We start from the raw sequence: 115,343 nt of genomic DNA, 5'->3' as shown, positions 1-115,343 counted from the left end.
GGCTCTAGAGCTACAGCCCGAGTTAAGACCTGCACCGCTTCATCATATTTAGCTTGCTGATAAAGGACTATGCCGAGTATTGAGTGGGAAAATGCATCCTGAGGTGCTAATTCTACTGCTCTCTTTAAGGCTATTTCCGCCTCTGCGTATTTTTGTTGTTGAAAACGCGTAACACCCAGATTCGATAACGCATATAATGAATCAGGATACTCATTTAACATCATCTGATAAATAGCAGCGGCTTCATCGAACCTCTGCTCTGCAAACAATCTGCTAGCTTTTTCTACGTCATCCCTAAACTCTTCGGGGACTCTTGGACGAGAAGAATAATCCATCTTATCCGCAACAGTCCTAGCTTCATCCATGTCACTAGTATCCCCCATAAGAACAGCAGCTTTAGGCTTTTTCAGAAGAGCTTTTTCCTCATCAGTGAGAACCAATGTTGGAGAAGCTAGAATATCGACCTGTGTTTTAAGCTTAGTCGCATCAATGCCCAACGCATTCAATTCTTCCATGGCCATACGTCCGGCTAATTCCCTACGCGCCTGATCTTTAAGGGTTCGCTCTATTACCTCTCTAAGGATGCGGTTTTCCTGCATGAGTGGATTGGGCTTATTCAGTTCTGCTATTGTGTTACCAGCCTTCTCCAACTCCATTTTAGAATCTTCCAGCTGCTTTTTGTATTCCGAAGTCGTTTGCTGTAGTGCTTCATTCTCCTTACGTGCCAGTTCCAATTGACCTTGTAATTTATTTATTTGTTCTTGAAGGTTATTTACCGTATTGAGGCCCCCGCCTTGCATCATAGATACACTAGATTGAGCTTGTTCTAGCTGCTGCTTGAGCGCTTCATTTTCCGCCATCAACGCTTGAACTTGGTCATTGTTTGTGCCCTGACGGGCCACTTGCAAGTCTTGTTCTAGTTGTGCCACTCTTGTCCTCAGCTGAGCTGCATCGGCAATGGCCCCATTTAACCTTTCTCGGGTTTGTTTCAGCTCACCCTCTAGCTCATAAATCTTATTGCGTAGTAATTGAGGATCCGTAATGGATGCATACGGGTCACTCGGCGCAGCAGAAGTAGCTGTGTCTAAGGTCTCTGGATTTGCAATGCTCATGGAAGGAGAAATGCCCTGCTCAGAAGATTCCATGTCCGTCAACTGGCTTGTTGCTCCTGAACCCGTGCCTACTGGCCCCCCACTGGCTGCTGAGGAAGGCTCAGATGACATATAATTAACATTTTGGCTTTCTGTAATCAGGTCTGCGGGTATAGGTGGAACTATCTGGTCCGGGTTAGCATCTTCACCACCTTCTAGCGCTGCAACCTTTTCCTCCGTATACTTGATGCGGTATTTTACAATTGTCGGCTCCCAGTCAGGATTTTCTTCGTGGAGTCCTCGCAGCCTTTGTAAGGCAACAGAATACCGCTCTCTCGCGGAAGCTTTTTGCCCTGCCGTTTCTAGTTTATCAGCCTCTTGAATAAGCAGATAGATTTGCAAATATTTGTCTTGTGGAGTTGCAGCCAGTGCAACACTAACAGTTAAAGTGAGGAGGAAACACAACGCCCCTAAAATACGAGTCATACGTAGGCATTTAACACATTTTCATGTAAAAACGCAACCCTTAAAGTGACGCCGTAACACAAAACTGCATTAGTACGGTTTTGTGACATTTCCTTAACAGTTTAGCTCATCAGTTGACGGTCAGACTAAGTTTTGTAATATACAAAGCCATGGGAATTGTAGACGAGTTCTTAAGCCAGAACGTCTTAGTACTCAACCGCCTATGGCAGGCCGTGAATATTTGCTCAGCTAAAAGGGCATTTTGCCTCTTGTATTCAGGCCACGCTCAAGTAGTTGACTCCTCTCAGGGTACATACCAGACATTTAATTTTGAGGAGTGGATGCTAGCCTCAGAAGATGAGTCTGCTAACGAGCACGTGGCTCGCACCGTTAATTTTAGCATTAAAGTTCCTCGAATCATTGTGTTGATGGTATTTGATCGGCTTCCCAAAAAGGAGGTAAAACTCACACGTAGCAATGTCTTTGAGCGAGATGATTATACGTGCCAGTATTGTGGCAAGCAATTCGACCGAAAACATTTGAATATAGACCACGTTGTACCAAGAGACAAAGGAGGAAAAACGACATGGGAAAATGTAGTGAGCTCCTGTATACCATGCAACACCCGTAAAGGTAACAAACTCCCTCATGAGGTGAACATGCCGCTCCTTAGAAAGCCCAAACGGCCTAAACTTAGGCCCTTCGTACATATTACTTTTTCCCATCATCATCATGAATCATGGAAGCATTTTCTAGATCTCTCGGCTTGGAAAGTGGATATGAGCGATTAGCTAAGCAGTTACTTTTCACCTAACATTTACAATGCCCTGGAATATGCTATTCCTAGCATTAGGTTCCCATAATCATGGTATCTAAAAACTTTACCCTAAATCAAGACGCTACACCAGGAGCTCGCTTCTTGCTAACGGTTGCATGTCTTGTAATCGTTGTCGCAGGCATTAAGCTAGCAGCACCCATTCTTATACCTATCGCGCTTGGTTGTTTTCTTTCAATCCTAAGTTTACCTTTAGTTTTTTGGTTAAAAAAGAAAAGCGTTCCATCACCATTAGCCATCCTTGTCGCAGTCTTAGTAGATGCTGCAGTCGTCGTAGTCTTACTGCTGTTGATTACCACAGCTATCTACAACTTTCAGTCTAGAATAGGGGACTACGAGCAACCTCTCGATGAGTTAACCAAGTCTTCTATTGAATGGCTGCAAGATACCGGATTTCCTGTCACCAATTACTTGTCCGAAGAAATACTAGAGTCTATCACATTTAAAGACGCTATTTCTGCCCAGGGTATCGTTCAAGCCATTGATCCGAGCGCCATATTTGGAGTAGCTCATGGCGCATTTGCTCAAGTCATTGCTCTACTGTCAAAGACTTTTTTTGTCTCGCTCATCGTGATTTTTCTATTAGCTGAAGCCATTACTTTTCCAGATAAATTAACCTTCATTTTTGGTAAGGATTCCAAGGTTCTTCCCAGATTTAGAACTATCACGCAAGAGATATTTCAATACCTATTGATTAAAACTCTTGCCAGTGCCACAACGGGTATCTTGGTTGGTTTGGGGTGCTGGATAATTGGCTTAGACTTTGCCATACTTTGGGGGCTTATAGCATTTGGATTAAATTACATACCAACCATTGGTTCCATAGTGGCGTCTATACCAGCAATCTTACTGGCTATTATACAGCTGGGACCCGGGCATGCACTTGCCACTTTAGCACTGTATATATGCATTAATATTTTTATAGGCAACTTTATCGAGCCCATGTTTTTAGGCAAAAGGCTAGGTCTTTCGACCTTAGTTGTCGTTTTGTCATTGGTCATATGGGGATGGATATGGGGCCCGATGGGAATGTTGTTATCAATACCGCTAACTATGATCCTCAAGATCGCTATGCTAAATACTCCCGACTTCCGCTGGATAGCCACTTTAATCTCTCGCTGGCCAGTAGAGAAAGAGCATATCGAAGCAAAAGTCCGTCACTCACCCTTGGATGCCCAGACCATACAACGCGTCTTGAGAAAACCTAATACCAGCAGATAATCCTAGAGTTAGCCCCACCCCATAATAAGACACCAACCGTCTTACGGCTCTGGACAGGTAAGCTCCACGGACACGATTTTCCGCTCGCTTAGCTCAGCTACTAAGTGGTCTGGTAAAAAACTTAGGCAAAACGAACTATTCATACTCGCAATAGTTCTGCCATAGTTATCTACCCGAGAAAGATTATCTAACGTAAAGAATTTGATGGGTATTTGCTCCGGAATGCCATTCTGCATGGCCAAATGCATAGGTGTCACTCCTAGATTATTATTAATAAAGAGTAAACCATCGCACAACGCATCTTGAGGTAAGTCACAAAGGCAACCTTCAGAAGCTGCATAATGCATAGTTGTGTTACCGTCTTTATCACCCAAACGTAATAATTCTTCGGTAAGATACTCGGGCGAAATATGCTCCAATTCTCCCATTTTTGCGAGGAAATGAAGTAACGTCATTGATTCATACCCTGGGCAGGGTGAGAGTAGCTTCTGTTCAGTCAGCTCATGATTATATCTCACAAGCTATTAGGAGCATACCATATGCCAGGTTAGTGCCTTCCATTAGGCAATATCCACGCAATCGATAACCATAAGGGAAAAAAGGCCAAATTTATTTCCCTACCTTTTAGCATTCGCTGGCCCAGCATTCCCATGATGGACAATTTATCCCTCTTTCTTGCATGATAGGGAATTTTTTTCCGCTATTTGGAATGAACGATACCCTGTTCCAACGCTCGAGGCACAGCCGTCTTGCTGAGTATTTCCGAAAGTATATGCTCAGGAGTAAGATCTTCCGCCTCAGCCTCATAGGTAAGACCCACTCGATGCCTTAGCACATTATAGAAGACCCTCTGTATAATTTCCGGGCCAACATAATTTTGGCCCCGCATGGCAGCCATAGCTTTGCCTGCCTGAAACAAGGCCAGCGTGGCTCTAGGAGAAGCACCAAATGCGAGTAGCGGTCTTCTTCCATCTTGCGAGTTAGTGGTATTTCTGGTTTCTCTCACTAACGCCAAAACATAACGCTCTATCTCGGGTGCAACGTGTATGGCGTCGACGTGTTTTCTCAAATCCATTATTTCTGCACCATTTGACACGGCAGCCACAGCCGGGGTCTGTGTAATCTGACCCCATCGTTGTAACATTTCAAGCTCCTCTTCTTCCGTAGGATAATCGACAACAATCTTGAAAAGAAATCGGTCGGCCTGAGCTTCTGGCAAAGGGTAAGTTCCTTCTTGTTCAACTGGATTTTGAGTAGCCATGACTAGAAAGGGCTTTGGTAGCTGATGAGTCTCTCCACCTATGGTAACCTGTTTTTCCTGCATAGCTTCTAGCAAAGCGCTCTGAACTTTAGCAGGAGCGCGGTTGATCTCATCCGCTAGAACTATGTTTGCAAAGACCGGCCCAAGATGGACCTTAAAATTGCCCTCTGTGGGCTGAAAAACCATAGTCCCTACTACATCTGAGGGCAGAAGATCCGGGGTGAATTGTATGCGTTCAAAATTCACACCTACCGCTTTCGCCAAACTATTAACAAGCAAAGTTTTAGCAAGCCCTGGCATGCCTTCCAATAAAACATGTCCATCAGATAACAAAGCTATCAAGAGACTATCTATAACATCTCTTTGGCCAATGATTGCTTTCTGCACTTCCGCTCTGACCTTTTGAGCCCAGTTTGAGACTGGACCTTCCGATTGCTTTCGCGTTGCCGACTGGCCCCAAATTTCCTCCATTCCTGACATAATCTAGACTTCGAGTTTTAATGTATTCTAAAAGCCATACCTAACATGACAAACTAACCCTTGAGATCCCATTTACGCTCAAAGGGAATTAGCTGCTTTGATGAGACCATCTGCATTCAGTCCATGCTTATCATAGAGTTCGTCGGCTAAGTAGGCCGATTGACCAAACTCCCCAGGAATTCCCAAGCTCCTGGCTTTCAATGTCACTCCTGATTGCACGAGTGCGTGTATTAGTTGTGCTCCCATGCCGCATTTAGTTTGGTGATCTTCAATGGTTATCAGTTTCCCATTCGTTTTATTTACTGCAGCACCGATAGTATCTACATCAGGCCTATTAATAAATGGATTACTTATTACAGTAGCGCTTTTGCCCTCAGCTTCTAATTTCTTAGCAGCCTGCAGAGCTTTCGCGAGTAGCACACCACTTGCTACAAAAGTAACATCCTGGCCTTCTTGAATAACCTGTGCCTTACCCCACTCATACTGGGTTCCTGGAACAAAGTCCTGAGGATAATTTTCACGTCCTACAAAAAAGATGACTGATTCTGCTTCTTTGCCCGCCTTGCGATTATCGCCGATTTGCTTCACGGCTTGGTGCATTAACGCTTCTGCCTCGTTAGAGCAAGAACATGCTATTACGATGGTATAGGGAATAGCGCTAACAGCTGCCAGGTAAGTAGATGCCTGGTGAGACGCGCCATCCGCAGCATCTTGGAAACCACAGTGCGAAAACATAGCTATGACTGGTGACTGTGAAAGTGCGGACATAGTCAGCGGCAAATTACCCTTGGTTACCCCGAATTGTGCAAAGGTATCTACGATGGGAATAAAACCTAATTTCGACATGCCCGCTCCTGCACTAACCATATTGGACTCTGCTATACCTAGATCTATAAATCTATCCGCAAAACCTTTTTGAAATGCGCTGATTCCCGTAGAACCTGCTAGATCAGACGAGAGCGAAAAGACTGGGTATCCCTCTTGTGCTGCTTTTATCGCTCCGCGCGCTAGTCCAGCTTGCACCTTTTCTTTTTTGACGGAAGGTGCACCAGAATCCGCAGTGGCTTTGGCTGATTTAGCTTCCTGCATCTTATCATACTCAGCCTTTAACTCATTGCACCATGCTTTAAACTCTTCTGGTGTATTACCGCTAAATATTTCGTCTACAAAGGGCTCAATTTCATTTCCTCCTTTGAGAGGGAAACCATGGCCTCCTGCTGAGTGCTCTTCTGTTGATTTTACCCCAAAGCCTTTCACGGTCTTCGCCCAGACAAACACTGGTTTTTCCGGATTGCTCTTCGCAAGTTCTATGGCTTCTTCCATAGCAGCATAGGCTTCTTGCAAATCATTCCCTTGATCCAGTTTAATCACTTTCCAGCCTAAGGTTTCCATAGACTCTAATGTGGGCTGCATGCTATATGAATCTTTAGTAATCCGGCCTGAGAGCTTTGTATCGTTATCCGATATCACCATGATAAAAGGATTGAGGCGCTCGGTTGACGCCAAACCAGGAATAGCTGCAAAGCTTTCCTTAGCTTCGCCCTCCATGGCTGCGCCATCAGAGACCACACATATCGTAACACGATCATTGCCGATTGCTTTATCTGCCATAGCTAGGCCCTGAGCTTGCGGCAGACTTGATCCTAGTGGGCCATTGCTGAGTAAGACGCCCTCAGGGTTAAGATGGGATTCTCCGTGACCCGTTAGTTTACTTGTTACACTGCGAAACCCTTTCAGACTATCAAAGGTCATGCCATCGAAACCATAGTTTGCTCTCAAAGCATAAACGCCATTTTCCGTATGCCCTGCATCATTGCTAAAATTATATTTTTCGAACCACTCCGCACCTTGAGTCGAAAACATGATACCATGTATTGCTGACATAATTTCCGCTAAAGCAGCAGGGCCTCCCCAGTGGCAGGCGGCTCCCCCATGAACAGCATGGACATCCATTAGTGCGACCAAGGCACGTGTCACTACCGGATCCCCTAGAATAACCTCTTCACCCTTCGCGTTTTTTACAGTGACGCTATACTTGGGATCTTCTCTCGGTGTTATAGCTAGCTTGGATTTAATTTCTAAAGCTTTTAGTGGGGGCGCATCTATCGCCTTAGCTGGGCTTGTATCTACTGCCATGTCGGTCTTTCCTTTCGATTTCTTCTTGCAACATATAATGGATAAATTTTCATCAATCAGGGCCTATGATTGGATAATCCAGTCTTATAGTATCGTGACTGTGCCATATATACTTAAAAATGATTTAGCCATATAGAGGGTCCGTGGCAAGAGAACAATAATCCAAAATCAAGGTTCTTGGATTATTTCTGAATGTGAAGTCCTCCATATCTTTGCTTCATTTAAAGGCCTTATACTGCTTTGATTTATCTCTGGGGTCGCATAAAATAATTGCGTCTCCTTCGGTAAGTACTCCCAAAACCTTTTTTTTCTTGCGTCATCTAATTCATTCAACGCATCGTCTACCAATACGATAGGCTTCTTTTGGGTGCAAACTTCTATCAGTTTTTGCTCAGCTAACTTTAATGCCAAGGCGGTAGACTTTTGCTGCCCTTCAGAACCAAAGACTCTAATATCGCCACCCTCTAATTTAAATGTCCAATCATCTCGATGCGGTCCTAAAATGGGTTGCGCCATTTGCATCTCTTTATGCAATAACTTTTCTTTAGGATAGTTTAAGACGCTTTCTGCTCTTGACTCATAACTTATCTCCAATTTCTCTTTACCATTAGTTAACTCCGAGTAGAACCCCTCCATAACAGGCGACATTCTCTGCGTAAGCTGCTCCCGCCCCGTAGCTATTTTTGTGGTGATCTCGGTTAACTTATCTGTATAGATTTCCCAGAGAGACCTATCCATCTTGTTATGCTTCAGCAGCGCGCTTTTTTGTTTCAGAAGCGCCCTGGCATCCTGCAGTATATGCAAGTAATCTTGGTCTAAAGTTGCCATGAGACTATCTGCCCAACTTCTCCGCTTTTGCGCAGGACCATCTACCAGCCTTTTATCTTGATTAGCGATAACAACGACTAAGCTAGCCCCCCAATACCTGTTAAAACGAACGTTCTCATCCTTATCTATGCTCAGCTCTCTTCCTGAAGAAGACCACACTACTTTTTGCCTATGGGTCGACTTGCTGTCGAAATCGCCTCTTATGGCAAAATACTGCTGTCCCTTCGCAATCAAATCCTTATTTACGCCAGTGCGGAATGACTTGCAGCGAGCAAGAAAATAGATAGCCTCTAGCAAAGTCGTTTTACCACTGCCGTTTGGTCCTGTAATTAGGTTTGTTGCGGAAAATCCCTCCACAAGAAGCTCTTGATGACACCTAAAGTTCTCTAAATATATGTCTTTTAGCACTTGTAGGTCATTCATCATGCTAACTAGTCCAGGTATGTCGAGCAGCTAAAGTAGAACTTTTCCTTTTTATTGCATTTAGAAGGATGCCATTAAATATATTTTTAACTACGCTTACCCCTTCCATGATCCTGCTACCTCATTGAATTTAGCTCATTAATAACTTGCCGGTGCCGAAAATTTTAAGGGTGCTAGCTTCTGACGAAAAAGAGAAGGCCTTTTTTACTATAGAGAAGATTAAGAATGAAGCGGTACGTCCTGAGGCCCTCCCTAGTTTTGGACAGTGTGTTCAAATCATACGAACGTTAAGCCAACAAAGTGAGAAGGCTAAAATACACGATTTCGCGAAGGTCATTTTACAAGACCCTGCTCTCACAACACGCACTCTACGCATAGCGAACAGCATCGAGTATAACCGCTCTGGTAAACGGATTTCTACTGTGTCTCAAGCTATATTAATACTAGGTATGAAGCCTATTCGTTCGATTGCTTATTCCGTATTACTAATGGAGGACATTTCAAACAGTAAACAGGCTAATATAGTTAGAAATGCAGGTATGCTTTCAGTCACCGCAGGCAGTCTCGGTCGGGTAATAGCAGAAAAGAGTCAGCTCGATGAGCCTGAGTCTGGTTTTATATCCGGAGCATTTTCTAATTTCGGAAGCCTCTTGCTGGCCACTTTTATGCCTCTTGAAGCCGAGGAAATTCAACGCTTAATTCATGATGATAACATATCCGAGGATGATGCTAGCAGACAAGTGATCGGCATGAGAGTAGAACAGCTAGGTAAAGAAATTGGTGAATTTCTAGGTCTCCCTTCTGAAATTACCAGTTACATGGACCCAGTTCATATCAGTGAACGTGACAAGGAAGGCCTTGACGACAAACTTTTAAGTGTCACACGAGTCTCACATAAAATTTCTAGAGCTATCGTAAATAACTCTGATGTCAGTGTGATGGAGAGAGCCATCAAAGCCATTAATCCTAAGGATGAAGGACTTGGAGATATCGATTTCTTCAAGTCTCTGAAAGAAGCCGTTAGTAAAATGGAAAAGTTTTACTCTCCTGGTATGGGTGTTGCCATCTGGGATAAAATCCAGGCGGTCGCAAAATCTGAGCTTCGCCCTGCATCAGAGGAACCGGTGTTGGAGGAGGCTAAAGATCCGATCAATGAAGAATTATGTGTTTTGAAAGATGGTGTCATGACCTCTACAGAAATGCTAGCCAACCCTAACACAGATATACAGGACGTACTTGGTGCCATAGCTGAGGCTCTTTTCTTGGGCATGCAGGCCAGGAATGTAGTCATTGGTTCTATAAGCAAAGATAGAAGCCGCTTAATTGGTTATGCTTCTTTCGGGCCCGACGCCAATGCACTGCAGGAGAGTTTTAACTTTCCTTTGGCATCAGGCCCATTGACCTTGGCTAAACTTACATTACAGAATGGTAAAGATCTTATAATAGACAATCCGGAGGACCCCAAGTTGGCTCACCACATACCCTCATGGATAAAATCCAATAAGCCCAAATCTTTTATGCTACTTCCTATAATGGCCAAAGAATTGCCCTTTGGCCTCATTTACGTAGATAGTCCCCAAGTGCCTCTTGAAAAACAAAAAACAGATGAGATGCAAAGAGAAATGCGGTTACTAAAGAATCAAGCCATTCTTGCCATGAGACTAGAAGGTATAGGTGATAGTAGATAGGTTTGATTGATGCGATAGAAGAACTAAAAACCTAAATTTTATCCCAACTTCGCCTACTTGAGGCTTTTGTACACTTCTTCAGCCGCTTCTAGACCAGGTGTTTATCGCATCGCCCATTTAATTTATCCGTAGACATCTATTTAGTCCTCCGAGGAAGAAATTGGGAACCGAATGGTGCAGTAAAGACCTAAAGATCTACTCAAAATCTTGGCCACAAGAATCATGGCGTCTCTCCAAGGGCTGCACCTTGGATTTAACCTCATCCACTCACTTCTCCTTATGACTCTAGCTTTTATATGTCTCATTTTGCCTCCATAAGGGCATCTGCATTAAAAGAATACATCTTGTATTCTTTTTCAATTTACGGTCAGAGATGGTCATTATAATTTTTTAGTCATGAAAATTTACTACAAGACCACCATATTCCTTTCACTGCTTTTCATCCCCATAGGCTTGCTCGCAAAAGGTAAAATACACGTTAGCCCAGAGCAAAGTGCGGGCATGTCCATTCATCAGGGTGGTAAAGCCAAACATCAAATTCGGGAACACGCAGGGAGAAAAGCTTTTGTTGTCGATCCAGCTAAGCCAGAAAGACCCCAAATTTCTCTCAGCTATGACGTCCTGGATTCTGCCTTCGCCGATGGCAATACTCCAAAAGTGTTGATTTCTTTCTCATACTTTGATCAAGGGCGCGGTGTCCTCAATATTGAATATGATTCATCGGATCAAAATATGGGAAAAATCAATCAATTAGGCGCAGGGAAGTATGCTGGAGGGGTCCTAATTGAAGGAAGCCAGACATGGAAAACATTCCAAGTTGAAATAACAGATGCCTTATTTAGCAATCGTTGTAACGGTGGGGATTTTCGCCTACGTTATAAGGGGAGCGATGAATTAATCATTGGAGAATGCTCCGTGGAAGCAGCGCCTCATCTGCTAAAATATCCTTTGGCTGCCGCCAAGCCAGCGCTTCAAAATCCTAAAAATTTTCTTATTTTAGTTATTGATGATTTATGTGCTCGTGTAAGAAGCTTTGGCTTTGATCACATCCAGACACCCCATATTGATAGTGTGTCTAAGAGTGGTATAAGATTCCAACAAGCCTACTGTCAGTACCCGGTTTGTGGTCCATCCCGTGCCTCTTTTCTCTCTGGGCTTTACCCAGAAAGTAGTGGTGCATTAAGTAACAATATCCACTTTAGACAAGCACTTCCCCATTCAGTAACCTACCTCGAGTATTTCAAAAATAATGGTTACTGGACAGGAGGAGTTGGTAAGATATTTCATGCAGAAGATCATTTAATAGACATAGGTCGTTCCACTTATAAGCATATCAAGCACGAAGACGCTGTAGACTTCCAAAGGACAAAACTTACGCGCGCATATATCGCGGAACATGGCCAACCAGATGGCCCAAAAGAAAATAAGGCACTCAACAACTATATCAAGAAGAACATGATATCTAATAAAGTTGTAGTTCAAGTCGCTGGCTCAGAACTAGGAGCAGAATATCATAAGGATGGACGAAATGCTCGACGGGCCGTGAAATGGATCGACGATAAGGCTTGGGGAGGCAGCCCATTTATGCTCGCGGTAGGTATCACTAGACCCCACGTACCATTCTACACTCCAAAGAAATATTTCGAGATGTATCCTACTGATACTTTGAAATTTGAGGATGTCCCAGAAAATGACTGGAATGATATTCCTGCCATAGCCGACACAGGGCGACACAAGGCATTTCAGATGAAGAAAGGCGTTGATGATCGAGAGAAACGCGCAAAATGGATACAGGCTTACCATGCATGTGTTTCCTTTGCCGACGCACAGGTAGGCTTAGTATTAAATGCTCTTAAACGAAATAGCTTGGATAAGAATACCATAGTTGTCTTTCATAGTGATCACGGATTTCACATGGGAGAACATTTTCAGTACGGAAAGGTAACGCTTTGGGAGGAATGCACACGTGTCCCATTATCCATCTTTGCTCCCGGGTTGACACAAGCTGGTAGTCAGAACTTCTCGAATGTTGAGCTGGTCGATATATTTCCTACTTTGTGTGACTTAGCCGGTTTACCTATTCCCACCCATTTACAAGGACAGAGTCTTATGCCCATCATTCAAAATCCTGCCTTAGAAACGGATGATACTGCTCTCACAGTAGTGAGGAGAAGAGCCAACAAAAAGGACATCATCGCCCGTTCTGTAAAATATCAAAGGTGGCGCTATTCCGAGTGGGACAGTCCTGAAGTTAATGAGCTATATAATCTAGACAGCGACCCGCATATGCATGAGAATCTAGCCAAGAATCCTGAATTTAGCCATCAGGTTAAAATGATGCGGGACAAACTCAACATAAAGCGTTTTTAGACCAGCTTTATACCCGTAAGACTCAAAGATCTGGGCAGGATCTTGAATCCCTATCCGGAATAGACAATAAACAGAAACACTAATATGGTAGGTAAGCTGTATTTACGGCCTATTTTCCTATCCCCTTATATGGTATTCTGATTCTTGTTTATGCTCAGGCTGATCTCATAGGCATGAGAACATACAGGAATGGGCTTGTATATCTAATCACCCCAGGACTTAACTCGTCCGTGAAGTCGAAAAAGATTTCTTCAGCATGAAGAACACGTAGCGGGTCTGTTAGATAATTTGGGTTAAAGGCAATGGAAAATTGCTTGCCTGAATATTTAATAGAGAGTGTTTCACGGGCCTCACCAACATCCGGAGTATTGGCTGAAATCTCCAAGCTGTTGTCTCCAAATGTAAGCTTTACTGAGTTAGATTTGTCCGATGAAAGCAATGCGACTCTTTTCACACAACCAAGTAATAATTCTCGTTCTAATGTGATTCTTTCCTTGGTATCTGAAGGAATGACTTGTTTGTAGTTGGGATAATTGCCCTCAATAAGTTTGGAAACTAAAAACGTATCCCCTACCGTAAATGCTACTTGATTCTCCGAAAGAGCAATATCTAAATCTCCTTCTTCACTCAAAATGCGCATGAGCTCATTTACTGCTTTTGTCGGTAAGATGACATCTATTTCGCTTCCATTGGGAATTTCCATCTCGTGATCGACTAGCGCTAAGCGGCGGCCGTCTGTGGATACCACAGTTAATTTATTTCCTTTAAAGCTCAAGAGAGCCCCATTGAGCACGTAGCGGCTTTCATCTGTAGACATAGCATAGGAGGTTTTCCTAAGCATCTCCCGGAATAATCGTTGTTCTATAAGAAATGCCTGAGCTCCCTCTGTCTTGGGAAATGGTGGAAAATCCTCCTCGGGCAGTCCCATGATTTTAAAGAATGTATTACCCGCTTCAATAGAAGCACTCAGCTTGCTATCTACATCTATTGTTACATCAGGAGAGGATAATTCCCTGATGATGCTAAAGAGCCTCCTGGCGGGCAATGTAATGGATCCTGCCTTGCTTATGTTTGCTTCAACCTGTGTCCTTATGCCTGTATCTAAGTCCGTGGTAGACAGGTTAATTAATCCGTCTTCCGCTTTTATAAGAACATTAGCTAAAACTGGAAGGGAGGTTCTAGTGCTAACAATATTTTGAACAGTCTGCAAGGCTGCTAATAATAAATCTCTCTGAACGACTACTTTCATCTTTTATCTTTGATACTTATATATAATTAACTAAGTAAAGAATGTCTTCTTAATAAGAGTGTTAATAAGCCAGGCTAAATGAAGTAAGTCAATTCATATCAGCTATTTATCTAGAAAATAACCTGTGGATAGAGCATCCAATAATGATTAGTTAGAATGAAGAACATCCGGTAATAGCGAACAACTTCCAGAAACAGACATATTCTCACAAGACAATAAATAAAAGGCTCTAACTATACCTTATACGGAACTTATTTCTTATAAGATATAGCACTAGGCTTATTGTTTGTATAGCGCTGCTTTTCCTCTTTTTACCCAAATGGCAATGAGCGATAGATCAGGGGGATTGATCCCTGAGATACGTGAGGCCTGACCAAAGGTCCGGGGCCTTATTTCTTTCAGCTTATGGCGCGCTTCACTTTTTAGCCCTTCTATTTTATCATAATCAAGCCAACCAGGAATCTCAGAGTTTTCCAGATGCTTTGTTCGATGAATAAGATTGATTTCTCTGTCCAAGTAACCTTCATATTTGATATTTGTCTGGACGAGATTTGCAATTTCATCGGACTCAGATAAAAAAAGCTCAGGCAGATCGTTCCAACTAAAATCAGGAGCTTTCAGCCATTGCTCCAGACTTTTACCATTCACTCGCTCATTCTGGAGTCTATTTCTCAGGGCGTCTACTTGCGCAATTTTATCCTGCACATCCTTGAGCCTATCAGAGCTGGCAAGCCCAACCTCGTGTCCTAATGGAGTGAGTCGTTGATCAGCATTATCTTGCCTAAGCAGTATCCTGTATTCCGCGCGAGAAGTAAACATTCGATAGGGTTCTTTGGTTCCCTTGGTTACCAGGTCATCAATGAGCACTCCTATATAGGCTTCATGGCGCTGCAAGACAAAAGGCTTTTTCCCAGTTAGAGAAAGACTCGCATTGATGCCTGCCATCAGACCCTGAGCCGCAGCTTCTTCATAGCCCGAGGTGCCATTTAATTGTCCAGCAAAATAGAGACCTCTCACATTTTTCGTTTCAAGGGTAGAATGAAGCTGAGTAGGCGGGCAGAAATCATACTCTACCGCATAACCCATTCTAAGAAGCTCCGCATGTTCTAAGCCCGGAATAGATCTGATAAATTCAAGTTGGACTTCCGCAGGCAGACTAGTAGAGCAACCATTAACATAGTACTCTTGAGTGTGTAGACCCTCTGGTTCTAAAAATACTTGATGCCTTTCTTTCTCGGCGAATCGAACAATTTTATCTTCTAGGGAAGGACAATATCTTGGGCCTATGCCCTCTATAATACCACAATATAAAGGGGACTTATCCAAGTTTTTGTTAATGACAGAAGTAGTCTTATGGGTTGTGTATGTAACCCAACATGGGACTTGTTCTACGTGGAACAGACCGTCTTTCCAATGATTGAGTGTGAATATTTCGTGCGATAGTTTCTTAAGTTTGTGTCTTAAGAAGCTAAAACGAGGAGGGGGGGAATCTCCATCCTGTTTCTGGCACTTTGAGAAATCAATGGACTTGGCATTGATACGTGGAGGGGTTCCAGTCTTGAGGCGTTCCACTTGAAATCCTAAACGCGATAAACAATCGGAAAAGTTGCTAGATCCATCACCCATTCGCCCCCCCCTGGCATTTTGCAAGCCTACATGCATCAGAGCCTTAAGAAATGTCCCAGTAGTAATGATAACGCAGGTGGCTTGGTATCGAATACCCATGTTGGTGATGACAGCTCGCACCATGTCATGAGTTACTTCTAGGTCAGTTATCATCCCTTGCTGGATGTCTAGGTTCGCTTGTTTTTCTAGCGTATCCTTCATGCGAAATTGATAAGCCTTCTTGTCGCATTGCGCTCTAGGTGCTCTTACACTGGGGCCTTTCTTAGTGTTCAACATCCGGAATTGGATTCCTGTGGCATCTGTGTTCAACCCCATCTCGCCTCCAAGAGCGTCTATTTCTCTAACTATATGTCCTTTAGCTAATCCACCGATAGCAGGGTTGCAACTCATCTGAGCCGTCGTGTCGAGATTCATTGTAAGTATAAGCGTGGAGCATCCCATGCGCGCAGATGCCAGTGCTGCTTCACAGCCTGCATGTCCCGCGCCCACGACTATGACATCGTAAACCTTAGGATAGGTATACATAAGTGTGTAATATACGGAAAAATAGAACAGAGCAAAAAGCTTTTGTTATGATCTTACAAAAAAAGTAAAACCAGATAGTCCTAGTTGTCTTCTATAGAATTATCTTTAGCCGATGCACCCTCTTTAGCCTTTTGCTCTTTAAGCAGATGAGCGATAGCGGAGTGTTTACTTGTGTGAGAAGCCGACATACTATTTGTTTTAGCTGTAGCCGCCTTTGGATTGGTATTTAGTAGAGATCCAAGCTTTGGGGGGGGAAGATTTCCTTGAGTTCCAAGTAATCGATTCAGCACTGCTCCCAATGGCTGTTGGCCGTTAGCCGGCACCATAGAGCGGTTTCCTAAGGGGGCTGCAGGTGTTTTGTAGCCAGTAGACCCCATCAAATTCACAATAGAGGCTGTGTCCATTCCCGCTAGGCTATCCTTACTGAGGACACCATTTCTTTGAAATTCTTTAGCCATACTTTGCATCTTGGCCGTATTTAGTGTATCGGTTCCTCCTGATAGCTGATGGAGTATTACCTTAACCAAATCTGGATGTGCATCTGTCTGACGAGCTACATCTCGTATGAGTTGCTCTGTCACTAGGATCTCAGCCGGTAGATGCTTAGCAGTGACGGGATTCGTTTGTGTAAGTGGTAATACTAAATGATCTTGTGCGCATAAAGGGATATTCAAGAGAAATAATAGCAGGCATACTGGAGATTGTCTCATATTAATATAATATATCGTCTAATAGCCATTTTTCTACAGCAAGAAAAGATTTATTTTAAAACTAGAAACTAGGGAAATTAGTAATAATTACTTCACTGGGTTTATGAGCTATTCTTGTGGCTCGTCTTTAATAAACTGCTCCTCGAGTGTTACGTCAGCTTTAACCTCCCTTTTTCTAGTAATGCATCTTTGAAAAAATAGGCTATTAGGGACTTGATGGATTGTGTGTTCATCTACCCTCAAAGAAGTGTATAGTAAGGTTAAGTCAACGACTCGTCCCGATAACCCCTCTCCAACTATGGTGATGGTATCTCCTATGTCAAACGGCTTGAGGATCATGAGCAATATGGCACAGAAAAAGTGGCTGATCACACTCCAAGACGCTACAAACCCAATGGCTACCATTGCTAAGGCGCCAGTTACTAGGGTGATGAGGTCTACATTAGTAATCGAATTTACAATCACAGCTGCCACTAAGAAGATAACTATCCAGCGTATAATCGTCTGAATAGGCTTGAGCGGCAAAGTCGAGATCCTAAATTTATCCAATGTAAATGTTAACCAGTTCTGTACCAACAGATTAAGCAAAAAACCAGCAAGTATAATAATCAAAATAATCACTATCTTTTGAGTGATTGGGTGTTGAATAAAGTAAGGATGCTCAATAAGTCCTTTAAAATCTAAGGCGGTCATAAGCGGTAGTGGGTTTGTTATCATAAGTTTACTCAAGCAGATCTTTTGCCAATTTAACCCCGATTATGTTATAAGAGTTGAACGAGAGATGGGTAAGATCTGTAAGCCGCTAGGGCAGCATTCGGGTTAAAACCTGAAAAAGCTTCAGAGTCGCTTTAACAGAATCATAAGATTAGTCTTTTCCACATAATGATAAAAGTTCTTCGATGGCTATTTAATGCAGAGGTGCCGTTTTCTCCTTCTAAGAGTCCATGTTTCTATGGATGGGTAATCATGGTGGCGGCCATGATGGGTATGATTCTGAGTATCCCTGGACAGACTATGGGAGTTGGTCCATTTAAAGAAGAGTTGATGTTTAATCTTAGTTTGAATAGCCAACAGCTAAGTTGGGCCTACTTTTTTGGCACGTGTGCAAGTGGACTTACGTTGCCCTGGGTAGGAACTAAAATTGACCAATATGGTGTAAGGCCAAGTATGGTAGCTGCAGGAATTCTTTTTGCTTTTACTCTCCTTATTTGCAGCCAGTTAGAGCTGATACTAGGCACGATAGCTTATTTTCTAAATTACAACTACCGAACCTGGATTTCATGGGCCCTAATAACCCTTTGCTTTTTTGCCATTCGTTTTTTAGGCCAAGGAGTTCTAACGATCTGTTGTCGAACCATGCTTAGTCGTTGGTTTGACTTACGTAGAGGGCTTGTTTACGGCTTAGGTTTGGCGATCAGTACCCTAGGCTTTGGTATGGCGCCCTGGCTCTTGACCCAATTGATTCGCAAAGAAGGATGGCTTGGGGCCTATTTTGCTTTAGCATGCTTCGTCCTGTTAGGAACCGTTCTTATAGCATGGGCCTTTTTTAGAGAAACTCCCGAATCTTGCGGACTGAGGATGGATGGCCTCAGTGAAAAAGAGACCGTGCATCTTAGAGCCAAGCTTAATCATGATGATTTAAAAATGGTGCGTGATCTCACTCGAAGTGAAGCCATGGCAACGTATTCGTTTTGGGTCTTTAATCTGTCGCTAGGTTTTTGGGGATTGTATCATACCGGCTTCACATTCCATATGATCTCTGTAGGTAATCAGCTAGGGTTAGAAGAAGGAAGAATAGCGGAATTATTTATACCCATAGCTATAGTGTCAGTGCTGGCAAATCTCACTTTCGGCCAATGGGCAGATAAGTTGCGAATGAAAAGGATCCTAGTAGTCATGATACTAAGTTGTATGTTGGGTAATGCAGGCTTATTAACTATTCCTCATCATCAGCTAATAGGTGAAGTGGTGCTAGTTCTTGGTCTTGGTATTTCAGGTGGCCTTTTTGGAGTGGTAGCAGGAGTGGTCTGGGCAAGATTTTTTGGCAGGAAACATCTTGGGGCTATAAATGGCGTGTTCATGCTCACAACGGTTATAGGCAGCGCTCTTGGGCCGCTCCTCTTTGCTGAATATGAGCGTTGGCTAGGTTCCTATCAGGGGGTCTATATAACCGCTACACTAATCTTGCTACTACTAGCGGTTAGCAGTTTATGGGCTGACAACCCTCAGAGAAAATGGCATACCGGTGATTAATGTTATGTGTGACCCATTCTATCATAACTCTTTGATGCGAATTTTTCTGTAATATACCACACTGTCTGGGTCATGAGCTTGGAGCGCAATAGCGCCACCCTTGTCTAAAAGCTTTCGTTCTCTTTGAATCTCAGCAGGCTCTAAATAGTCAACAACCACTTGATTATTAATTTCAATGGTGATTCGTTTACCTTTTACGGTAAGGCGGACTTTAAACCACGAAGTTTCATCAACTGGTGATTGGTCTAAGTCTACCACTTTGTAAAGACTTCCAGTTTTCCGTTTTTCCAGCTCACTTGAGTTGATCTGTAATTCGTAGCCTTTGGTCAGAGCATGACGTTGTCCTCTGGCATCAAAATCTGTATGGAAATAAATACCGCCATTAGCAGAAGGGCCTGTTCGCACTTCTAATTCAAGGATGAAATCATCAAATGTTCTGTATGAATCCGTTTTAGAATGGCCTACATAAAATAGATGGGAGTATTTATTAGTTGCTTGGGCCTTGATGGCGCCCTCCTCCACAGCCCAGGATTTTGGATGTACGTTAGGTTTCCAACCAGCCAGATCAACTCCATTGAATAATGTGATCCATGTATCCTTGGCATAACCGCATGAATAGGTCATGCAAGCGAACCATATGCCAAATATCCGGAGTAATAAATGAACTCTTAAGACCATCCAGCTTATTATTTTCTGTATGATATAAGGACTTTGGCAAACTATAAGAGACATCTGCATCGTCATTAAGAAATATACTTGGTAGAGGAATAGGCACTTCTATCCAATAATCAGAACTAAACTTACTAGAACGGCTCGCGTAAAGGTAGGTTATCTTTTTCTAAAGAAAGCCATGCTGGGGTATAGGCAAGAATTTCATTAGAATTCTCGCCTTGTGTAATGGGATGAGTTTGTGAATATTTCATTGTCTTTGATTACACATGAACAGTTGCGGTCATCTTGATGCGTAACTTGTTATGAAGGCTTTGAAAAAAATATCTCATCAGTGGGAGGTGCTGATTTGTTCGCTTAATAAATCACGTCCAAAGTCATTACTGGTATCTCGCCAAACGGTGTGGACGTGGTTGGCACTAGCTTGAGAATTAACGTATTCAATGAGCCAATCATCTCCTTGGCAGCTAAAATAGTGGGGGGCCTTTGCGTCCGGGTCCCCAGACCAACTAAAAAATAAGGTGTCATCAGAAGATGCTTTCATCTCCGTAATTTTCGTATTCGAGATAGTAGGGTGGTAGACCTCTGCATACCAAGTAATGAGTTCCCAGAAAGCAGATTGAGTTTTACTAGAGCATGTCATGATGTTGATACCTCTCGGCTTAGGTCTTTGGATAGTCTGTTGAGCACGGGTTAGAATTTCACGAGGAGCTCTACCAACAATGGTCTGCCTTAGTTGGTCTTCGGTTAAAGTTTCTAAGATATTTTGTGCTCGATTAACAATAGGACGTAATGCCTCTAACCCATCTAATTCTCCGCCGGACACTTTCGCGGGATCTGTTCCTAAGAAAAGAGGGGTGGTGGATATCCCGCCTTGGACGAGACTTAGATTGATAGACAAATGATGACCTTCAAAACGCACACCGATAATGTCTTTATTATTAGATTCTCGAAATAATGAGATGTAATATTTTCCAGGGTCTCGGCGTTCTGCGTCATCGCCATCTTGGAGAGCCTTTTGATAGAGGATGTTTTCCATAGCGATAACCTGATCTACGACCCTTTGACCTTTGACACTAAGAAGCAGAGATAGAAGTTCCCTAAATGTCTCTTTTTGAGAAACACTTAGAGAACTTAGCGGAACTCCTGCTCTGTCCCTTGGAAAATAATGCCAATTCAAACGCTCTTTTGATTTGAATTCGAAGACGGCTTGCTTCTGCTGAGTTTCATGTAAAGACTCTAAAAAGTGGTCCATACTAGCATTTAATTTATCCGTAGTCAGGGCAACCCCACGCGGGAATGAAAATAGGAGTAGCGAGCAAACAAACCCAGTCATGCAAAAAACGTTAAAAATTCTATGCATCATGATCTGGCATCGTTTATCTTTCGCCGCGGTGACTGTCTTAAACTGCCTGCTTAAAAATGTGTTCATTTGCTTTGGTGCGGCATCGATGCGGTCATAGACACGAAAGAATATATTTTTGTGAAATACTATCCAGTCATAAGTGGATAAAAACGATGCTACTAATATAATTCGTTTAGGTCATAGTTCCATGCTAAACTAAAACAAGCGCTGGTCAGGATTTTCCTTACACACTAAATCTGAAGCAAACCTATTTTTCCAACAACCTTAATCCACCAATAAATACAGTATGGCCAAATAGGTGCTCCTAAAACTTCTGATTGGGAAAGTTGCTGGGAACTGAAATAGTTACTTGACCAGTTGCTGCCCATTCCGTGCCGCGCTGAAAGGTGGTCACAAAGCTACCTTTCTTGATCTGTTTTACATGATGACCCAAGATAGTATGAAATACTCTTCCTTTGCCATATGTAATAGTCATGAAGACTGGCTCATGGCGGCCCGTCCCCTTTTTCTCTTTTGAAGAGAACGCCGAAGCCAAAATGGTAATATTCTCAGCAGGCCCTCGCAACTTGTCATAGAGTTCATCCGGGCCGTGCATAAAAGTGGGTGGAAGGTCTTTCATGATAGGATGTTCCTTTTCCCTAATAACAATTTCGAATTTATGCTGCGGTCCGTGGGCTCCTGCTATACCCTTTGAATTGTCTCGAATGACTTCGCCTTGGGAATCTATGTACAGATATGGCCCACTCTTTTCATTGCGACCGTCCCATCCACCAACCCCCGTCATCTTATTGTATTCTTCCCAACTCGGCCAGCAGTTGTTGGCGGCATGATAGGAAACCATGCCTCCGCCATTGGCCATATAGTCTTCGAAAGACTTTTGAGTGGCTTTGGGCCAATCAGCAGCACCAAATCCTTCGTTCATCACTACCACGTCATACCTACTGAAATCCGGCATGTAACTGCCATCGGCGCAACTTTCCTTTGAGGAACGTGAATGAGCTACTTCAAAGAGAGGGATTTTCTCAAGTGCTTTTTTTAATACAGGAGTAGTATCTTGATATTTGTGGGCTTTTTGAGGTCCGTCGGCAATCAGAACCTTAATTTTGTCTGCAGCATTAAGGTCACTGGTTCCCAGTGAGGCGATGAAGACCACGGTTAGTGTTAAAAAATTCTTAGTCATACCAGATATCTCTATTCGTTACTAATCACTCTAAATAAAAAAGATCTCCGTTGCTATACTACACTTAGGTTCTCTCTACCTATCGGCGTTGTCCGTGAGGTCGTATTCCTAAAATTAGTTAGATCTACCAATGGTATCGAGCTGATAGGGTAATCAAAACACGTTCAGAGAGCAACATTGAGCTTAAATTTTTTTGAAATGGGCTTCTGCACAATGAACGTAAACAACTAATACGTTAGAGCTAAGACTGCATCAACTAACTTTGAAATACCCCTTTCAGCTTGGCTGATGCGCTCAGCCAGCATGTAGGCAGGAGTGGTAACGATTTTTAAGTTCTTGTCGATGACCACATCTTCTACGGGTGTATCTTTGTGGCAGCCACCAAAGCTTCCCAAAGGCTCTGCAGTCTCGGGGTCATTGCCAATGGTGAAGACGATTTTTTTATCGCCAAAAAGTTTAGCGGCAATAGCTGGGGCGATGCAGGCAAAGCCCAAAGGTTTACCAAGGGTTTGAGCCTTAGTGAGAAATTCTGTAACCGTTTCATCGACCGTCATAGAAGCACCTTGCGTGGCAAAGCTAGAGAGGTTTTTTGCTGCACCGAAACCGCCAGGTAGAATAACAGCATCAAAGCTTTCTGGCTTTATCTCTGCGAGGTTTTTGATATTGCCTCGAGCAATGCGGGCGGATTCAAATAGGACGTTTCGGCTTTCGTTTGGGCATTCCTCTCCACTAAAGTGATTCATGACATGATGTTGCTTTATATTAGGTGCAGCGCAAGTGACCTCAGCATTTGCTTTATCCAATGCGAGTAGAGTAAGCACAGATTCATTAATTTCAGCACCATCGTAGACGCCACATCCAGATAAAATAACCGCAACCTTTTTCATCGCTTAGAATTGTAAAAAGACTAAGAGTTTTGGGAAGTGAAAAGAGCTGGTTTCGTTAAATACCTTTGTTAGTTTGTCTGTGATATGGATGATAGTAAAACTTCCTATGCTGTTGCTCTGGTAGGCGTTCGTCTCTTGGCACTAGGGTTTCTGATGGTAGGTCTGTGGTTATTGATTACCCGGGGAGCTGAATATGCTGCTGATTTTGATCCTATTTATCTTTTTGATTTTATGCTGCTGAGGATGGTCGATCCTATTGCGGCCTTGATTATAGGCCTATGCGCCTATTTGCTCAGTAAATCACTTGCTGCTAAACTAGCCGGGTGATGAAGTGGCTGTTCATTATCTTTCTGGTCTGTCATGCGTTCGACTCAGCGTGTAGCTACCAAGATCTGACGGAGCTGGTTGAGCGGCAGAAACCCCGAATTAAGAAACTCTTCTCTGCCTTAGATTTAGAAAAAGAGCATTTTGAAGCGGTGGCTAAGTTGGTGCAGGAACAAGACTATGAGCAAGCATGCCAGGCGCTTCTGAACTATTATCAAGGGTCAAAATGGGTAGGGCGATTCTCCGTTGAAAAGGACCATCCGGAGAAAAAAATCCGCGAGGCTGATGAGGTGTTGGAGGATTACTTCACCCTCCAAGGTCTGAGCGCAAAAGTCGAACGTATGCCTCACGGTGGCTTGGACTGGTGGGGCTATGGGCCCAAGAATGACATTGAATGGGCTGTTTTTCTCAACAGGCATTATTACTTTGACTCTCTTTATGTAGCCTACGAAGCAACAGGAGATGCTAAGTATGCTAATAAATACAGCGACCTCGTAACGGATTGGATATTGAACAATCCAGTACCCGCCAAGAAAACCGGTTCGGCTCAGTGGCGGGCCATGGAGGCAGGCAGAAGAATAACCGAGTACTGGCCTAAGGTATTTTATGGAATGCTGCAATCTAATGATGTTTCGGATGTGGCCAAGATACTGGTCCTAAGCAGCATACCCGAGCATGCTTACGTCTGTCAGAATCATCATGCCAAAACGGGTAATCACGTTTTGGTAGAGATGTTGGCATTGGCCAAATGCGGTATTTTTTGGCCGGAGTTTAAAGAAAGTAGATTGTGGATAGAATATGCCTTTGCTGCTGTTCTAGATGAGTTAGAGCCACAGGTATATCCAGATGGAGCACAGAAGGAGTTATCTAATCATTACCAGGTTACCACACTACTTAGTTTTGAGAGGCTTTCAGAAATGGCTCGCTGGGGGGAAGTGGAATTGTCGGAGCATTATGAAAAGACCTTGGAAAAGATGTGGGAGTATTTGGTCTGGATCACTAAGCCAGATGGCCATGGGCCGCTTAATAATGATGCGGATACAGAATATAATGTAAAATTTGGTCTCCATGCAGCTAAGAACTACAACCGCCAAGATTGGCTGTATGTCTTAACACACGGTAAGCAAGGCAAGTTGCTCGATACAGAAAAAATAGGATCAAGATATTTTCCTTGGGCCGGGCATGTAGTTATGCGCAGTGATTGGAGCGAAGGGCAATTGTGGGCTTTTTTTGATATTGGGCCAAGTGGCCTGGCTCATAATCATTATGACAAGCTGCATTTATCATTGTCCGCAAATGGAAGGAATTTTTTAGTGGATACCGGGCGCTATTACTACAGGTGGGATAAGTGGAGGCATTATTTTCTCGGAACGGAAAGCCATAACACCATACGGATCAACGGTAAGAAACAACGGTTGGGGTTAAGAGTTCGAGAAGCTCCAGTGCACGACGCAGCTCAGGTAGGTTTGAATCAGGGCCAAGTGGACTTTGCCTTGGGCGAAGTGGGGTTTGAACACTTGGAGGATGTTAAACATAGAAGAGCTGTCATTCGCTACGCAGACCAATATCTCATAGTCGTTGACGAAGTTATCGCTTGGGGAGGCCATGAGTTAGAAGCCTTTTGGCATTTTGAGCCAGGAGCAAAATTATTAATCAATAATGACAGTGTATCAACAAGTGACCCAAAAAAATCTAACCTGAGAATTAGCCCTAATAGCTCATTCGTATGGGATCTGAAGATAGTGAGTGGACAGGAGAAACCGGAAATCCAAGGTTGGTGGAGCCATAGCTATAATAAGAGAGTTCCCTGTCCTACTGCAGTTTATCAAACAAAGATTCGTAGACCAGTAAGGATGGCTTGGTTGCTAGAAATTAGCAAGGTTGGGAGAGTGGGGACGCGTGAATTAAACGTAAAAGCCAATGCGACAGAACTTTATTTGACGGTTGCAGGAAAAGAAAAAGAACACTTTATGATTGATCTCGAGAAGGGTGCGCTAGAGATTGGTGGAGATGACTATTGAGGAACGGCTCGAAAAATTTTTAGGACAAGAACCCAAGCTAAGAGATGCTGCATTTATTGCTCAAAATGCTTCGATTATGGGAGACGTCACTCTCAAAAAGGACTCGAGTATTTGGTATCATTCTGTCCTGCGTGCTGATATCCAATCCATTGTCATTGGAGAGGGGAGTAATGTCCAAGATGGGACAGTAGTTCATTTAGCGGATGATATAGGCGTAGAAATAGGGGATTATACCACCGTAGGGCATTCTGCTATTATACATGCCTGCACAATAGGTAATGAATGTTTAATTGGCATGGGTTCCACTATTTTGGATCGCGCTGAAATCGGCGCTCGATCTATCATAGGAGCTAACACTCTTGTTACTAAAGGAATGAAGATTCCTCCCGGTTCCCTAGTTTATGGCAGTCCTGCGGCCATCATTCGCGAACTAACAGAAGCAGAGCAGAGCCGTATAAGTCAATGGGCTATTAAGTACATCAGTGTTGCACAAGCCCATGCTAGGAAGCCATCTACTTATTGAACCGCATCATCTTCTAGGTTTACGGCCAAATCGACAGGAGGGTCTCCCGTTTCTTTGATGACTACGAATTGAGGATATTCACTCTGCCAAAGCCAATATCCTAATTCTGATGCAGTTATCTCCAGATAAGAGGTCGAGAGTTAATGCTTCGGTTTCGTCCCAAGCTGCCCCTACCACCGGTAGCAGGGAAGTTTAGACCAAGAATAACTTCCACTCTATTGACCAAGACCTTAAGCAGTCTTGAAGCCTTGGGCCATCTCTGGTAACTCCATCCCAGAAGCTGTGATACATCCACCATGTCCATATGAGCATCAAGTTTTTAGAGTCTAGAGCATTGTCTGTTTAATATGCGATATAATAAGCCTTTGTAAAAAAGTTGGAGCACTGATCTGGAGTAAAAGAATCCATAGCTATTCTGGTAGCTAGAGTGAGGCGATCAAAACTACTGGCTGTCATTTTTCTCAAGTAAGCTTCAGGTTTAGAGAAAACCATTTGAATGAGCTTAAGATCTGGGCTACAGGCTGGAAGAAACCGTATGGAGGCCGCCATGTGTTCGATAAACTCTTTAGCTGCTTTGGACTTATGACTAGAGAGGTTATCGCAAATAATAACATCACCAGCATGCTAGCGGATACTTTTAGTATCTCTGAAATCTCTCGAGTGCTTATCCCTGGCTCGTTGCAATAAACGACCCAACGTTTTCCGGACTTAGCAGACTGATTTCCTCAAAGACGTTGGAAAAGTCCGCCATGTTTGTCTGAATAGAAGTGCCAGTCAAAAGCGATTTATCGCCTAGGAGTGGTTTATAGACAGTGTTCCTCTCTCTCCTGCTCGCGTAAGAGCGTATAGTGAAAAGGTGGCTGTAAGGGGCGTGATCATTAAAGTATTGTGCATAGGTTTTCACACGGACTTGAGCTTTATGATTTAATTCGTTTCTACGGTGTGTGTCATTTTCCTCACGCAGATTCCATTGCAGGCCCAAGTGGTGACCAAAGCGGGCGATCAACTCTCCCCCTGCATATTCTATAGGATCGTCTTCGAGGGACTCATAGCCAGCTACGTCACTCTTTAATAAATGAGGAAATACATGGTCATCCTCAGCATTTAGATTAAAGGTGAGAAAGGAAAAGGAATTAAGGCCTTGAATCTCACTTAATTAGCGAAGTACTCGCAGTAACTCTGTTGCTTGCAGTTCATCTCTATTAGGATCTGTCCAAGTGTAGGCTGATGCGTCTGTGGCATTGTAGTCTCTGGCATGGAAAGCCCACGACTTGCACAAGATGGGGGTAACTTCGGGGTCATTGAGAGGGTCTTCAAAATCATCCTAGGCTAAAAGGTTTTCCGCTGCATCGGCTCCGGATATGATGAAGTATTTTCTGCTGCCTGACAACTGTAAGAAATCCTTGTTAGCATAGGTAAGGCGTCCTTTCCCTTGAAAATCAGGCCCGCTTTTATCCGTTTCTTGAACCGCGAAGGAGCCGCTAAGGCTGTCATAAAGATCCACAGCGATCCCCGCATTCTGATGAGAATTAACGGCCACTTCTGTTCCTTGCCTGAAATTAATCTCATCATCCCATTGGCCAATTTAATACGGTCGCCATTTGATCTGGGAACTTCGTATCCTATCTGTCAACCAAAACAATGGATTAGAAATTTATAGAGATGCCTAAAAGCTTGAGTGCAACAAGATGTTTCGCATAAGATTTAAAGTTGTCATATGTCTTACAGCTCCAGCATTCTATACTAATGCTTAAAACTTCTAACATATATTTTTAGATAAATTACAGATGAAAAAACCGAACGTATCTTTATATGTCATTGTCTTTTTGGTGACACTCTTCGTATTACTGGCCTTGAATACCTTTATAAACAGTAAGCAAAGTTCTACTAAAAGTAATCTAAAAATCGTGAAAGAAGATCTCGTTACAAGTTTATCGTCGTCTTCTAAAGTTAAGGACGTCCGTCAGATGCCAAGACAGACTGCGCATTCCTCGATCACTCCCATTCAAGAACCTGCATTACAAAGAATGATCCATAATGCCACACTCATACAAAGCCGTGAGGAACAAGATCCGCACTCCCCACAAATCAAAAGGTCCTTACTGTACCAGACTACCTTTAAATACCCACTGATTAAAGTAGAGCAAACAGTAGAGCAAGGGACGGAAGTTGTTTTAGCTGAGTGGGCTTCTGTAGCGGATCATATTATAGTCCAAGTCGATCCTAGATTAAAAGAAGCGGAGGTGCGACATATGGCCGCCGAACACGGATATCAAATTCGTAGAAAGATGTTTACCCCCAATAGCTATTTGGTAGGAGACATCAATCCAAGTCTCGATTCTCAAGATCGGCTACTTGGTGCCTTAGATCCCAATAAACAGCAAGAAATAGTCATTGCTGAGGCAGATTATCTTGTTCACTCAACTGCTACTCCTGACGACCTTAACTACGCAGAACTCTGGGGTCTAAACAACACGGGACAGACTGGAGGGATGGTGGATGCAGATATCGACGCTCCAGAAGCATGGGAAATGGCGACGGGTAGTAAAAATGTGGTGGTAGGTGTGATTGATTCAGGGATTGATTATAACCATCCGGATTTGTCGGATAACATGTGGCGGAATCCAGGAGAAATACCGAAAAATGGTATAGACGACGATGGTAATGGATTCATTGATGACGTTTATGGGTGGGATTTTTATAATGATGACGCTGATCCTTTTGATGACGAAAGCCATGGAACCCATTGTGCCGGTACCATAGGGGCTGTTGGGGATAATAATCGAGGAGTAACAGGTGTTTGTTGGGATGTTTCACTAATGGCATTAAAGTTTCTTAATTCACAAAATGTAGGACCTCTTTCAGATGCCACAGACTGTATCAGCTATTCTAATTTAATGAATGTGGATTTAACTTCGAACTCATGGCTTACTGTTTTTGGATCTGGCTTTATCAAGAGCGCTATTCAAGAAGCTCAAGCGCTCGGCATTCTATTTGTGGCTGCAGCAGGTAACGACAACAATGATAATGATACATTTCCGATTTACCCAGCAAGTTTTGACCTGGATAATATCATCTCTGTAGCTGCGACAGATAGATATGATAATCGATCATCGTTTTCTAACTATGGTGCAAAGAGTGTAGATTTAGGGGCGCCTGGCTCAAGCATCTATAGCACAGAACCTGATAATGACTATGGCTATAAAAGCGGAACATCAATGGCTACGCCTCATGTCACAGGGGTTTGTGCTCTTATACTATCAGTTGCTCCTGATATGCCTTACGATCAAGTGAAAGCTCTAGTCATGGATCATGTTGATCCTCTTCCAGATCTGGATGGTGTGACCGTTACTGGAGGACGTCTCAATGCTTACAACTCTTTATCCAACATAGGTGAGCAGCCCACGTTCTTCATCAAAGGAAAAGTTATCGCTACAGAAAACGCAACACCTATATCAGGTGCAGTTGTTGAATATTCTGGCCCTAGTAGCGGATCGACAACCACTCTGGCTGATGGAACTTATTCCCTTGATCTCACCAAGGGAAAGTATTCGATAATCGTATATGCTGATGGATTTATTCAAAGTGCATCACGCTCTTTAAGAGTGCCCCCCAACAAGAGCGGTGTTAACTTCTCTCTTCAAAAAGCAGATTTGGAAATTACCCCATCCACTATCGCAGCCACTTTAAATCTTGGGGATCAAAGTAGCCAGGTAATCACATTGGATAATAAAGGATCGAAGAGACTGACTTGGAATGCCTCCATAGCGCCGTTCGGTTCCACTACAAGTAGTGTATCAGAATGGATCGACTTGTCCTCTTTCAAGGGAAAGATTCGGCGAGGGGGTATTCAAGAAATAACGCTTACTCTGGATGCTGCAAGTCTCACTTCCGGAGCCTACACAGCAGCCATTGTTTTTAGTTGGGACGATGCTAATGATACCATTGAAACTCAGTTGCCCATAGAGTTAGCTGTCGTAAATCCAACAGGAAATGAACTCCCAATCGTTTCTTTTAAGAGAGCTTCCTCTGACCTAGAAATAGATGAAGGGTATAGTTTGATTAACATAGAGGCAAAAGCTAGTGATCCTGATGGGAGTATCAGCTATGTGGAACTCTTTTTAGATGGAGAATCACTGGGCAAACAGACACAAAAAGCATACAGGTGGAATCAGAGTAACCTTGCACTACGAGGTTTGCCGGAAGGAACTTATGAGTTGAAACTTATGGCCACTGATAATGAAGGCGCTTTAGCAGAGGCATTAGTCAAACTTAATGTCAACGCAGTCAACCAGCCCCCAATGGTTTCCTTTGCAGGCTCATCAAAGCTAAGGGTAAAAAAGCCCTACAAGCCCACGGATTTAGAGATCAAAGCAAAAGCTTCTGACTCGGATGGTCAAATAACGGCCGTGAGGCTTTATATAGATGGACTCTTCGTCGGAGAACAGAATGAACGCGAGTACTTTTGGAATGGTAATAATGGTGCTAGACTACTTGGCTTGCCAGTAGGAACATACCAATTAAAATTCATCGTTGTAGACAATGATGGTGCCACTGCTGAGGCATTTGCCAAGCTGAGGGTGAAATGAATTGGAGATCATAAGACAAGTAATCTTCAGCGATAAACTCAACTGGATGGTTTAGCTTAGAGCTCTTGGAGCTCAAGCATACACTCAGCTCGTTCAACTTTTGAGACACTGTCTTAATTTAGGGGTGAGTCATAGGGTAAGTGCTAACAAAGGGACTTCTAAAGCAAGAGGTACCTTGTCGTGAAGTACGCGGGTAACCAAGTCTCTATAATATGGTCTGACTTTAAAGCAGAGGCTCCGCTGTGCAAAAAAGCGGAGCTTCTTTATTTCAATGAGGACGTTTATTGGATGATGACTAACTTCGGCGCTTGCACACCAGAAGAAGAGCCTTCTTTTGAGGCAAAGCCAACGTCATTGCTAGAGCTAGTAGGATCTTGAGTTAGGATAAGGGTCACATCGCCATTTCCTGAGATGGCATTCGTTACGTCTAATGCCAGGATATTTCCCATGATGTAAGGGCCGTTGATAGAAGTGATTTCACTAACGGCCAAAGGCGGAGAGGACTTTAATCCTCCTAGATTTTCTTCGCTCCACGAAGTGTCTTCACCAAGGAAAGCTCGGATAGTACCATTCCCGCTGTCTATGATCTCGAGTTGGAGAATGGCTGATGCTGGAGGGCCAGTTAAGCCACCAATATTAAATTTGAGATATGCAACTCTAGCACGGCTACTGTTTTCTAGCCTTATGGAATTATCATTAATGGCTTGGCCGTCTTCAGTAAAAACATCATCCTCTAAGGTCATGGTCAAATCGTTGGGCAGGTCAATGGGCTCACCTAGAGTGAGGACCCTAAGGTAATCAATATTTGGCCCACTTGAGCCTGTATCCTCTATTCTGATCGTATTACTTCCAGAAAGGAGGTTGACTGCTAAGGCTGGTGTCTCACTCCAAGTGCTCCTACTTCCTGTAGCTGGGAAATCTAAACTAGGGCTAACCTCCAGTGAATTGACCAGAACCCTGAGTGGCCTGTTTCCAGATCTAAGGGAATAACGCCAACGGATATCTGCGGCAAGGTTCTCACTTGCAAGAACCGTCCATTCGATAAAACCTTTTCCATAAAAATCAATAAAGCCTGTTCCACTGAAGCCTGTTGCATTATTTAACAGGGGTTCAGAGGTAGTTACTTCGGGGCCCTCTGCTTCATAAAGGATGGGCTCGCTCGCCCCTCCTTGTTCCGACTCGACGGTCAGAGTGGCAACTTCCTGAGCCGTAGAACCTTGATCATCACCTACAACGAGTGTCAAATCATATGTGCCTGCGGCTAGACCAAGTAGCCATTCGGGATTTGTATTCTGAGTCCATTTGTAAGGTCCTGTATTGTCCTCCCCGACAAAATTTTGGTTGATATATAATTGAACATAATCAACGCTTCCATCTGAATCTGATGCATTAGCTCGGATAAGAATCTCGCTGTAACCTTTCGTGAGCATAAGGGTTGAATTCTTATTAAAATCAACAGTAGGTGGCATGTTGCCTGCGGACCCCATAACGGTTAGTGTCGCGGTTGCTATGCTGGTTGCTTGATCATCATCCTCTGCGATTAGGGTTAATACATAGCTGCCAGCAGCCAGCTCAAGCAACCCGGGACTATTATTCTGATTCCACCTGTATTTTGATTTTCTGTCCACTCGGATCAAATCTCCATCCAGGTAAAGTTGAACATTAGTTATGATACCGTCAGAGTCAGAAGCTTCTGCTTCGATGAAAATGTTTGTATATCCCTCATCAAGAGTAAGACTAGAGGCCTCGCTAAAGGCAACCGAGGGTAGGTTATTTGTTGAGATGGCAGAATTTTGAATAAGGATAACCCAATCTTGGTTAGTGCTGTTGGGAGCTCTTCCCAGGTTGCGATTTCCACCGCCGTTGACTTGCGCAGTAGAAGTCTGTTGCAATGCTCCTCCATTGCGTGGGTCATACCAATTGACATTATAAGTTCCGTTGACATCCGATAGGTTGATGGAAGTAGAGCCACCGTTTTTCAGGTAAATTAGGTACGTGTCACCCGTTTTGGCTAGGCACCAACTTTTTGAGTGACTGGTTAGGGAATTATCATTACTCATATCTTGCAGGGGGATGTCATAGTTTTCAAAAAATTGCAGCATATAGCGGCAGTAATCCCAAAAATTATCACGGCTGCGCCAGTCCTGGCAGGTCAGATCAGATTCTTCATATTCATAACCAAAATAAAAATTAGCGCCTGCTCCTCCTGCCATAATGGAACCCCAGATAACATTCTTGCGGCCATTCTCGTGCGAGTTTCCTGGATTTACGTCAGGTCTTAATGCTTCACTAGCATCGCCAGGCTCGTCACAAAAAACGACCCAAGGCCTTTCAGCCTTGCTAGATTGGTCTATCCAGTTTTTAACATCGTCAAAGACGTCTGAAAAATCCGCTTTGCCTGTCTGTAGGGCTGCACCGGTCAATTCTGATTGATTGCCTAGGAGAGGTTTATACACCGGATCCTTTGATCTCTTGTTGGGGTAAGAATGTATGCTGACAAGGTGATTGTAAGGATCATTATCCTTGAAGTATTGCGTGTATGCTTTTACGCGAGTTTGGCCTGGGTCATCTAACTCGCGAAATAAATCATTTTCCTCACCAAGATTCCATTGCAAACCTAAGTGATGGCCAAAGCGAGCGATCAATTCACGGTAGTAGAGCTTTCTTTCACGACCTAAGTCTCCGCCATCCATCTTTCGATCATTCTCCGTTTCTTGGGTTTTAATGTCCATGAACATGCCCTTTTTGTCTGCATAAGACATGATCTTTTCCCACTGAGCCATCTTGGACACATCGAAGCGATCATGGTACACACCTTTTTTCTTATTGGCCCAGCGCCCAGTTGTGGGCAACTCTCCGCCCGCATCTTCTACCGGATCGTCAGGGATTGATTCATAGGCTGCCACGTCTCTTCTTAATAGATGGGGAAATACGTTGTCATCATCTCCGTCTAAATTAAAAGTAAGAAAAGAAAAAGAATTTAGACCTTCCATCTCACTTAAGTAGCGAAGTGCTCCCAGTAGCTCCGTTCCTTGGAGTTCACCCGTATTTGGGTCTGTCCATGTGTAGTCCGATGCATCGGTTGCATCGTAGTCTTGAGCGTGTGGGGCCCATGACTTGCGCAGATTGGAGTTGATTTTGGGATCGTTGGGAGTGTCATCAAAATCATTATAAGCCAACAGATTTTCGGGAGAATCAGCTCCAGACTTGATAAAGTATTTCCCGCTGCCTGCAAACTGCAGGTAATGTTTATTCACATAATTAAGACGTCCTCGGCCTCGGAAATCGCTTCCACTCTTATTTGTTTCTTTAATTCTGAAAGAGCCGCTAAGACCATTGTATTTAGCTACAGCATTACCAGCATCAACTCCTGAGGCAACGGCTACATCTGTCCCTTGTCTAAAACGAACTTCATAAACCCATTGACCAACATCATCTGGTGAAAGATGAGCATGCCATTTGCTGCCACTAGTAGCAGAGGTGTTCGCTGCATTTCCGTCTGCTGCAAAGTAACCAGGAACCGTATAACTCAAGCCGCTAGCAGTGTGAGTGAAAATAACCAACATTCGATAATCCATAAATGGGTTAGGGGATGCTGTTTCAGTGGTCGAAGGGCCATCAAGCTCCAAGGTAATCTTGTGCCAGCGCCTGAGTTCTCCCTTTACGGAGATGGTCTGCGCCTGTACTGGCAGAGCTATCAAGTTTAATGATAAAACTAACACAAGGCAGGGCACATGAGTAAGTAGTTGTTGTATCGAATAGCTAGTTCGCCATTTATTTAATTCTTTCTTCATAGATATCTTTCCTTGTTAGATTAATACATCTATATCAAATAAACACAATCGCACTATATGATATATAAGCAAACGTTTCAACGCATAATAGTTGGCTAAAAATTATATTATTTCAACAATAATTTATAAGATATGAATATCTAGAGCATTTTTGTCATACTTCCGTTCAGTTGGGCTATCCGGGGATTGAAGTCTTTGGCAGGATTGGTTCCTGGTTCCCTGAATCAACACGGAGCCAAGCACCAAAGCATTACAGAGATCATTAGAGGCTTTCGTGGGTGAAAGAAAAAGAATGAGAAATTGGATTAGGCACTGCTGCCCTATTAATTAGAGAATGTCTCGGTAGACAGGGGAAAGAGCGTGGCGCCGAGAAAATCGGCACATGCTTCCGGCTTTAACGAATGACGCCTCGTTGGGAGTTGCGCACGAACTCAACTAAATGGTGAACTTCCTTCACATGACTGAGTTCCCTCTCCAGCTCTTCTAAAGCTTGGGAGGTATTTAGTTCCCGGTTGTAAAGAGTTTTATGGGCAGCCTTAAGGTCCCGGATGACTTCTTCTGTATAACCCCGTCTTTGCAGTCCGACGATGTTAACAGCTCGAATATCTGCTGGGTTGCCATCAGCAACTAGGAAAGGAGGCACATCCTGAACAATTTTAGCGCATCCACCTATCATGGCATGCTCCCCGACTCTACAAAACTGATGCACCGCGCTGAGTCCGCCGATTACTGCATAATCACCAACGATCACGTGACCGGCCAGCGTGCCGTTATTAGAAAAGACGCAATGGTCCCCTACCTGGCAATTGTGAGCTACGTGAGCATAAGCGAGAAAATGGTTGTGATTACCTATGATAGTCTTTTCTCCAGCCCCAGTGCCACGGTTAATAGTGCAGCTCTCTCGGAAGGTATTACCTTCTCCAATCTCTAGGTAGGTGGGCTCACCACGGTATTTTAGATCTTGAGTTCGGCTACCGACAGAAGCATAGGGGTGAAAAGTGTTATTAGGGCCAATGGTAGAAGGCCCTTGGAGGGTTACATGGCTGATTAATTCGTTGCCTGGAGCTAGGTTAACCTCTGGCCCTATGACACAATATGGACCTATTATGCAGCTTGGATCGACTTGTGCTTTGGGAGATATAATGGCTGTAGAGTGAAACGACACGGGGCGTGGGTCCCTTACTGTTGAGTCCTTATCATTTTTTGCCGTGGATTCAAGCGTGGTTGTGGAGTATGGATTTTCCATGTTTTTATTGAATAGCAAACATGAGCTCGGCCTCAGATACCAGCTCGTCATTTACTGTGCACTTTCCTACCGCTTTGCCTATTTTACCCCTAAATTTGGTAAGCTCTACATAAATGATTAACACATCTCCTGGCTTAACCATTTTTCTAAATTTTATTTTATCCGCACTCATAAAAAATCCTATTTTTCCAGCATTCTCCGCTTTACGCAATAGTAGGATACTAGAGACTTGCGCCATGGCTTCAATCTGTAAAACACCAGGCATGACAGGCATTTGAGGAAAATGTCCCTGAAAATATGGTTCGTTAATGGTGACGGTTTTTAGCCCTACTGCCTTGGAATCTCCCTCAAATTTTAGAACTCTGTCCACCATGAGGAAAGGGTAGCGATGCGGTAGGATTTTCATTACTTGCTCGACATCCAGAGCGCTCTCGCCCACAGGTATATGTGTTTCAGGCATTAGGGTGGCAAGGTAATTCTTATATTCCTGGGCAAGTAGTGCTGTAAACTGAGCATTTAGTTTGTGACTGGGCTTGGCAGCCATGATGTGCCCTTTAATAGGTATGGGAAAGAGACTGATATCCCCTATGATGTCTAAGATTTTGTGCCGAACGAACTCATCCTCATAACGCAAGGGGTCTTTACTGAGAATACTTTTTTCCCGGATCACTACCGCATTCTCTAGACTTCCTCCCTTGATAAGCCCCTTTTCCATGAGTGGCTCGACTTCCTCATAGAATACAAAGGTTCGGGCACGGCATAATTCTTCCTTGTAGCTCTGTGGCGTGATATCAAGACTTTTATATTGCGTGAAAATTCCTTTGTGGTTGGCGTTTGTGCAGGAAATACGGAATCCGTTATGCGGAAAGATCGAGATATACCCGCCATTTTTGTCGGAAACGTGAATAGGGTTGCGTATTTCGAAATAGTTCCTGGGCACTTCAAGTTCAGTAGTTCCTGCTTTCTCAATGAGAAGCACAAAGGGTTCTGAGCTACCGTCGCCAATAGGGGGCTCACTAGAATCTATGTCGATAAAAACATTATCTACCTGAAGCCCCCGGCAAGCAGAGAGTAAATGCTCGACGGTATGGATCTTGACTCCTCCTACACTTAGCGTCGTGGCTCGTTCTACCTGGTTGATGTGATCAACATGTGCCACCACAGTGGGTTCATCGGGTATATCCTTGCGCCTGAAAATAATCCCAGTATCAGCTGGCGCCGGTCTAATCGTGATATTAACTTTTTTTCCAGTATGTAGTGAGGTGCCAACTAGGGAGGCCTCTTTCTTTAAGGTTCTTTGATAAGTAATCGCCATGCTCTCAAGTTATTAGCACGAAAAAAAGAGGATTGGCAAGAAGTGGCTTCATCCTCTATCAATCGTATAGTGGCTGATAAACGTAATTATGAAGGATGGGGCACTCGGGTAGGTGTGATTTTAGCCGTGACAGGTAGTGCGGTAGGTCTAGGTAACTTTCTTCGCTTCCCTGGGTTGGCCTCGCAGTATAACACTGCAGCCTTTATGGTACCCTATCTTTTGTCGCTGCTGTTAGTTGGTTTGCCAATTGCTTGGGCAGAGTGGGCTATGGGAAGACACGGGGGCATACGGGGTTTTCATTCAGCGCCCGGCATCTTTCGTGTCATTTGGAATCATAAATCGGCTCCTTATTTGGCAGTTTTGGGGCTTATCGTCCCGGTCATGATTTACATGTATTATGTCTTCATCGAATCCTGGTGCTTGGGCTACGCACTTCACTATCTTATGGGCACCTTTGATACCATAGGCGATGATGAGGGAAAGTATTCGTCATTTTTTCAAGAATATACAGGGATCATTGGAGACGGCTCTTTATTTACAACTATTAACATGACTTTGGGGTGTCTTCTATTTTGTGTGGTTTTTAATTTCATTCTCATTTACAGGGGACTTCAAAAAGGGATCGAGTGGTTTTGTTCTTGGGCAATGCCGTTGCTTATTTTATGTGCAATCATTCTGCTGATACGTGTCTTGACCTTAGGAACGCCTGATCCCAGCCATCCTGACCGAAGTGTCATTCAGGCTTTAGCTTTCATGTGGGATCCATTGAAATCAGAAGTTGGGTTCATGGATTCTTTGTTGAACCATGAAATGTGGATACAAGCTGCGGGACAGATTTTCTTTTCCCTATCCGTAGGTTTTGGGGTGATCATTACATATTCAAGTTACCTCAAGAAGAAAGATGACATCGCATTGAGTTCTACTACAGCTGTAGCGGGTAACGAGTTCTGTGAAGTTGCTCTAGGGGGCATGATCATTATTCCTGCGGCTTTTATATTTCTGGGAGCAGCTGCAACCAATGAAGTCAAGGGTAGTACTTTTGGATTGGGCTTTATGGCTTTGCCAGAGGTTTTTGAAACAATGCCAGGAGGACGTCTCTTTGGCTTTATCTTTTTCTTTTTACTATTTTTAGCAGCGGTCACGAGTTCCCTTTCCATGCTCCAGCCGGCGATTGCTTTCTTAGAAGAAGGCTTGGGACTGAATCGAAAAGGTTCCGTGGCTATGCTTGGGTTCATCACTCTCATTGGGACTGCTTTCATTATGTGGTTTAGTAAAGATGCTCTGGCCTTAGATACGATTGATACCTGGGTAGGAACCATGTGTATTTATACGCTAGCGACTATCCAGGTAGTTCTCTTTGGTTGGGTATTTGGGATTGAGAAGGGTTTCAAGGAGCTCCATGAGGGTGGCGAACTCACTATTCCCAGTTTTATGAAGTTTATACTCAAATATGTGACACCCGTATTTCTCATTGTGATTTATGTCTATTGGATCTGGGGTAAGATTGTGAGTCCTCTATTAAAGGCCGGTTGGCAAGGCCTAAAGGCAGAAATTTTTCCCAATACTGTAGCCACTATTTCTATCGCGTTTATCTTCATCGTGATCACTCTGTTCTTATTGCTCATTGCACAGTCGGTAAGAAGGTGGAATAGTCAGAAACGTCATGAAGAGGTGCAGATATGAGTTGGCTAGGTTGGTTGATTATGATTTCTGCGGTAGGCGGAACAACATGTTTTCTAGGCTGGTGCATGGCACGTGTGATGCAGTCTCCCAAAGCCAAGGATCATATTCATAGTCCGACAGATGCAGAACTGCCCAACGAGTAGCAGATGTTTCATCCGAATGATGTGATAAAGACTTAAAGCTGCTTGCAAGATCTTGGCCTCAAGAAACATAGAGCCTGCTTGAGCTATGACCTTACGGATACTTGCTCGTGGATTCTGCTTTTCTCGCAGTTGAGCTAAATAACTAGAGTTTGTTGGATTAAACTGAGACATCCACTTTTATCATGCCTCAGTGCAAGCGAGTTATACAGAAGATGAAAGTATTCATAGATTTTCCGCCGGATTGATCCCTAGATATCGATATGGATCTAATCAGCAAAGATGCGGCACAGATCTCTTGAGGCTTTGACCGGTGAAACCAGAGAATGATAGGTTAGATGAGATGCTTTAGCCTATTCATTAGAAAATGCACAAAACTATTCTATCCAGAGCTACTCTCTGGTCTCAAATGAAGCGGATTGAAAATCAAATGGTGGCCAACATGTAAAAGAGAAGTCTTTCTGGAAAGATGTGAGCATAATATAAGACATTGGCAGGTTAAGTAATAAGCCTAGGCGCTTAAAGAAAGACAAAATGGGTTAAGGGTTAGCCTTTAATATCATTCTAACTGCTCTAGCCTCTTCTCCCCAAGGAGCAATATTTGTCATTTGTAAGACTAGAGTATCGCCTGGTCTTTGTGACATGTTGATTCTCCATCCCCAACTAGCCCCAGTTGCATCCGCATAGCAACACTCTACGGCAAATAGCCCCTGTGACTTTTGCAGGTAAAGGCATTCTACCGGTTTAGATTGGTGCCAAGTATCTCCCCAGGTAGCTGATGTATCAGAAAACTGTAAGGAGCCGTGCTGTTCCTCGGTTTCATAAAACCATATATAGTTAATACGAGTTGGGGTAATATTGCATGAGGTCTTGCAAAGTTTTGGGTCATTACCCAGAGGGTCTTCCCATAATTCCTTGTCTCCATACCAATTGCTATTTTGGTTCTCAGCTAGCCAGTCCAGTATTTTGCGCACGTATATGGTTCCTTATTTTAAAGAAATTTATAATAATGATTTAGCGGAGTTAGGGATTCGAGCAGTTAATCTGCTATTATCTACATTCACACCTGGATTGAAAGACTTGAAGTCTATCGATTGTTTTTGCTGGGTTGAATTCCAGAGGTATTGCCTCATGCAAACAGTAAAGGGGGTGATACAAATCATTTTAACTATCTCCAATTATACCATACTGTTGTCATATAAAGTATAAGCAGCGAAGATTTAAATCATGTTCGACTCAGGGTTAAATACGAATATCAACTAAGTACGCACATCCTCATTAAACATTTTTAGCGTCCGTATGAAGCTGAGCAACGAGATCTTCATCAAGTGCGAGCATCTTAGCGAGATGGTGTAGATAGAAATCTTCGGCCGGCGAATCCAGATCAATAGCCGCAAGCGATGCTGCGTAAAGCTCTACTCCAATTTCAGGCGATGTCGCTAAGGTTGCAATATCTTGTGCGGTTGGAGGATTATTTAAAGTAGCGGTCAGGTGCGATTTTTCCTCAGGGCCTAGCTCAGCACTATTCATTGATTGGAACAAGTTGTTCATCTCCTCTCGGTCAATGGAACCGTCTGCGGAAGCCGCTGCTATCATGGCAAGCACGATTTTTACTTGAAGACCTGGTTCTAAGGAGGGAGGAGGTGCTTGATGCTCAATCGGCTGGGATAACTGAGCTGGACTGGCTTGGGTAGGTTCCGGAGTAGGAGTAAGACTAGATGATTTATTAGATTGCCATTTTTGGTAAGCGTAGTAGCCGAGTCCGGCCACTGCAGCTGTGCCGCCGACTGTCATCATAGTTTTTCCAAGCTTCTTACGAGCTTTTTTATTCATCAGCATCGAGACAACAGCCCCGGACGCGACACCACCTAGAGCGCCTTGGGCAGAAGGTGATTTTATGAGATCTTTAAAGAAGGAGTCGATGGCCATAATGTTTAAAGATAAATCAAATTATTTCATTCACAAACCCAATAGATCGCTACCACGGACAGGAGTTCTAACCCGCATGCTGAAATGAATGAGGAACGAGAGGCATAAAAGCTTGAGCCCTCAAGTAGAAGAGAGTTGGTGAAGATATGTCCAAAGGTAGTAGCTCAAAGAAACTCTATGCTTCTTCTCGCGGCCAAGATCTTACGCAGATTTTTTAGTCTCTATGCCATCATTCGGGTTGGGTGACCAATAGGGTCTGTGCTTTGACTTGGCGGAAAGCGAATAAGGTCAGCAATCTGTCATGGAACTACATCGAGTTAGAAACGAATCGCACTACTCTATCTAGGAAAAATATACTCGCAGGTAATGCCTATTTAATGATCTGCTTCAACGGCTTCGAGTAGCTTATTTCGGTCAAAGGAGGGAGGCTGAGATCTTCGTAGCTCATGGAGAAGACTTCTCTTGAGAGTTAAGAAAGGAGCAGATAGCTTCAACTCCGGTTTTCTATCTTTGTCAAAAGGAATCTTTTCCTCTCGAATAATTTTACCTGGCCGGGGCGAAAAAACAAAGACGCGGTCTCCTAGGAAAACGGCTTCTTCCACATCATGGGTCACAAAAATTACCGTCGTTTTTTCAACCCTACTGAGTAGGAGCAGCATTTCTTGCATTTCTTCTCTTGTCTGCGAATCCAGGGCACCGAATGGCTCATCCATGAGTAGGACTTTTGGGCGATTGGCTAAAGCACGCGCAATAGCAGTCCGCTGCTGCATTCCTCCGGAGAGTTCTTTGGTATAGGCATTCTGAAATTCTGCAAGCCCTACCATCTCGAGTAGCTTTTCTGCTCTTTTCATAATGTTTCGAGGTCGGTCATTCTCCAATTGTCCCCTGGCACCATTACATTGCAGCCTTTTTCCAAATGAAGCGTTTTGTAAGACGGTCATCCAGGGGAATAGCGTGTACTTCTGGAATACCATTCCTATTTCTGGTGTTGGGCCGAGTACAGATTCCCCACCTAGTATCACTTGCCCAGTCGTAGGATTCTCTAAGCCTCCTATTACAGACAACAATGTCGATTTGCCGCAACCGGATGGTCCAAGAAAACAGACAAATTCACCACTTTCTATCATGAGGGAGGAGCTCTCTAAGGCAACTACCGACTGTTTGTGTCCTTGATATATTTTACTAACTTGGCGCACTTCTAACTTCATGACTTAGCCCAGTGAAATAGCTTTTGATTGAGATAACGGAAAAGAAGATCCAAGGCTAGCCCAATGATGCCAAGAATCAATAGATAGCAAATCACTTTGGGCATCTGCACGAATCGAGCAAATTTCATAATGCGAATACCCAGGCCCTCATTCGTAGCGATCATTTCCGCAACGACCACATAAGTCCAGGCCCAACCATGACAGAGACGCAACGCATCGAAAACCCCGGGCAGAGCGGATGGCAATAAGACTTTAAAAAGCACTTCCATAGAATTAGCCCCCATGGTGTAAGCAACTTTAACGAGCTCTTGAGAGACACGACGAACTTCATCACTCACCATAAGAATCAGCTGAAAAAATGTCCCAATAAAAATAAGAATAACTTTCGATTCTTCGTCCACCCCGTACGCAGCGACTAGCAAGGGGATAAGAGCGGGAACTGGAAAATAACGTATGAATTCTACCATAGGCTGAAGAAGGGCCTCCCAAATGCGATATGCCCCCATGTAGATCCCTGCTGGAATCGCAATAACTGCCGCCAAAAGAAATCCTGTAAAGACACGTCTAATACTCACTCCCATATCTATCCATACTTTCCTATCCTCATCTGTAAAAATGGTGACCACGCCCTCTAGGATTTCAGAAATTGTTGGAAAGAAGGTGGACTGCGAGACGTTTCCTACTGCCGACTCACTTTTCCAAATATACCAAAGAAAGACTAAGAAGAAGGAGAGACAGGTTAGCAGAAGGGATAGTTGCCAAGGTATATCCCGTCGCAACGTCCAAATGGAGTGCCACCATTCTAATAAACGGTCATGTTTTGGTTTGACTTTCATACCCACGAACTTAACTTCCCGAATTGATGGACCGCAAGCTGCCACTCCTCCATGCTCCCGTTCTCTTGATGATCGATTTTCAAAAAGATTTTTGCGGACAAGGAGGATACGCTGATCAACATGGTGGCGTGGACTGGGTTCAAGAAATCCTTCCTGCAGCAGTTGAGCTTATCACCATGGCTCGCCAAGTCGACATTCCTATTATTCATACCCGTGAGGGCTATGCTCCTGACCTTTCCGACTGCCATCCGGCAAAGCTGGCTAGAAGCCAGCGCGGTGGTTGCGAAATCGGTAGCCAAGGACCATTGGGGCGCCTGTTGATTCGTGACGAGCCAGGGCACGATCATATTGAAGCACTTTACCCGAGTAGCGGCGAGCTGGTTATCGATAAAGCTGGTTATTGTGCATTTAGAAATACAGATTTGCTGACGCAGCTTCAGGCTCTCAGAGTTAAAGAAATTCTGATGGCCGGAGTCACAGCAGATGTCTGTGTCCACACTACGTTGCGCAGTGCGACAGAGAATGGCTTTATTTGCTACTACATTCAGGATGCCATTTCTACATTTGACCGAACAATCCGCACCGTCTGTGAACAGATGGTGGAAGTGGAAGGCGGTATCTGGGGTCATCTGGCAACTGTCGCTGAGATTGGAGCCTTATTAATGTCGTATCGTCACTTCAAGCTTGGAGGAAATTGATAAGCTTGAAAGATGCCGATACATTCTTCGCGTCGTATCCCGCTGACTAGTTCAACGGTATTTCCGCTTCTTTTGTTCATCTCCTCAACAGGAATTGGCATCTCACGCTGCTGTCCACCTGTCATTTCATAGATCTCCTGCATGGTTGCCCCATAGACAATACGTGTGATTCCGTTTAGCCAGGCGGTTGTGAAGCACATGGCACAAGGCTCTACCGTTGTGACGAGCTGATAGCCAGCTAATTGGCAAGTGCCTTCGATACGACAGGTTTCTCGAACCGCTATAGTCTCTGCATGACTTGACATGTCTCCGTCGGAAATAACTCTATCATGGCTACGTACCACAATGTCTCCTGCGGGAGAAACCACCAAACACCCAAAGGGTGGTTCTCCGCAAATGAGGCCCTTTTGGGCCTCATTTAACGCTTCTTTCATCCACACCTCTTCATTCATAGGAACGACGGATTACTTAACAAAGCTATCAGTCAATAGTGCTTCTGCACCTTCTGCATCTTTAATTAATTTTTTGTTGATTAAGAAGGAGGTTACTTTATCGAGCGAGGCCTTTGCTTTACCTGAGGCATGCAGCTCTTTGTTTTCTTTCATATCATAGATCTTATCTGTCGCTAACATATTAATAATGTCAGGCGCGGGGGTATCTAAGACTTTGCCAATAATCTCTGCGGATTCCTTTTCGTTTTTTCTTAGATAAGCAACACCCTTATCTATGGCAGCTAGAAAGGCCTCCAGCTCGGCTTTTTTGCTCTTCATAACCTCAGGAGTCACTGCTACGGAATCTAAAATAGTGTCAGGAATATCTGCACTTGTGAAAATGACATTTCCTCCTGCAGATTTTGCTTTAGTTACCCAAGGTTCCCATGTGACGGCAGCATCGAGTTTCCCAGCAACAAAAGCTCCACCTGCATCATCTGCATTCATATTAACGAACTCAATATCGTCCTGAGTCATACCGTGTTTATCTAGTGCAGCGATAAGCATCATATGATTAATCTCTCCATCAGTGGCAGCCACTTTTTTACCTTTTAAGTCCTTGACGGACTTAATACTTTCCTTTGCGACAATAGCGTCAGCACCGTTTGAAGTGTCTAATAAATAGATTGAGGTGAGGGGCTTTTTTTGACCAAGACTGGCTAAAGCTAGGTTATGCAATGTTGTAAGTCCAATATCCAACTTGCCCGAAATAAGCGCGGGCAATGTATCCCCCGGGCCTGGGAATTGCTTAAATTCAACATCTAGACCAGCCTCTTTGAAAAAACCTTTGGCATCAGCCACAAAAGCGCCTGAATAACCTATCCAAAGGTCATGTCCTACGACTAGTTTTTTGTCTTCAGCATGCAAAGTGACTGTCATGATGATTAAGGCTAATGCAGCTAGAAAGGTATGATTGAATAGTTTCATTTTTATAGGCAATTTATCGTGTATTTTTTTAATTTCCATGTCGATAAAGGAAGCACTATTTATGCCATGCTGAGTTATAGACGAAACAGCCATACGTGATGTAAAAAAATTAAAACCCCGTAAGACTAATGACCATTAAAGACGCGGCATGCATAAACCTAAACAGAAAGAGCGTTGTTTTATATTCCGTAGCCACCACCACCAGGGGTTTTAATGACCAGTTGGTCATGCGCGTTGACTTGGCGGAAAGCAAATGAGGGCAATTGACTAACGGAACCGCTTTTTGTTATCAAGATCTGTGCACCCTTTTTTCCGTCACTCCCTCCTATGCCTTTTGGAGCCAGATCACGGTCGTGGGATAAAATGGAAACAGCTAAAGGTTCTAAGAAGGTAAAATGGCGAATGACACCCTCCCCTCCAGGAAATTTTCCAGAACCGCCCGAATGGGTTCTAAGAGCGTATTGCTCTAAACGAATGGGGAAACGTGACTCTAGGATTTCTGGGTCAGTAATGGCCGTATTGGTCATATGAGTTTGTAAGCCATGTGCGCCTGGTCCTTGATGACTTCCACCAGCTCCACCACCAATCGTTTCATAATAACTAAACTGGTTATTGCCAAACGTTAGGTTGTTCATAGTGCCTTGACTAGCGGCTGAGAATTTCATAGCGGTGAGCAGACAGTTTATAAGCTGTTGACTGACTTCCACATTACCGGCGCTGACTGCAGGCACTGCGTCGGCAGAAAAATCAGGGCTGAGAAATGAGCAAGGCAGAATCAATTGGGTTGCTCGCAATAATCCTTCATTCAAAGGAATATTTTCCTGAACGAGCAGGCGAAGAAAATAGATGATAGTGCTCTGAACAATGGCGGAGGTAGCATTTAAATTGCCTGAATGCGGAGGGCTCGAGCCAGTAAAATCAAAATGAATGGTCTCAGCCTCTTTCTTGATTTTGATCTGTAGTTTTAAATCATCTACTAAGATCCTTGAGTCCTCATAGACTCTGTCGGGAATATTCCTTAGGCATTCACGTAATGCTCGATCAGCGCGCTGGAGCAATTGATCCATATGTTTAAGGAGAACACTTTCTCCAAACTGTTCTAATAACTCATTCATCGACTTCAGACCTCTTCGATTTGCGGCAATCTGCGCATTGATGTCAGCTAGATTATCTTCTACAGCCCGACTGGGATGGGGGGCATCACGGAGCAATTTCTCTAAATCATCTAGTTTTGAAACACCCTCTTGAAATAAATAGACTGGAGGAATCATCACACCCTCTTCTTGTAAGCACCGCGCTTCCGGGGAAAGTGATCCAGGATGAAGGCCTCCTATCTCTGCATGATGTGCGCGGTTTGCCAAAAATCCCAACAACTTGTTATGACTACCAAAGATTGGAGAAATCACGGTAACGTCTGGCAAGTGAGATCCCCCGTAGCCCGGGTGATTCGTAATGATCATATCTCCAGGTTTAAAAATCACCTCCTCTAAAACTCGCCGCATGCAAATCCCAAGCGCCCCGAGATGCACGGGGACATGAGGAGCATTAACGATCAAATAACCCATAGAATCAAGAAGTGCACACGAAAAATCCAAACGCTCTTTGATATTCGTGGATGTCGCTGTGCGACGAAGTTGGAGCCCCATTTCTTCCACTAGATGACCTAATCTCTCTGAAACAATCTCTAGCATGATTATTTCGTTTTGGTCTGGCATGTGGAATTTATCAGTATCATATGCTTCGAGCTTGAGGGTTCCTTCTGAACCAGAAGTGGCGTGCCAACCAGGCTCTACCAAAAGTGTGCTAAACGCATCCACAATGATGGCCGGACCTGAAAGTTTTTCACCTGAAAGGATTTGTTGGCGGTTGTAGATAGGTGCGGGTTGTCGACCTGAATCAAAGCATACTTCTGTGTAGGCAACAGGTTCAAAATGATTGGTCTCAGCTATATCAAAATTTTCCTGTCTTTGCTTTATGGGAATAGAACACAAGGTCACTTCTAGTGATACCAGTTCCAATGGATCAAGTCGTGGTTCATAGCCAAAAGTATTTTGATATATATCAGAGAAATGTCTTGGAAGTTCAGCAAAGCTGTCTGTGACAGCTACAGGCAATGTGGACTCCTGCCCTTCGAGCCTCAGGTTACAAATAGCGCTTTGAACCATTATCTGATGTTCCTCCATGCCTTCTCGGGACAACTTTGCTCTACCTCTATCAATCAGCTCCTGTTTCTTCGCATCTAGTGTAGGTAGAAGCTTGTCTAGTAGCTCATAGGTATGCATTGTTTCTATACGCTCTACCCTAGCGCTTTCTAGTCCTATGGCACTGAGCAGCCCGGCATCCTTGGGGACGAGTATCTTTTGAATGCCTAATTTCTGAGCTACACTGCAGGCGTGCTGACCACCGGCGCCACCAAAAACGAGCAAAGCATAATCAGCGGGATCATAACCTTCTCGAACGGAAACAGAGCGAATCGCTCCTGCCATGTGCTCATTCGCAAGACTTACTAAGCCTGACAAAGTTTCGTCATCCTCGGGAAGCGTCCCCGTGCTTTCTACAAGTACTTCTTTGAATTTATTGAACTGCTCTTTAGCAGATTTAAGAGACATGGGGAAACGAAGTAATGGTGGATAAAGGCGGCCTAAGAGCAAATTGACATCTGTGACCGTTAAAGGACCACCATATCCATAACAAGCAGGACCAGGTTTGGCAGAGGCACTTTCTGGACCTACATGGATTTTTTGATTTTTAAAATAACATATTGAGCCACCACCGGCCGCTATTGTCTCAATAGGTTGAACAGGTGCCACCAAACGATGGTTATTAATTTTTAATTGCGACTTAAGATAGGTATGGGAGTCAATGCGTGTGACATCCGTGCTAGTGCCTCCCATGTCGAAAGCGATCATTTTTTCTTCCAGACACTGCTTTCCTATTGCACGAGCAGCGACAACACCTCCAGCAGGCCCACTTAGTAAGCTATCTTTGGGGTGAAATGACTGTTTTTTCACCAATCCACCTGAACTCGCCATGATGAGCAAGTTAACATCACTTAGAACCTGGATAATGTTATCTAAATACTCGTTCATAATAGGTGAGAGAACGGCATCAATCACACAAGTCTCTGTTCTCTCAAGAAAATGTCTCTTCTGTGAAAGCTCAGAGGAAGTTACCACGGTATCAAACCCGAGTTCTTTTAGAAAACGCGCGCAGGTTTTTTCATGTTCAGGATTTAGATAACTGTGTAAGAATGAAATGGCTGCATGGTTAATGCCCTTATCAAGCGCTTTTTTAGCGAATTGCTCAATGGCTTCAACATCTATGACCTGATGAATCTGGCCATTGGAATTAAGTCGCTCAGGGACTTCTATGACATCTGTATAAAGGGCTTGTACGTTTTGGTTACTTAACTTAAAGAGATGCTCCCTTTGTTGTGTTCCTAGTATAAGAAGATCAGCAAAACCCTTGGTTATAAAGAGCACGGTTGGAGCAACCTTGTGTTCAAGCAATGCGTTGGTTGCTTTGGTTGTAGCTAAGCGAAGATCCATTGGAGGGAATGATTGGTCAACGGGAGTATTCGTGAGAATACGTATACCTAAGACAGGTGCTTCTTCATGTGTGCTTAAGGAAAAAAGACTTCCCGAAGTCACATTTGCCAAAGCGTGATCTAAAGTGAGTGTGTTGGATGAAGCGTTATAAGAAACAACTTTTGCCTGGCCTTTATCACCATCTTCATTTTGAATCCAGAAGCTCATACCGACTAGGACAGAAGCCGGATAATGTTCACAGTTGCTTACGATTAACCTTTCTTTCGAAAGAACACGCTCGACAGATCCCCTTAAAGTACTATCGGACAGCACCTTTGCACGGTGCCATTCCCCATTTACATCCTGTCCAAGACAGTCAGTGAATGTTCCGCCTGTATCAACAAAGATAGACCATGTGTTGGGTGTCGTCATTGTCTGTTAACAGATCTGAGAAATCATAACACGTTTAGTTACCCAATTGAAATGAGAAGGCGACCAACATCATATTACGGGACAGGAAATCGCAAGCCTAAATGGCAGCCCGCGTTACAGGAATAATCATTATCCCTTACCTAAGGGCTAGAGGAGGTTGCAAGAGCTCATTGATTACAATGGCTTGGCGAATAGAGTTCTTGGATTTGAGGCTATTGACCAAAGCTATGCGATTCAAAGATACTTCATGAGTCGGTAAACTGTAGGCACTTTGCTGCCCTTTTGGTACTTGTAGCTGTTTACGCCCCGATTGCTGTTTAATTCTTTCAGCTTCTCGATTGGCGGCTTCAATTTTCTTGGCGGTCTCCAGCTGAATATCCTCTAGAGTCCTGACAGGCTTCGTGGCTGGCTTGGTTGTAGGGATTGGAGGAGGGGTAGAGGTAGTGGTGCTTTCCGTCACAAAAGGTGGTGGGGTAGCAGGTGCAGAAGCTTCCTTAATCTCTTTTTTTTCAGTGCTACCCCCAAGCGCTTCCATGAGCTCGTCCCATGAGTCATCATCCCCTTTGGACTCAGGCTCGTAATCGGGCTGTACCGGATCCTCTTTTTTCTTAAAGAACCTAGCTATGATCTGAAATACAGCGATAGCCAGGAAAATAAGAATGGGTAATAAATCTTCCATGAGTAAGCTGATGTTCTTTTAACTTGTGCTACCTGGCTGATCTCCGGAGTCCTTAGCAATCGCACCACGCATTTGTGTGTCTGCATCTATGTTGCGAAACTTCATGTAGTCTAGGATACCAAGATTTCCACTGCGGAATGCTTCGGCCATGGCCATAGGCACTTGGGCTTCGGCTTCCACTACCTTTGCTCGCATCTCTTCTACACGGGCGGTCATTTCCTGTTCAACCGCTACCGCGGCTGCACGGCGAACCTCTGCTTTAGCTTGTGCAACACGTTTGTCAGCTTCTGCTTGGTCAGCTTGTAGACGAGCACCAATATTTTCGCCTACATCTACATCTGCAATATCAATGGAGAGAATTTCAAATGCCGTTCCTGCATCGAGAGCCCGACTAAGCACATTCTTTGAAATCGTATCAGGATTTTCTAAAACATCTTTATAGGAATTGGCTGAACCGACTGTTGTGACAATCCCCTCACCCACACGAGCAACAATGGTCTCCTCAGTCGCACCACCTACGAAACGGTCGAGATTAGTTCGCACCGTAACTCGAGCACGGACTCGAACACCAATACCATCTTTTGCTACGGCATCTATGGTTGTCTTACCTGATGCAGGGTTCGGACAGTCAATCACCTTAGGATTGATAGAGGTTCGAACTGCTTCATAAACACTTTTACCCGTTCCTTTAGTCGCAAGGTCAATGGCACAGCATTGGTCATAATCCAGAACAATCTTAGCCTTCTGGGCAGCGATGAGAGCCTTGACTACCTCATTAACATCACCACCGGCAAGAAAATGTGTTTCTAGCTGCGTAGTGGATATTTCTAATCCCGCTCGAACTGCTGTAATACGCGAGTTCACAATCAGAGCACCGGGAATGCCGCGAAGCCGCATAGCTACTAGGCTGAAAAAACTTACTGGTGCACCTGAAGTTAATGCACGAATCCATAAACCAATAAAGTTTAGGATGACAATGAATATGACGAGCAGAATGACTGCTATAACAATGGTAACGACTATAGGCATATTATTTAATGATCTTTTCTTTGTTTAAAATAATTTTTTGAAGCCTAAGTATAACCTCAGCTTTGCCTTTGACAACCATGATATCTCTAGGGATCGAGAGCATGCTTTTCGTGAAAGAGTTGCAGTGTGCTTCGTAAGGGGTATGGTCTCATGCCCTTACGAGATGAAAACATTTGCCCAAGGCCAGAGATGGATGAGTGAAGCCGAGCCTGAACTAGGGCTCGGTATGATTTTAGAAATGGAACATCGCACCGTGAAGATTTTATTTCCTTCTACGGGTGAAATAAGAATGTATGCCAAGGAGCAGGCACCCATCAAGCGCGTGCTCTTCCAAGCTGGCGACAAAATCGAGAGCCACGAAGGAGCTGCTTTTGTCATCCAAGGCACGGAAGAAAAAGAAGGGTTGATGTATTACTACGGAGATGAACAGCAAGTGCTCCCTGAAATGCAAATAGCCGATAGCATGAACCTTGGCACAGCCGACAGGAGATTGCTTGATGGCAGAGTTGATGAGTCTTCTTTATTTGACCTGCGACTCAAGGCCCTAGAGCTGCAGAGCAACATCCATCAACATCCAGCTCATGGCTATATAGGCGCGCGCATGGATCTCATTCCACATCAGCTCTACATAGCCCAAGAAGTAGCCTCACGTTTTGCTCCCCGCGTGCTCCTGGCGGATGAAGTAGGGCTTGGAAAAACCATCGAAGCATGCCTGATTTTACATAGACTCTTTGTTCGGGGGCGCTCTGGACGCGTGTTGATTCTCGTTCCAGAACCGCTTATTCATCAGTGGTTTGTTGAGCTACTGCGACGTTTCAATCTATCTTTCTCAATCTTTAATGAGGAACGCTGCCAGAGCATGCAAGCTATAGACTCAGAGGCAAATCCCTTTGCCGATGAGCATCTCATTCTAACAAGCTTGAGCTTATTTAAAGAAAACCCTAAGCGCCTGCAGGAAGCACTAGCGGTAGATTGGGGCTTGACCATCGTGGATGAAGTGCATCACCTGAAGTGGTCTAAAAAAGAATCTAGCTTGGAATATCGTGCCGTGGAGGCTTTTGCCAAAAAGTCAACAGGCCTTTTACTACTTACCGGCACACCGGAACAATTTGGAGCGGAAGGGCACTTTGCGAGGCTTCGCTTACTAGATCCTATTCGCTTTCACAGCTATGAACGGTTTCAAGAAGAGTCCAATTCCTACCAGCAAACGGCTGAAGTAGTAGATAGGCTCATTTTAAAAGAGCCGCTTAAAGCGCAAGATGAGAAAATTCTCGGAAAGCTTTTCGGCCAAAGCCCCCAAGCACTCACTAATTTGAAAGCTTTGGTAGAGCAGCCGGACCTAGATGCATCAAGGGACCATCTGATTTCAGACCTCCTAGACTGCCACGGAACGGGAAGAGTAGTCTTTAGAAACACACGATCGGCTATCGCAGGCTTTCCCAAGCGCAAGATATTACCCGCAGCTCTCACTTTTCCGAAGACGGATATAGCTGTAGTGGAAAGAGTAAAGAGCGAGTTAGCTTACGAAGTGGAAGGAAACGATTGGAAGCAAGAGCCGTTAGCTAAAGACCCAAGAATTGACTGGCTGCTTCGACTAATCAAAAAGTATAGTCCTAAAAAAATTCTACTCATCTGTCGCTATAAAGAGAGAGCAGAAGCAATTTATGAAGCCGTCATGGACAAGTTAAATTTGAAAATGACCGTTTTTCATGAGGATCAAACCATCATCCAGCGTGATCGCAACGCCGCGTGGTTTGCGGAGCCTGAAGGTGCTCAACTCCTCCTATGTTCAGAAATAGGCAGTGAGGGAAGAAACTTTCAATTTGCGCATCACCTCGTCCTCTTTGACTTACCCTTAGATCCCGAGCTATTGGAGCAACGCATTGGTCGATTAGATAGAATCGGCCAAAAAGAAACCATCCAGATTCATGTGCCTTACTTTAAACACAGTGGAGCAGAGACAGTATTCCAATGGTTGCATCAGGGGTTAGAAATTTTTACTGCTCCTTCTCAAGGGGGAGAACTTTTCATGGAAAAATTTGGGCAACAGTTAAAGGGCCTCATTTTAGGTGATTATGATCAGAAGAAGCTCGACGCATTAATCGAGGAAACGCAAGCCTTTAGGAAAGAGCTTTTAGCAAAATTAGAAAAGGGAAGAGATCGTTTGCTAGAAAGGCATTCTTTCCAACCCGAAAAAGCCAAGAAACTTATCTCGGATATTGAGCAATTCGATCAGTCAACTGCACTGGATCAGTTCCTATTGAAAGCGCTTGATCACTTTGGTGTGCATATTGAAGAGATGGGAGAGGACCGTGGCAAAAGAATATGGCTACTCAAACGTGGGCAACTCGTCACGGATCAAATTACTTTTATCCCTGAAGAAGGCAAGCTAGTCACGCTAGACCGCACTACGGCACTCTCCCGTGATGATGTAGAATTCCTAACTTGGGATCATCCCATAGCAAACTCAATCATGGACTTGTTGTTGTGCTCCGAGGCAGGCAACGCTGCTTTTGCCGAACTCGAGAGTGATGATTTAGAGCCTGGATTGTACACGGAAATGATTTTTATTCTGGAAGGTTCCTGCCCGCCACAATTTGATATTAAAAGATTCCTTCCGCGAACCTCTCTGCATATAGCCTATAACCAAAGCGGCACACAACTTCCGCAGGATTCATTGACTGTCTTGCGTAAAACTAAAAAAACAGACGCCCCCAAGCATTTGCTAGCTGCTGGGGGAGAAGCGCTCCAAGGACTCTTAAAAGACGCCAAAGATAACGCACAAGAGTGGGTAGAAGATCTATCGGAATATAAAAGGAAAGAGGCCCTCAAGCTCATGAAAGAAGTGCTTACTCATGAGAAAGAACGCCTTATGATGTTGAAACAACGCAACGGACTAGTCAGCGAAAAAGAACTCAAGCTTTTGGAAGAAGAAGAAAAAGCTTTGCTCGAGGCTATTTCAAAAAGCCAGGTAAGGTTAGATGCTATTAGGTTGATAAGGGTAGTGTAGGTCCCTAATTAAGGGTAGCGATGTGGCTGCCTAATTTGCTACAATAAATCTTGAGAGAGAGTCTAGCAACGGGTTTAGATCATGAGCCCATAAATCATTGTGGCCGGCCCCTGGTATTAGATATCGCTCTTTAACACCTGTGTAAGCATTTAATAATTTCTCACTATGTCTATGATGGATGATTCTGTCTTTATCACCATGGACAATAAACAAAGGGCATTTAACTTTTGCTATCTTCTCTAGGTTATTAAACTTATCAAAAGGTAAGATGGGGATTCTGGTTAATACTGTAAAGGCAGTAGCAAAGGGACTTTCAAGGACTAATGCTTTCGCTTGCCTACGCGAGCTAAGATCAACAGCTGGACCGCTACCTACGGAACGTCCCCATAAAACGATATCTTTAGGGTGATAACCTAAATCTTGTGCTTTTTCGTAAAGTAAATCAGCATCCTGATAAGTTGTCTTCTCCGTAGGTGTTCCGGTAGACAGACCATAGCCCCGATAATCTAACGCAAGGGTGGAATAGCCTTGTTGGTTTAGAAATTCGAGTAGTCCCGTTAAGTGTCCAAGATCTTCTCCGTTACCGTGAAAGTAAAGGATCAAGCATTTTTCCTGGCTGGCCTGCTGATAGGAGATGGCAATCTTATGACCATCCTTTGAATCGATAAAATCTAGACCCATCAAGTCTTTGTCATAACTACAACCTCTGTAGGGAAAGATTAGTCTCTCGGAAAAACACGCGCCCATAATGAATAAAGCCACACAGAATATAAGAGGAAAGAAAAGAAGTCTTTTTAAACTAAACTTCCCTAACAGAAATCTGTGCCAGTTTATACTTGTATGATGGACCATGCCAAGAAACTAGACAATTAAACATACGGTATCTAATCGAAAATAATTAAAGAGATATTGAATAAATGAATACAGAAGTCTCGGGAGAGAACGGGTAGGATTTCCAGAATAGCTTTTCAAAAAGGAGAAAACCAAGAGAGCTGCGTCGGATCTTATCAACGGAGGTACATTAAGTTTCAATTGACTTACGGCATAGCTGCTCATTCGGGTTAAAACGGAAAACACAAAGTTTCGACTTAATCTGTAGACTCCGGTTTGCAATTTCTATGTCCTGTATTTTACTTAAGATACGGTTCTGATTGACAGGCATATGATAATCAATGTTTTGAGAAGTGAGGAAAGGGGTAAATCAAATACAGGTTGGTTGCATAGTTGCCACTCATTTTCCTTTGGAGAATATGACAATCCCCAGCAAATGGGGTTCCGCAGTTTACGTGTGATCAATGAAGACCTTGTAGCACCAGGGATGGGGTTCCCCACGCACCCTCATCGATCTATGGAGATTCTTTCTTATATTGTTGAAGGGGCTCTTGCTCACAAAGATGATATGGGCAATGAAAGTCGTTTAGGAGCAGGTCAATTCCAATATATGAGCGCAGGGGACGGCGTGCGCCATAGTGAATACAATCCTTCTGATTCTCATCCTGTTCATTTTCTACAAATTTGGATAGAGCCAAGAGAAAAGGGAGGCGAGCCAAGATATAAAGATTTGGACCTGGCTTCAGCGGAAAGTAGTTCCTTAAAACTTCTAGCATCACCAGATGGTGAAAACGGGTCTGCAGAAATCCGACAAAATGCTCAAGTATTCTACGGTCGAAGTTTAGCTAATGAACCTATAACTATTCCCAAAGATGGACGCTACCCTTATGCATGGATTCAATTGATAACTGGCGAATTGAAATTAGGAGCAGTAACCTTATTCACTGGAGACGGAGCCGCCATGGAGGGAGAAACTTTTGAAGTAGTTGCTAGTAAAGAAACATCCTTTTTATTTTTTAAGTTGGCGTAGACCTCCACCGCCTAGCAAGAGTACAGGGAAAGGTGGCTAGAATGAGGATAAATTATTTTTCAGCCTCGATTCGGATTTCGACGCGTCTGTTGAGTTGCTGCTCATCGCGGTCTCCATCAGGATTAACGATAGGGCGGGTTTCTCCATAGCCTTTGACTTGGAGGTCGTTTTTCGAGATGCCTGCTTTATTAATGATCCAGTCTGCTACGGCTTGAGCTCTTAGCTGGCTTAGCTTTTGGTTGTAGGCATCCTCACCTAGAGTATCTGTATGTCCTTCAATGGTTACATCCGCGCGAACTGCGCTGTTAAAAAGTTCTAAAATTTCCACAAGCTTTTCTTCGCCTTCAGGTAAGATTTGGGCGGAGTCAAATTTAAAGAGAACATCACTAGAGAGACGTAATAATATCGGTTGAACTTTCGGTTTATCGAGAAGTTTGGGCGCTTGAGTTTTTACCAGACCGGAGATTTCACCCAGTCCTGGCAAACCCTTATCCAGAGTTTGATTCTCAGAGCCTAATGCCAAATTACCAATGCCCAGATCATGATTCTCTGCTAAGGCTGCCGTGCTCGCCTGATCAACCAACGCTTGTGCGACTTGGGGGACTTTACCTTCCGAACTAAGCGGGAGTGCAGAAAAAGCTTCTGTTGGAACAGAGACAATGTCTGAACTCAATGACTGTGGAATTTCTGATCGAAGGCGCGGCATAGGAATCTTGGGCGCATTAATTGGACCACCAAATGGATCGATGTCCTCCGGCTCAAGGTTAAGAGGCTCGACTTGAGGCTTCTGACCAAAACTTGGCTTGGGCATGTATTCGCTTTCTAAAGATTTAGGATCAATAAGAGCCTGTCTTAAATTGAATCGCTTTGGCTCTATCGGATCAACGATTGGTTGGCCATAGCCTAACTCTACCCTAAAAAACCAAAGGATGAGCACTAAATGAAGTAGAAGTGACCCGATAAAAGCAACTATAGTGCTTGTCATGAGATCCCACTCTGTTAGCTCTTGCCATTTATTTACAGCAGCCATCTATTCGTAGATTATCTTATATCTATTGAGGTGTCAGCGAAATAAGTTTGTGAAGTTCCCTAGTAACACACTAAGACTTTTTCCATTCGTTTTGGAGTTTAAGCAGCATCTTATTAGCCTTTTCGGTGTTGCCAGCTTTGCGATAGGCCATCTCTGCCTTTCTTAAGGCTCTAGGGGTCAGTTTTTCGTCGAAAATCAATAGCGCAACGGCCGCATATATTTTGGCTGCCTCATCGTAGTTACCCTTTTGATACTCGATATCCCCAAGAAGAAGACGGCCTCGGGCATTGTAATTACCTTCAGGGTTTTGTTTAAGTATTTTTTCTGCTAGTTCCTTGGCATCATTTAAACGGCCGGTAGATATGTAAGCTTTAGCTAATGGCTCCATGACAACAGACCTGTCGGCCTCTTCGGGATAATCTCGACGGAACTTTGTCCAAGCCTCAGCAGCTTCAACATGCATATCTGCCTTAGTCAATAGAAGGCATAAAGCCAGTTGAGGTCTGCGACGCTCTTGCTTGGTGGGCATCAGTTTCATGGCTTTTTCGTAGTAACTCTTGGCTAGGCTTAATTGGTTTTTCTCAGCTAATTCTTGACCTATCCATTCATAAACATCCGCAGATATAGATACAGCCTTTTTGTTAGCATTGCTCCATTTTTCATAATTTTCTACCTCTTCAATCAGTGCTGGGAGGTCCTTATCTTGCAGGGCTGTACGGAGCAGTCTCTGGGTGGCCTCTTCAAAATATTTTTTCTGGTCGGCTTCCCTGGCGAGTCGCCAATAATCTAGAGCTGCCGCTTTCTCTCCGGATTGCTCCAGAGAAATAGCTAGCCAATAGTAGGCATCATTTTTGTGCGGAGTGTCTGGATAAATAAGCACTAATTCCTCCAGGAAATCTCGCATGGTTTGGTAATCATCTTGAGTACCGGCTAGCAAGCCTGTCTTCCATAGCGCTACTTCACGCTGCTCAAAGTCTCTATACTGGCGAACAAGCATGGACCATACGCGAAGGGCTTTAGCAGGCTTTTGCTGTTCTTGATAGGCTTGACCCAATAACCATAGAACATGGTCGGTTGCAGGAAAATTGGGGTACTTGTTATAAAGCACTTCAAGGCTATTTTGTGCTTCATCGAAATCCTCTAACATAAAACTGGAAAAAGCATGCTCATACCAGATCCCAGCTTGTATTTTCGGTTCAAGAGCTTGCATCTGTTTAACATCGGTTATTAGTTCGGTTAAGATGGGTTGTGCGGCGTTGTAGTTTTTTTCGGCAAAAAGGCCCTCAGCTCGCATCAGCTTAACATGATAGAGTTTTTCAGACTTTGGGTAGAGCTCAATGAACTTGGCTGTTTCCACCAAGAAGCGCTGGTCATTCATAGGATGTAAGATTAAGAGCCTGGCCCAGGCTGATTTTTCAGCTAAATCGCGTTCGGGAAATTCTCTAAGGATAAACCCATACAATGAGAGTGCTTCATCACCCTGCTTGAGCAGCCTGTAAGACTCTGCCGTTAAAAACATGATTTCGGCTCTCCGACTAGCAGGGAAAGCCGGCTTCACTTCATTGTAGAGATGTGTCACAGCACCATAATTACCAAGAGTAAAATGAGCTTGGATAAGTCCTAAGTGGGCAAGTTTAACCCAATATTCCGCTGATTCCGTGCGGCGGACTGTTTCGTAGTATCCAATGGCATCTCGATAATCCGTTTTTTGGTAGGCAATATTGCCTGCTCTGACACCCGCTTCCACTCTTAGCGACGCCTCCCTAGATGAAGAAACAATCGTTTTATACAATTTTAGCGCCTTAAGTTCTTGGCCTTGTTCTTCAAGTAAAGCGCCCAGTTTTAAGCGAGCATAGTCTTGGTAAGGATTGTCCTGTTTAATTAAGGTGAGCTGCTCCAGTTCCAGCAAAAAATCAGGAAGTATTTTTAAGTGCTCACCAGCTAGAATGAGCAGGTAAAGCACCCTCGCTTTAAGCGCTTTGTTATCGGTTCTGGAAGCAAGGCGTAGTGGTTCAAGTGCTTCTTTCCATTTTTTGTTAACCGCTAAGATCTCACCCTGCATGGCATAAGCAGGCAGTGTAAATTTGCCTTTAGGAAAAAATTTGAGCATCAAATCCAGTGTGCCATTTGTTTCTTCCTGACGGCCTAAAGCCCAGTAACATTCGGCTAGGCGAAAGAGCGCTTCCTCTTTTCTTTTTGTCTCCGGGTAATAACGCAATAGGTCGACAAAAACTGGGACGGCCTCTTTGTGCCTTCCGGACTGCTGCATCTCATAAGCTTGGGAGAAAAGCTCTAACTCTCTAGGTCTAAGCCGTTTGATCACTTCCTCAATGCTAGTAACAGTCTGCGCAGTTTCTCCGGATTCAGTACTCGTTTTGTCTTTTTCTAAAGAAGTTTCTGAGCTGTTGGCGACTTCTTGGGCCGTTAGAAAATGGGCTAGGATAAGCCATAGCTCTATAATAACCATTCCTCTCCAGGCATGAACGACTCTATAAAACACTAGGGCAATCGTACTGGATTCTTAGTCTTTGTAAATCATTCGGTGCCAAGGTAAATCTAAGAAAACTTGCCGGCAGGTTCTTCTTTGCTAAATTACTGCGATGTTATTTTTTGACGCAGACCCTCCATTAGCAGCTAGAGCTAAAAAAGTTCCTCTACGCAGTGAAATTGCTGACTCTGATAAGTGGGATCTCACCAGGCTGTATACTTGCAACGACTCCTGGGATCAAGATCTTACCAAATATGCGGAATCCTTTCCTAAATATGCAGATTTCCGCGGAACTCTTTCCAGCTCGGCTCAGAAGTTATGCGATTGTTTAGAATTTGATAAGAAGCTAGATCTTTTGCTAGAGAAGCTAGGGCACTATTGCTCGTTACAAACTGCTGAGGACAGCTCCGAAGATAGTTATCTAAGTCGTGAAAGTCGCTTTCACCATGTCATGATCCAAGCAGCCGAAGTCGCTTCTTTCTTAACCCCAGAGATTCAGGCGATCGATGATGATACTTTTGAAGCTTTTCTCAAGGATCCTAGTTTACTTCCTTGGAAGAATAAGCTTACTAGATTACGCCGTTTCAGACCGCACATTCTCACAGAAAAAGAAGAGCGACTTATGGCTCTCGCAACCATGCCTTTACATGGACATTCTGAAACATTTTCACAACTCACGAATGTGGATATGCAGTTTGGATTTATCAAGAACGAGCAAGGCGAGGAGATAGAACTCTCACACGGAGCATTTTCTTCCTGTTTAGTCAAGCGTGAGCCCGAATTAAGAAAAAAGGCATTTCATCAATACTACAAAGAGTTCAATGATCATAAGTACACGCTGGCTGCTACACTTTCTAGCTCGATCAAGGCAGATGTTTTTGAAGCTCGGGCTAGGAGTTATCCCTCAGCTCTAGAAGCAGCATTGTTCTCTGATAGAATACCAAAGGATGTTTACACCAATCTTATTAATACGGTCAAAAAGAACCTGGACCCATTATTTCAATATTATGAATTGCGTCGAAGCAAATTAGGCATCAAAGAGTTACACGCCTACGATACCTATGTCCCCATAGTAGACTCTATCGAGATTAAAACCACATTTGATGAAGCCATTGAAAAGGTATTGGTCAGCCTTAACCCCCTAGGTGAAGATTATACTAATGCTTTAGAGAAGGGTTTCCATGATCGCTGGTGCGACCGCTATGAAACAAAAGGTAAACGTTCTGGCGCTTTCTCAAGTTCAAGCTATGGCAACCCGCCTTACATTCTCATGAACTTTAAAGAGGATGTTTTCGCCGATGTTTATACGCTCACGCACGAAGCCGGCCACTCCATGCATTCTTACTACTCGCAAAAGGAACAGACTTTCCAAGATTATCAATACCCTATTTTCCTGGCGGAGGTAGCCTCCACTTTTAATGAGGAATTGCTGACCTACCACTTGCTTGAAATTACTGATGATCCTAAAATGCGTGCCTATATCATCAATCGTCAAATTGATGACATCAGAGGCACACTCTATAGGCAAACCATGTTTGCAGAATTCGAGATGATTGTGCATGAAATGGAGGAACAAGGGGAACCAATTACTTTGGACAGCATGCGAGCGGCCTATCGTAAGTTACTTGAAACTCATCACGGCCCTAATCTTGTGTTAGATGATGTATTAGATCTGGAATGTCTGCGCATTCCTCATTTTTATTCTGCCTTTTATGTCTATAAGTACGCGACGGGTATTTCTGCTGCAGTTGCTTTGTCAAACCGTGTCTTAAGGGGTAGTGAATCTGAGCTCAATGATTATCTAGGCTTCTTAAAGTCTGGTGGTTCTGAATATCCTCTAGAAACGCTCGCGAAGGCAGGGGTCGATATGACTAAACCGACACCCATTGAAGCCGCTTTGAAGCTCTTTGCCGAACGAGTTAAGGAGCTGGAAGAATTAATCGGTTAGAGAAAGCCCAATCCTGACTCAAGTTTACCCAGGTCAGTAAGATGTTAGTCATTTAATAGCAAAAAATTTGTCTTATTTTGTACGTGCGCCAGTATACAACTATGGCCTTGCGTTCACTTCTTGTTGATTTTAACTCTTACTTTGCTTCTGTCGAACAGGAACTGAGGAAGGAGCTGCGGGGTAAACCAGTAGCAGTGGTACCAGTGATGGCGGAGACGACTTGCTGTATCGCTGCAAGCTATGAAGCAAAGCGGTTTGGCATTAAAACGGGGACTCAAGTTCGACAAGCTCGATTACTTTGTCCAAAATTGGAAATCGTTCAGGCAAGGCCTAAAACTTATGTCGAATGTCATCACCAACTTGTAGAAGCAGTAGAATCGTGCCTCCATATAGACGAGGTGCTTTCCATAGATGAAATGATCTGTGACCTTCCTAATAATTTTAGAAAAGAAGACAGAGCCCGAGGCCTTGCCAAACATATTAAACAGACCATTGCTCGTAAAGTCGGTCAGTATTTAAAAAGTTCCATAGGCATCGCGCCTAATCGATTTTTGGCCAAGATGGCTTCTAATATGCAAAAACCTAATGGTCTGATTTGTCTACAAGAAGAGGACCTTCCAGAGGCCTTATATAAATTAGAACTACGAGACATCCATGGCGTAGGTAAACGTATGGAACAACGTCTTCGAGAATATGGCATTACCACTGTTTATGAACTTTGTCACACGAGCAAGGACAAGCTTCGTCAAGCTTGGAATGGCGTAGAGGGTGAGCGGATATTTCGCAACTTGCGGGGGGAAGAAGTTTATTATCCTCCGACAAAGCACACAACTATTGGTCACTCTCATGTTCTTCCTCCTGAGGAGCGCAACCGTAAACTTGCCTTTGCCGTGATTAATCGCCTCACACAAAAAGCTGCCATGCGCTTGCGAAATATGAGCTATATGGCATCTGCCATGCATATTTCTATTAAACACATCAATGCTCCCTCTTGGAGAAATGACATGCAATTCTTAGAAACACAGGACACTTTGGAATTCATCCGCATTCTTAATCTTCTATGGGATCGCTATCCTAGGACGACACTCAAACCACTAGCTGTTGGTGTGACCTTTTTTAATCTCACAGCGGAGAATAATTACACGCCTTCCTTCTTCTCAGAAACAGAAGTTTCAAAAAATAGAAAAACACTCCATAAGGCTATGGACGAGCTCAATACTAAATTTGGCAATAACACCATTTACTTTGGAGGAGCTTATGAGGCGTTACGCTCTGCCCCTATGCGTATTGCCTTCAACCACATCCCGGATTTAAAAATTGAAGATGATGGCCGTGAGGCCAAACAACGTTGTTAAGCTAGGGCTTTGCATGTCCAGCGTAGATGCTCAACGGTGCAATTTCGCGTTTTATGGCCAAGCATTGTAGCTTTCCCCACTAAGGACATGATGTTCACCTAAATAACCTTCTCAACTACCCGTGTCATTTGGCGTAGTTTTCTTTGTTTGGCGATGCGTCCTTCGCTTGGAGCTTCCGTAATATCAGAGTTCTCATTTACTGAGGAGTCACTTTTCTCCGTTATACCCTCTGGATGAGATTGCCTATCAACCACACGTGTGACTTGGCGTAGTTTTCTTTGTATATTAATGCGATTTTCAGCATCTGTCAGATTAGACTCTTTTTCAGCGTTCGTATCTCCCAGGCCTTGATTAAGGCTGTCACCCCCCAAGTCATTATCTTCCATGGAGACTTTGTTATCTTGATAGGAGAGGTGAACTTTAGTTTCTCCAATTTCGATCAAGTCATCAAAGCTAACAGCATATTTTTGGATACGGACATTATTAATCCTGGTTCCATTAAAGGAATCAAGGTCCTCTAGATAAATGGTATGATCTTGGATAATGAAATGACAGTGCTTGGTCGATACGGTTGGATCGGGTAGTCTAATAGCACAGTCGAATCCCCTACCAACGGTTGTCTTATCTGGCTGCAACGGCAATTTCTCACCCTCAAGCGCACCTTTGTCAACATTGAGATAGATCCTGACTTTAGTTAGGTCTATTTGCGCTTTGCGCGGTAGTTCTAAGCGCGTTGTTTTGGTTGTTAATTGCTCATTTCTTTTTTTAGACATGATTTCAACGCATTCTAAAACTCTTTCGATGGGGATCTTGATAGTTTTTTCTCCAGGTAATGTACATGACTCCCAATGCCATTCTGGTGATTGTAATGCTAAAATTCTCAATAATGAATGAAAGCCTTCTTCTCGTGCTCCATAATTATTTTCAGCATAACAATATCTCACATAGCCGTTTTTAATGTAGATAACACCGTTATAGTGCCCCTCATGAAGATATAGGATTCCCTCATCGTTCGATTCATTCCCAAGCATCTTTAATTTTTCTAAGACTTGTTCTCGACTATTCATAGTATTACATATCGATCAAATTTTTATAATCATTATATAGATCTTATAAATGTTGGGTTTAATAGAACAAGTATATTTTATTAGCATTGCTAATGAGCGCCACATGACTAGGTAGTTTCGGCAATAGATTTTGGGATATAAATTTGCCAGTGTATTGTCTAGTCTCTTTAGTTAGATCATATGTCAACAGTATAGAGTCTTCTAAAGGTACTACCTTATTGAGACCTGTTTCCCACCTCTATCTGGGAGAGTACTCCCCGGGCTTGATCGCTTTGCCCTCGCTTGCTTGTAAAGAGCTAAGCTTAGATCGATGCGATGGATACATCTTCGCAGACGCTTTCTTCCTTGAGGCTCCAGCTTTTAACCATCCCGTTGAAGTTCTATAACATAGTGTCGATTTAATTATAAGCACACGAAATCATCTCAGAAACGGGTTATATGATTTATTCGTATGAACTGGAGCTTGTCTCCATAAGGAAGTCAATTTCTTCGAATAAGTTTTCTATAGATGGATGACTAATGAGTGCCTCTGTAACTCTTGTGCATTCAATTTTAATATAAGATTCGCCTCCGCTGCTATATCCTATGGCCTCTACAATAGCGTCTGAAAGATGAATGATGGAGACTTCTTGCTGGAATTGGTCCGCCATCCCGGGATTGTGGTGATACCTCGCTACGGCTTGCAAAGCTTTGGGCATCTTCCAATGTTCTAGAACTGCCTGTGCTATGATAGTATGGTCAAATTTGAAGATCTCTTGCTCTGCATTTGAAGTGGTTAAATTTTTGCTGACGGCTAAATCCAAGCTCTTTACATAGGCTTCAGGAAATGCTTTGGCCATAATGATTTGACCAAGATCATGTATCAAACCTGCCACAAAATAACCCTCTAATGGGTTTATTCCCATGTTAGAGGCAAGGTATCTGGCGCTTACTGCGCAGGCTAATGCGTGTTTGCAAAATTTATTTATATCAAAGTGTTTCATATTAAATTTTTTAAAAGCATCTACGCAAGCGGTCCCCATCACGATCTCCTTAATCTCGTGCATTCCCATAATCATCATGGCTTGAGAGATTGATTCCACTTCCCGGCTCAGTCCGTAAACAGGGCTGTTGGCTATTTTAAGGATTTTTGCTGCTAGTGCAGTATCCTGCATGATGAGATCTTCAACCTTAGTGTAGCTGAAGTCTTCCTCGGATATAATCCTTTGCAACTCTGTAGCAACTCTCGGCAATGAGGGAATGTAACTACCTAAAAGCTCTATGACTTCTTGTTTGATTTTCTTGGGCTTACTCTTCATTAAGGCGCAAGAAGTACATCTTTTTAAGGTGTTTCTTTGTTGAAAGCTTGATAATTTCCCTTGTCAAGCTCTTGTCCTTATCGATAAATCTCTTAGCTATTGACTCGCGAGCTGATTTTACCTCTTCGTCACTATAAAATTTTTCAATATTTGGCATATCCACCAGAATAGTCTTCGCTTTTAGCTTAGAGACTTCTTCAATAACTTTATCATCAACAGAGTCTCCAATTCTGTATATTAGCTCTCCATTCATAGAATGAATATTTTCTCCGAGTATCATACCCTCTTTCAATTTGGTTTTCTTTACTCTTTGGAACATATGTACCCTATATGTAATAAAAAAATAAATTAGGAAGTAAATAGAGAAATTGCCTATACATACATGTTAGGGGTGAGAATAACTTGTCCTTTAGAGGTCAAATGGATACCAATTAGCTAGCTTTGAGCCTTTTTGGAATGTGCATCTTGAGAATGAAATGCAGGCTCTATCGTGTATTTTTTGTAAGGGAATAGAGCGCTATTTTTCTTGAGTTGCTGCACATGTGCTTTGTTTTCTAAATGCAAGCGGCGTGGAATTTTTTCTACCAGCCTAGGATTATGCTCCAAGAGTTCTTTTGCCTTAATTGGAGACCAGCCTTCGGTTACACCACTAAGTTCTAAATATAACTTTGCCAAGATATCGGAACCAAATGAAAGTGCTGCGGGACCTTGTGGTGTAGAAACCACTAGAGGCACTGGCACCCACCCCTCAATTTCCTCAGCCCCATGAGAATGCAAAAAGAAAATCATTACGAGAACAACAACTAGAATAACACCTGCCATTCTATATACTATTTTGTAGTATATAGAAATTAAAATCTTTGCATTTCAGGAGTATTGGGTTGAGAGATGCCAAATTAGCTCCTTTAGAAAGGAAAATGTGTTAGTGTCCAGAATAATGCTTTATCGAGTAGTGGGTTTCGTTTTTCTAGGCCTGGCCCTCACAGGTATTGCCCTACCGCTTCTTCCTACAACACCCTTTTTATTACTAGCTGCAGCTTGCTTTGCAAAATCCTCTCCAAAATGGCATCAATGGCTACTTAATCACAGAGCTTTTGGGCCAACCATTCGGCGCTGGCAGGAAAAGCGATGTATATCAGCAAAAGCAAAAGTATTGGCTTTAGTTTGCCTTTCACTATTTGGAGGTTATTCTATCTTCTTTGCGATTGATAATTTCATTGTCAAGGTAGTGGGTGGGTCAGTGATTCTTTACGGCTTTTGGTTTGTTTTAAGCATCAAAACATGCAAAGACTAGAACAGCAGAAATTACTGTTTATTGTTATCTAGTAATTCTTCACATTTTCTGACTAGACGATCTGCCGTCTTTGACCAAGTGTGTTGTTTCATGGTTTCTGCCCCGAGTAGACCTATTTCTCGGATCTCCTCCCTTTGACAATAGCCATAATTAATTTTTTCGATGAGCTCATCAATCGAAGCTTCCTGCCAAGTCACCGAAAGTGACTTCTCATAGTAGTCGGGGATTTCAACATTCTTTAGTTCTTTTAGTGAGATCACATTGGAATCATTGATAATGTCTAGATGACCTCCTGTCGCCGAAACGATAGCAGGTTTTCCGCAGGCCATATACTCCATTAGCACTAAGTTGGTGCCGCTTTCGCAACGGCTAGGGAAAATTCCCATGTCAGACTCGCGATATACAATAGGGCACTCCGTGTGAGCAGCTAGTGGCAAAACAAATATTCTCGAGGTATCGAGGCCATTTATCTTACATAAATGCAAAACCTTTTCCTCCCAATCTTTGCCCTTAAGTTCGAATTTAATATGTGGAGAACAGGACATAGTTTGGATGGAGTCTTTTAGGTAATTGTCCCACATAGTCACTAGATGAATATCGTCGTGCAGTTCTTGTATTTTTTTAAATGCTGCAATTGTTAGATCTTGCCCCTTGCGATATTCTATTTTACTGCCAGAGAAGACCACAAATGGCGAACTACTCTTTTTCCTGGATGGGTCCGAGCCATCTTTCTGATGAAACAACTCCAAATCAATCCCCTGTATTAGAACGGAAGTGTGTTTAAGACCGGCCTCTAGAGCCAATTTTTGACACCACGTTGAGCCTACGAAAATATGGTCATAGTATGTAGCATTTCTTATTGCTTGATCAGACAAACGCCCCTCAAAAAAGGTGTAACCGATATTTAAAATGCCTCTGGCGGCACTGCGTGTCTGTAAGTGACCTGCCAGCGCCATAAGATGTACTCCCGGCAAATTAGGGTTGTTCCAATCCATATGTTCTGGAGACAGAGAGATTACCTCGCAGCATTTAGCTAACTCTTCAGCCAAATACTTAGAGCAAACACCCCAGCCATAGTTGCCGGGATCAGCTAGTGACAAATAGATACGCAACAAAACCAAATCTAGGCTATAAAAAAATTATTCTAAAAGAGAAATAACAAAAAAAATTCTCCGTTGACCGCGCAAAAAATCAAGTGATAGTAGAGCCCTATATGCCAACAAAAAGATCAAGTCCACCCAGTATTCGGACTGCAGCTAAGAAATCTAATCCAAAGTATAAAAGAATTCTCTTAAAGCTGAGTGGCGAAGTTATTGCTGACGATGATGAGCACATCTCTTCAGAGAATACCGGCAAAATCGCCGACCAAATTAAGGAAGTCTATAAGCTAGGAGTTCAGGTTGCTATGACCATAGGTGGTGGCAACATATGGCGCGGGGCTACAGCCTCGCACGCCGGCATGGACCGCACCACCGCTGACTATATGGGTATGCTAGCTACGGTTATCAATGGTCTCCGTCTCCAGGAAGCCTTGGAACAAAAGGGCGTGCCGACGCGGGTGCAAACTGCTATCGAAATGAAGAATGTGGCAGAACCCTTTATTCGCAGACGGGCGATTAGGCATTTAGAGAAAAAGCGTGTGGTTATATTTGTTGGGGGCACTGGGAATCCCTATTTCTCTACGGATACAACAGCAGCCTTACGTGCGAGTGAGATAAATGCTGAAGTCGTCCTAAAAGCAACCAAAGTGGATGGTATCTATGATTGTGACCCAGTTAAAAATCCCAAGGCTAACCGTTTTCCTAAAATCTCTTATATAGATGCACTTAGAAAGCAGCTCAAGGTGATGGATTCTACGGCCTTTTCCTTATGCATGGACAACCGTATGCCGATTGTTGTATTTGATGTCTTTCGCAAGGGTAATCTCAAAGCAGTTGCCTTGGGCAAAAAAGTTGGCACACTGGTCGCTGATTAATAGGAAAAATTTATGGATACAGACGAAATCTTGATGCAAACGGAAGAGAAGATGGACAAAACCCTTCAAAAAGTGAAAGAGGATTTTCAAGGAGTTCGCACTGGCAAAGCCTCTCCTGCTCTCGTTGAAAATATTAAAGTAGACTGTTATGGCTCAACAATGCGTCTTAGAGAGACCGCTGGAATTACTACACCAGAGCCTCGGCTCATAATGATTCAGCCATGGGACGCTTCAAACGTTGATCCCATTCGTAAGGCAATTGAGGAAGCTAATATTGGAATCACTCCAATGGTTGACGGTAAAATCATTCGCCTTCCTATTCCGGAGTTATCAGAGGAACGTCGTAAAGACCTTATCAAAGTAGTTAAAAAAATGGGTGAAGACGGAAAAATCGCAATCCGTCACGCGCGCAGAGATTGCTTAGATCAACTTAAAAAAGAGGAAAAAGCCTCTACTATCACGCAGGATGATTTAAAAGTTTCTGAAAAATCGACTCAAGACCTGACGGATAAATTTGTGAAACAGATAGATGAGATGGTCGGCAGTAAGGAAAAAGAGCTGCTGACTATTTAAGCTAATGCGTTATTGGGATATACCTATTGCAGCTAGAGCTCGCGTTTTCAATATCTCCCTAGATTAAAATAAGATTAACTGTGACATTCCCAGAGTTTTATCGTATTGTAGAGTAATGGGTAGTTGTTTTTTCCGGTTCTGCACAATTCTAACTCTTTTTGCCATATTTGCTCTAGCTTCCTCGAGGGCTCAGTCACTGATTGATCCTATCCTAGAGCCAGAAAAAGACTCTGCAACTTTTGCCGATATCAGTGAGAAATTCATACGTAATATGAACCTCATAGCGACTATGGTTCCGGACCAGCCTACTGCCGAGATGATAACAATTGTCACAAAGCAGGCTGAGGATGCTTTAGGTTTTTACCGCACTAAGGGTGCTGGTGCTTATCGTGAGCGACTACGCCGCTACAATGAATCCCTTAAAACAAAAGATGGTATTCAAAAGCGTGACAAGGAGTATGTCGAAAAGCTCAACGATATGATTAAAAAGCGCGATTCAGATGGCCTTTTCAAAGATGCAAGAGGGAGAATAAAGCAGTCTATCAATCTTCTACAAACGACCATGAGGGAAAGTCCTATTGAGGAAGACGAATGGAAAGACTTCCAAAGGATTATTTCTAAGCACTTAAGACTCTACAGTCAGGCAATGGGTAAAGTTTAATGATCTAAAAAAGGAAACTTAACCTATGAAATCAAATCTTTTTTTGGTCTTGGTCGTTTTTTTAACAAGCCATCAAATCCATTATGTTTATGGACAAACTGCGAACAAGGAGAAGAAAATCAATGAGTTCATTGAGAAAGTTCAAGTGCAGCTGGTAAAAGCTCTAGACAGAATAGAAGAGATAGACAAGATCGTGGATCCATATTTAGAAAAAATAGTTCAACAAGAGTTCCTACTCAAAGCTTCCGAATATCAAATGCTCAAGAAGCAGTCCGAGAATGCATCTATTGCTAAAAAGTTTTTTGAGAAAGCTAATAAGCAACAAGACGACACTTTTTCAGCGACGGTTCAGTATCTTGATAATGCCTACGAAGCTTTAAAGGTTGGGGAACTCTGGATAGGCAGCGAAGGGTCACTTGTCGAAAAAGATGCAAAATTATTTAAGTATGTAAAATCTGAGGCGATTAAGGTCGCGGCAACTATGGAAGGCGGTGCGGAGATCCTAGAATTGATCAATGAACGAGACGAATTAATCTCGAAATTTGATAGGATATCCCCTTTATTCGACTATTACTTAGACAGGCAAGAGTGGTGGCAATACTATCAAGATTACCAGGACGAGTTAAAATATAATGACCGCTATGCTAAATTAAGGGAACAGATCAAAAATTGACCCTTAGTCCATCGTAAGCAAGCTCTATTTTATCAGGTAAATTACGATTTACGGTATCATAATCAACCCATTGACTCATATGGGTGAAATATGTTTGCTTGGCACCAACCCTCTGGGAAATCGCAGTGGCTTGATCTATAGTTAGGTGGGAGTTGTGTGGTTGGTGTCGCAAAGCATCCAGGACCAAAACATCTGTGCCTTTTGCTAAATCCAATGCGGTAGGAGTAACCTCATGACAATCTGTGTAATAAGCTAATTTTTTACCCGTGCTTTTTTCCTGAAAAATTAATCCAAGCACTTCAAATGTGCCATGAGGTAGTAAAGTTGAGCAGATTGTTCCACACGGTAGCTGGAGTTTATTAGGCATGTCCAGGGGCTTAAAAGCTGGGTAGCCTGTTATTAGTGGCCGATCAAGTATTGCATAAGCAAAAGAATCTCTGAGCCTTTGTAGACCGTCTTCGCAGGAATAAATTAACATAGCCTCACCATCTTTCATGGCAGAAAAACTTCGCAAGTCATCCATCCCCATGACATGATCTGAATGGCCATGTGTTAGTATCACAAAATCAATCCAGTTAATCTCATTCCAAATACATTGCAAACGAAACTCAGGTGAAACATCAATTTGAATATGGACACCATCCATAATCACGTGAGCGCATGTCCTAGTCCTCCAATTTTTAGGATTAGCTAGATCACAAAAATGCTTTTTAACACCAATCACAGGAACACCCAGTGATGTTCCTGTTCCCATGAAGACTAATTCCATAAGTGTTTAAAGGCTTCCACATCTTTGATGTTATCTAGTTTTAGGCGCTTCATCTGAAAAAAACTCTGGAGTAACTGTTTACATTCAAACTCCATAGGTCCCATCTCAACATGGAGTCTATGATTCAAAGTATCCAATAGATGTGCTTCCATAGCTCCTCCCAAATAACCCATTTTAGGATCGCTAACAGCATAATGAACTTTTTTAATCCTCGCCATAATACAGGCACCACTACACATAGGGCATGGTTCTTTTGTAACGTAAAGTGTAGCTTGATTAAGCCTCCAGTCTGCAATGGCATTAGCTGCTTTAGTAATGGCGAGCATTTCAGCATGGGCGGTAGGATCTTTGAGCGTTTCAACTTGGTTATAAGCAGAGGCGATGACTTTGCCTCCCATTTCTATCACAGCACCAATGGGCACTTCATCTCTACGCCATGCTTCTATCGCCTGATTATAGGCCATGGACATAAAATAAGTATGATCCCGGACAAGTTCGTCTGGGTACTTTTTTCGGAATGGGCATTCAATCATGACTATCTTTAATGGACGAGGGTTTTTAGGAATTGTCGGCTAACTTTTTTAAATAATCATAAGAATATAGACCAGAGTTATGTCCATCACTGAATTTAAATTGGACAGCATAACTCCCAACTATATCCCAACCGGTTACAGATACCCCAGGGAATTTATCCTGTTCAGTGCCTCCATATTGATTCCCTAGGAGATCTCTTTCTCCTTGATTTTCTGCACTTGGTGAATGAGCTCGTAGACGCTCCATGGAAAAGAAATCCTCGCTACCGTCCTCCCACTTGATGGCTACCTCATCACCTATCAGAGCGATGTTTTCTGGATACAACATAATGGAAACATGCCATGTGCGTATACAAACTCAAGGCCGGATAAAGACTTAAACCAGCCATCTAAGCGTAAACCCAGCAGTTTCTTTTTGGCCGGGTTCAATCCAGCGTAGGCCATAATGATGGTGAATGGCGTTTGGGAGGCCTAACCAAGGTTCAACACAGTAAAAATCAGACGAGTCTGTTTGAGTCCAGGTTGTGACTGCATACCATGGGAATCCTTCAGTTGCTAGGTCAAATAGCAGCTTGTAGGAACCATCTTTTTTTCTAAGCTCTGCATTAGGAACGGAACCCACTCCTCCTAGAATATGCATACGATCATTGAGATCTGGATCTGCTAAGCTCAGTATATTGTCATTAGGTTTAGAAAAGACAATGGAACCATCATCATTTTGCCGTGCCCACTTTTCTGCTATCAGATGTAACTCCCATTGCTCTCGCTCGTCATGAGGCACAGGGAAATAAAAATGGTGCCCTGCATAATAAGGCATCCGTTCATTTCCCTTATTTACTGTCTCAAAGACTACACGAACCGATGTTTCATCTAACTCATAAACAACATCGAATACAAAAGCGTAAGGGTAAAGTGCTTGTGTATCTTGATTATCTACTAATCTCATTCGAGTTGTAGAAGGATCATCATCTACAACTGTAAATGGTGCGGCGCGCGCAAATCCATGCATGGGTAAATCTCTAATTACGCCTGCCGTGTCTTTCCACTTGCCTATTTGCCCATCAACAAAATGTCTGGCAATGAAGGGGAACAATATGGGGTTGCCTCCGCGTATCTTAGGTGGATTGGACCAATCGGCATTTTCGGGCCAATGAATAACAGGCTTACCAGACACTTCCCACATCAATAATCTGCCTCCCTTTTCGGGGGATACGCGCAAAAGAGAGTTTCCCGTTTGTAATTCAATGACCCTCTGTCCTTGGAATTGCACTTCTCTACTCATTTAGGAACTCCCTTTGCATTTACTCACTTACTCTGTTACACCATAATAATAGCTATGGTCGAAACTTCAACACATGATACACCCTTCGCTTGGGGAGACCAAGAAACGCAGCATTTTTTCGATCTTACCCCCGACCGAATTTTAGAGGCCGTAGAAGCTGCAAATATAAGATGTACAGGGCGCTGCATGCCACTCAATAGTATGGAGAACCGAGTCTATGAAGTCGAAATAGAGCTCGCGGAGCCTGCGCCTCCCGATAACCCCAGCGAGGCCTTCCGGATAGTCAAATTCTACAGGCCGGGTCGCTGGTCAAGAGAACAGATTCATGGAGAACATCAGTTTTTGATCGATCTTGAGAAGGAAGAAATACCGGTTGTGGCTCCACTCCCATTCTCTAATGGCGAAACAGTTAGATTTATGCCGGAGTATCATATTTGGTACACCGTTTTTCCTCGAGTAGGTGGCCGCAACCCAGATGAACTCACTGATGAACAGCTCTCACAAATTGGGCGTCTTCTCGCGCGAATTCATATTGTTGGTGCTAGGTCTGAAGCGCACTCACGCATTAAAATTGGACCTGAAAGTTATGGCTTACAGAGCCTTGATTATCTTTTGGATGAAGGGTGGATTGAGGCTGATCTGGAGGACCATTATAGTGATCTTGTTGAAGAGATCTGCGAATTGACGCAACCGTGGTTTGATTCTGCAGACTATCAGCGTATCCATGGGGACGCACATTTAGGGAATTTACTCTATGGACGCCAAGGCTTTTTCTGGGTGGATTTTGACGACATGGTGCAGGGACCCGCCATTCAAGACATTTGGCTTTTGACACCAGGTCGAGACGAATATAGCAATCGCCAAAGAAATATTTTATTAGAATCCTATGAAATGCTGAAGACATTTGATTATGGGAGCCTAAGACTAACTGAGCCTTTGCGAGCTCTTCGATACATCCATTTCTGTGCCTGGATAGGAAAGCGTTGGGAAGACCCTTCTTTTCCTCCTAAGTTTCCAGAATTTGGAACGCGCTCGTTTTGGCAAGAGCAGATAGTAGACTTGGAGGAGTGCCTGCGAATGATCAAAGAGAAATCTTAGAGCATGTAAGTTTTAAAGTTCCGGAGAACTATTTCTTGCTTTTTTCATAGCATCTACAAAGATTTGTGCGGATTGCTTTAATTGGCTCCAATCTTTTTTCTCTAAAATATCTTTGCTCACTAAACTGCTTCCTGCGGCTACCGCAGAGCAACCTGCTTTAATAAAGGCACCACAGGTTTCGGGAGTGACACCACCTGTAGGTATAATTCTTAGTTGTGGTAAAGGTGCTTTTACTGCCTTGATATAAGAAGGTCCCAGGCCATCCGCTGGGAAAATTTTGATAAAGTCGGCACCAGATTCGTGGGCATTCAAGGCCTCCGTGGGAGTATATGCACCGCAACAGATAGGCTTTCCGTAGCGCTGGCAAATAGAGATGATCTCGGGACGAAAAACTGGGGTGACAACATACTCGGCTCCAGCTAAGAGCGCCATTCGAGCTGTGGTATCGTCGAGCACTGACCCTACTCCCATCAGGATTTGTTTGCCAAAATAATTAGTTGTCTCTTGGATAACACCAAGGGCATTTGGAGTAGTCATCGTTACCTCAATAGCGTGAATACCTCCTTCTATAAGAGCTTGGCAAGCGTCCGTTAGTTGGTTGGAGTCGTTTGCTCGAATAATAGCTATAACCCCGGGGTCTAGCAGCCTGTTAATAATCTCTTCTTTATGCATCTTTTCTATACTAAGCCCTAATTATGTCACATCAATGCTGTTTGCACTTGCTGGGCTCACAGATTGGCCACTATCGGCACTGGCGACGGCCGCAAAGCATAACTCCAGGCTTGGTAGGTTCTTGCGAGCGCTATTAAGGGGTTCGCGGTTTTCTTCAATAGCACAGAGCAATTCTCCCATGGCCCCAGCGAACCCGTCGTTGAACCAAGCGCCATCAAGTTCAACCTCAGCTTCGCCTGCCTCCGTGGTCAGCAGAATTTGATTATTCGCGCAGACCGGACCGGAACTGCGGTAGGTTCCCTTGGTTCCAGTGACAACAACCGATTCAGCAGGGCTAAATTTGGTGTGAGCTCGAAAGACAAGTGAGGCTTGACCTCCTTCAAATTGGATCAGAGATTGAGCACAAAGCGGGGGTTGGATTAGTTGTCCGAGAGCATTTTGCACCTGAGAGTGAACCAGTAACGCCTGGCGATCTCCAAATATGCAACGCACCATATCAAACCAATGGATGGCGAAATCGTAGAGAACGATGTGGTGAATTTTCTCGAAACGGGTGCCTTGAATCCAGCTATGATCCCAGGCGATCTGGATGTCACAACTAACAATTTCTCCGAGAAGCCCAGCGGCTACTGCTGACCGCAGATAACTGAAATAAGGAGCCCAACGACCATTTTGGTTAACAGCGAGTTTTAGTTTTTTTTCGTCTGCTAGATCCGCGAGCTCGTGACCAGCTTGGATGTCTGTTACAAAGGGCTTCTGGCTCAGCACATGTTTACCAGCTTGGAGAGCTTGGCGGATAAATGGCAAGCGGTGATCCGGGTGAAGGGCCAGGTCTACTACCGCTATAGAAGAGTCTTCAAGAACGGACTCTGGGGAATCCGAGACACTGGCTTCCGGAAAAAACTCATCCCTTAGTGCTTGGGCAGCTTCTAGATTGATATCGCTGAGAGTATGCACCGGAAATTTGTATGTCTGGTAAGCTTCCAGGTGATTACGAGCAATCCCGCCACAACCAATCAGGGCGATGGGCTGAGGAGAGCGTTTGGGAATAGCAGGCCGGTATGGTAGAACAGGTGCAGTTGTTTTTTGGGCCTCTTTTACTTTTAATTCCCGCGCATCATCTTTGTTACTCATGATAGAGCTCCTTCCAGACTCACGGTGCATCCTTCATCAATGCTCCGGATGGCACTGTCAACGATTTGCTGACCAATGCGTGCTAGCTTCGGGTTCAATGGCCCTTCAATTGGCTCGCCCAGGCTAATTTTTTTTAGAGCGTACTCGATGCCGTTGCTTTCTCCCTTGGGGAAAGGGTCCACAGCTTGTTCATAGCCTTCGGGTCGACCGCGAGTTTGAATACGAATGGTGGATTCATAGTCATAGCTGCTGATAGTTCCGTCCGTGCCTCGGATGATGAATCCACATTTCGGCTGTGGCTGGTAAGTCCAGGGGTCCGAGAATGTGCCCCACCGAGTCTCGAACTTGGAGAGATGCTCCCCATAACGAGCTAGCGTGATACTGTGCTCATCGACTTCAATTCCACTGGTGCCTGCACTGAGACAAGTAATGGCATCTGGCTTTTGTCCACCATTGAACCAGGTTCCAAGGGTGACACCATAGCCGAGATAGTCCCTCAGGGAGCCACCATCCGAATCTTTCTTATACCACCAACTCTCTAGTTTTTTTTCCGCAGTTGATTCGAGTTCTACTTTGTCTGCTCCGTGGTAAAGAGGTCCGCGGTTACCATCGTAATAGTGAACCTCAATGATGTCACCAATAAGTCCTTCCCGAATTAAACGATGGGTTGTGCAGTGACTTTCTACCCAGCGCAAAGGCCAGTTGATAATGAGTTCTTTGCCGGAAGCTTCGACGGCTGCAATCATCCGGTCAGCATCTTGCAGTGATCCTGCGAATGGTTTTTCCACAAAAATATGAGCGCCGAAAGGTGCTATACGCTCGACCCATGTGGCATGTTCCGCAGTTGGGGGACAAAGAATGACAAGGTCAGGCTGGGTTTCTTCCATGCATTGGCGCGCATCAGTAAAGACCCTAGAGGCGTCGAGCTTGAAATTGCTGATGGCTTCCTCCATACGCTCAGGTTTGGGGTCACAGATGCCGACGATTTCCGCGTGGGGGTGTTGATCAACGCACCGGAGTAGGTCACCCATGTGCATGTGGGAGAATTCGATTCCAGCTATTTTCCATGTTTTGTTCATAGTCTACTATCAGTTAAAGTTGTAGGTTTGAGCAGGGGTGTTGATAAAGATCTTTTGCCATTGTGGTTCTGTGAGTCCTCGCTCGTGCATCACTTTTGAAAATTCGTTCAGTAAAAAACTCAGTCCCGGGCCTCCACCATACTGCTTCCAATACGAAGGGCGAGCCGCATCCATGCCGAGCATGATTTGGTCGGGAAATTCCCCTATCAGTTCCATAACTAATTCGAGTGTTGGATTCGTTTTTGTTTTCCAGCGAAAAGCACTGTCATATTCCACACGCACACCAGTTTGTAGTATGTCTCTATGGTAAGCTGTCTCGGACTTGCGGTCGGTGTGAGAGAGAACAACTTTGTCAAGGCGGACGCCGTCAGAGGAAAGGAGATCAATTTGTTGGATTGCGCCTTCTCCCTGTTCAACATGGGTAAGTATGGGACACCCGGTTTTCAGATGAGCCTTGGCCGCCGCGGAGAATAGTTTCTTTTCATGGGGCGTAGGGCGCTGGCCTCCTGTAGCTATTTTGATCAAACCAGCTCGGTGTTTGGTGCGTTGAGTAATGGGTCCAGAGTAGTCGTAGCAGTCGATGCCATCTTCAATGTCGCGAATAAATAACTCAGCGATTTGGTCTTCGTTATAATGATGGCTCCAGTGTCCATCGTCGTAATATTTAGCCAGGTGTAAGCCTGTAGGACAAAGAATGTGGACTTTGGATTGGCGAGAAATCTCAGCTAACTTCAGGACATTACGCCCGGCATCACAGGGCATGGAATCAACCATGGCTCTCCCGCCGTCTTGATAAAATTGTTTGAGTTCTGCCGTTCCCTTCGCAACCGAATTGAGTCGAAATTCTGGAAAACGTAAAGTAGCCACACTTTCATCGATAATGATGTGTTCATGCGCATAACAAATCCCAAGTTTTTGCGGAGCTATATCTTCTAGAACGGTCCGGATCATGAACTGTTTCTTCCCTTGTAGCTGAAACGCTCGCCAGCCTGTAGTCGCGTAAAGGGTTGATTGAGTTCCCGACAAGATTCTTCAAATAACTCAGGTGAGGCCGTGTTGAACTCGAACATTTCGTAATGACAAGGAATGACTGTCTCGGCTCCGATATCTTTTGCTAGGCGGGCGGCTTCGGCTCCATCACAATTGCCAGCTACCCTGCGTTCCGGTTTATTCCCGTTAATGGGCAGGATAGCAATGTCTACGGGGTTACCGATCGCCTCCTTCATGCCCGTATAGGGAAGGGTGTCTCCGCTAAAGTAAATGCTCCAAGGACCAATTGTAACGACGTAGCCGAGGAAGTAGTGATTCCCTAAGTCATCGGTCTTTAAATCGTTATGAGCCGCAGGGACTGCTCGAAAGCATATATTCCCGCAGTTGACGGATTCTCCAGCATTCATCCAGCAGAAACCTTCTTCCCAATCTCCTAGACGGTCCATAGTGAGCTCTCGGATGGCTCGAGGCAGGATTAGCTTCATGCCCGGATTAGCTTCACGAAGTGGAAGCAGACTTCCGTGATCGAGGTGGTCCGTATGGGCATGACTTGAAGTAACTGCACGAATGCCTGTCAATCGTTGTGGGTCAATGACTTGCTCCGTCATGCGGACATGCGGCTTGTCGGTCTTCGCATACTTTTGGGTTAGTGTTTCGGAGAGATAGGGGTCGAAGAGAAAGCGATCCCTGCCATGGCGAACTAGGAAGCCACTTTGGCCCAGCCACCAGAGATGCAGCCTGTCATCGGGAGCGGATTCGATGTCAGCAAGCAGGACATCATCTTTCTGTAAAGCCTGGATCATAAGGCTGCTATAACTTCTTAAGGACTTCGTGAACGCCAGCTACCATATTCCTTAATTTCTTTTTAGAAGCCCAGCGAGCAGTTTGGCTTAATCCACAATCCGGAGCAAATACTAGCTTTTCCGCGGGTGCGTGTTGAAGGCAGAGTCGAACTCGATCAGCAATGTCCTCCGGAGTTTCGACGTAGTAACTTTTAACATCGATGATCCCGACGGCAACGTCCATACGTTTTGCAATGTCGCTAATGGCTTCGATTTCAGCAAACTCACGACTAGCCATTTCCACATGCATCTCATCAACGTGGAAATCGAGAAAGTCTGGAAACATAGGACCGATCCTGCGCAGACCTACTGCGTGCCCTTTGAAATTTCCAAAGCAGAGGTGAGTGCAGATACGAGCTTTTCCACGGATCGGCTCGACTGTGCGGTTAAAGATGTCGACAAATCTAGCCGTATCTTCCCTGTAGGCATAGCAACTCATTGATGGCTCATCAACACAAATTTCGGTACAGCCTGCCTCCACTAATTTCTCTAACTCATCGCGAATGAATGGCAGGAGTGCTTCGGTGATGGCCCAGCGGTCTGGGTATTGGTTATTTGGAAGGAGCCGACCACTCATGGTGTAGGGGCCGGGAATCGAGGCCTTAAGAGTGGCAGTCGTGTCCCCAGCCAGCTGTTTTAGGCGCTCGAATTCTTCCACAGCACCAAGTCCGCGAGGAGCAGCAAGGCTGCCAGAGATCTTATGCTTTCCTCGTTGATCGTGGGCAGGCGGTCCGTGGAGTCTAGGGCTTTTGGACTCGAGCTCAATTCCTTCGATATAACCGTAGAACGAGAGATTGAAATCAAAGCGTGTTTGTTCGCCATCAGTAACAACATCCAAGCCAGCAGATAGTTGATCATTGAGCGCGGCAATGACAGCATCTTCCTGCATTTCGGCGATATCCGAGGTTCCAAAGGCGTTGAGGTTCTGACTGGCAAATAAAAGCCAGGAGGGGAAGGGATAACTTCCAATGACAGAGGTGCGAAGGGGGTTTTCTTTCATGTGTTTTTAAGAATTTAGTTATTAGACCAGCCGTCCGGGCTGGTGTCGGCGATTGATTTCGGATAGTCCAGGACTGCGCCTTGACTAAGTAATGTATCCTGGAGTTGTTGGTTGGAGAGGTCGCGTGGCGTACAGTTGCTTTCCATAGCCAGCGCACTAGCGGTGCCGCAGGCGTGCCCCATGGTCATAGTCTGACCCATGGAGCGGCACGAAGCATGAGCGTCATGAGTGGCACTAAAGCATCGACCACAGACCAGTGCTTGGTCAGTTTTTTTAGGGATAAAACAACGAAAGGGAACTTCATAGACTCCACCTTCGGGTACATAAGCCCAGTGGGTCTCCTCCTGGCCATCATTCGAAGCACGGTGGTCCTCAATAGGTGCACCGCAGATCAAGACCTTATCCTCGAAACGCCCTCGACTTAGACAATCCTCACGAGTGAGACGGTATTCTCCGTAAACTCGGCGGCTTTCCCTAACGCCTATGCTAGAGGAAAGTCCAATGATATTTGATTTGCCAAAGCCCGGTACACAATCGCGAAGAAATTCCTCGTAGATAAAGGCCTGCCGGCGACCTTCCTGCTCAGCACAAGTTAGGTCGATCGAATCGATTCCAGAGAACCCGGCAACTCGGACTGCTACAGTTGAGACGCAACCTGCAACATTCATAGGATGCACGCTTCCTGCTTTGCGCGGCAGCGGGTGAGTACCTTCTTCTAAGGCTTCAGCCATTTTTTCCATCAGAATTTTTTTTCCGCCCGCCTGGTTATATGCTTCTAAATCCACATTAGCCATTCGGAATGTGGTGGTCATAGTCTGGGAAGGTTCATTTTCTCCTGCACGTTCATATGGAATGCCTCCCAGGTGACAAAAATCCGCGTCGCCGGAAGCATCAATGTAGTGACGGGCCCGGATCCGCCCGAATCCCTGTTTCCCGTGAATGATGACGGATTCAATACGATCGGCCGATTTCTCAACCTCGACTAGGGTTGTGTGCAAACGAGTGTTAACGCCTGCTTGGTAAAGGAGACGGTCCCAAATCAGCTTCAAGCGTTCTGGGTTATAGTTGACACCAGTTCCGGCACCATAAGTGTTAGGACGCAAGAAAACGGCGCCTACTGCATCAAGGGCATCGACAACTTGCTGCCCGATACCACCGACGACTTTGCGCGGTGAGTCCCCTGGGGTAAAGAATCCATAAAAGGTGTCCAATGCTTGCGTAGAAATACCTCCGGGGAAACCTGCGCGGTCAATCAAGGTCACATCAACTGCAGCGGTCTGGCGTGCTGCTAAGGCAGCACTACAGCCAGCAGATCCCCCACCGACAACCAGGATATCTGTCTCAGCAATGAGGGGGATTGCGGATGTATTTAGAATGTTCATCGCTTAAAAAACTGTTTTAAAATTTTGTAGTACATTCTAATCATTACCTATATTTTCGTAATAGCTGGCAATGCGATGCGCATGTTCGTCATAGGCACTTTCAAATAATTCCACCGCGCGTTCCTTGCCCACAACGGCGCCGGCGCTAAGGACTTTCGGAGGGTGTCCTGCGGCAGTTAGGCGCTGAGCCACTTCCGCTTTGATGCAATTGATAATCAGGCATCCACCCACTGTCGAGCCAGGCGCGACCGGAGTATCGAGTCCTTCGACTTGCACCATAGCGTCACCAAGCGGTGCTCCGGTATCAAGCACAATGTCTGAGAAGTCCTGGAGTTTCTTGCCATCTGTCCTTTTGCTCTCACTGGGCTCGGAATGCTGCTTACTGATTAATCCAACAACCTTAACCTTACGCTTCTGAAAAACTTCAGCCATCTCGATAGGAACGATATTACAGCCACTAGAGGAAATCACTAATGCGCTGTCTTCTTTTGACAAATCATAGTTCCTGAGGATCCGTTCAGCAAAACCGGTGACGTTTTCCAAGAACATCGCTTGCCGTTGGCCGTTGGCACCAATGACCAAGTTATGGAAGGAAAGAGATAACTCAACGATGGGGTTGAATCCAGGGAAGGAACCGTAACGTGGCCACATCTCCTCTGTCATCATCCTGCTATGGCCGGAGCCAAAGAGATGGACCATTCGGCCAGCTAAAATGGTTTGCGCAAACAGGTCAGCTGCTTGCTCGATGGTCTTTTTTTGGGAAGTCACGGTCTCGATGAGACCCTGCGCTTTCTCAAGATACTGTTGGGTGGGTGTCATGGGCATTCTTGTTAAGGTTTTCAATAAAATTCGGGATATTCTTGAGGCGGGGAGGCTCAGCGGTGCGAACATAGTAACCTGAATAGAGGACGCCTAACTTGAGGGCTTCCTCCGGGGGAAAGCCTAGTGCAAGGCCGAGGCAGAATCCAGCATTGAGGTGATCACCTGCTCCTGTAGTGATTTTCGGTATGGCGGTGTGTGGGCCCGCAATGGACCAACTTCCATTGGCAGAGGCGCAAGCAGCGAAATGTACTGGATGACCCATGGCAATAGTGATTTCTAGTTCAGCGCGAATAGCCTCCAGTGAAGCTTTCAGAGAATCAGGCTCCGACTCCGGGGGTTGAATTTGTAGGGCACGGCTGATTTGCTGAACTTCATTTAGGTTCATGCCAAGAACGACTTGGCCAAATGTTTCAAAGGATCTAATGAGTTGGAGGACGTTTTTAAGCTCGTCCAAGGAATGCATGGAGGGGTCCGCCAAGTCAAAGAAAAAAAGACGCTCTTGGTTGCGGCCCAATGGAGGTAAGATCTCTTCTACAAACCAGGAGAGAATGGATTCCCATCCGGGAAGACAAGTCCAGTTGAGGAGTGCGCAGAGGTGAGACTTCCGCACCATCTTTTTTATGAGACTTCGATTTAAGATTTTGTCTAGTGTCTCCGCATTAACTTGTTCGTAGTTGGTAAGGGCGGGTAGCATGACTTTACCGTTGTCGAATTCAAGGGCATGGGTCACTGCTGGGTTTGCAATGGAATGAAACGCTATCTCTGATGCTAAAGGGATGTAAGAAGGGTGTAGATCTGGGTAACCTACTGTGCCTATATAGTCGACCTGAACACCTGATGAAGACAAAGCCTTGGCCATAATAGGGCCGTTACCCCCAATCTTTTCTTGTTCGATGACGATTTCAATGAGAGCGCTTTTTTCATCCGCAGCGATGATACGTTCCCCAAAGTCCCTCATTTTCTTAAAAGGGCTAAATTGAGAACCTGTTCCTTCCCGGGACTGGACGGGCTTGCAGATGACATCCACGGTGCCATCGAAGCCTAACATGGCCTGGAGTCGCTGGGTGCGCTCTAAAGCAGCTTCAATGGGTTTCAAGAGAGTTTCGTAGTTGCAGGACATAAGGCACTGTTTATCCGTATTGACCCTCTGAGACAGTCCATCCGCCATCGACAGCAAAAACCTGCCCGGTAACAAAACGGCTTTCCTTAGATAAGAGGTAGGTGGCCAACCCGTCTAGGTCTTCAGGACAGCCAATGCGCCCTCCATCCAAAGGTTGCTTCGTTTTTATAAATGATTGAATTTCATTGTCGCCAGCAGCACGTTGGGCCATCGGCGTTTCCACTAACGCGGGAGCAATGACATTGAATCGAATATTTTCTTCGGCGTAATACGCTGCTGTGGCCTTAGTAAAGCCAATGATGGCCGCTTTCGCGGCAGCATAGACGTGAGTGGAAAAATAACGTGGTGATGGCGAATATCCTAAAACCGATCCCATATTCAAGATTACTCCAGGTGCCCTGTGATCTCGAAAATAGCGAACAGCAGCTCGGTTGCTGAGTATGAGTGATTTGAGATTAAGATCGAGGGTCTTCTCAATTCCTTCCTCAGTTATTTCATGGAGTGGACCGTCGCCGAAGCGCCTCCCACTTCCTCCGGCAACATGATAGAGCCCATCAAAACGTCCAAAGCTCTCGAGGCAGAGTTCGATTGCGCTTGAAGAGGTTTTGGGGTCTATGGCATCCCCGCTAACGGCTTTGCATCGACCGCTTTGAATCCGATCGACTTCTGCTTGGGCCTGGGCAACGCTCTCAGCATTACGCCCAAGGACAATAACGTTGGCACCTTCTTTTATAAACCGTCGCGCAGCTGATAAGCCAAGGCCTGTGGTTCCCCCTATAATTACCAGTGCAGTTTGGTCTAGAGAAGGTGAGGTCATATTGAAAGGTTAATAAGTTAAGCTTAACCCGCATGATGCCATAGAGACTTAAAGATCTGGGCATGATCCTGGTTCCAAGAAACATAGAGTTCCCTGGTAGCAGTGCCTATGGACACGTCTTCAAGGATTCTTTTTTCTATGTGGCTCAAGCAATTACGCATCTCGTTCAACTTCTGTTCTAAAATCCTGCTTTAATTTGAAATAGCTGCTAATCGTGACCTTTGAATTCTGCCATGGCAAGTTAAAAGTCCCATCCGTAGCTACATCACTTAAACAAGCTACAAAGGTTTTAATCTCTCGCTGATACATTCTCATGCATAAGGATAGCTTTTTTATAATGGTGTAAGATCCTATCTCCAGCGAACGTTTCGTTAATGTAGAGGATTTCACCACCTTTTTCCGGTGACGCATTTTTGTGTGATTTGAGGCGTAGGATTAAAACAGTTCTTTTTCTTAGAAAGCGAAGACATATAGTCTGTTATGCCTTACTCAGCATTTATAAGAGGGATCTTTTTATCATTCCCTTTTCAAGCCATGTTTTTGGGGCTCTATATCTTTGAAAATGCTTGGGTAACTATCATTCTGTATCATTTTCTGATGTTGCTCGCTATGAGTATTTCGCTAAGTAATGAAGACTTTTCTAAGATCTTCAAGGGTCTCAATCTTCCAAGTTGTTTATTAATTGGCGGTATTTATTTACAAGCTGGACCGTGTTTGTTTTTTATTCACAAGTATATAGATACGTCATCATGGTTATCAATCTTATCAGAATGGGGATTGAGTGGTTGGAGTCTAGGACTTTTCATGCTCTATTTTTTTACGGTTAATCCAGTGCTCGAGGAGTCCTTTTGGCGCAACTTACTAGGAAGTAAAAGTAAAAAATTGATCATAGAAGATGTCCTTTTTGGCACGTATCACTCCATGATACTCGTTCATTTTGTCCCAGTCTCTATTCTTTTAGTATCAGTGAGTGCTTTGATCATTGCCGCGTATATCTGGCGTCAACAAACAACCCGGTTGGGTGGGACTCTGGTTCCTATTATGACTCATGCAGCAGCAGATTTGAGTCTTATTATGGCACTTTGGTATATAGCAAAAACGACGGCAGCGAGTTGAGAACAGTAGTCTTATGGGAGAATAAAACCTCCAACAGCATAAACCCTTAGATTTGATAATGATAAATAGAAACTTAAAAAATCCGTCTTGGATATAGGCCTCTGGAATTCTCTCTTTTCTTTGCGGCCTAAGTTTTTAGGCATCTCACTGAAAAATAATTACTTCATCCGGGTCTAATTCGTGAAGAGTCTTTTAGTTCGAGGGTTTGAAGACTTCGAATGATTTGCTAAGAAGCCTGTTTCCTTCGAGCCAGTACTCAAAGGTCCACTTGCCGGGCACTAATTCCTCATGTTTCTCCAAAAGGTAGCCAGTTCCTCCTACAACCGCGCCATGAAGGACTTCATAGTTTTCCATGTATTCGTGGCCAGTGCTTGCCACGCCAGTTTTAGAAGTAATAGAGGGGTGCTTAATGACTCGACGTAAAGCAATTTTTTCTCCGTTTTCGTACCTATCCAATCCAAAGACAGCAAAGCTAAAGCCAAATCGAGTGCCGAGTTTAGCCGGGATTTTATCAGTCTGTTCAATAAACCGGGGGTAGCCAATATCGTCACTCTTTTGTGATGTCTTGCCATCGGATACCTCAGGAACCATTTCATAAATTCCATAGCTGATGATATGAACTGGTTCTTTTAGCGGAAGAACTGAATTTCCATAAACATTAGATAAATAGCTATTTAATAATAGAAAGGATAAGAAGAAATTAATTACGACTATTTTCATATTATGCATACTCTCCGGTGATTTTACATTATAGCACTCTGTCAAGTAACTGGTCATAAAGAACTCATTTTTAATGCCTCATAATACGATCTATTAAATAATATGAACTATTTCTCTAAGAAATTAGCGAAGTCATACGTTGTTACTTTGAATGGAAGGTATAGCTAAAGGCATGACTCACAATCATAAGCCAAAAAAGCAACAATGGATTTCCCAATTGGCTACAAAAAATGGGGCTGTGCTCCTTCGTTATGCAGAGTCACTCTGTAAAAACAGAGCTTGGGCAGAGGAAGCAGTTCAAGAGACATTCATGAAGTTGATGAATGAGGAGTCTAAAAAATTAACCGGACGTGAACGTCCTTGGTTGTTTCGGGTTTGCCGCTCAAGAGTCGTCGATATTACAAGAAAAGAAAATCGTATGACATCAATCACCGACAATAAACTTGATCTTGAGCCTGACAAGGGACTAGACCCTTCGAGGCTAGCCGAACAAAAAGATTCGCACAAATTACTAGAGCGGCTTATGTCAAAGCTACCCGAGCAGCAAGGTGAAGTCCTTCGTCTAAAGTATATGGCGGGTATGAGTTACAAACAGATTTCAGATGTTACAAGTCTATCTGTAACCAATGTGGGATTTATTCTTCATACGGCACTCAAAACTTTGCGCACAGAAATAAAGCTTAATCCAGAAGGTGGCTTAAAATGAAAAAAAATTTCACCAGTAAGATAACATCAGATGATCCAATTCTCACAGCTTATGTGCATGGTGAGATTAAGAGTGAAGAGGAATATAGTAGAGTAGAAAAAGCCCTATTCCGCAACCCTGAACTTAGACGAGTAGTAGAAGAAATTGAAGTAGCTGACAAGCAATTGAAAGAGATTTTTGGTGCAGAAGATTTGCCAGAACTACCAGATAGCTTACTCGACAAAATTAACAATCCAGCTGAAACAAAAGCAGCCATAAAGAACAATTCGTCTGTAAAAATGGGCAAGCTGAAGTGGCTCTATTGGGGAGTTCCAACAGCGGTTGCAGCCTGTTTGGGACTGATGTTCTTTACCAGTAATCTAAGTAAAGTGGGCTATGCACCAATTGATAAAGCTAATTCTATGAAAGAATCTAAGCCCCTAAATAAATTACCAACAAAAGACAGTGAGGCTACAGCTAGTAAGAGTAGTCTCCAGAATAATAACATAGCCAGGGCAGGAATAGTTTCGAAATTAGAAAATATTGAGAGCCCTGTTCTGAGGCCGCGAATGGAAGAGGGCCCAGCAGTAGATGCCATGACTTCAAGAGACATAAGCAGTAAAAACGATAAGGATTCCTTTGAAGAAGTAGCTCCGTTTGTTATGGAGTCTACGGAGCCGCCAATGAGCAAATCTCCTGAGAATAGGAGGCTAAGCAAGGAAGAGCTGATAAAAAGGAGCAGCGACCTAGAACATGAGGTGACTTACGGAAGGCAAATAATAGCAAAGAAACTCGAGCATATCTCGCTGCGTGACCAGTGGAATCGTGAAGGATATGATCATATAGAAGAGAACAGCTTTACTTCTCCTCAAGTCGAGCCCTTATCTACTTTTTCAATCGATGTAGACACCGCATCATACGCCAATGTAAGAAGATTTATTGAGATGGGCGAGCTGCCTTCACCTGATGTGGTGCGTTTGGAAGAATTAGTGAATTACTTCGCATATGGAGACTTGGCGCCAAAGGATAGCTCCAAACATCCTTTGGCATTCTACACTGAAGCTGCACCAGCTCCATGGAATGAGGATCATAAGCTTCTGCGAATCGCAATGAAAGCTAAGGAAATGGAATGGGATGAAAGACCAACTAGTAATTTGGTATTTTTAATTGATGTTTCAGGTTCTATGAGTTCGGGAAATAAGCTCGATCTGGTAAAAGATTCCATGAAGCTCTTGGTCAATAAGCTAGATGAGCGTGACAGAGTAGCCATTGTGGTCTACGCGGGATCAAGTGGACTGGTTTTGCCCTCTACACCTGCTGATCAGCAGGAGAAAATATTCTCGGCATTAAATGATCTCAAATCGGGTGGTTCTACAAATGGCGGAGAAGGGATTAGCCTAGCATATAAAGTTGCTGAAGAGCAGTTCATTAAAGATGGAAATAACCGGATTATTCTTTGTTCGGATGGGGACTTTAATGTTGGGGTTTCTGACAGAGGTCAGCTAACACGTCTGATTCAAGAAAAAGCCAACAAAGGAATTTTTTTAACCGTATTAGGCTTTGGAATGGGTAACTACAAAGATGATATGCTAGAAACGCTCTCTAATAAAGGTAATGGCAATTATAGTTATATTGATAGCAAGAAAGAAGCACGTAAAGTACTCGTTGAGGAAGCTATGGGAACACTCCTTACAGTCGCTGAGGATGTGAAAGCACTAGTAGAGTTTAATCCCTCCCAAGTCCAAGCGTATCGTTTACTCGGCTATGAAAATAGGAAGTTGGCAGCTCAAGACTTCAATGATGATAAAAAAGATGCTAGTGAAGTAGGAGCAGGTCATTCAGTTACCGCGTTTTATGAGGTAGTGCCACATGGTGTTGAAATTGATCTGCCCAAAATTGATAAACTGAGCTTCACCAACACAAGTAAAACAAATGATAGTAAAGAATGGCTTCATGTTAAAGTCCGCTACAAGCAGCCGGGTAAAGATAAGTCAACTCGTTTGGATATTGGCCTTGAAGAGAAAAATATTCACAAAAAAGTATCAGAGGCTAGTGAAGATTTTCGTTTTGCTAGCTCAGTAGTCGAGTTTGCTATGGCACTACGTCAATCTAAGTATCTCGCAGAGGGTTCCTTAGAGAAGGCACTCGAGCGGGCTAAACAAAGCACGGGTGTAGATAAAGGAAGTCATCGACATGAATTTGTGATGTTAGTTCAACAGGCACTCAATCTCAGTCGGGATCCTGATCATAAAAAAGAGTAGATTTGCCAAAGTTACGAGGTTCTGTTACTGCCTTAATCTAGATCATTTTTGGGGATGATGGCTTAGTGTTTCTGAGCAAACGGTAACTCAATGTTGCACTTGAAAGAGTAAGCCTTGATTGACTTCATTAACTTTTTCTGACCCGCAAAGTTGTTTAACAATCTCGAAAGCGAATTCAAAACTAACGCCTGCACCTTGAGCCGTGATAAGTTTGCCATCTACAGAGATTTGCTCCTCGGTTCTGGTTCTAGGCAGTTCATTTACTGTCGTGGGATGGCTTGTGAAAACCTTACCATCTAGTATGCCCGCTCTATGTAAGGCAAGGGGTGCTGCACATATGGCAGCTAGCCATCTTCCTTCAAGATCTTGTGCCTTAAGCTTGTTGATGAGTGGTAGGTGGTCACGTAGATGATCAGCACCTGGTCTGCCTCCTGGTAAAACAATAAGATCAAAATCTTGGTCCAAGACATCCTGAAGTAAGCTGCCAGCTAGATGCTTTGTCTTTCGAGATGCGGTTACAGTTCCATGTTCCAAAGAGGCAACGATGACATCTATTCCAGCCCTTCGTAGCACGTCGATAACAACTATGGCCTCTATTTCCTCAAAACCTTTAGCTAGTGGGATGAGTGCTTTCATTATAGAATCATTTATTCATAGATATTTTTTAGATCTCGGTGCAATGTGTCAAAGTTATGATCATCAACGGCAGGAGTAGAATCCTGTTGGCAAGGATCTTCCTTCAGTTCTATCCAAGACTTGCATCCTCCATAGGATTTGTCGTAGTTGAGCTGTATAGGTCTATTTAAATTATAACTTCGAACCAGTGCTAAATGAATGGCCCTAGCATTGTTATATTCAAAGCGCTCATGAATAACTTCTTCTTTCCATATGTGATAGGGGCTTAGAGCTAACACTTTTTCCCAGTCTGTAAGAACGCAGGCGTGAATTACCTTGCAGACAGTCTGAATTGAGACGTCTTGTTTATCATGGCCCTCTAGAGCTTTACCATCATTCCAATTTGTCAATTCGTGCTGTTGATGGAAAAGGGTCGGGTAAAGAGAAAATAAGGAGTGTTTGAATTCAAAACCTTGTTTTCCTTCGGCGATACCGCCTTTCCTAAGAATAATACTTTGCTTTCCAATGCGTAAGGCCTCGCAAACCACCTGCCATTCTTTGAAGGCTATTTTGCTCACGTGTTCTTACCTTTGTCGTCATCAAATAGATGCATATTTTTAGTGAAGTAGTTGAGGCCGGAAAGCAAAGTAAAGAATAATGTAATCATCATAAGAGGTATGACAATCCATTCTCTGGCTGCTGCACTATCTATAAATTGCCAGCCTATATCCTCTGAAGCCTCTAATATTAGAGCTACTAGTGCGGTAACTATTTGTGAAATGGTTTTATGTTTTCCAAGTTTTTCCGCAGCTAAAATAGTTCCTTTGGCAGCTGCCAGCATGCGTAAGCCTGTGATGAGAAATTCACGAGTCACAATACATACTACTACCCATGCTGGAGCCATACCGATGTCAACAAAGTGGATATAAGCCGCAGCAATCAAGATCTTGTCGGCAAGCGGGTCTAAAAGCTTCCCAAAATCTGTGATAAGATTCCACTTTCTAGCAAGATATCCATCTAACCAGTCGGTAATGCTAGCAATGATAAAAATACTTAGTGCCGCTAAACCGGTCCAAGGATAGGGGAGCTCCAGTATAACAGTAAATAGCCCGCAGAGAATGAGGCGTCCTACAGTAAGCTGGTTGGGTAGATTCATGAGCTGCCCTTGTAAGATTACAGTTCCTTAGGCAAGCGTAGTCGTTTCGGCTCTGCTTTGGGGTAGGACCCTTGATTTTCCTCATTTAACCAGATATTGACTACGGATGCGTCTCGCATCGTAACAATAAAAGCCTCTGCAGCCCAGGGAGCATAATCAAGTGGGGGTATCACAGCGCCTTCGTCAATATGGCCTTCAAAAATGGTGTGCTTCCTTTCATTTGACATGCCTTCTACTCGGACCCAGCGCCTCTTCTTTTCAATGCCATTGGCTATGCTAAGCCTCAGTGAGTGGCTGATAAAGGCTGGTGCCGCTGGTTTGACCATGGGAACGGCTGGAGCTGCTTTGGGGACTTCTACGGGTTGGGCTTTGAGCACTTTATCCTCTACAGGTGCTTCTCCAATAAGATCGTCTTCACTGAGGGTTAATGTTTGCGCCAGCTCTATAAGCGGACTTTGCTTTGCTTCTGGAAAAAGTTCCGGCCAGATACGATAGAGGTAAAAGCCTAAAATTACTGCTATGAAAAGGCCTGCTGTAAGAAACATGAGCAAGCCAATACCTACGGGGCTTACTTTGTTGGGTTGCTTACGTTTAGGAATAGCCTCAAGATCCTCAGCATGTAGTTCGCTAAGGTCTAATTCCTCATCTGTATTTCCATCAAAATCACGTAATAAAGACCAAGGGTCTAAACCTAACTCTTTCGCGTAGATGCGAACAAAACCGCGGGCGTAGGCAACGCTGGGAAGGTCGTCAAAAGAATTGGTTTCCAACTTTTGCAAAGCATCCTTTTTAATTTTAGTCCGCTTGGCCGCTTCCTCGATAGTCCAGTTGCGAGCTTTTCGTGCTGACTGTAACCGCGATCCTACATTTCCATTATCCATTTCCCGACTCATGACGTTCTTAAGTATCAAGATCCATTAAGATTTCTCTATCACGGGCCCCCTCGCGAGGTCCTACGACTCCTTGTATTTCCAGTTGGTCCATGACCCAAGATGCTTTGTTGTATCCAATCCGTAAACGTCTTTGAAGCAAAGAAGTGGATGCTCGTTTTTCTTGGCGTATGACTTCTAGGCATCGCTCAATAAGAGCCTCGTCCTGGGGAGAACGCTCCTCTTGTTCGGGAACATCTTTCCTTAGTTTTTCGTGAATTTCTTCATTAAAAATCTGCTCTGAATCATTACCTACAAATTCTACTACATCCTTCACTTCTTCTTCTGAAACAAAAGCTCCCTGCGCTCGCACCACTTTTGAAGAGCCAGGTGGTAAGTAAAGCATATCGCCCTTACCAAGCAAGTTTTCAGCGCCGTTTTCATCTAGTATGACTCGAGAATCGAGGGCACTTGGCACTTGAAAAGCAATTCGGCATGGGACATTTGTTTTGATAACCCCTGTAATTACAGAGGCTCTGGGTGTTTGAGTAGCGATGATAAGATGTATGCCAGCAGCCCTCGCTTTAGCGGAGAGTCTGGCAATAGCTAATTCAACATCCGCAGAACTCGTTTGCATTAAATCTGCAAGCTCATCGATGATCACGACGATATAGGGCATATGCTCGGGTTGCTCCTCGGTATTAGCTGAAATATCTGTCATGCTTAGTAATTCGCCGCCTTCTTCAGAACTCGCTAGGTTATCTGCAGAATTAGAACTGGCAGAGATTTCAGTTTCACTTTCCTTCTTGCGGCGTTTAGCAAGTTTATTGTAAGCAGAAACGTTTCTAACACCCGCTTGTGCCATAGTCCGATAGCGCTTTTCCATTTCATTGATTACCCAGCGCAAGGCGACTAGCACCTTCTTTGGCTCTGTTACAACAGGAACAACCAGGTGGGGCAAGCGATTATAAACCTGCAGTTCAACGACTTTAGGATCAACAAGAATAAGCCTAAGGTCCTCAGGGCTGAAGCGGTAGACTAAACTCATGAGAATGGTATTAACACAAACAGACTTCCCAGATCCTGTGCTCCCTGCAATGAGTAGGTGAGGCATATCTGCTAGGTCCGCCACGATCACTTGTCCATAAACATCCTTACCTAATGCAATAGGTAGCTTGGCACGGGTTGTTTTCCATAATTCTGATTCAAATAACTCACGTAGCACAATCATGAGTTTTTTCGAGTTTCCTACTTCAATGCCAACAGTATCCTTGCCTGGGATAGGTGCTAGTATATTGATTCGTTCGGCTTTAAGCGCGCGGGATAAATTCTTGGACAAACTGGAAATTCTTTCAACCCGAATGCCTGGAGCAGGGTAAACTTCATAGCGAGTGATGGTAGCACCCTTGGTGATATTGCCTGGCTCAACCTCAATCCCAAACTGTTTTAAAGTATGAACAAGGATGTCCAAGTTGTTAGTCATTTCATCGCTATCTTTACCCGCGTTTTGGTCTCGCTGTTTAGGAGTTAGTATGTCGAGGGACGGCACCTTGTAGTCGTCATAAGTCTTTAAGGTAACTTCGGGTATCGGGTCTATTGTTGAGCTGGTAGACTCTGTGCGAGTAGACTCAGACTTCTTATTGTCTAAGGATTTGGAAGCAGAGATAGATTTTTGGGGATCTTTTTTACGAAGTTTAGACTCTGTATAGGCGTCTTCTTCCTCGGAAATATCATGAGGTTTTAGGGCCTTTAGGCCTTCCTTTTCCAATTTTTTGCGAAGTTTCTTTTCTTGCTTAGCCAATTTTTTGCGCTCTATTTCGATACGCTCTATGGGGTCAGCAGACTCTATTCTGATTCGCTCTCGCTCCTTATACCAAGCAAAGGATAACTCCCATATAGAGATGGCGACTTTAATGGGTTTAATTTCAAAAAGTAAAATCAAACTACTAGCGTAGATGGTTGATAATAAAATTGCTGCTCCAACTGTGCCAAGTGCTTGGGAGAGAAGTCTATCGGTAATAAGCCAGCCTAAGGCGCCTCCAGGAGGGACATCCTCAATCATTCCTCCCAACAGGGGTTCAGCAAATTGAATTAAAGCCGCGCCACTAATAATCATAATAGCGAGCCAGATGGCTTTGAACCGATAATCTATCTGAGCGCCAAGAACTAGAGCAATGCCGGCAAGGATCATGATGAAGGGCACTAGATATGCAGCCAATCCTATAGAAAGAAAGAGTCCAGCAGCCACGTAGGCGCCAACAGGTCCGATAAAGTTGACCTTGGGGTCGTTAGCGGGGGAGGTGAAAAAACCTATATCTGAGCGGTCATAGGATACAAGTGCCAGAATCAATAATAATCCTAGTCCCGAGAGAATAATCGCGACTGTGTCTTGAATAAGTTTTAACTCAACCTGTGCTCTGGGCATAAAGCTACTTACCGAATTATTTATATCCCCTGTCGGGCGAATTTTCAACATATCCAAGAACTCCGGAGAATCTTCGAGTCTTCTAGTAAAGTTGCAGAACGGAATAAATGCAACCCTTTGCTAAGAAGCTGTGAAAAAAGTCTCAAGGAATTAAAACCTATGGCAGTTCGGCTTTATAAGGTTACTTGGCTGCTAGATAAAGAAGGGCTTCTTTAGAGCGAACTAGCATACCCTTTTCTAGGACTACTGGAGTAGCAAAGAAGTCTTCTTCCTCAAGATTATAATGAGCCAAACGCTTCTTTGTCTGTTTTGCTTCGTATACAAAGACTTCACCGATTTCAGTGATACAAACAATTTTACCATCTGCCATGATGGGTGAAGCATATAAATACGCTTCCGTTTCTAATTCGTCCTGCCATATAACCTTGCCGTTACTGGCGTTGAAACAAGTGAGCACCTTACTTCGACCATCTAACACATAAAGTATGTTGTTGTGTACGATAGGCGTGCAGGCATCTGGGATAGCTCCTTTATACTCCCACAGCTCCCTAATAGCTCCACCGTCTGAAGCTACTTGATAAGCCCGGAGCACTTGGCCTCTTGGAAGAGGGTAAAAAATGGTGTCATCTTGTACACAGGGAGTCGCGACTTGTCTCCAGTTGCCATACTTTTTCAAAGTAATCATCTGCCTCCACCCCTCTTTGCCGTTTTCAAGAGAGTGCCAAGTAAGGCAGTCACCCCCAGCTAGGAGGATGCCATCATTGTTCTGATATTTCATTGGCAGTGGAGTGCTGTAGGAGCGAGGGCTCTCCTTTATAGCTTCTGTAGGTCGATCGATTTCCCACAGGGTTTTACCTTCCTTAGGGTCTAAGGCTAAGAGGAATGATTTTCCATGTTTCACTTCCCGCAAAAGAGCTATGATGAGTTTATTATCTTGCAGAATTGGGCTTGAAGCATAGCCGAAGTTATCTATGAACTTTCCGTAGTCTTTGGAAAGATCTCTCTTCCATATCAACTTTCCATCCTGGTCTAATGCAGCTAGATTTCCTGTAGCAGTTAGAAAATAAATATTCTGACCATCAGAAACCGGTGAGGGCGCTGCGGTGATAGATTTCCTCATATACTCTTTACCGCTCCCGAGTCTGTATTCCCAAAGTTTTTTCCCATCTTTGAGGTCTAGTCCCATGGCTAAAGTTTTCTTCCCACTGTCGCTTAATGAAGTAAGAAAAACTTTATCCTTAATAACTACCGGTGTGGATAAGCCAGGTCCCGGTAAAAGGGTTCTCCATGTTAACTCCTTGTTCAAAGGTATTCCACTGCCTTTGGATACGCCTGTGTAATAAGGACCTCGCCAGTTTAACCAGTCAACTGTATTTGCATCAGTTGAGCAGGTAAGCCAGGGGAGTATTGCGAATACGGATATAAGTCGGTGTATCATAGGGTATAATTGGCCAGTAAATAACTAAGACGCACACTATTATGCATGCTTAGAATAGCAAGCATTAAACCCGTATGATGTCCCTAGGGTCTGCTAGAGGTACCACCTTTCTAGGACCCATGTCCCACTGCTATCTGGATGAGTACTCCGCATGCTTGATCGCTTCGCCTTCCCTGACCTGTAAGGTCTAAGCTCTGACGAAGCGATTGATACATCTTCGTCGACGCTCTTTTTTAGTGGTGCAAGCTTTTACGCATCTCGTTCAACTTCTATGACACCAGCTGGTTTAAAGGGCCTGGTCATATTCTTCTTCGATGGAAGTCTCCTCAATGATAATAGGTTCACGAATCTGGTTGAGTTGGGCAAAATTGCGCACTCTCTGCAAGACGACAGGTGTAAGCGTATGGCCTGCTCCGACTAGCTTAAGGCCTTCCAAGGTTTGCAAATCATCGAGTAGAACATATCCAGGCTTTAGGTTCTCAATGATGACCTCTGCCCTTGGTGCTTCTTTTAAGTATCTTTCTAGCCAAGAGTTAGTGCGCTCAAGTAAAGCTGGATCATACCAACCCTCTCGAGCTTTAATATAGTCTAATGCTTTTGGTCGAGTCATGTCCATAGATTCCATGGTTTCCACCTGAATAATATCTTGTAGCAATTTTATAATTCTTGCGCCTAAAGGAATATCCTTACCTGATACACCATCTTCGGGAAAGCCAGTTCCATCGAATAACTTGTTTTGATACAGAATGATATGAGCAATCTCATCAAGTCGTGGAATATTTTGGAGAAGGTTTGCACCCAATTCTGGCATGCGCCGGATCATATCTTTCTCCGACGGGGCTAGTGGCTCTCCATCAACATAGCGTTCGATGACATCTGGTGGTATTGCCATGTAGCCAATCGAGCTCAACATAGATGCTACTTCGAGCTTCCAGGTATCTTGCAGTCCGAGTTCTCTAGCAAAAGTTCGAACATAATCTCTTAGTTTTTGCGAATGCCCGAAGGAAGGCGGCTGAAGCATGCAAAGAATATCCGTCAGCACTTTGACGGAACCTTTCAATGTTTTCTCTAAAAGCTCGCGCTCTGCCGATATGAGGCGGTATTGTTTGATCCCGCTATCTAAGGCCATAGCAAGCATTTCGTTCGGACATGGTTTAGTTAGAAATTGGTAAACATGCCCCCTATTAACAGCGTTTATGGCTGTAGATTGGTCGGTATTACCTGTAAGCATGATTCGTGAAGTATCGCTATGCTCTTTATGGAGGGTAATTAACAAGTCTAAGCCAGACATTTCTGGCATTTTCATATCTGCAACGACCACGGCATATGGCCCTTTTTCTTTAATGGCAGATAATGCCTCTATTCCGTTAGGAGCGGTATCGAACTGATAACGATCTCGAAAGTTTCTTTGATAGGCTGCTAGAATCTTTGGATCATCATCGACATACAGAATTTTATCGGTCATCTCTCTCCCTCAACATGATTAGCAAGGAGAGTTTTAGGAGAACGCTGGTTCCTCGCCATTTCCTTTTGTATGCCAACAGGTAGTGTCATGATGAAAATAGTGCCCTTGCCCTCCTCGGTTTCAAAATCTAGCGAGCCTTCATGCCGGTCTAGCACAATGGTTCTAGACATAGCCAGACCTTGACCAGTTCCCTCTCCCACCCCTTTAGTTGTAAAAAAGGGTTCAAAAATTCTGGGGCAGTGCTGTTCGGGTATTCCAGCGCCTGTGTCGCGTATTCTCATCTCGACATTATTACCCAAATACCTGCTGCGGATAGCTATGGTTCCTTTCCATCCCTTGTCATGCAAAGGCTCTGCGTGCTTGACGGCATGTACCGCATTGGTAATGAGATTTAGCACGACTCTTTGAATTTCATCTGGCACACAGTCAATTAATGGCATGGAGGGATCTAGGTAGGTCAATACCTGTGCGTGATGCTTCCATTGCGTGCGGGTCATCATAATGGCTCCCTCAATGGCGCGATTAATATCAAAGCGAACTTTTTTACCTGTGCCAGGATGAGAAAACTCATTCATGGTTTTGACTATTTTGGTGACATGGTCGATCCCTTCGAGAGAGTCGTTTAAGGCTCCCGGCACTTCAGATTTTAAGAAATTCAAATCAAGATTTTCAATGGCTCTGCGGATTTCATCTAAACTGTTTTCTTGCCCTTTGGAGGCAAGAATTTTGAGCTTGTCTAGAATCTCTAGAGCTTCATTGGCGCTTTTTTCTAAAAAACGCAAGTTCTCGTGCACGTATTGAATGGGAGTATTTACCTCATGAGCAACGCCCGAAGCCAAGCGGCCAATTGACTCAAGTTTTTGTGCCTCACTGAGCTGTCGTAGGACTCGATTATGCTTGGTGACATCTCTAACCCAAACCATGAATGAGATCACTTGATTGAGGCGATTGAGCACTGGGAAGGCTTGGAGGCTTAATTCTCTAGGCCGTCCATCAATGCCGATCCAACGGCATTCATAGTCACCGGCAGCAGCGAGATCAGCATTTTCAATGACCTTGGTAAACTCTTTATAAAGCACCTCCAATCGGCTCATTTTCTGCCCCTCAAGAGTCTCAGGAGTGGTTTGTAAGAGTAATGAAAAAGATTTATTGCAGTAGACGATGGAGGGATCAGTCTCATCAGAGGTGAAAATCACAACACCATCTGAGGCTTGTTCGACAGCGCTTTGAACTAATCGCAGGCTATCTTCAACCTCTACGAGTTTCTTTTCACGCTTGAGTTGCTTGAGAGTTCGTTCAATAACAGCGGGGATCATCTCAATTAGCTCGCTGGTCTTTACCAGGTAGTCAGCTGCGCCATGTCTCATCCAATCTACAGCTAGAGCAGTATCTGAGAGTGCGGTAATAAGGATGAAAGGAACGGCACGATTGGATTTATTTAGCCTATCTACAAGATCATCCGCAGTAATGTCAGGTAAACCTAAGTCTAATAGAAGAAGATCAATATCCCCCTGCAGTATGTATTCTAGAGCAGCAGTGCCCTCTTCGAAACAAATGAGATCTATTCCCAATTTTTGAACTGCACACTTCAGTACTCTAAGAAAATTGCGGTCGTCGTCTACCGCAACTACCTTGACATGGCCCCAACTCCCTGTGTCACTCTCTACTGCCATTAGCTCCTCTAGTAGTGAGACATTTTATAGTACACGCTCGCTAAAGAGTTTCTGATTTTGAAGAATCAACGGACTCCCTATGGGAAGTATCGACCAAAGTTAGGCAGAGATTAGGGGCCCTTTGGAGGAGTTTGTTAAACGGGAACAGTTTTTAATTTCCAGACCTTCTCTGCATACTCGCGGATGGTTCTGTCGCTTGAGAAGAAACCAATGCGAGCCGTATTTAAAATAGCCATTTTAGCCCAGCGAGCTTTATCTCTGTAAACTGTATCCACTTCCAGTTGCTTCTGTTTATAAGATTCAAAATCCGCCAAAATCATAAAAGGGTCCCCACCAGTAAGAAAACTGTCCCTCAGAGGACTCAAAGCACCGTGTTCATCAGGAGTAAAATAATTGGAGCCAATCCAGTCAACCAATGTGCGAATCTCCTCGTTTTGTTGATAATAATCATGGGGATTATACCCCTTTTTCTTGAGCTCTGTGACTTCCTCTACAGTCATGCCAAAAATGAAAATATTCTCATCGCCGACCTGCTCTTTGATCTCAACATTAGCGCCATCAAGGGTTCCAATAGTTAGCGATCCATTCAAAGCTAGTTTCATATTACCTGTCCCTGAAGCTTCCTTGCCTGCGGTGGAAATTTGTTCTGAAAGATCCGAAGCAGGTATGATTCTTTGAGCCAGAGAAACTCGATAATTAGGTAGAAATATAACTTTGATCCTGTCCTTCACCTTAGGGTCATTGTTGATCTTCTCACCAACTGCATTGATTGCCTTAATAATACACTTGGCCAGGGCATACCCAGGTGCCGCCTTGGCTGCGAATAGGTACACTCTTGGTTGAATATCTAGATCGGGATTTTGAAGGATACGGCGGTAAGCAGAAAGAATATTCAGCAAGTTAAGGTGTTGCCTTTTATATTCGTGCAAACGTTTGATCTGGACGTCGAATAACGCATGAGGATCTACGACGACGCCGCATTCATTTTTAATGATTTCTGCTAAATCCACTTTATTTTCGTGTTTTGTGGCCATAAATCGCTCTTGAAAAGAAGCATCATCGGCAAAGGGTTCTAGTTTTCTTAGTTCGTCTAAATTTCTTGCCCATTCCGTTCCTATGTGTTCAGTGATCAGAGTAGATAGGCGAGGGTTACAAGCCTGAAGCCATCTCCTAGGAGTGATACCATTTGTGACATTGACAATTTTGTCAGGATTTAGTGATTCAAAATCTGCGAAAAGAGTTTGCTTGAGAAGTCTTGAGTGAAGGGCAGCAACTCCATTAACGGTATGGCTACCTACCACGGCCAAGTAAGCCATTCGCACCATTTTTTCTCCGGATTCTTCGATGAGTGACAAGCGGCGTTTCATTTCATCGTCACCTGGCCATTTTTCTTCTACTTCTGCGAGAAATCTTTTGTTGATCTCATAAATAATTTGCATGTGTCTTGGCAAAACTTTCTCAAAGAGACCAACACTCCATTTCTCTAGGGCCTCAGGTAAGAGCGTGTGATTTGTATAAGAAAAAGTACTTGTCACGATAGACCAAGCTTGTTCCCAAGGTAGCTTGTCTTCGTCATGGAGTAGGCGCATGAGTTCGGCAACTGCTATAGCTGGATGTGTATCATTGAGCTGTATAGCGACTTTTTCGGGGAAGACTTTCCAATCCCGGTTAGATTTATGAAATCTTCTGACAATATCTTTCAATGAGCAGGAGACAAAGAAATACTGTTGAACTAGCCTAAGCTCTTTCCCATTTTCCGTGCTGTCGTTGGGATATAAGATCTTCGTGATCGTTTCAGCAAAATTCTTATCTCTAACGGCCTCGCTGTAGCCGCCTTGATTAAATGCAGCAAAATCAAAATCCTCGGTTGACCCAGATTCCCATAATCGCAAAAAGTTTACAGTAGGAGTCCCGTAACCGGGAATAGGTATATCATATGGTGTTCCTAGAAGTTTCCATGTGTTTACCCATTTAGCGACATAGCTCCCCGAATCATCAAAGATATTTTCTACATTGCCATATAATTCTACTGGAATCGCGAACTGAGGTCGGCAAATTTCCCAGGGCACACCGAATTTAGCCCAATCATCGGGTAATTCGACTTGATGTCCGTTTTGAAACTCTTGCTTGAATAAACCATATTCATAGCGGATGCCATAACCAATAGCGGGGTAATCCAATGTTGCTAAAGAATCCAAAAAGCATGCGGCTAAGCGGCCTAGTCCCCCATTGCCTAACCCCATGTCATATTCTTCATTTCGAGCTCCCTCAACATCAAAACCTAATTCTTTCATAGCGGTTTCCACTTCTTCATATACTCCCGCGTTGTAAAGTGAGTTGGTAAAGAGTCGCCCCATCAAAAATTCTAGAGAAAGATAATAAACCCTGCGCACGTTCTTCTGGTTATGGACTGCTTGTGTGGCAATTAAACGCTCCACAATGCGGTCTTGAATAGCGCTACAGGTTGACAAATACCAATCACGCCTTGTTGCGGTATGCCTATCTCTAGCTAGTGTAAATTTCAAATGACGGAGAATGTCCTCTTTAAAGACTTCCGGGCTATTTTCTAAAACCGAATGAAAAGACGTATCTGTACCCATGATTGTCTTTTAACTAGCGGGAGGCAGGAAGTCAAAGAATTAGAATCATGGTTCCGGCAGAGGCGTTGGTTCCGCATGAGGTTCAGGCGTGGGGTTTTTGTCTTCAACAACAATCTCTATATCTAGGCCCTCATTAGAAAATTTTTGATTTACCAGAGTGATTGTCACCGGGAGATCTAGTTTAGCTTTTAGTCTGTGTGTTCCAGCATGAGTAATAGACGAAACATCTAATGGAAAACACTTCAGTCCAGGACTCTGCTCGAATTTTAAGTCGCGGACTTCGGCAAACACTTGGGGCCTTAGGAGTTTAATGGAAACGAGTTTTAAAGATTCATTGAGCTCTGTAATCTCAGGAGGCTTCACATCAAGTTGCAATCGTTTGATTTCCGCTAAAACTAAGCTGATAGAGACTGGCTTGATATCTGTGATCTCTAACTCGGCAGGTAGATTTTTAACCATGTCCTTGGAAAGATTGATCTCATGGGCCTGGTCACTAGCTTTATATTGAGATATATCCAAAGTTAGAGTGAGTTGCTCAGGTATCGTAATGTTTTCAGGATATTGGAGCAGAACTTCGCACTCACTAGGAGGGGTTTCGCCCGCAAAGAATAAATTTTCTGGCTTACCTGTGTAACTAATGGCCACTTTGACTAGCTTGCTGGCTTTATTCTGGCTGGCTAATGCTAGCTCAACTTTGCGCTTCTCTTCAATTTTATGTCGCTCTATTTGAATGCTTCCAGCAAGTGATATACCACAGGCAATAAGCCATAGAAGCAAAGAGACCATAATGGATTTCTTAGTCTTTGATTTGTTTTCGCCTATTTCCATATAGTCAATAAGCGAAGACTCCAAATCTTCCTCCGTCTTGGATGGGAGTACTTTCAAAGCACCTTCTTTGGCAAAAGATACGGATCCTCTTTCCTCCGAGACAACTATAACATGAGCATCGGAGCGTTCGCTTAGGCCTAGTGCAGCCAAGTGCCGTGTTCCAAGTTCTGAGTCAGCACCCTCGGCCGAGGCTAAGGGCAAGACAGCTCCTGCACGAACGACACGGTCTCTATTGAGTAGGACCGCGCCATCATGCCTTGGGGATTTAGTGTTAAAGATGGACAGTAAGATTGTCTTACTGAGTCTAGCATCTATTTCCTCACCACCACTAAGGAGGCTTTCAACGCTGTCTGCCTGAGGTATCACAATTAACGCGCCTCTTCTTTTCTGTGCCAGTTCAAACAAGGCATCGGATAATTCCCTGATGACTTCAAAAGTAGCTTCTGCTTTCCATCCGAAGATATTCCCATGGCTAATAGCTTGGTGGATGCGACCTAATTCAGGTAAGAAGGAGAGAAAGAGAATAATGAGAAGTGGTCCGGCAAGGGCCAGCATTAAGTAGAAGGAAAAAGGTAGATCAAAGTGAGCGACTAAATAGCCACTACATACCAAACCCAACAAAGCTACTACAAGCCAGAATAGGCGGTTGTAAGTAACAAGCCACCCTAATACCATCCTTAGTAACAGCGCGCTTATCGCTATATCTATGGCTATTTTCCAAATATGTATACCATCCATATGGTGTTTCTCACAAGCATGCTAACCAGCAAATACTAAGGCTACATAAATACCCAATTCTTAATCAGTAAGTATAATAGATATCGTAGACGTTACAACCATCACGCATCAACAAAGTTTTATATGGCAAAGAAAAATAACAATGGAATATGCTATAGAGCTCTACAAAAGGAGGTGATGTAAAATTGAAAGAGTTAACCGGACAGGAAAAACCTTTCCAGATAGCTAGATAAAGCCTAAGTCCTTTAGATCTTTAAAATTGCTCTGCCCTGACGAAGCAACCATCTCGACCATAAATTTAAGTAGGCTTACTTCCCAAGCGTCGTCCACTCCCTTCATAACCACTGAGAGAGGGTCATTCTTAGACTTTACCTCGGTACAGACTTTTTCACAGACTTCCTGAATGGGCTCGTGCAGTTGGTAGAATTTCAAATCTTTCTTGGAGAGATTGAAGCCATACTGTAATACAGCAAGCTTGCGCAACTTTGGTCCTAAGGCATCGACAAAAGCTTCACCTTCTTGGCCAAAACCTTCTAGTAAAAGTTTGGACATTTTTTCGGGAGTAATGATATCGGGCTTTTCTGCAACTATCTTGCCCTGGCGAACATTGGAGTGGTTGATGTTGTCCATCTCCTCAGTGACTAAGTAGTAGTTCAAAATAGAGGTGCCGAATGTCTCGAGACGTCGCTCAGGTTCGAGTAACATCTCAGTATTCTCTAAGGCATAGTGGAAACTGTCTAAATTCCGCATATTATTTAAATTTACAGCAGATCTTTGGATTAACCATCAATTTCTATGAAAATCTCTATAAAGCTAGACAGCCATTGGGCTTCAGCTAGAAGTTTTCAGAGATATTGAAAAGTAAATGAAATAAAAAATTTATGCCAATACTTGCCACGGACCTTGACCGAACCTTATTTCCCAATGGAAAACAGCCATATGACGATTCAATGGCAAAGCTTAAGGAGCTTATAGAGAGGCATAAAATGACGTTAATCTACGTTACAGGTAGGAATGAGCAACAGATTCGAGAAGGGATGTCTTTGTACCACCCTCCGCTACCTAGCTATGCAGTTACTGAAGTGGGTACAAAGGTCTACCAAGTAGATACGGCAAACGGAGAGTTTATAGAAGAACTAGGTTATATTGAAAAGATAAGGCTTCTAACTCCCACATGGGATATAGATAAAATAAAGGAGGAACTTTCCCAAACAAGGGATTTGAGACTGCAGGAGGCACACCACCAAAATGACTTTAAAGCAAGTTTTTTCATTGATAACCTTTCTCAGGCGAGGTCAGTCATTAGCAAAGTGCGTCAGGTCATTGGTCGGCTCTGCTCAGACGCCGATGTTACCTACTCAGTTGATGAGATGATTGGTATTGGATTGTTAGATATTATGCCCTCAAAGGCTAATAAAATGGAAGGTCTTGAATACCTTCGTCAAAGGAAAGGATTGTCCAAAGAAGAAATTATCTATGCGGGCGATTCGGGTAACGATATTTCTGCCCTAACCTATGGTTATCGTTCCATCTTGGTTGCTAACGCGATTGATGAAGTAAGGCAAGAAACTAAAAAAGTGGGAGAATCTAATGGTGTGATCGATAAAATATACTTCGCCGAAGGCAAAGACGGATTGAATGGGTGTTACGCTTCAGGGATTATTGAGGGCCTCGAACACTTTGGTTTCCTCTAATCGTTCATTAGTATTTCGATTAGATGAGGGACTGCAAATTTGGCATAGAGCAACTCTTAGAAACCGCTCCATCCGTTAGCTTTTTAACAATTGCCAGATACTCCTCTGCAGTAGAAAGAGTTTGCGTCTCACGGCGCCAGACCTCTTTCTTTGGAAAATGCTCGCTATAACCAGTAAGCATTTTTCGAAAATGCAAACAAGCATCCATTTCTCCATAGTACTTAAGTGCTAATGCAAAGTGCTTGTGCATAAACATGATACGTTGTTCTAGTGTCGGTTCAGGAATTAGTTCTCCCCTGGTTAAGTAATGCAGGGTTTGCTTAAAAAAAAATGGGTTAGCTAATGCTGCTCGGCCTACCATGACTCCTTTACAACCCATTTCATTAAGCATTCGATTAGCATCTTTGGGGGAATGAACATCTCCATTACCGATGATAGGGATACTCTTTACAGAATCTACTACGGCTTTAATTCCTTCTAAATTGACGTTCCCGGAAAACCCTTGCTCGCGAGTTCTCCCATGGATGGCTATAGCAGCTACCCCCATCTCTTCTAGTCGTGGTGCAATGCGATGGGCATTGATGGTATCGTCATTCCACCCCAATCTCATTTTTACGGTGACAGGTAAATGGACCGACCGAACAATAGCACCCACAAGTTCCTCAGTTAATTCCTCATCTTGCATCAAAGCGGCTCCGCCACCTTGTCGAGTAATCTTGTCAACTGGGCATCCCATGTTCAGATCGATGAGATCAATGCCTAGGTCTTCCAGAAATTTTGCTGCATCGCATAACTCTTGTGTTTTAGAACCAAATAGCTGAACGCCCAAAGGTCGATCCTGGCTGCAAGTAGATACCATCCGAATTCCTTTGGGGTTCATTTCCAACAAGGACCTGGCATTGACTAAGTCTGTTGTCGCAATAGATAAGCCCCCTAGTGATCGTATGGCTACGCGAAAAGGTAAGGTTGTGTAACCAGCCATAGGAGATAAAAAGAGAGGGGACTTCAAGCAAAGCTCCTTGAGATAAAGTGAGTAGGTTCCCTTCTTCTGAGGGATCTTTTCTTGGTGACTAAGCATCGAGTGCTGGTTGCTCGTTCATAAGGTAATCACCAATGATGAAGACGTAGAAATCTTTAAATCCAGCCTATATCTGTCTCAGTAGGTTGTGAAGGCTTCCGACTAGTAGACAGGATTACCCAAACCGCCAGCGCCACCTATTATACTACCGGCAGGACCCTTCCCTTCCCAACCCTGGGGTTTGTTCCAAGGAAGAGTAGAGACGCGTTCTTCTTCATCACCACTGGTTGTGGCACATGAGCAAAATACTTGCAGAAATAAAAATCCTGTAACACAAAGAAATATTCGAGATAACATACTACTAGTAACTTGTCAGAAAATGACTTGATCGCCAACCTGAATTTCACTTTTCACCCAATCAGGTAGTATGTCAGCAATTGCTGTATTAGCCTCTACGGAGACAGTGCGAACCTTGGCGATTAAATCATTCCCACGATAAACGGTAAGGTCAATACCATCCACCAATCTATCATCCTTACCCACATTGAGAACTACGAAATTCCATTCTTTGTTAATGGCGACTATTTTTCCGGATAGCGACAGAGGCGCGCGTTGTTCCTGAGATAGTTGCTCTAGCTCTTGAAATTTCTGAACTTTATTGCTGAGACTGGCTATTTTATCATCTAGAATATCTTTCTCTGCACGTAATATCTTGAAGGCTTCATTCCGTTCATCCAGTTCTTGAGCTACTGCCGCAGGGTCGCGTCCTTTTAGCGCTTCATCGATACTTTTAAGTTTGCCTTCAGCAGAAACAAGCTTGCCTTGCGTCTCTTCTAGCTGGCCGGTTGTTTCATCGAGTTTGCGTTTGGTTGCTGTGAGATCAGTTGTTAGTTTTTGGACATTGGATTGAGACGTATCGTAATCGGTTTGTAGTTGAGCATAGGCTTTATCTAGTTCAATTTTTTCGTCCTGAAGCTCCTGTGTAAAGGCACTAGCTCTTTGCAAAGTAGCATCTGGTTCACGAGGATTGGTCATAAAATCACCGGTGTAGCCACCCCAAACCTCCGCCCGTTTCAGCGTGGCCTCAACCTGGCTTAACTGCGTTTGATACTGCGTCTTCTTCAGACCAATCATAACGCCCAAAGCTATGCAACCCACGCTAATCAGTATCGTTAAGATAGGAAAGACTTTTCCCGAATTTGACATTATTAACTCCTGTATTCTCTCTATTTGTAGCTACTTACGTAGAATTCTATAAAACTGAATTTCTGTCAATTATAAACATTTACCATTTTGCGCGCCTGTGAACCTCACCAAGCGACTGCTTCCAATTTTGTCCCTGAAGCTCAAGCTCTCTCTTGAGCCAATCAGGGTCTACTGAGACGGCTCCAAGCGACTCAACAGTCTTCCTTTCCACTCCATCAGCGGTTACAACCCATACCAAGCTACGTTTGGCCTCTTCCACTTGAGCGGTTAGCCTCTCGATAAGTCCATCTGCAGTCTGGTGGGCTTTTGCATACAATATAACCATTTGTCCAGCCTGAGGCTTTTCGCATTGGCCTTGCTTACCATCAAACACGAGGGTCACCAACCAGTCAGTTGTATCGTGTAACTCTTTTAGACTGCGAATTAGAAGACTGCGAGCTTTTCTTCTATCTTTTTCATGAACACGCCGCAATTCGGGCCAGTGAAAAATAACACTGTGTCCGTCGACAAGAAGATATTGTCCTGAAGTCTCCATAGTCTGCCAAAATCAGAAATCGCTTTAAAACAAATTTTTCCTAGAAAACGGCGGATTTAGTTCCCAGTTAACTGAAGCCAAGGATTTGTGACTTATTTTCTAAGTCAAGTGAAAGAAAGAAAAAAAGCACGTGAGCGTAGGCAATGACCATCTTAGAGGATAGAAATAGGTATTGATATGTGACTATTTTTCTCAAATTGGTTTTTCTTCTTGTCTGTAGAATTCCAGAAGATCTAATAGCACAACACATGATCAACAACGGCACTACATCAATGGATTCAGAACTTCTTTGGAACAAGGTATGCCATGAGTTACAAAATTTAATTTCACCGGATGCGTATCAACGTTGGTTCTCTCCCATCACGGCTTGTGGCTATGAGTCGGGGCGTCTTACACTTGGGGTTGATAATTCCATCTATCAGTATTGGATAGAAGAAAATTATCTTGGCCAGTTAAAGCAAGCTGCTGAGCTTGTCATAGGACAGAATGTTGATGTTGTCTTCGAATCTACAGAATCAAGCCCCTCTCCTAAAGAAGACTCTCCAAAGACAGAAAATCCTATACCCGTAGCAGATGTGCAAAGCACTAGACATAAGGATTACCGTGCTAAACTCAAAGCCAATTATGAATTTAGGAGCTTTGTTGTAGGTGTAAATAATCAGTTTGCTCATGCAGCTGCCTTGGCAGTTTCTGAGTCACCATCTAAAGTATATAATCCTTTGTTTATTCATGGTGCTGTAGGTTTAGGTAAGACACATTTAATGCATGCGGTAGGCCATCACATTATTCAACGCAAACCGAGTGCAAAGGTCGTTTATGTAACCTCAGAGCAGTTTACCAACGAGTTTATTGATGCAATTCAGCACGGAGAGCTTGTGAAGTTTCGTCGCCGCTTTCGTCATGCGGAGGTGCTTTTAATTGATGACGTTCAGTTTTTTTCAGGAAAAGATCGCTCACAGGAAGAGTTCTTTCATACTTTTAATGCGCTCTTTGATGGTAATAAACAAATTGTTCTTTCCAGTGATGCACCACCTAGTGATGTGTCGAATTTAGAGCAAAGATTAGTGTCGCGTTTTGAATGGGGACTCACTGCAGAGCTGCAACCGCCAGATATTGAAACACGCTTAGCCATACTGAGGGCTAAGGCGCAAAAGATCAAAGTTCGTCTTGGCGACTCTGTCCTTCTATTTATAGCAGAGCGGGTGAAAGCGAATATTCGTCGTCTAGAAGGTGCGCTTAATCGTGTTGCCGCATGGGCTACGCTCAATGACCGAAAGATCACCCAGGAACAGGTAGAACATCTTCTAAAAGATTTTATTCAACAAGAAGCACGTCAGGTTATCACCATCGAAGGAATCCAAAAACGTGTGGCAGAGCGATTCGATATTCGCATGACTGACATGACCAGCAAGCGTCGACCAGCCAACATAGCGGTTCCCAGAATGGTAGCTATGTATCTAAGCAGAAGGCTTACCGCAAAGTCCTTACAAGAAATTGGAGATGCTTTTGGAGGACGCGACCATGGAACCGTTCTTCACGCATGCAAGACTGTGGAGGGCCGCATAAATAGCGACGAAAAATTTCGCCAGTCTGTAGACTACGTGACCACCAAACTTGAAGGTGTCAAATAAGCTTTGCTTGCTCTAAAAGCTCATGGCACACCTTAGTGCTGTCAAAATGCTTTTTGGCAAATGCTAGCGCGGAATCACAGTGATGCTTATAGTTTTCTTTCATTCTATCAAGGCACGTTAGACAGTCATTCATCGTGACAAAAGCAAAAACCCCCTCGCCGCTGGGCAAAACATCAGTCCAGCCTGTATCTTGAACTAAAACGGGCTTCCCCGCAGCTAGATAGCAAGCGCTCCGGCAGCTGAACCACCCTGTTCGCCCCTTAACAAAACCGTGCTTGGCGATACTCCATTCTCCATATGATGCCCCTATAAAATCACGGTAGCTCCAGTGATTTGGTATCGACTCATCAGGTTCCAGAATATGCCACCCTTTGCTTTTCAAGTGCTCTGTAGGCCTTTCTGCACCAACACCTTGACCCATGGCAACAGAGAAAGAATGGTTGGACTTGGCGGGTAATTCTTCAAATTTTTGAAACTCTTCGCTCTTTTGCAGATATGCTTCTCCCTCCCAGATCATAGGTTTATAGCTCATCCAATTCATAACCGTTGTCCACGATTCGCTAAGACTTGGGAATGAATTTTGTTTCGGTTCAGGAGATGCTTTAACAAAGTGGTCGCCTTCTCTTTTCCAATACTCAAGTGCAATGGGTTGGACGGTCTTTTTCCATTCAATGCCCGTATCAGGCGCCAGGCAGTCTGGCTCGCCTACTTTTAGTCCAAAGGTGAAATGCGAATCATGAGCCAGCAAACGCTTGGTATAATCTGACTTGGGGTCTCTACATATGCCGGCTTGGCAAAACATAGGGTCACCATCAATAAACATTTGGTGCTTGATTCCCAAATCATAGTGCTTAAGCCAACTCGCCGTAGAAACATTTACTAGCAAGTCACCTTCGCGCATGAGTTCCCGTGCCATGGTCTCCCCTAAGCCATGGAAAGATCCATCTGCTGCATTTCTATAAATCCAGCGGTCCTGTAGACTAAACTCACTCATCATTTTTGATAAAAAGTGCACGTTGTATGTGCAGTCCTTAGAAATGGTCTTATTGATCGGGTCGTAAGGCCAAGCGCCAGAGTCTTCCAGGTAAAAGACATCGTGCCCTAGATTACGAAACCCAATGACATACTGTATGTAGTCCCAAACGACACCGCCAAAGGGATATTGTCCAATCAATCCAGTCACAATAATCCTCATGGCATTGAGAGTATCAGGCTGTCTCAAGCTTGCTACTATAAAGCAAAGTTATGGGGCTAGTATTTATTGATGTATTCACACTTCCCTAATTCATGATCGCTCGCTAGCCTCCTCTTTCTTAAGGCTATGTCAGAAAAACTTACTCCAATGATGCAGCAATATCGGAAAATTAAGTCCGAGATACCTTCTGATGCTTTGTTACTGTTTCGTCTGGGAGATTTTTTTGAGATGTTTTTTGAAGATGCTAAACTGGGCGCATCTTTACTCAACTTAACTCTGACTAAGCGTAATGGGGTGCCTATGTGTGGTGTGCCACATCATGCTGCAGAAGGCTATATCGGCAAGCTCATCCAAGCTGGACGCCGAGTAGCTATTGGAGACCAAGTATCTGAGCCTAAGCCTGGACAAGTAGTTGACCGCGCGGTAACCCAAATTTTTAGCCCTGGCTCAGTGGTCGACCTTGAACTGACCCAGCCGAAGGAAAACCGTTTTCTGGCAGCCTATTTTAAAGCGGGCGCGAATTATGGCTTTGCCTATTTGGATATGACGACGGGTGAATTCCGCCTAACGGAATCGAAAGATCAGCGTAGTATTCAGGACGAACTTCTGCGCCTCCAACCTAAAGAACTTCTTTACCCATCAGACGCAGAAAAACCGCACTTACCTGAGGGAATTAATCCAGTTCTGACTCCCTATGACGACTGGGTTTTTGAGTTTGAGTTTGCTCATTCAACTTTATGCGAACATTTCAAAACGCAGTCCCTGGACGGTTTTGGTTGCGCGGATATGACATCTGCCACCGCATCGGCCGGGGCATTGCTTCACTATGTAACGGAATGCTTGCGTGGGTCGGCCGCACATGTTCGCCACCTTCGCCCATACTTAACGAATGACTTTTTGGTGCTTGATGCAATTACCCAGCGTAATTTGGAAGTTATCTCGCATCACTCAGGCTCCGCAAGTGACACCAGCTTGCTCAAGGCGATTGATCAAACAACTACAGCTATGGGAGGGCGAGAGCTGCGTAATTGGCTTCTTCATGCACTGAGGGATAAATTACAAATCCAAGCACGTCAGCATGTGATAAAGCGCTGGTTAGAGGACATCAGTCGGTTGGAGGATTTTAGAGAGAGACTTAAATCAGTTCGCGATTTAGAAAGGCTTATTTCTCGTTTCGCTCAAGGATCTGGCAACGCGCGGGACCTTCATTCACTGCGGCAATCTCTGGAACAAATTCCCGAATTGCAGCGACTTACTATCTCCCTGGAAACCCCTTTTACGGAAAAGCTAAAAGACCAACTTACGCCTATCCCGGAATTGGAAAAACTCATCTCAGAAGCGATTCATCCCGAACCGCCACTTGCTATCAAGGAGGGATCTTTGATCTGCGATGGCTATCATGCGGATGTCGATGAACTTCGTTCGGCAACAAAGGATGGAAAGGCATGGTTGGCAAAATTTCAGGCCGACGAGCAAGAGCGCACAGGTATTAAGTCTTTGAAAGTCCGTTTCAATCAAGTCTTTGGCTATTACATTGAAATTACCAAATCTAACTTGGATCAGGTTCCTGCTCACTACATCCGCAAACAAACCATGGTAAATGCCGAGAGGTTTATTACGCCTGATTTGAAGGACATAGAATCTAAGATACTAGGGGCAGAAGAACGTGTGAAGCAACTGGAATACGAACTCTTTCTAGAAATTCGCGACAAAGTTGTAGAGGCTACACCTAGGATTCAATTGCTAGCTAGGGCAATAGCACAGTTAGATGTTTTGGCATCTATGGCTACTTTGGCGAGATTGTACAACTACCGCTGTCCCGTGATTTCTAACAACGGGAAGCTGGAGATTATCGAAGGTCGCCATCCCGTATTAGAACAAATTCCTTCGTCAGATAAGTTTGTTCCCAATGATGTGTTACTAGATGATGGAGATAATAAGCTAGTCATTTTGACAGGGCCTAATATGGCGGGTAAAAGCACATATATACGACAAGTAGCTCTCATCGCTCTCCTTGCGCATACTGGGTCCTATGTGCCAGCCGAATCAGCATCGGTTCCTCTGCTGGATCGTATTTTTACTCGGGTTGGTGCGAGTGACGACCTATCACGTGGCCAGTCAACCTTCATGGTGGAGATGAATGAAACCGCTAATATTTTAAATAATGCAACAGAGCATAGCTTGGTTATTTTAGACGAAATAGGGAGAGGAACATCCACCTTTGATGGTCTTTCCATAGCCTGGTCTGTTGCTGAGTATTTGCACAATGAGCTTAAAGCTAAGACGCTCTTTGCTACACACTATCACGAGTTGACGGAATTATCATTATTGCTTTCTGGCTGTAAGAACTACAACGTGGCCGTGAGGGAATGGCATGATCAAATTATTTTCCTACGCAAGATAGTTCCTGGTGGAACAGATAAGAGCTATGGTATACAAGTAGCACGCTTGGCAGGTCTTCCTAAAATTGTTTTGGAACGTGCGAAGGAAATCCTGCGCAATCTAGAGGAGGAAGAACTAGATGCTACAGGTAAGCCTTATCTTATTTCTAAACAACAGTCAAATGAAGCCTCGCAAAATAAAAAAAAGAAACGAGCTAAGCAAAAGGAATATATCCTTCCAGAGCTCGATCTGTTCAAGCGAAGTTAAACGGATAGGGCCTAAAGGCGCCAGTGCCTTGAAATGATATGGCTACATACACCACAATTTTAAATGCCAGTATACCGGCTTTTCTTATCATAGGGCTGGGCATGTTGTTGCGTAAGCTAGGGGTCATCAAAGAAGAAAGTAATCAGTGTTTTTTGAGTCTCTTGATTAATTGCTTGATTCCTTGTTTAACACTAGATGCCCTGGTAGGTAATGAGAGATTAGAAAATGTAGAGATACTAATTTTAACACCACTGGTAGGATTTCTAAGTGTTGCTCTGGGTTTGGGTGTGGGGATAGTTTTAGCTAAAGCAGGAAAGCTCAAAGAGCCTGCGCAGATCAATGCGTTTGCCTATTGCATAGGCGTTTATAACTGGGGTTATATTCCCATTCCTCTCACCCTTGAGCTTTTTGGACAAGATACAATGGGCGTGCTCTTTCTTTTTAATATGGGTGTGCAACTGGCCATGTGGTCTATTGCGCTTGTTCTATTAACGAATCACCAAAAGGGAATAAGGAGCAATAGTTCACATATGCGCTCATTGCTCATACTTTTACTGAATCCTCCAATCTTAGCTATTTTTATTGGACTTATGCTCAATGCTACCAATGCGGAAGCTTGGCTTCCCAAAGCCGTGCAAAGTTTTCTATCTATAACTGGAGCAAGCTCTATACCCATAGGCTTATTACTGGTTGGAGGATCTTTTATAGATGTCTTTCGCAAGTCTTCACTACTAAGACCTATAAAAGTAGGAGTCCTAAGTTTGTTGGGTAAATTAGTAATTATTCCAGCAATCCTCTTACTACTGCTTGTCTTGGTTCCTCTTCCTCTGGAATTACAGCGAGTCTTGGTAGTTCAGGCAGGGATGCCCTCGGCAGTAATGGCCATCATTTATGCCAAGCACTATCGAGCTGATGAGCAAGCCACAGTACAATGCGTTGCCTATACGTCGCTCTGTAGTCTTATTACCATTCCGCTTTTTATTCAATTTGCTTGTCAGTTGCTCAATATTTCTATTTTGCCAGCAAATGGATAAAATAACCCTCTGTTTGATAATGGACTGTGGTGCTTGATTTTTAAGAGCATTGGCCGATATTTAAAGTAAGCATTCATGACTGACACGATGGTAAAAACAAAAGTTAACTCCTTCATGGAGGACATCTGTCATCGCAACCCCGGCGAAAAAGAATTTCATCAAGCAGTGCAAGAGGTGGTGGAATCTCTGATGCCCTTTGTCTTAGAAAATCCAAAGTATTTAGAAGCCAATCTATTAGAGCGACTCACAGAGCCGGACCGCATCATTATTTTTCGCGTGTGCTGGCAGGATGATAAAGGAAATATTAATGTGAATCGTGCCTGGCGTGTGCAATTTAATAATACGATTGGGCCCTACAAAGGTGGATTACGTTTTCATCCCACGGTTAACCAAAGCATTTTAAAGTTTCTTGGTTTTGAACAAACTTTCAAAAATAGTCTTACAGGTCTTCCAATGGGGGGAGCAAAAGGTGGCTCAAATTTTAATCCCAAAGGCAAGTCTGACAGTGAGGTCATGCGGTTTTGCCAAGCTCTTATGACAGAGCTTCATCGGCACATCGGAGAACATACAGATGTTCCTGCGGGAGATATGGGAGTAGGCGCAAGGGAGATCGGTTATCTATACGGACAATATTTGCGGATACAAAATCGCTTCACTGGGGTGCTTACCGGAAAAGGACTAACCTTTGGTGGAAGCTTAGTTCGCAAAGAGGCAACAGGTTACGGCACGGCCTATTTTATGGAACATATGCTTAACCATGTGGGTGACACAGTAAACGGTAAAACCTGTATTGTATCAGGTTCTGGCAATGTTGCTCTTTACTGTATACAAAAACTTAATAACCTTGGTGCAAAAGTAGTTGCTTGCTCCGATTCCACAGGGTTTATCTATGATAAAGAAGGCATCAGAGAGCAGAAACTTGATTGGCTAAAAACCTTAAAGGAACAACGACGTGGTTCTATACGGGAATACGCAGATCATTTTAAATGCGAATTTTATCCAGGCAAAAGGCTTTGGTCTGTGCCATGTGAATTAGCATTTCCGTGTGCCACCCAAAACGAATTAGATGAAAGCGATGCCAAAACACTATTAAGCAATAAGTTGATAGGCGTGGCAGAAGGTGCCAATATGCCTTGTGTTCGGGAAGCGGTCATTGAGTTTCAGAAGGCGGGCGTGCTGTATGGCCCAGCTAAGGCAGCCAATGCTGGAGGGGTGGCCGTATCTGGTCTTGAGCAAAGCCAGAACGCTCTTAGAATTTCCTGGCCTTTTGGAGAAGTTGACACCCGGCTACAAGAAATCATGCACAATATCCATCACAAATGTGTGAAATACGGCACGCTTGATGAAAGCAAGAATCAAGTCGATTATGTCAAGGGAGCGAATCTAGCGGGTTTCATTAAAGTTGCTGATTCTATGTTGGCCTACGGGGTTACCTGATTCATCCATCCTCCTACGTGGCTACTCTTGCACCCCCTCTTCGAGACCAACCCATCACCTCACGACTCCTGCCACCCCGTCATCCTCCGGCTCGACCGGGAAAGCTAAAAAATTAGTGCGGAGCACCCTACTGCTTAGATCGGGGCTAGTGTCAGGGGATCAAAGCTAAAAAATTAGTGCGGAGCACCCTACTGCTTAGATCGGGGCTAGTGTCAGGGGATCAAACCCAGTCCTTTCAACATTTTCAAAAACACAAGAGTTCACCCCGGATCAAATTTAAAAGCATCAAAACTCATGTAAGCACTTAGCAATTAGGAGATTAAGCATTGATGCAAATACCGAAATAAAATTTTAAAATAGATAATATTATCCAATAACGCAACTTCTGTTTGACAAAGTAATCGCGATTAACAATTCTGTCCTTTTGTGTTTGTAAAAAGATTTACCCACCCATCCAGTCAAAAAATGATCACGACCAAAACCAATGAAAATGATGAGAGCAAAAAGAGAAATAGGCATTAACGTAACAAAGTGGCTACTTCTGCTGGCATTAAGCATGTTCATAACCTCTGCATCTGCACAAGTATTGCAGTATGAGTTTGAAGAAGACACGGGCTTAACCACCAGCGATTTGACTGGAAACGGATACACCGGCCACCTCATGGGGGGAGCCGCTTTTTCTTCCGGAACGCATCCCAGTAGCGGAGGCCTCTTGTTCGATGGGAGCAATGACTATGTGGCTATTAACAACCTTTTCTATCAAGGGACTAACTATGCGGCTTTTTCTGTGAGCTTCTGGATGAAGACCACAGACAAGGGCAGCCAAGTGATCGCTTCCTTTGATCGGGATGAATATTGGCGAGTGGAAATCAATGGGCCAAGTGCCGGTCAAGGAGATGTAGGCTTTACCGTAGCCACCACTTCGGGG

At 43.9% G+C, this 115,343-nt stretch carries 98 protein-coding genes (1 of these 98 running past the window's edge); 31 read left to right on the top strand and 67 right to left on the bottom strand.

Features of this window, described 5'->3' with window-relative positions:
* Positions 1 to 1,577 carry the 5' portion of a tetratricopeptide repeat protein gene (locus AAGA18_00490; GenBank protein ID MEM9443803.1) on the bottom strand. 247 nt of this gene lie to the left of the window's left edge, so only the first 1,577 of its 1,824 coding nucleotides appear in the window; its start codon is at positions 1,575 to 1,577; its stop codon lies beyond the left edge, outside the window.
* Between the two features lie 149 nt (positions 1,578 to 1,726).
* Between AAGA18_00490 and AAGA18_00485 the strand changes: the two genes are divergently transcribed.
* Together AAGA18_00485 and AAGA18_00480 are read left to right on the top strand one after the other, a co-directional pair.
* Complete coding sequence (locus tag AAGA18_00485; protein ID MEM9443802.1) at positions 1,727 to 2,347, top strand: HNH endonuclease; 621 nt, start codon at positions 1,727 to 1,729, stop codon at positions 2,345 to 2,347.
* Positions 2,348 to 2,421: 74 nt separating this feature from the next.
* A complete protein-coding gene (locus tag AAGA18_00480; GenBank protein MEM9443801.1) occupies positions 2,422 to 3,612 on the top strand; it encodes an AI-2E family transporter in 1,191 nt (396 codons plus the stop codon).
* A 41-nt stretch (positions 3,613 to 3,653) separates the two neighbouring features.
* Here AAGA18_00480 and AAGA18_00475 read toward each other — a convergent pair whose 3' ends face one another.
* The 4 genes from AAGA18_00475 to recF form a co-directional block, all read right to left on the bottom strand.
* Positions 3,654 to 4,067 carry a hypothetical protein gene (locus AAGA18_00475; protein MEM9443800.1) on the bottom strand — a complete coding sequence of 138 codons (414 nt, stop codon included), beginning with the start codon at positions 4,065 to 4,067 and terminating at the stop codon, positions 3,654 to 3,656.
* A gap of 245 nt (positions 4,068 to 4,312) precedes the next feature.
* Positions 4,313 to 5,344: a MoxR family ATPase gene (locus AAGA18_00470; GenBank protein MEM9443799.1), complete on the bottom strand. Its 1,032-nt coding sequence runs from the start codon at positions 5,342 to 5,344 to the stop codon at positions 4,313 to 4,315.
* Between the two features lie 87 nt (positions 5,345 to 5,431).
* Positions 5,432 to 7,489 (bottom strand): transketolase C-terminal domain-containing protein, encoded by a 2,058-nt coding sequence (locus AAGA18_00465; protein MEM9443798.1) that lies wholly within the window; start codon positions 7,487 to 7,489, stop codon positions 5,432 to 5,434.
* A 168-nt stretch (positions 7,490 to 7,657) separates the two neighbouring features.
* Positions 7,658 to 8,743 (bottom strand): DNA replication and repair protein RecF, encoded by a 1,086-nt coding sequence (gene recF, locus AAGA18_00460; protein MEM9443797.1) that lies wholly within the window; start codon positions 8,741 to 8,743, stop codon positions 7,658 to 7,660.
* Positions 8,744 to 8,910: 167 nt separating this feature from the next.
* Between recF and AAGA18_00455 the strand changes: the two genes are divergently transcribed.
* Together AAGA18_00455 and AAGA18_00450 are read left to right on the top strand one after the other, a co-directional pair.
* Positions 8,911 to 10,428 carry an HDOD domain-containing protein gene (locus AAGA18_00455; protein ID MEM9443796.1) on the top strand — a complete coding sequence of 506 codons (1,518 nt, stop codon included), beginning with the start codon at positions 8,911 to 8,913 and terminating at the stop codon, positions 10,426 to 10,428.
* A gap of 396 nt (positions 10,429 to 10,824) precedes the next feature.
* Complete coding sequence (locus AAGA18_00450) at positions 10,825 to 12,798, top strand: sulfatase (GenBank protein MEM9443795.1); 1,974 nt, start codon at positions 10,825 to 10,827, stop codon at positions 12,796 to 12,798.
* 154 nt (positions 12,799 to 12,952) lie between these two features.
* Here the strand turns inward: AAGA18_00450 and dnaN are convergent, their stop codons facing one another.
* The 4 genes from dnaN to AAGA18_00430 all read right to left on the bottom strand — a co-directional run bounded on the left by dnaN (position 12,953) and on the right by AAGA18_00430 (position 17,625).
* The gene (gene dnaN, locus AAGA18_00445) at positions 12,953 to 14,047 is read right to left on the bottom strand and encodes a DNA polymerase III subunit beta (GenBank protein ID MEM9443794.1); all 1,095 of its coding nucleotides are present in this window, start codon (positions 14,045 to 14,047) and stop codon (positions 12,953 to 12,955) included.
* Between the two features lie 279 nt (positions 14,048 to 14,326).
* Positions 14,327 to 16,198 (bottom strand): tRNA uridine-5-carboxymethylaminomethyl(34) synthesis enzyme MnmG, encoded by a 1,872-nt coding sequence (gene mnmG / locus AAGA18_00440; GenBank protein MEM9443793.1) that lies wholly within the window; start codon positions 16,196 to 16,198, stop codon positions 14,327 to 14,329.
* 80 nt (positions 16,199 to 16,278) lie between these two features.
* Positions 16,279 to 16,908 (bottom strand): hypothetical protein, encoded by a 630-nt coding sequence (locus AAGA18_00435; protein ID MEM9443792.1) that lies wholly within the window; start codon positions 16,906 to 16,908, stop codon positions 16,279 to 16,281.
* Positions 16,909 to 17,016: 108 nt separating this feature from the next.
* On the bottom strand, positions 17,017 to 17,625 hold the full coding sequence (locus AAGA18_00430) for a mechanosensitive ion channel domain-containing protein (protein MEM9443791.1): 609 nt from the start codon (positions 17,623 to 17,625) through the stop codon (positions 17,017 to 17,019).
* Between the two features lie 165 nt (positions 17,626 to 17,790).
* Between AAGA18_00430 and AAGA18_00425 the strand changes: the two genes are divergently transcribed.
* Positions 17,791 to 19,161, top strand: coding sequence for an MFS transporter (locus AAGA18_00425; GenBank protein ID MEM9443790.1), 1,371 nt, complete (start codon positions 17,791 to 17,793; stop codon positions 19,159 to 19,161).
* Between the two features lie 21 nt (positions 19,162 to 19,182).
* Here AAGA18_00425 and AAGA18_00420 read toward each other — a convergent pair whose 3' ends face one another.
* From AAGA18_00420 to elbB, 4 genes are all read right to left on the bottom strand, one after another.
* Positions 19,183 to 19,785 carry a DUF1080 domain-containing protein gene (locus AAGA18_00420; GenBank protein MEM9443789.1) on the bottom strand — a complete coding sequence of 201 codons (603 nt, stop codon included), beginning with the start codon at positions 19,783 to 19,785 and terminating at the stop codon, positions 19,183 to 19,185.
* A gap of 376 nt (positions 19,786 to 20,161) precedes the next feature.
* On the bottom strand, positions 20,162 to 21,166 hold the full coding sequence (locus AAGA18_00415; protein ID MEM9443788.1) for a DUF3500 domain-containing protein: 1,005 nt from the start codon (positions 21,164 to 21,166) through the stop codon (positions 20,162 to 20,164).
* 334 nt (positions 21,167 to 21,500) lie between these two features.
* The gene (locus AAGA18_00410; GenBank protein ID MEM9443787.1) at positions 21,501 to 22,376 is read right to left on the bottom strand and encodes a ThuA domain-containing protein; all 876 of its coding nucleotides are present in this window, start codon (positions 22,374 to 22,376) and stop codon (positions 21,501 to 21,503) included.
* A 227-nt stretch (positions 22,377 to 22,603) separates the two neighbouring features.
* Positions 22,604 to 23,263 (bottom strand): isoprenoid biosynthesis glyoxalase ElbB, encoded by a 660-nt coding sequence (elbB, locus tag AAGA18_00405; GenBank protein ID MEM9443786.1) that lies wholly within the window; start codon positions 23,261 to 23,263, stop codon positions 22,604 to 22,606.
* An 84-nt stretch (positions 23,264 to 23,347) separates the two neighbouring features.
* Here elbB and AAGA18_00400 point away from each other — a divergent pair, with 84 nt between their 5' ends.
* The 3 genes from AAGA18_00400 to AAGA18_00390 are packed head-to-tail and all read left to right on the top strand — an operon-like array spanning position 23,348 to position 26,131.
* Complete coding sequence (locus tag AAGA18_00400) at positions 23,348 to 23,590, top strand: hypothetical protein (GenBank protein ID MEM9443785.1); 243 nt, start codon at positions 23,348 to 23,350, stop codon at positions 23,588 to 23,590.
* On the top strand, positions 23,590 to 25,608 hold the full coding sequence (locus tag AAGA18_00395) for an alginate lyase family protein (GenBank protein ID MEM9443784.1): 2,019 nt from the start codon (positions 23,590 to 23,592) through the stop codon (positions 25,606 to 25,608). The genes AAGA18_00400 and AAGA18_00395 overlap by 1 nt, the downstream gene beginning before the upstream one ends.
* On the top strand, positions 25,598 to 26,131 hold the full coding sequence (locus tag AAGA18_00390; GenBank protein MEM9443783.1) for a gamma carbonic anhydrase family protein: 534 nt from the start codon (positions 25,598 to 25,600) through the stop codon (positions 26,129 to 26,131). The genes AAGA18_00395 and AAGA18_00390 overlap by 11 nt, the downstream gene beginning before the upstream one ends.
* 664 nt (positions 26,132 to 26,795) lie before the next feature.
* Here the strand turns inward: AAGA18_00390 and AAGA18_00385 are convergent.
* The gene (locus tag AAGA18_00385; protein ID MEM9443782.1) at positions 26,796 to 27,137 is read right to left on the bottom strand and encodes a hypothetical protein; all 342 of its coding nucleotides are present in this window, start codon (positions 27,135 to 27,137) and stop codon (positions 26,796 to 26,798) included.
* 318 nt (positions 27,138 to 27,455) lie between these two features.
* On the bottom strand, positions 27,456 to 27,671 hold the full coding sequence (locus AAGA18_00380) for a hypothetical protein (protein MEM9443781.1): 216 nt from the start codon (positions 27,669 to 27,671) through the stop codon (positions 27,456 to 27,458).
* Between the two features lie 247 nt (positions 27,672 to 27,918).
* Between AAGA18_00380 and AAGA18_00375 the strand changes: the two genes are divergently transcribed.
* Positions 27,919 to 30,720 (top strand): S8 family serine peptidase, encoded by a 2,802-nt coding sequence (locus tag AAGA18_00375; protein ID MEM9443780.1) that lies wholly within the window; start codon positions 27,919 to 27,921, stop codon positions 30,718 to 30,720.
* A gap of 281 nt (positions 30,721 to 31,001) precedes the next feature.
* On the opposite strand, the gene AAGA18_00370 is transcribed toward AAGA18_00375, so the two are convergent.
* From AAGA18_00370 to AAGA18_00360, 3 genes are all read right to left on the bottom strand, one after another.
* Complete coding sequence (locus AAGA18_00370; protein MEM9443779.1) at positions 31,002 to 34,514, bottom strand: Ig-like domain-containing protein; 3,513 nt, start codon at positions 34,512 to 34,514, stop codon at positions 31,002 to 31,004.
* Positions 34,515 to 34,908: 394 nt separating this feature from the next.
* The gene (gene lpxA / locus AAGA18_00365; GenBank protein MEM9443778.1) at positions 34,909 to 35,760 is read right to left on the bottom strand and encodes an acyl-ACP--UDP-N-acetylglucosamine O-acyltransferase; all 852 of its coding nucleotides are present in this window, start codon (positions 35,758 to 35,760) and stop codon (positions 34,909 to 34,911) included.
* Positions 35,761 to 35,764: 4 nt separating this feature from the next.
* Complete coding sequence (locus AAGA18_00360; GenBank protein MEM9443777.1) at positions 35,765 to 37,075, bottom strand: bifunctional UDP-3-O-[3-hydroxymyristoyl] N-acetylglucosamine deacetylase/3-hydroxyacyl-ACP dehydratase; 1,311 nt, start codon at positions 37,073 to 37,075, stop codon at positions 35,765 to 35,767.
* Here AAGA18_00360 and AAGA18_00355 point away from each other — a divergent pair.
* Together AAGA18_00355 and AAGA18_00350 are read left to right on the top strand one after the other, a co-directional pair.
* Positions 37,058 to 38,758 carry a sodium-dependent transporter gene (locus AAGA18_00355; protein MEM9443776.1) on the top strand — a complete coding sequence of 567 codons (1,701 nt, stop codon included), beginning with the start codon at positions 37,058 to 37,060 and terminating at the stop codon, positions 38,756 to 38,758. The genes AAGA18_00360 and AAGA18_00355 overlap by 18 nt on opposite strands.
* Positions 38,755 to 38,901, top strand: a complete 147-nt coding sequence (locus AAGA18_00350; GenBank protein ID MEM9443775.1) for a hypothetical protein — start codon at positions 38,755 to 38,757, stop codon at positions 38,899 to 38,901. Before AAGA18_00355 ends, AAGA18_00350 begins: the two co-directional genes overlap by 4 nt.
* A gap of 536 nt (positions 38,902 to 39,437) precedes the next feature.
* On the opposite strand, the gene AAGA18_00345 is transcribed toward AAGA18_00350, so the two are convergent.
* The 4 genes from AAGA18_00345 to AAGA18_00330 form a co-directional block, all read right to left on the bottom strand.
* On the bottom strand, positions 39,438 to 39,872 hold the full coding sequence (locus AAGA18_00345; GenBank protein MEM9443774.1) for a hypothetical protein: 435 nt from the start codon (positions 39,870 to 39,872) through the stop codon (positions 39,438 to 39,440).
* Between the two features lie 304 nt (positions 39,873 to 40,176).
* Positions 40,177 to 40,827, bottom strand: coding sequence for a tellurite resistance TerB family protein (locus AAGA18_00340; GenBank protein ID MEM9443773.1), 651 nt, complete (start codon positions 40,825 to 40,827; stop codon positions 40,177 to 40,179).
* A 374-nt stretch (positions 40,828 to 41,201) separates the two neighbouring features.
* A complete protein-coding gene (locus AAGA18_00335; GenBank protein ID MEM9443772.1) occupies positions 41,202 to 42,035 on the bottom strand; it encodes an ABC transporter ATP-binding protein in 834 nt (277 codons plus the stop codon).
* Positions 42,032 to 42,871, bottom strand: a complete 840-nt coding sequence (locus AAGA18_00330) for an ABC transporter permease (GenBank protein MEM9443771.1) — start codon at positions 42,869 to 42,871, stop codon at positions 42,032 to 42,034. Before AAGA18_00330 ends, AAGA18_00335 begins: the two co-directional genes overlap by 4 nt.
* Before the next feature lie 26 nt (positions 42,872 to 42,897).
* On the opposite strand from AAGA18_00330, the gene AAGA18_00325 reads away from it, so the two are divergent.
* Complete coding sequence (locus AAGA18_00325) at positions 42,898 to 43,569, top strand: isochorismatase family cysteine hydrolase (protein MEM9443770.1); 672 nt, start codon at positions 42,898 to 42,900, stop codon at positions 43,567 to 43,569.
* Here AAGA18_00325 and AAGA18_00320 read toward each other — a convergent pair.
* From AAGA18_00320 to floA, 5 genes are all read right to left on the bottom strand, one after another.
* The gene (locus AAGA18_00320; GenBank protein MEM9443769.1) at positions 43,545 to 44,021 is read right to left on the bottom strand and encodes a nucleoside deaminase; all 477 of its coding nucleotides are present in this window, start codon (positions 44,019 to 44,021) and stop codon (positions 43,545 to 43,547) included. The genes AAGA18_00325 and AAGA18_00320 overlap by 25 nt on opposite strands.
* Before the next feature lie 12 nt (positions 44,022 to 44,033).
* Complete coding sequence (locus tag AAGA18_00315) at positions 44,034 to 45,026, bottom strand: ABC transporter substrate-binding protein (protein ID MEM9443768.1); 993 nt, start codon at positions 45,024 to 45,026, stop codon at positions 44,034 to 44,036.
* A gap of 140 nt (positions 45,027 to 45,166) precedes the next feature.
* Positions 45,167 to 48,946 (bottom strand): hydantoinase B/oxoprolinase family protein, encoded by a 3,780-nt coding sequence (locus tag AAGA18_00310; protein MEM9443767.1) that lies wholly within the window; start codon positions 48,944 to 48,946, stop codon positions 45,167 to 45,169.
* Between the two features lie 136 nt (positions 48,947 to 49,082).
* Entirely contained in the window at positions 49,083 to 49,625 is a 543-nt protein-coding gene (locus AAGA18_00305) for a hypothetical protein (protein ID MEM9443766.1), read from the bottom strand.
* 18 nt (positions 49,626 to 49,643) lie between these two features.
* The gene (gene floA / locus AAGA18_00300) at positions 49,644 to 50,654 is read right to left on the bottom strand and encodes a flotillin-like protein FloA (GenBank protein MEM9443765.1); all 1,011 of its coding nucleotides are present in this window, start codon (positions 50,652 to 50,654) and stop codon (positions 49,644 to 49,646) included.
* A gap of 37 nt (positions 50,655 to 50,691) precedes the next feature.
* On the opposite strand from floA, the gene rapA reads away from it, so the two are divergent.
* Entirely contained in the window at positions 50,692 to 53,664 is a 2,973-nt protein-coding gene (gene rapA, locus AAGA18_00295) for an RNA polymerase-associated protein RapA (protein ID MEM9443764.1), read from the top strand.
* Between the two features lie 30 nt (positions 53,665 to 53,694).
* On the opposite strand, the gene AAGA18_00290 is transcribed toward rapA, so the two are convergent.
* Positions 53,695 to 54,426 carry an alpha/beta hydrolase gene (locus AAGA18_00290; protein ID MEM9443763.1) on the bottom strand — a complete coding sequence of 244 codons (732 nt, stop codon included), beginning with the start codon at positions 54,424 to 54,426 and terminating at the stop codon, positions 53,695 to 53,697.
* Between the two features lie 400 nt (positions 54,427 to 54,826).
* Here AAGA18_00290 and AAGA18_00285 point away from each other — a divergent pair, with 400 nt between their 5' ends.
* Positions 54,827 to 55,525 carry a pirin family protein gene (locus AAGA18_00285; GenBank protein MEM9443762.1) on the top strand — a complete coding sequence of 233 codons (699 nt, stop codon included), beginning with the start codon at positions 54,827 to 54,829 and terminating at the stop codon, positions 55,523 to 55,525.
* A gap of 52 nt (positions 55,526 to 55,577) precedes the next feature.
* Here AAGA18_00285 and AAGA18_00280 read toward each other — a convergent pair whose 3' ends face one another.
* Together AAGA18_00280 and AAGA18_00275 are read right to left on the bottom strand one after the other, a co-directional pair.
* Positions 55,578 to 56,555, bottom strand: coding sequence for an OmpA family protein (locus tag AAGA18_00280; GenBank protein MEM9443761.1), 978 nt, complete (start codon positions 56,553 to 56,555; stop codon positions 55,578 to 55,580).
* A gap of 70 nt (positions 56,556 to 56,625) precedes the next feature.
* Positions 56,626 to 59,022: a tetratricopeptide repeat protein gene (locus tag AAGA18_00275; protein MEM9443760.1), complete on the bottom strand. Its 2,397-nt coding sequence runs from the start codon at positions 59,020 to 59,022 to the stop codon at positions 56,626 to 56,628.
* A 133-nt stretch (positions 59,023 to 59,155) separates the two neighbouring features.
* Here AAGA18_00275 and pepF point away from each other — a divergent pair, with 133 nt between their 5' ends.
* Together pepF and AAGA18_00265 are read left to right on the top strand one after the other, a co-directional pair.
* Positions 59,156 to 60,991, top strand: coding sequence for an oligoendopeptidase F (gene pepF, locus AAGA18_00270; GenBank protein MEM9443759.1), 1,836 nt, complete (start codon positions 59,156 to 59,158; stop codon positions 60,989 to 60,991).
* Between the two features lie 83 nt (positions 60,992 to 61,074).
* On the top strand, positions 61,075 to 62,346 hold the full coding sequence (locus AAGA18_00265) for a DNA polymerase (GenBank protein ID MEM9443758.1): 1,272 nt from the start codon (positions 61,075 to 61,077) through the stop codon (positions 62,344 to 62,346).
* A 98-nt stretch (positions 62,347 to 62,444) separates the two neighbouring features.
* On the opposite strand, the gene AAGA18_00260 is transcribed toward AAGA18_00265, so the two are convergent.
* The 4 genes from AAGA18_00260 to AAGA18_00245 all read right to left on the bottom strand — a co-directional run bounded on the left by AAGA18_00260 (position 62,445) and on the right by AAGA18_00245 (position 65,533).
* Positions 62,445 to 63,413 (bottom strand): FHA domain-containing protein, encoded by a 969-nt coding sequence (locus tag AAGA18_00260; GenBank protein MEM9443757.1) that lies wholly within the window; start codon positions 63,411 to 63,413, stop codon positions 62,445 to 62,447.
* A 443-nt stretch (positions 63,414 to 63,856) separates the two neighbouring features.
* A complete protein-coding gene (locus AAGA18_00255; protein ID MEM9443756.1) occupies positions 63,857 to 64,711 on the bottom strand; it encodes an HDOD domain-containing protein in 855 nt (284 codons plus the stop codon).
* Positions 64,701 to 64,991: a hypothetical protein gene (locus tag AAGA18_00250; GenBank protein MEM9443755.1), complete on the bottom strand. Its 291-nt coding sequence runs from the start codon at positions 64,989 to 64,991 to the stop codon at positions 64,701 to 64,703. The genes AAGA18_00255 and AAGA18_00250 overlap by 11 nt, the downstream gene beginning before the upstream one ends.
* A gap of 155 nt (positions 64,992 to 65,146) precedes the next feature.
* Entirely contained in the window at positions 65,147 to 65,533 is a 387-nt protein-coding gene (locus tag AAGA18_00245; GenBank protein MEM9443754.1) for a hypothetical protein, read from the bottom strand.
* Between the two features lie 103 nt (positions 65,534 to 65,636).
* Between AAGA18_00245 and AAGA18_00240 the strand changes: the two genes are divergently transcribed.
* Positions 65,637 to 66,005 carry a YbaN family protein gene (locus AAGA18_00240; GenBank protein ID MEM9443753.1) on the top strand — a complete coding sequence of 123 codons (369 nt, stop codon included), beginning with the start codon at positions 65,637 to 65,639 and terminating at the stop codon, positions 66,003 to 66,005.
* A gap of 11 nt (positions 66,006 to 66,016) precedes the next feature.
* On the opposite strand, the gene AAGA18_00235 is transcribed toward AAGA18_00240, so the two are convergent.
* Positions 66,017 to 67,120, bottom strand: coding sequence for a glycosyltransferase family 4 protein (locus AAGA18_00235; protein MEM9443752.1), 1,104 nt, complete (start codon positions 67,118 to 67,120; stop codon positions 66,017 to 66,019).
* A gap of 98 nt (positions 67,121 to 67,218) precedes the next feature.
* Between AAGA18_00235 and pyrH the strand changes: the two genes are divergently transcribed.
* The 4 genes from pyrH to AAGA18_00215 all read left to right on the top strand — a co-directional run bounded on the left by pyrH (position 67,219) and on the right by AAGA18_00215 (position 69,887).
* A complete protein-coding gene (gene pyrH, locus AAGA18_00230) occupies positions 67,219 to 67,980 on the top strand; it encodes a UMP kinase (protein ID MEM9443751.1) in 762 nt (253 codons plus the stop codon).
* A 12-nt stretch (positions 67,981 to 67,992) separates the two neighbouring features.
* Complete coding sequence (gene frr / locus AAGA18_00225; protein ID MEM9443750.1) at positions 67,993 to 68,553, top strand: ribosome recycling factor; 561 nt, start codon at positions 67,993 to 67,995, stop codon at positions 68,551 to 68,553.
* Between the two features lie 115 nt (positions 68,554 to 68,668).
* Positions 68,669 to 69,214, top strand: coding sequence for a hypothetical protein (locus AAGA18_00220; protein MEM9443749.1), 546 nt, complete (start codon positions 68,669 to 68,671; stop codon positions 69,212 to 69,214).
* 25 nt (positions 69,215 to 69,239) lie between these two features.
* Positions 69,240 to 69,887 carry a hypothetical protein gene (locus AAGA18_00215; GenBank protein ID MEM9443748.1) on the top strand — a complete coding sequence of 216 codons (648 nt, stop codon included), beginning with the start codon at positions 69,240 to 69,242 and terminating at the stop codon, positions 69,885 to 69,887.
* Here AAGA18_00215 and AAGA18_00210 read toward each other — a convergent pair.
* Genes AAGA18_00210 through AAGA18_00195 form a run of 4 tightly spaced genes read right to left on the bottom strand, consistent with a single transcriptional unit; the run spans position 69,877 to position 72,471 of the window.
* A complete protein-coding gene (locus AAGA18_00210; protein MEM9443747.1) occupies positions 69,877 to 70,656 on the bottom strand; it encodes an MBL fold metallo-hydrolase in 780 nt (259 codons plus the stop codon). The genes AAGA18_00215 and AAGA18_00210 overlap by 11 nt on opposite strands.
* Positions 70,647 to 71,189 carry a nucleoside deaminase gene (locus tag AAGA18_00205; GenBank protein MEM9443746.1) on the bottom strand — a complete coding sequence of 181 codons (543 nt, stop codon included), beginning with the start codon at positions 71,187 to 71,189 and terminating at the stop codon, positions 70,647 to 70,649. Before AAGA18_00205 ends, AAGA18_00210 begins: the two co-directional genes overlap by 10 nt.
* Before the next feature lie 25 nt (positions 71,190 to 71,214).
* Positions 71,215 to 71,517 carry a DUF971 domain-containing protein gene (locus AAGA18_00200; GenBank protein ID MEM9443745.1) on the bottom strand — a complete coding sequence of 101 codons (303 nt, stop codon included), beginning with the start codon at positions 71,515 to 71,517 and terminating at the stop codon, positions 71,215 to 71,217.
* Positions 71,518 to 71,565: 48 nt separating this feature from the next.
* Positions 71,566 to 72,471 carry an aldose epimerase gene (locus AAGA18_00195; protein ID MEM9443744.1) on the bottom strand — a complete coding sequence of 302 codons (906 nt, stop codon included), beginning with the start codon at positions 72,469 to 72,471 and terminating at the stop codon, positions 71,566 to 71,568.
* 54 nt (positions 72,472 to 72,525) lie between these two features.
* On the opposite strand from AAGA18_00195, the gene AAGA18_00190 reads away from it, so the two are divergent.
* Entirely contained in the window at positions 72,526 to 73,569 is a 1,044-nt protein-coding gene (locus AAGA18_00190; GenBank protein MEM9443743.1) for a serine/threonine protein kinase, read from the top strand.
* A gap of 12 nt (positions 73,570 to 73,581) precedes the next feature.
* Here AAGA18_00190 and eda read toward each other — a convergent pair whose 3' ends face one another.
* The 11 genes from eda to AAGA18_00135 all read right to left on the bottom strand — a co-directional run bounded on the left by eda (position 73,582) and on the right by AAGA18_00135 (position 83,817).
* A complete protein-coding gene (eda, locus tag AAGA18_00185) occupies positions 73,582 to 74,241 on the bottom strand; it encodes a bifunctional 4-hydroxy-2-oxoglutarate aldolase/2-dehydro-3-deoxy-phosphogluconate aldolase (protein ID MEM9443742.1) in 660 nt (219 codons plus the stop codon).
* 21 nt (positions 74,242 to 74,262) lie between these two features.
* Positions 74,263 to 75,375 (bottom strand): Gfo/Idh/MocA family oxidoreductase, encoded by a 1,113-nt coding sequence (locus AAGA18_00180; protein MEM9443741.1) that lies wholly within the window; start codon positions 75,373 to 75,375, stop codon positions 74,263 to 74,265.
* A complete protein-coding gene (locus tag AAGA18_00175) occupies positions 75,372 to 76,454 on the bottom strand; it encodes a Gfo/Idh/MocA family oxidoreductase (GenBank protein ID MEM9443740.1) in 1,083 nt (360 codons plus the stop codon). The genes AAGA18_00180 and AAGA18_00175 overlap by 4 nt, the downstream gene beginning before the upstream one ends.
* A 9-nt stretch (positions 76,455 to 76,463) precedes the next feature.
* On the bottom strand, positions 76,464 to 77,405 hold the full coding sequence (locus tag AAGA18_00170) for an aryldialkylphosphatase (protein ID MEM9443739.1): 942 nt from the start codon (positions 77,403 to 77,405) through the stop codon (positions 76,464 to 76,466).
* Complete coding sequence (locus AAGA18_00165) at positions 77,402 to 78,247, bottom strand: MBL fold metallo-hydrolase (protein ID MEM9443738.1); 846 nt, start codon at positions 78,245 to 78,247, stop codon at positions 77,402 to 77,404. The genes AAGA18_00170 and AAGA18_00165 overlap by 4 nt, the downstream gene beginning before the upstream one ends.
* A 7-nt stretch (positions 78,248 to 78,254) precedes the next feature.
* The gene (locus AAGA18_00160) at positions 78,255 to 79,286 is read right to left on the bottom strand and encodes a methionine synthase (protein MEM9443737.1); all 1,032 of its coding nucleotides are present in this window, start codon (positions 79,284 to 79,286) and stop codon (positions 78,255 to 78,257) included.
* A gap of 14 nt (positions 79,287 to 79,300) precedes the next feature.
* Complete coding sequence (locus AAGA18_00155) at positions 79,301 to 80,668, bottom strand: FAD-dependent oxidoreductase (protein ID MEM9443736.1); 1,368 nt, start codon at positions 80,666 to 80,668, stop codon at positions 79,301 to 79,303.
* A 36-nt stretch (positions 80,669 to 80,704) separates the two neighbouring features.
* Entirely contained in the window at positions 80,705 to 81,487 is a 783-nt protein-coding gene (locus AAGA18_00150) for an SIS domain-containing protein (protein ID MEM9443735.1), read from the bottom strand.
* Positions 81,462 to 82,610: a carbohydrate kinase family protein gene (locus tag AAGA18_00145; protein ID MEM9443734.1), complete on the bottom strand. Its 1,149-nt coding sequence runs from the start codon at positions 82,608 to 82,610 to the stop codon at positions 81,462 to 81,464. The genes AAGA18_00150 and AAGA18_00145 overlap by 26 nt, the downstream gene beginning before the upstream one ends.
* Positions 82,611 to 82,620: 10 nt before the next feature.
* The gene (locus AAGA18_00140) at positions 82,621 to 83,427 is read right to left on the bottom strand and encodes an SDR family oxidoreductase (protein ID MEM9443733.1); all 807 of its coding nucleotides are present in this window, start codon (positions 83,425 to 83,427) and stop codon (positions 82,621 to 82,623) included.
* 153 nt (positions 83,428 to 83,580) lie between these two features.
* The gene (locus AAGA18_00135) at positions 83,581 to 83,817 is read right to left on the bottom strand and encodes a hypothetical protein (GenBank protein MEM9443732.1); all 237 of its coding nucleotides are present in this window, start codon (positions 83,815 to 83,817) and stop codon (positions 83,581 to 83,583) included.
* A 90-nt stretch (positions 83,818 to 83,907) separates the two neighbouring features.
* On the opposite strand from AAGA18_00135, the gene AAGA18_00130 reads away from it, so the two are divergent.
* Complete coding sequence (locus tag AAGA18_00130) at positions 83,908 to 84,543, top strand: CPBP family glutamic-type intramembrane protease (protein MEM9443731.1); 636 nt, start codon at positions 83,908 to 83,910, stop codon at positions 84,541 to 84,543.
* A gap of 192 nt (positions 84,544 to 84,735) precedes the next feature.
* On the opposite strand, the gene AAGA18_00125 is transcribed toward AAGA18_00130, so the two are convergent.
* Complete coding sequence (locus AAGA18_00125; protein ID MEM9443730.1) at positions 84,736 to 85,263, bottom strand: DUF3859 domain-containing protein; 528 nt, start codon at positions 85,261 to 85,263, stop codon at positions 84,736 to 84,738.
* A 151-nt stretch (positions 85,264 to 85,414) separates the two neighbouring features.
* Here AAGA18_00125 and AAGA18_00120 point away from each other — a divergent pair, with 151 nt between their 5' ends.
* The gene (locus tag AAGA18_00120) at positions 85,415 to 85,969 is read left to right on the top strand and encodes a sigma-70 family RNA polymerase sigma factor (GenBank protein MEM9443729.1); all 555 of its coding nucleotides are present in this window, start codon (positions 85,415 to 85,417) and stop codon (positions 85,967 to 85,969) included.
* Positions 85,966 to 88,209, top strand: a complete 2,244-nt coding sequence (locus AAGA18_00115; GenBank protein MEM9443728.1) for a von Willebrand factor type A domain-containing protein — start codon at positions 85,966 to 85,968, stop codon at positions 88,207 to 88,209. Before AAGA18_00120 ends, AAGA18_00115 begins: the two co-directional genes overlap by 4 nt.
* An 87-nt stretch (positions 88,210 to 88,296) precedes the next feature.
* Here AAGA18_00115 and AAGA18_00110 read toward each other — a convergent pair whose 3' ends face one another.
* From AAGA18_00110 to AAGA18_00060, 11 genes are all read right to left on the bottom strand, one after another.
* The gene (locus tag AAGA18_00110; protein ID MEM9443727.1) at positions 88,297 to 88,845 is read right to left on the bottom strand and encodes a DJ-1 family glyoxalase III; all 549 of its coding nucleotides are present in this window, start codon (positions 88,843 to 88,845) and stop codon (positions 88,297 to 88,299) included.
* Positions 88,846 to 88,856: 11 nt separating this feature from the next.
* Positions 88,857 to 89,402 carry a DUF1802 family protein gene (locus AAGA18_00105; protein ID MEM9443726.1) on the bottom strand — a complete coding sequence of 182 codons (546 nt, stop codon included), beginning with the start codon at positions 89,400 to 89,402 and terminating at the stop codon, positions 88,857 to 88,859.
* Positions 89,399 to 89,980: a CDP-diacylglycerol--glycerol-3-phosphate 3-phosphatidyltransferase gene (gene pgsA, locus AAGA18_00100; protein ID MEM9443725.1), complete on the bottom strand. Its 582-nt coding sequence runs from the start codon at positions 89,978 to 89,980 to the stop codon at positions 89,399 to 89,401. The genes AAGA18_00105 and pgsA overlap by 4 nt, the downstream gene beginning before the upstream one ends.
* A gap of 17 nt (positions 89,981 to 89,997) precedes the next feature.
* Positions 89,998 to 90,873, bottom strand: a complete 876-nt coding sequence (locus tag AAGA18_00095; protein MEM9443724.1) for a helix-turn-helix domain-containing protein — start codon at positions 90,871 to 90,873, stop codon at positions 89,998 to 90,000.
* A gap of 7 nt (positions 90,874 to 90,880) precedes the next feature.
* Complete coding sequence (locus AAGA18_00090) at positions 90,881 to 93,325, bottom strand: DNA translocase FtsK (GenBank protein ID MEM9443723.1); 2,445 nt, start codon at positions 93,323 to 93,325, stop codon at positions 90,881 to 90,883.
* A gap of 130 nt (positions 93,326 to 93,455) precedes the next feature.
* Positions 93,456 to 94,712 (bottom strand): PQQ-binding-like beta-propeller repeat protein, encoded by a 1,257-nt coding sequence (locus tag AAGA18_00085; protein ID MEM9443722.1) that lies wholly within the window; start codon positions 94,710 to 94,712, stop codon positions 93,456 to 93,458.
* 286 nt (positions 94,713 to 94,998) lie between these two features.
* Positions 94,999 to 96,177, bottom strand: a complete 1,179-nt coding sequence (locus tag AAGA18_00080) for an HD domain-containing phosphohydrolase (protein MEM9443721.1) — start codon at positions 96,175 to 96,177, stop codon at positions 94,999 to 95,001.
* Positions 96,174 to 97,850 carry an ATP-binding protein gene (locus AAGA18_00075; protein ID MEM9443720.1) on the bottom strand — a complete coding sequence of 559 codons (1,677 nt, stop codon included), beginning with the start codon at positions 97,848 to 97,850 and terminating at the stop codon, positions 96,174 to 96,176. Before AAGA18_00075 ends, AAGA18_00080 begins: the two co-directional genes overlap by 4 nt.
* Before the next feature lie 134 nt (positions 97,851 to 97,984).
* Positions 97,985 to 100,450 (bottom strand): glycogen/starch/alpha-glucan phosphorylase, encoded by a 2,466-nt coding sequence (locus AAGA18_00070; GenBank protein MEM9443719.1) that lies wholly within the window; start codon positions 100,448 to 100,450, stop codon positions 97,985 to 97,987.
* Positions 100,451 to 100,495: 45 nt separating this feature from the next.
* Positions 100,496 to 102,016 carry a DNA integrity scanning protein DisA nucleotide-binding domain protein gene (locus AAGA18_00065; protein MEM9443718.1) on the bottom strand — a complete coding sequence of 507 codons (1,521 nt, stop codon included), beginning with the start codon at positions 102,014 to 102,016 and terminating at the stop codon, positions 100,496 to 100,498.
* Between the two features lie 225 nt (positions 102,017 to 102,241).
* Complete coding sequence (locus tag AAGA18_00060; protein ID MEM9443717.1) at positions 102,242 to 102,766, bottom strand: hypothetical protein; 525 nt, start codon at positions 102,764 to 102,766, stop codon at positions 102,242 to 102,244.
* A gap of 131 nt (positions 102,767 to 102,897) precedes the next feature.
* On the opposite strand from AAGA18_00060, the gene AAGA18_00055 reads away from it, so the two are divergent.
* Positions 102,898 to 103,710 carry an HAD-IIB family hydrolase gene (locus tag AAGA18_00055; protein ID MEM9443716.1) on the top strand — a complete coding sequence of 271 codons (813 nt, stop codon included), beginning with the start codon at positions 102,898 to 102,900 and terminating at the stop codon, positions 103,708 to 103,710.
* Positions 103,711 to 103,729: 19 nt separating this feature from the next.
* Here AAGA18_00055 and dusB read toward each other — a convergent pair whose 3' ends face one another.
* The 4 genes from dusB to AAGA18_00035 all read right to left on the bottom strand — a co-directional run bounded on the left by dusB (position 103,730) and on the right by AAGA18_00035 (position 106,469).
* Positions 103,730 to 104,788 carry a tRNA dihydrouridine synthase DusB gene (gene dusB / locus AAGA18_00050; GenBank protein ID MEM9443715.1) on the bottom strand — a complete coding sequence of 353 codons (1,059 nt, stop codon included), beginning with the start codon at positions 104,786 to 104,788 and terminating at the stop codon, positions 103,730 to 103,732.
* A 102-nt stretch (positions 104,789 to 104,890) separates the two neighbouring features.
* Positions 104,891 to 105,085, bottom strand: coding sequence for a hypothetical protein (locus tag AAGA18_00045; protein ID MEM9443714.1), 195 nt, complete (start codon positions 105,083 to 105,085; stop codon positions 104,891 to 104,893).
* A 15-nt stretch (positions 105,086 to 105,100) separates the two neighbouring features.
* Positions 105,101 to 105,934, bottom strand: a complete 834-nt coding sequence (locus AAGA18_00040) for a hypothetical protein (protein MEM9443713.1) — start codon at positions 105,932 to 105,934, stop codon at positions 105,101 to 105,103.
* A gap of 79 nt (positions 105,935 to 106,013) precedes the next feature.
* Positions 106,014 to 106,469, bottom strand: a complete 456-nt coding sequence (locus AAGA18_00035; protein MEM9443712.1) for an NYN domain-containing protein — start codon at positions 106,467 to 106,469, stop codon at positions 106,014 to 106,016.
* Positions 106,470 to 106,741: 272 nt separating this feature from the next.
* Between AAGA18_00035 and dnaA the strand changes: the two genes are divergently transcribed.
* Positions 106,742 to 108,100, top strand: coding sequence for a chromosomal replication initiator protein DnaA (gene dnaA / locus AAGA18_00030; protein MEM9443711.1), 1,359 nt, complete (start codon positions 106,742 to 106,744; stop codon positions 108,098 to 108,100).
* On the opposite strand, the gene AAGA18_00025 is transcribed toward dnaA, so the two are convergent.
* Entirely contained in the window at positions 108,093 to 109,322 is a 1,230-nt protein-coding gene (locus tag AAGA18_00025) for a hypothetical protein (GenBank protein ID MEM9443710.1), read from the bottom strand. The two genes, dnaA and AAGA18_00025, sit on opposite strands and share 8 nt — an antisense overlap.
* 99 nt (positions 109,323 to 109,421) lie before the next feature.
* Between AAGA18_00025 and mutS the strand changes: the two genes are divergently transcribed.
* The 4 genes from mutS to AAGA18_00005 form a co-directional block, all read left to right on the top strand.
* The gene (mutS, locus tag AAGA18_00020; GenBank protein ID MEM9443709.1) at positions 109,422 to 111,944 is read left to right on the top strand and encodes a DNA mismatch repair protein MutS; all 2,523 of its coding nucleotides are present in this window, start codon (positions 109,422 to 109,424) and stop codon (positions 111,942 to 111,944) included.
* 38 nt (positions 111,945 to 111,982) lie between these two features.
* Entirely contained in the window at positions 111,983 to 112,978 is a 996-nt protein-coding gene (locus tag AAGA18_00015; protein ID MEM9443708.1) for an AEC family transporter, read from the top strand.
* A gap of 75 nt (positions 112,979 to 113,053) precedes the next feature.
* A complete protein-coding gene (gene gdhA / locus AAGA18_00010; protein ID MEM9443707.1) occupies positions 113,054 to 114,415 on the top strand; it encodes an NADP-specific glutamate dehydrogenase in 1,362 nt (453 codons plus the stop codon).
* Between the two features lie 490 nt (positions 114,416 to 114,905).
* Positions 114,906 to 115,343 (top strand): hypothetical protein (locus tag AAGA18_00005; GenBank protein ID MEM9443706.1); only part of this gene is annotated, 438 nt, incomplete at its 3' end.

The organism is Verrucomicrobiota bacterium, assembly GCA_039192515.1.
Classification (GTDB): Bacteria; Verrucomicrobiota; Verrucomicrobiia; order Methylacidiphilales; family JBCCWR01; genus JBCCWR01.
This window is presented reverse-complemented; position numbering and strand designations above follow the sequence as displayed.

What these genes read in the sequence shown, in the direction of transcription:
- AAGA18_00485 (MEM9443802.1), top strand. Translation starts at nt 1,727, where the DNA reads ATGGGAATTGTAGACGAGTTCTTAAGCCAGAACGTCTTAGTACTCAAC.
- AAGA18_00480 (MEM9443801.1), top strand. Translation starts at nt 2,422, where the DNA reads ATGGTATCTAAAAACTTTACCCTAAATCAAGACGCTACACCAGGAGCT.
- AAGA18_00475 (MEM9443800.1), bottom strand. Translation starts at nt 4,067, where the DNA reads ATGACGTTACTTCATTTCCTCGCAAAAATGGGAGAATTGGAGCATATT.
- AAGA18_00470 (MEM9443799.1), bottom strand. Translation starts at nt 5,344, where the DNA reads ATGGAGGAAATTTGGGGCCAGTCGGCAACGCGAAAGCAATCGGAAGGT.
- AAGA18_00465 (MEM9443798.1), bottom strand. Translation starts at nt 7,489, where the DNA reads ATGGCAGTAGATACAAGCCCAGCTAAGGCGATAGATGCGCCCCCACTA.
- recF (MEM9443797.1), bottom strand. Translation starts at nt 8,743, where the DNA reads ATGATGAATGACCTACAAGTGCTAAAAGACATATATTTAGAGAACTTT.
- AAGA18_00450 (MEM9443795.1), top strand. Translation starts at nt 10,825, where the DNA reads ATGAAAATTTACTACAAGACCACCATATTCCTTTCACTGCTTTTCATC.
- dnaN (MEM9443794.1), bottom strand. Translation starts at nt 14,047, where the DNA reads ATGAAAGTAGTCGTTCAGAGAGATTTATTATTAGCAGCCTTGCAGACT.
- mnmG (MEM9443793.1), bottom strand. Translation starts at nt 16,198, where the DNA reads ATGTATACCTATCCTAAGGTTTACGATGTCATAGTCGTGGGCGCGGGA.
- AAGA18_00435 (MEM9443792.1), bottom strand. Translation starts at nt 16,908, where the DNA reads ATGAGACAATCTCCAGTATGCCTGCTATTATTTCTCTTGAATATCCCT.
- AAGA18_00430 (MEM9443791.1), bottom strand. Translation starts at nt 17,625, where the DNA reads ATGATAACAAACCCACTACCGCTTATGACCGCCTTAGATTTTAAAGGA.
- AAGA18_00425 (MEM9443790.1), top strand. Translation starts at nt 17,791, where the DNA reads ATGATAAAAGTTCTTCGATGGCTATTTAATGCAGAGGTGCCGTTTTCT.
- AAGA18_00420 (MEM9443789.1), bottom strand. Translation starts at nt 19,785, where the DNA reads ATGACCTATTCATGCGGTTATGCCAAGGATACATGGATCACATTATTC.
- AAGA18_00415 (MEM9443788.1), bottom strand. Translation starts at nt 21,166, where the DNA reads ATGACTGGGTTTGTTTGCTCGCTACTCCTATTTTCATTCCCGCGTGGG.
- AAGA18_00410 (MEM9443787.1), bottom strand. Translation starts at nt 22,376, where the DNA reads ATGACTAAGAATTTTTTAACACTAACCGTGGTCTTCATCGCCTCACTG.
- elbB (MEM9443786.1), bottom strand. Translation starts at nt 23,263, where the DNA reads ATGAAAAAGGTTGCGGTTATTTTATCTGGATGTGGCGTCTACGATGGT.
- AAGA18_00400 (MEM9443785.1), top strand. Translation starts at nt 23,348, where the DNA reads ATGGATGATAGTAAAACTTCCTATGCTGTTGCTCTGGTAGGCGTTCGT.
- AAGA18_00395 (MEM9443784.1), top strand. Translation starts at nt 23,590, where the DNA reads ATGAAGTGGCTGTTCATTATCTTTCTGGTCTGTCATGCGTTCGACTCA.
- AAGA18_00390 (MEM9443783.1), top strand. Translation starts at nt 25,598, where the DNA reads ATGACTATTGAGGAACGGCTCGAAAAATTTTTAGGACAAGAACCCAAG.
- AAGA18_00375 (MEM9443780.1), top strand. Translation starts at nt 27,919, where the DNA reads ATGAAAAAACCGAACGTATCTTTATATGTCATTGTCTTTTTGGTGACA.
- AAGA18_00370 (MEM9443779.1), bottom strand. Translation starts at nt 34,514, where the DNA reads ATGAAGAAAGAATTAAATAAATGGCGAACTAGCTATTCGATACAACAA.
- lpxA (MEM9443778.1), bottom strand. Translation starts at nt 35,760, where the DNA reads ATGGAAAATCCATACTCCACAACCACGCTTGAATCCACGGCAAAAAAT.
- AAGA18_00360 (MEM9443777.1), bottom strand. Translation starts at nt 37,075, where the DNA reads ATGGCGATTACTTATCAAAGAACCTTAAAGAAAGAGGCCTCCCTAGTT.
- AAGA18_00350 (MEM9443775.1), top strand. Translation starts at nt 38,755, where the DNA reads ATGAGTTGGCTAGGTTGGTTGATTATGATTTCTGCGGTAGGCGGAACA.
- AAGA18_00340 (MEM9443773.1), bottom strand. Translation starts at nt 40,827, where the DNA reads ATGGCCATCGACTCCTTCTTTAAAGATCTCATAAAATCACCTTCTGCC.
- AAGA18_00335 (MEM9443772.1), bottom strand. Translation starts at nt 42,035, where the DNA reads ATGAAGTTAGAAGTGCGCCAAGTTAGTAAAATATATCAAGGACACAAA.
- AAGA18_00330 (MEM9443771.1), bottom strand. Translation starts at nt 42,871, where the DNA reads ATGAAAGTCAAACCAAAACATGACCGTTTATTAGAATGGTGGCACTCC.
- AAGA18_00325 (MEM9443770.1), top strand. Translation starts at nt 42,898, where the DNA reads ATGGACCGCAAGCTGCCACTCCTCCATGCTCCCGTTCTCTTGATGATC.
- AAGA18_00320 (MEM9443769.1), bottom strand. Translation starts at nt 44,021, where the DNA reads ATGAATGAAGAGGTGTGGATGAAAGAAGCGTTAAATGAGGCCCAAAAG.
- AAGA18_00315 (MEM9443768.1), bottom strand. Translation starts at nt 45,026, where the DNA reads ATGGAAATTAAAAAAATACACGATAAATTGCCTATAAAAATGAAACTA.
- AAGA18_00310 (MEM9443767.1), bottom strand. Translation starts at nt 48,946, where the DNA reads ATGACGACACCCAACACATGGTCTATCTTTGTTGATACAGGCGGAACA.
- AAGA18_00305 (MEM9443766.1), bottom strand. Translation starts at nt 49,625, where the DNA reads ATGGAAGATTTATTACCCATTCTTATTTTCCTGGCTATCGCTGTATTT.
- floA (MEM9443765.1), bottom strand. Translation starts at nt 50,654, where the DNA reads ATGCCTATAGTCGTTACCATTGTTATAGCAGTCATTCTGCTCGTCATA.
- AAGA18_00285 (MEM9443762.1), top strand. Translation starts at nt 54,827, where the DNA reads ATGATAATCAATGTTTTGAGAAGTGAGGAAAGGGGTAAATCAAATACA.
- AAGA18_00280 (MEM9443761.1), bottom strand. Translation starts at nt 56,555, where the DNA reads ATGGCTGCTGTAAATAAATGGCAAGAGCTAACAGAGTGGGATCTCATG.
- AAGA18_00275 (MEM9443760.1), bottom strand. Translation starts at nt 59,022, where the DNA reads ATGGTTATTATAGAGCTATGGCTTATCCTAGCCCATTTTCTAACGGCC.
- pepF (MEM9443759.1), top strand. Translation starts at nt 59,156, where the DNA reads ATGTTATTTTTTGACGCAGACCCTCCATTAGCAGCTAGAGCTAAAAAA.
- AAGA18_00260 (MEM9443757.1), bottom strand. Translation starts at nt 63,413, where the DNA reads ATGAATAGTCGAGAACAAGTCTTAGAAAAATTAAAGATGCTTGGGAAT.
- AAGA18_00255 (MEM9443756.1), bottom strand. Translation starts at nt 64,711, where the DNA reads ATGAAGAGTAAGCCCAAGAAAATCAAACAAGAAGTCATAGAGCTTTTA.
- AAGA18_00250 (MEM9443755.1), bottom strand. Translation starts at nt 64,991, where the DNA reads ATGATACTCGGAGAAAATATTCATTCTATGAATGGAGAGCTAATATAC.
- AAGA18_00245 (MEM9443754.1), bottom strand. Translation starts at nt 65,533, where the DNA reads ATGGCAGGTGTTATTCTAGTTGTTGTTCTCGTAATGATTTTCTTTTTG.
- pyrH (MEM9443751.1), top strand. Translation starts at nt 67,219, where the DNA reads ATGCCAACAAAAAGATCAAGTCCACCCAGTATTCGGACTGCAGCTAAG.
- frr (MEM9443750.1), top strand. Translation starts at nt 67,993, where the DNA reads ATGGATACAGACGAAATCTTGATGCAAACGGAAGAGAAGATGGACAAA.
- AAGA18_00220 (MEM9443749.1), top strand. Translation starts at nt 68,669, where the DNA reads ATGGGTAGTTGTTTTTTCCGGTTCTGCACAATTCTAACTCTTTTTGCC.
- AAGA18_00215 (MEM9443748.1), top strand. Translation starts at nt 69,240, where the DNA reads ATGAAATCAAATCTTTTTTTGGTCTTGGTCGTTTTTTTAACAAGCCAT.
- AAGA18_00210 (MEM9443747.1), bottom strand. Translation starts at nt 70,656, where the DNA reads ATGGAATTAGTCTTCATGGGAACAGGAACATCACTGGGTGTTCCTGTG.
- AAGA18_00205 (MEM9443746.1), bottom strand. Translation starts at nt 71,189, where the DNA reads ATGATTGAATGCCCATTCCGAAAAAAGTACCCAGACGAACTTGTCCGG.
- AAGA18_00200 (MEM9443745.1), bottom strand. Translation starts at nt 71,517, where the DNA reads ATGTTGTATCCAGAAAACATCGCTCTGATAGGTGATGAGGTAGCCATC.
- AAGA18_00195 (MEM9443744.1), bottom strand. Translation starts at nt 72,471, where the DNA reads ATGAGTAGAGAAGTGCAATTCCAAGGACAGAGGGTCATTGAATTACAA.
- AAGA18_00190 (MEM9443743.1), top strand. Translation starts at nt 72,526, where the DNA reads ATGGTCGAAACTTCAACACATGATACACCCTTCGCTTGGGGAGACCAA.
- eda (MEM9443742.1), bottom strand. Translation starts at nt 74,241, where the DNA reads ATGCATAAAGAAGAGATTATTAACAGGCTGCTAGACCCCGGGGTTATA.
- AAGA18_00180 (MEM9443741.1), bottom strand. Translation starts at nt 75,375, where the DNA reads ATGAGTAACAAAGATGATGCGCGGGAATTAAAAGTAAAAGAGGCCCAA.
- AAGA18_00175 (MEM9443740.1), bottom strand. Translation starts at nt 76,454, where the DNA reads ATGAACAAAACATGGAAAATAGCTGGAATCGAATTCTCCCACATGCAC.
- AAGA18_00170 (MEM9443739.1), bottom strand. Translation starts at nt 77,405, where the DNA reads ATGATCCGGACCGTTCTAGAAGATATAGCTCCGCAAAAACTTGGGATT.
- AAGA18_00165 (MEM9443738.1), bottom strand. Translation starts at nt 78,247, where the DNA reads ATGATCCAGGCTTTACAGAAAGATGATGTCCTGCTTGCTGACATCGAA.
- AAGA18_00160 (MEM9443737.1), bottom strand. Translation starts at nt 79,286, where the DNA reads ATGAAAGAAAACCCCCTTCGCACCTCTGTCATTGGAAGTTATCCCTTC.
- AAGA18_00155 (MEM9443736.1), bottom strand. Translation starts at nt 80,668, where the DNA reads ATGAACATTCTAAATACATCCGCAATCCCCCTCATTGCTGAGACAGAT.
- AAGA18_00150 (MEM9443735.1), bottom strand. Translation starts at nt 81,487, where the DNA reads ATGACACCCACCCAACAGTATCTTGAGAAAGCGCAGGGTCTCATCGAG.
- AAGA18_00145 (MEM9443734.1), bottom strand. Translation starts at nt 82,610, where the DNA reads ATGTCCTGCAACTACGAAACTCTCTTGAAACCCATTGAAGCTGCTTTA.
- AAGA18_00140 (MEM9443733.1), bottom strand. Translation starts at nt 83,427, where the DNA reads ATGACCTCACCTTCTCTAGACCAAACTGCACTGGTAATTATAGGGGGA.
- AAGA18_00130 (MEM9443731.1), top strand. Translation starts at nt 83,908, where the DNA reads ATGCCTTACTCAGCATTTATAAGAGGGATCTTTTTATCATTCCCTTTT.
- AAGA18_00125 (MEM9443730.1), bottom strand. Translation starts at nt 85,263, where the DNA reads ATGAAAATAGTCGTAATTAATTTCTTCTTATCCTTTCTATTATTAAAT.
- AAGA18_00120 (MEM9443729.1), top strand. Translation starts at nt 85,415, where the DNA reads ATGGAAGGTATAGCTAAAGGCATGACTCACAATCATAAGCCAAAAAAG.
- AAGA18_00115 (MEM9443728.1), top strand. Translation starts at nt 85,966, where the DNA reads ATGAAAAAAAATTTCACCAGTAAGATAACATCAGATGATCCAATTCTC.
- AAGA18_00110 (MEM9443727.1), bottom strand. Translation starts at nt 88,845, where the DNA reads ATGAAAGCACTCATCCCACTAGCTAAAGGTTTTGAGGAAATAGAGGCC.
- pgsA (MEM9443725.1), bottom strand. Translation starts at nt 89,980, where the DNA reads ATGAATCTACCCAACCAGCTTACTGTAGGACGCCTCATTCTCTGCGGG.
- AAGA18_00095 (MEM9443724.1), bottom strand. Translation starts at nt 90,873, where the DNA reads ATGAGTCGGGAAATGGATAATGGAAATGTAGGATCGCGGTTACAGTCA.
- AAGA18_00090 (MEM9443723.1), bottom strand. Translation starts at nt 93,325, where the DNA reads ATGTTGAAAATTCGCCCGACAGGGGATATAAATAATTCGGTAAGTAGC.
- AAGA18_00085 (MEM9443722.1), bottom strand. Translation starts at nt 94,712, where the DNA reads ATGATACACCGACTTATATCCGTATTCGCAATACTCCCCTGGCTTACC.
- AAGA18_00080 (MEM9443721.1), bottom strand. Translation starts at nt 96,177, where the DNA reads ATGACCGATAAAATTCTGTATGTCGATGATGATCCAAAGATTCTAGCA.
- AAGA18_00075 (MEM9443720.1), bottom strand. Translation starts at nt 97,850, where the DNA reads ATGGCAGTAGAGAGTGACACAGGGAGTTGGGGCCATGTCAAGGTAGTT.
- AAGA18_00070 (MEM9443719.1), bottom strand. Translation starts at nt 100,450, where the DNA reads ATGGGTACAGATACGTCTTTTCATTCGGTTTTAGAAAATAGCCCGGAA.
- AAGA18_00065 (MEM9443718.1), bottom strand. Translation starts at nt 102,016, where the DNA reads ATGGATGGTATACATATTTGGAAAATAGCCATAGATATAGCGATAAGC.
- AAGA18_00060 (MEM9443717.1), bottom strand. Translation starts at nt 102,766, where the DNA reads ATGCGGAATTTAGACAGTTTCCACTATGCCTTAGAGAATACTGAGATG.
- AAGA18_00055 (MEM9443716.1), top strand. Translation starts at nt 102,898, where the DNA reads ATGCCAATACTTGCCACGGACCTTGACCGAACCTTATTTCCCAATGGA.
- dusB (MEM9443715.1), bottom strand. Translation starts at nt 104,788, where the DNA reads ATGCTTAGTCACCAAGAAAAGATCCCTCAGAAGAAGGGAACCTACTCA.
- AAGA18_00045 (MEM9443714.1), bottom strand. Translation starts at nt 105,085, where the DNA reads ATGTTATCTCGAATATTTCTTTGTGTTACAGGATTTTTATTTCTGCAA.
- AAGA18_00040 (MEM9443713.1), bottom strand. Translation starts at nt 105,934, where the DNA reads ATGTCAAATTCGGGAAAAGTCTTTCCTATCTTAACGATACTGATTAGC.
- AAGA18_00035 (MEM9443712.1), bottom strand. Translation starts at nt 106,469, where the DNA reads ATGGAGACTTCAGGACAATATCTTCTTGTCGACGGACACAGTGTTATT.
- dnaA (MEM9443711.1), top strand. Translation starts at nt 106,742, where the DNA reads ATGGATTCAGAACTTCTTTGGAACAAGGTATGCCATGAGTTACAAAAT.
- mutS (MEM9443709.1), top strand. Translation starts at nt 109,422, where the DNA reads ATGTCAGAAAAACTTACTCCAATGATGCAGCAATATCGGAAAATTAAG.
- AAGA18_00015 (MEM9443708.1), top strand. Translation starts at nt 111,983, where the DNA reads ATGGCTACATACACCACAATTTTAAATGCCAGTATACCGGCTTTTCTT.
- gdhA (MEM9443707.1), top strand. Translation starts at nt 113,054, where the DNA reads ATGACTGACACGATGGTAAAAACAAAAGTTAACTCCTTCATGGAGGAC.